General features: G+C 69.5%; 96 protein-coding genes and 2 tRNA genes (1 of these 98 cut by a window edge). 55 read left to right on the top strand and 43 right to left on the bottom strand.

What is annotated here, in order from left to right; all coding sequences use genetic code 11:
• Together ACLV7J_RS08115 and galE are read right to left on the bottom strand one after the other, a co-directional pair.
• A partial coding sequence (locus ACLV7J_RS08115; RefSeq protein ID WP_411868585.1) for a sugar phosphate nucleotidyltransferase occupies positions 1-254 on the bottom strand: 254 nt, incomplete at its 3' end.
• A gap of 78 nt (positions 255-332) precedes the next feature.
• The gene (gene galE, locus ACLV7J_RS08110; protein WP_411868584.1) at positions 333-1,373 is read right to left on the bottom strand and encodes a UDP-glucose 4-epimerase GalE; all 1,041 of its coding nucleotides are present in this window, start codon (positions 1,371-1,373) and stop codon (positions 333-335) included.
• Positions 1,374-1,500: 127 nt separating this feature from the next.
• Here galE and ACLV7J_RS08105 point away from each other — a divergent pair, with 127 nt between their 5' ends.
• Positions 1,501-2,814, top strand: a complete 1,314-nt coding sequence (locus tag ACLV7J_RS08105; protein WP_411868583.1) for a CCA tRNA nucleotidyltransferase — start codon at positions 1,501-1,503, stop codon at positions 2,812-2,814.
• Between the two features lie 57 nt (positions 2,815-2,871).
• On the opposite strand, the gene selD is transcribed toward ACLV7J_RS08105, so the two are convergent.
• Positions 2,872-5,166 carry a selenide, water dikinase SelD gene (selD, locus tag ACLV7J_RS08100; protein ID WP_411868582.1) on the bottom strand — a complete coding sequence of 765 codons (2,295 nt, stop codon included), beginning with the start codon at positions 5,164-5,166 and terminating at the stop codon, positions 2,872-2,874.
• 99 nt (positions 5,167-5,265) lie between these two features.
• Between selD and hisS the strand changes: the two genes are divergently transcribed.
• The 4 genes from hisS (at position 5,266) to ACLV7J_RS08080 (ending at position 10,270) form a co-directional block, all read left to right on the top strand.
• The gene (gene hisS, locus ACLV7J_RS08095) at positions 5,266-6,582 is read left to right on the top strand and encodes a histidine--tRNA ligase (protein WP_411868597.1); all 1,317 of its coding nucleotides are present in this window, start codon (positions 5,266-5,268) and stop codon (positions 6,580-6,582) included.
• A 29-nt stretch (positions 6,583-6,611) separates the two neighbouring features.
• Positions 6,612-8,054, top strand: coding sequence for a nucleotide sugar dehydrogenase (locus ACLV7J_RS08090; protein ID WP_411868581.1), 1,443 nt, complete (start codon positions 6,612-6,614; stop codon positions 8,052-8,054).
• Between the two features lie 151 nt (positions 8,055-8,205).
• The gene (locus ACLV7J_RS08085) at positions 8,206-9,147 is read left to right on the top strand and encodes a UDP-glucuronic acid decarboxylase family protein (RefSeq protein WP_411868580.1); all 942 of its coding nucleotides are present in this window, start codon (positions 8,206-8,208) and stop codon (positions 9,145-9,147) included.
• Positions 9,148-9,208: 61 nt separating this feature from the next.
• Complete coding sequence (locus tag ACLV7J_RS08080; RefSeq protein ID WP_411868579.1) at positions 9,209-10,270, top strand: NAD-dependent epimerase; 1,062 nt, start codon at positions 9,209-9,211, stop codon at positions 10,268-10,270.
• Between the two features lie 118 nt (positions 10,271-10,388).
• On the opposite strand, the gene ACLV7J_RS08075 is transcribed toward ACLV7J_RS08080, so the two are convergent.
• The 6 genes from ACLV7J_RS08075 to ACLV7J_RS08050 form a co-directional block, all read right to left on the bottom strand.
• Positions 10,389-10,589 (bottom strand): photosystem II reaction center protein J, encoded by a 201-nt coding sequence (locus ACLV7J_RS08075; RefSeq protein WP_048017331.1) that lies wholly within the window; start codon positions 10,587-10,589, stop codon positions 10,389-10,391.
• 15 nt (positions 10,590-10,604) lie between these two features.
• Positions 10,605-10,724, bottom strand: a complete 120-nt coding sequence (locus ACLV7J_RS08070; RefSeq protein WP_094591753.1) for a photosystem II reaction center protein L — start codon at positions 10,722-10,724, stop codon at positions 10,605-10,607.
• 25 nt (positions 10,725-10,749) lie between these two features.
• Positions 10,750-10,887 (bottom strand): cytochrome b559 subunit beta, encoded by a 138-nt coding sequence (gene psbF / locus ACLV7J_RS08065; RefSeq protein WP_411868578.1) that lies wholly within the window; start codon positions 10,885-10,887, stop codon positions 10,750-10,752.
• Between the two features lie 3 nt (positions 10,888-10,890).
• The gene (gene psbE / locus ACLV7J_RS08060; protein ID WP_411868577.1) at positions 10,891-11,139 is read right to left on the bottom strand and encodes a cytochrome b559 subunit alpha; all 249 of its coding nucleotides are present in this window, start codon (positions 11,137-11,139) and stop codon (positions 10,891-10,893) included.
• 150 nt (positions 11,140-11,289) lie between these two features.
• Positions 11,290-12,297: a photosynthesis system II assembly factor Ycf48 gene (locus tag ACLV7J_RS08055; protein ID WP_411868576.1), complete on the bottom strand. Its 1,008-nt coding sequence runs from the start codon at positions 12,295-12,297 to the stop codon at positions 11,290-11,292.
• A 95-nt stretch (positions 12,298-12,392) separates the two neighbouring features.
• A complete protein-coding gene (locus ACLV7J_RS08050; protein WP_411868575.1) occupies positions 12,393-12,881 on the bottom strand; it encodes a rubredoxin in 489 nt (162 codons plus the stop codon).
• 142 nt (positions 12,882-13,023) lie between these two features.
• On the opposite strand from ACLV7J_RS08050, the gene ACLV7J_RS08045 reads away from it, so the two are divergent.
• The 3 genes from ACLV7J_RS08045 to ACLV7J_RS08035 are packed head-to-tail and all read left to right on the top strand — an operon-like array spanning position 13,024 to position 14,839.
• Entirely contained in the window at positions 13,024-13,386 is a 363-nt protein-coding gene (locus ACLV7J_RS08045; protein WP_411868574.1) for an NAD(P)H-quinone oxidoreductase subunit 3, read from the top strand.
• A gap of 51 nt (positions 13,387-13,437) precedes the next feature.
• On the top strand, positions 13,438-14,223 hold the full coding sequence (gene nuoB / locus ACLV7J_RS08040) for an NADH-quinone oxidoreductase subunit NuoB (RefSeq protein ID WP_411868573.1): 786 nt from the start codon (positions 13,438-13,440) through the stop codon (positions 14,221-14,223).
• A 10-nt stretch (positions 14,224-14,233) separates the two neighbouring features.
• Positions 14,234-14,839 (top strand): NAD(P)H-quinone oxidoreductase subunit J, encoded by a 606-nt coding sequence (locus ACLV7J_RS08035; RefSeq protein WP_411868572.1) that lies wholly within the window; start codon positions 14,234-14,236, stop codon positions 14,837-14,839.
• Positions 14,840-14,869: 30 nt separating this feature from the next.
• Here ACLV7J_RS08035 and ACLV7J_RS08030 read toward each other — a convergent pair whose 3' ends face one another.
• Positions 14,870-16,294 carry a gluconeogenesis factor YvcK family protein gene (locus ACLV7J_RS08030; protein ID WP_411868571.1) on the bottom strand — a complete coding sequence of 475 codons (1,425 nt, stop codon included), beginning with the start codon at positions 16,292-16,294 and terminating at the stop codon, positions 14,870-14,872.
• A gap of 163 nt (positions 16,295-16,457) precedes the next feature.
• On the opposite strand from ACLV7J_RS08030, the gene ACLV7J_RS08025 reads away from it, so the two are divergent.
• The gene (locus ACLV7J_RS08025; RefSeq protein ID WP_411868596.1) at positions 16,458-17,216 is read left to right on the top strand and encodes an ABC transporter ATP-binding protein; all 759 of its coding nucleotides are present in this window, start codon (positions 16,458-16,460) and stop codon (positions 17,214-17,216) included.
• Positions 17,217-17,219: 3 nt separating this feature from the next.
• Complete coding sequence (locus tag ACLV7J_RS08020; protein ID WP_411868570.1) at positions 17,220-18,155, top strand: MlaD family protein; 936 nt, start codon at positions 17,220-17,222, stop codon at positions 18,153-18,155.
• 48 nt (positions 18,156-18,203) lie between these two features.
• Here the strand turns inward: ACLV7J_RS08020 and bchD are convergent, their stop codons facing one another.
• Positions 18,204-20,372, bottom strand: a complete 2,169-nt coding sequence (gene bchD / locus ACLV7J_RS08015; RefSeq protein WP_411868569.1) for a magnesium chelatase ATPase subunit D — start codon at positions 20,370-20,372, stop codon at positions 18,204-18,206.
• 22 nt (positions 20,373-20,394) lie between these two features.
• Here bchD and folK point away from each other — a divergent pair, with 22 nt between their 5' ends.
• The 3 genes from folK to ACLV7J_RS08000 all read left to right on the top strand — a co-directional run bounded on the left by folK (position 20,395) and on the right by ACLV7J_RS08000 (position 23,234).
• Positions 20,395-21,054 carry a 2-amino-4-hydroxy-6-hydroxymethyldihydropteridine diphosphokinase gene (gene folK / locus ACLV7J_RS08010; protein WP_411868568.1) on the top strand — a complete coding sequence of 220 codons (660 nt, stop codon included), beginning with the start codon at positions 20,395-20,397 and terminating at the stop codon, positions 21,052-21,054.
• A gap of 67 nt (positions 21,055-21,121) precedes the next feature.
• Positions 21,122-21,682 carry an NUDIX domain-containing protein gene (locus ACLV7J_RS08005; protein ID WP_411868567.1) on the top strand — a complete coding sequence of 187 codons (561 nt, stop codon included), beginning with the start codon at positions 21,122-21,124 and terminating at the stop codon, positions 21,680-21,682.
• Between the two features lie 31 nt (positions 21,683-21,713).
• Complete coding sequence (locus ACLV7J_RS08000) at positions 21,714-23,234, top strand: FAD-binding domain-containing protein (protein ID WP_411868566.1); 1,521 nt, start codon at positions 21,714-21,716, stop codon at positions 23,232-23,234.
• A gap of 18 nt (positions 23,235-23,252) precedes the next feature.
• Here the strand turns inward: ACLV7J_RS08000 and ACLV7J_RS07995 are convergent, their stop codons facing one another.
• Complete coding sequence (locus ACLV7J_RS07995; RefSeq protein ID WP_411868565.1) at positions 23,253-24,491, bottom strand: DegT/DnrJ/EryC1/StrS family aminotransferase; 1,239 nt, start codon at positions 24,489-24,491, stop codon at positions 23,253-23,255.
• 35 nt (positions 24,492-24,526) lie between these two features.
• Positions 24,527-25,165 carry a thioredoxin family protein gene (locus ACLV7J_RS07990; RefSeq protein WP_411868564.1) on the bottom strand — a complete coding sequence of 213 codons (639 nt, stop codon included), beginning with the start codon at positions 25,163-25,165 and terminating at the stop codon, positions 24,527-24,529.
• Between the two features lie 214 nt (positions 25,166-25,379).
• Here ACLV7J_RS07990 and ACLV7J_RS07985 point away from each other — a divergent pair, with 214 nt between their 5' ends.
• Positions 25,380-25,901, top strand: coding sequence for a hypothetical protein (locus tag ACLV7J_RS07985; protein ID WP_411868563.1), 522 nt, complete (start codon positions 25,380-25,382; stop codon positions 25,899-25,901).
• Between the two features lie 73 nt (positions 25,902-25,974).
• Here ACLV7J_RS07985 and ACLV7J_RS07980 read toward each other — a convergent pair whose 3' ends face one another.
• Positions 25,975-27,477, bottom strand: a complete 1,503-nt coding sequence (locus ACLV7J_RS07980) for an FAD-binding domain-containing protein (RefSeq protein ID WP_411868562.1) — start codon at positions 27,475-27,477, stop codon at positions 25,975-25,977.
• Between the two features lie 164 nt (positions 27,478-27,641).
• Here ACLV7J_RS07980 and fabI point away from each other — a divergent pair, with 164 nt between their 5' ends.
• Positions 27,642-28,424 carry an enoyl-ACP reductase FabI gene (fabI, locus tag ACLV7J_RS07975; RefSeq protein WP_411868561.1) on the top strand — a complete coding sequence of 261 codons (783 nt, stop codon included), beginning with the start codon at positions 27,642-27,644 and terminating at the stop codon, positions 28,422-28,424.
• Positions 28,425-28,428: 4 nt separating this feature from the next.
• On the opposite strand, the gene ACLV7J_RS07970 is transcribed toward fabI, so the two are convergent.
• Positions 28,429-28,593 carry a Nif11-like leader peptide family natural product precursor gene (locus tag ACLV7J_RS07970; RefSeq protein ID WP_411868560.1) on the bottom strand — a complete coding sequence of 55 codons (165 nt, stop codon included), beginning with the start codon at positions 28,591-28,593 and terminating at the stop codon, positions 28,429-28,431.
• A gap of 114 nt (positions 28,594-28,707) precedes the next feature.
• Here ACLV7J_RS07970 and hisB point away from each other — a divergent pair, with 114 nt between their 5' ends.
• Positions 28,708-29,310 carry an imidazoleglycerol-phosphate dehydratase HisB gene (hisB, locus tag ACLV7J_RS07965; RefSeq protein ID WP_411868559.1) on the top strand — a complete coding sequence of 201 codons (603 nt, stop codon included), beginning with the start codon at positions 28,708-28,710 and terminating at the stop codon, positions 29,308-29,310.
• 74 nt (positions 29,311-29,384) lie between these two features.
• A complete protein-coding gene (locus ACLV7J_RS07960) occupies positions 29,385-30,977 on the top strand; it encodes a carotenoid oxygenase family protein (RefSeq protein WP_411868558.1) in 1,593 nt (530 codons plus the stop codon).
• Here ACLV7J_RS07960 and ACLV7J_RS07955 read toward each other — a convergent pair.
• Complete coding sequence (locus ACLV7J_RS07955) at positions 30,968-32,401, bottom strand: glycoside hydrolase family 1 protein (protein WP_411868557.1); 1,434 nt, start codon at positions 32,399-32,401, stop codon at positions 30,968-30,970. The two genes, ACLV7J_RS07960 and ACLV7J_RS07955, sit on opposite strands and share 10 nt — an antisense overlap.
• A gap of 64 nt (positions 32,402-32,465) precedes the next feature.
• On the opposite strand from ACLV7J_RS07955, the gene ACLV7J_RS07950 reads away from it, so the two are divergent.
• Positions 32,466-32,771, top strand: a complete 306-nt coding sequence (locus tag ACLV7J_RS07950) for a YciI family protein (RefSeq protein WP_411868556.1) — start codon at positions 32,466-32,468, stop codon at positions 32,769-32,771.
• 204 nt (positions 32,772-32,975) lie between these two features.
• On the opposite strand, the gene rdgB is transcribed toward ACLV7J_RS07950, so the two are convergent.
• A complete protein-coding gene (gene rdgB / locus ACLV7J_RS07945; protein ID WP_411868555.1) occupies positions 32,976-33,629 on the bottom strand; it encodes an RdgB/HAM1 family non-canonical purine NTP pyrophosphatase in 654 nt (217 codons plus the stop codon).
• Between the two features lie 77 nt (positions 33,630-33,706).
• Positions 33,707-35,173, bottom strand: a complete 1,467-nt coding sequence (locus tag ACLV7J_RS07940) for a phosphoglucomutase/phosphomannomutase family protein (protein ID WP_411868554.1) — start codon at positions 35,171-35,173, stop codon at positions 33,707-33,709.
• Between the two features lie 146 nt (positions 35,174-35,319).
• Between ACLV7J_RS07940 and ACLV7J_RS07935 the strand changes: the two genes are divergently transcribed.
• On the top strand, positions 35,320-36,783 hold the full coding sequence (locus ACLV7J_RS07935) for a TM0106 family RecB-like putative nuclease (RefSeq protein WP_411868553.1): 1,464 nt from the start codon (positions 35,320-35,322) through the stop codon (positions 36,781-36,783).
• Positions 36,784-36,804: 21 nt separating this feature from the next.
• Here ACLV7J_RS07935 and ACLV7J_RS07930 read toward each other — a convergent pair whose 3' ends face one another.
• A complete protein-coding gene (locus tag ACLV7J_RS07930) occupies positions 36,805-37,722 on the bottom strand; it encodes a YgfZ/GcvT domain-containing protein (protein WP_411868552.1) in 918 nt (305 codons plus the stop codon).
• Positions 37,719-38,384: an orotate phosphoribosyltransferase gene (pyrE, locus tag ACLV7J_RS07925; protein WP_411868551.1), complete on the bottom strand. Its 666-nt coding sequence runs from the start codon at positions 38,382-38,384 to the stop codon at positions 37,719-37,721. The genes ACLV7J_RS07930 and pyrE overlap by 4 nt, the downstream gene beginning before the upstream one ends.
• Positions 38,385-38,463: 79 nt before the next feature.
• On the opposite strand from pyrE, the gene ACLV7J_RS07920 reads away from it, so the two are divergent.
• From ACLV7J_RS07920 to ACLV7J_RS07905, 4 genes are all read left to right on the top strand, one after another.
• Positions 38,464-39,033: an Occludin/ELL family protein gene (locus ACLV7J_RS07920; protein WP_411868550.1), complete on the top strand. Its 570-nt coding sequence runs from the start codon at positions 38,464-38,466 to the stop codon at positions 39,031-39,033.
• Between the two features lie 12 nt (positions 39,034-39,045).
• Positions 39,046-39,118, top strand: a tRNA-Ile gene (locus ACLV7J_RS07915).
• 86 nt (positions 39,119-39,204) lie between these two features.
• Positions 39,205-40,473 (top strand): hemolysin family protein, encoded by a 1,269-nt coding sequence (locus ACLV7J_RS07910; RefSeq protein WP_411868549.1) that lies wholly within the window; start codon positions 39,205-39,207, stop codon positions 40,471-40,473.
• Positions 40,474-40,508: 35 nt separating this feature from the next.
• Positions 40,509-41,501, top strand: a complete 993-nt coding sequence (locus ACLV7J_RS07905) for a Gfo/Idh/MocA family oxidoreductase (protein ID WP_411868548.1) — start codon at positions 40,509-40,511, stop codon at positions 41,499-41,501.
• A 27-nt stretch (positions 41,502-41,528) separates the two neighbouring features.
• Here the strand turns inward: ACLV7J_RS07905 and ACLV7J_RS07900 are convergent, their stop codons facing one another.
• Positions 41,529-44,783: a glycoside hydrolase family 15 protein gene (locus ACLV7J_RS07900; RefSeq protein ID WP_411868547.1), complete on the bottom strand. Its 3,255-nt coding sequence runs from the start codon at positions 44,781-44,783 to the stop codon at positions 41,529-41,531.
• Between the two features lie 206 nt (positions 44,784-44,989).
• Between ACLV7J_RS07900 and ACLV7J_RS07895 the strand changes: the two genes are divergently transcribed.
• Entirely contained in the window at positions 44,990-45,679 is a 690-nt protein-coding gene (locus ACLV7J_RS07895) for a WecB/TagA/CpsF family glycosyltransferase (protein WP_411868595.1), read from the top strand.
• Between the two features lie 232 nt (positions 45,680-45,911).
• Here the strand turns inward: ACLV7J_RS07895 and ACLV7J_RS07890 are convergent, their stop codons facing one another.
• Complete coding sequence (locus ACLV7J_RS07890) at positions 45,912-46,055, bottom strand: photosystem II reaction center protein K (protein ID WP_094589924.1); 144 nt, start codon at positions 46,053-46,055, stop codon at positions 45,912-45,914.
• 29 nt (positions 46,056-46,084) lie between these two features.
• A complete protein-coding gene (gene tgt, locus ACLV7J_RS07885; protein WP_411868546.1) occupies positions 46,085-47,308 on the bottom strand; it encodes a tRNA guanosine(34) transglycosylase Tgt in 1,224 nt (407 codons plus the stop codon).
• An 83-nt stretch (positions 47,309-47,391) separates the two neighbouring features.
• Here tgt and ACLV7J_RS07880 point away from each other — a divergent pair, with 83 nt between their 5' ends.
• Positions 47,392-48,216 (top strand): adenosylcobinamide-GDP ribazoletransferase, encoded by an 825-nt coding sequence (locus ACLV7J_RS07880; protein WP_411868545.1) that lies wholly within the window; start codon positions 47,392-47,394, stop codon positions 48,214-48,216.
• A gap of 35 nt (positions 48,217-48,251) precedes the next feature.
• On the opposite strand, the gene ACLV7J_RS07875 is transcribed toward ACLV7J_RS07880, so the two are convergent.
• On the bottom strand, positions 48,252-49,436 hold the full coding sequence (locus ACLV7J_RS07875) for a sensor histidine kinase (RefSeq protein WP_411868544.1): 1,185 nt from the start codon (positions 49,434-49,436) through the stop codon (positions 48,252-48,254).
• A gap of 533 nt (positions 49,437-49,969) precedes the next feature.
• Here ACLV7J_RS07875 and ACLV7J_RS07870 point away from each other — a divergent pair.
• A complete protein-coding gene (locus ACLV7J_RS07870) occupies positions 49,970-50,341 on the top strand; it encodes a DUF3155 domain-containing protein (protein WP_411868543.1) in 372 nt (123 codons plus the stop codon).
• A 137-nt stretch (positions 50,342-50,478) separates the two neighbouring features.
• Here ACLV7J_RS07870 and ACLV7J_RS07865 read toward each other — a convergent pair whose 3' ends face one another.
• Positions 50,479-51,138: an alpha/beta hydrolase gene (locus tag ACLV7J_RS07865; protein ID WP_411868542.1), complete on the bottom strand. Its 660-nt coding sequence runs from the start codon at positions 51,136-51,138 to the stop codon at positions 50,479-50,481.
• A gap of 78 nt (positions 51,139-51,216) precedes the next feature.
• Between ACLV7J_RS07865 and purH the strand changes: the two genes are divergently transcribed.
• Positions 51,217-52,785 carry a bifunctional phosphoribosylaminoimidazolecarboxamide formyltransferase/IMP cyclohydrolase gene (gene purH / locus ACLV7J_RS07860; RefSeq protein WP_411868541.1) on the top strand — a complete coding sequence of 523 codons (1,569 nt, stop codon included), beginning with the start codon at positions 51,217-51,219 and terminating at the stop codon, positions 52,783-52,785.
• Positions 52,786-52,867: 82 nt separating this feature from the next.
• Positions 52,868-53,332 (top strand): DUF4079 domain-containing protein, encoded by a 465-nt coding sequence (locus ACLV7J_RS07855; protein ID WP_411868540.1) that lies wholly within the window; start codon positions 52,868-52,870, stop codon positions 53,330-53,332.
• A 33-nt stretch (positions 53,333-53,365) separates the two neighbouring features.
• Here the strand turns inward: ACLV7J_RS07855 and ACLV7J_RS07850 are convergent, their stop codons facing one another.
• The 5 genes from ACLV7J_RS07850 to ACLV7J_RS07830 all read right to left on the bottom strand — a co-directional run bounded on the left by ACLV7J_RS07850 (position 53,366) and on the right by ACLV7J_RS07830 (position 58,994).
• Positions 53,366-54,016, bottom strand: coding sequence for a DUF1997 domain-containing protein (locus ACLV7J_RS07850; protein ID WP_411868539.1), 651 nt, complete (start codon positions 54,014-54,016; stop codon positions 53,366-53,368).
• A 157-nt stretch (positions 54,017-54,173) separates the two neighbouring features.
• Complete coding sequence (locus ACLV7J_RS07845) at positions 54,174-55,400, bottom strand: 4-hydroxy-3-methylbut-2-enyl diphosphate reductase (RefSeq protein WP_411868538.1); 1,227 nt, start codon at positions 55,398-55,400, stop codon at positions 54,174-54,176.
• 121 nt (positions 55,401-55,521) lie between these two features.
• Positions 55,522-55,860, bottom strand: coding sequence for a P-II family nitrogen regulator (locus ACLV7J_RS07840; RefSeq protein ID WP_411868537.1), 339 nt, complete (start codon positions 55,858-55,860; stop codon positions 55,522-55,524).
• 7 nt (positions 55,861-55,867) lie between these two features.
• On the bottom strand, positions 55,868-57,319 hold the full coding sequence (locus ACLV7J_RS07835) for an ammonium transporter (RefSeq protein ID WP_411868536.1): 1,452 nt from the start codon (positions 57,317-57,319) through the stop codon (positions 55,868-55,870).
• A 223-nt stretch (positions 57,320-57,542) separates the two neighbouring features.
• A complete protein-coding gene (locus ACLV7J_RS07830) occupies positions 57,543-58,994 on the bottom strand; it encodes an ammonium transporter (RefSeq protein WP_411868535.1) in 1,452 nt (483 codons plus the stop codon).
• A gap of 407 nt (positions 58,995-59,401) precedes the next feature.
• Here ACLV7J_RS07830 and ACLV7J_RS07825 point away from each other — a divergent pair, with 407 nt between their 5' ends.
• Positions 59,402-59,650 carry a DUF4278 domain-containing protein gene (locus ACLV7J_RS07825; protein WP_411868534.1) on the top strand — a complete coding sequence of 83 codons (249 nt, stop codon included), beginning with the start codon at positions 59,402-59,404 and terminating at the stop codon, positions 59,648-59,650.
• Between the two features lie 176 nt (positions 59,651-59,826).
• Positions 59,827-60,039 carry a hypothetical protein gene (locus ACLV7J_RS07820; protein WP_411868533.1) on the top strand — a complete coding sequence of 71 codons (213 nt, stop codon included), beginning with the start codon at positions 59,827-59,829 and terminating at the stop codon, positions 60,037-60,039.
• Here the strand turns inward: ACLV7J_RS07820 and sfsA are convergent.
• Entirely contained in the window at positions 60,036-60,833 is a 798-nt protein-coding gene (sfsA, locus tag ACLV7J_RS07815) for a DNA/RNA nuclease SfsA (protein ID WP_411868532.1), read from the bottom strand. The genes ACLV7J_RS07820 and sfsA overlap by 4 nt on opposite strands.
• Positions 60,834-60,951: 118 nt before the next feature.
• On the opposite strand from sfsA, the gene murJ reads away from it, so the two are divergent.
• Complete coding sequence (gene murJ / locus ACLV7J_RS07810) at positions 60,952-62,565, top strand: murein biosynthesis integral membrane protein MurJ (protein WP_411868531.1); 1,614 nt, start codon at positions 60,952-60,954, stop codon at positions 62,563-62,565.
• 3 nt (positions 62,566-62,568) lie between these two features.
• Here murJ and ACLV7J_RS07805 read toward each other — a convergent pair whose 3' ends face one another.
• The 3 genes from ACLV7J_RS07805 to ACLV7J_RS07795 all read right to left on the bottom strand — a co-directional run bounded on the left by ACLV7J_RS07805 (position 62,569) and on the right by ACLV7J_RS07795 (position 63,519).
• The gene (locus ACLV7J_RS07805) at positions 62,569-62,823 is read right to left on the bottom strand and encodes a cytochrome-c oxidase (protein WP_094589897.1); all 255 of its coding nucleotides are present in this window, start codon (positions 62,821-62,823) and stop codon (positions 62,569-62,571) included.
• Positions 62,824-62,917: 94 nt separating this feature from the next.
• Positions 62,918-63,208, bottom strand: a complete 291-nt coding sequence (locus ACLV7J_RS07800; protein WP_411868530.1) for a DUF3181 family protein — start codon at positions 63,206-63,208, stop codon at positions 62,918-62,920.
• A gap of 59 nt (positions 63,209-63,267) precedes the next feature.
• A complete protein-coding gene (locus tag ACLV7J_RS07795) occupies positions 63,268-63,519 on the bottom strand; it encodes a hypothetical protein (RefSeq protein ID WP_411868529.1) in 252 nt (83 codons plus the stop codon).
• A 129-nt stretch (positions 63,520-63,648) separates the two neighbouring features.
• On the opposite strand from ACLV7J_RS07795, the gene ACLV7J_RS07790 reads away from it, so the two are divergent.
• The 6 genes from ACLV7J_RS07790 to ACLV7J_RS07765 all read left to right on the top strand — a co-directional run bounded on the left by ACLV7J_RS07790 (position 63,649) and on the right by ACLV7J_RS07765 (position 69,858).
• Positions 63,649-63,722 (top strand) — tRNA-Arg (locus ACLV7J_RS07790).
• A gap of 216 nt (positions 63,723-63,938) precedes the next feature.
• Positions 63,939-65,228 carry a serine hydroxymethyltransferase gene (gene glyA / locus ACLV7J_RS07785; protein WP_411868528.1) on the top strand — a complete coding sequence of 430 codons (1,290 nt, stop codon included), beginning with the start codon at positions 63,939-63,941 and terminating at the stop codon, positions 65,226-65,228.
• A gap of 80 nt (positions 65,229-65,308) precedes the next feature.
• Positions 65,309-66,409 carry an MraY family glycosyltransferase gene (locus ACLV7J_RS07780; protein WP_411868527.1) on the top strand — a complete coding sequence of 367 codons (1,101 nt, stop codon included), beginning with the start codon at positions 65,309-65,311 and terminating at the stop codon, positions 66,407-66,409.
• Positions 66,399-67,697, top strand: coding sequence for a competence/damage-inducible protein A (locus ACLV7J_RS07775; protein WP_411868526.1), 1,299 nt, complete (start codon positions 66,399-66,401; stop codon positions 67,695-67,697). Before ACLV7J_RS07780 ends, ACLV7J_RS07775 begins: the two co-directional genes overlap by 11 nt.
• 76 nt (positions 67,698-67,773) lie before the next feature.
• The gene (gene leuC / locus ACLV7J_RS07770) at positions 67,774-69,183 is read left to right on the top strand and encodes a 3-isopropylmalate dehydratase large subunit (RefSeq protein ID WP_411868525.1); all 1,410 of its coding nucleotides are present in this window, start codon (positions 67,774-67,776) and stop codon (positions 69,181-69,183) included.
• A 48-nt stretch (positions 69,184-69,231) separates the two neighbouring features.
• The gene (locus ACLV7J_RS07765; protein WP_411868524.1) at positions 69,232-69,858 is read left to right on the top strand and encodes a 3-isopropylmalate dehydratase small subunit; all 627 of its coding nucleotides are present in this window, start codon (positions 69,232-69,234) and stop codon (positions 69,856-69,858) included.
• 10 nt (positions 69,859-69,868) lie between these two features.
• Here the strand turns inward: ACLV7J_RS07765 and ACLV7J_RS07760 are convergent, their stop codons facing one another.
• Entirely contained in the window at positions 69,869-73,204 is a 3,336-nt protein-coding gene (locus tag ACLV7J_RS07760) for a DUF3769 domain-containing protein (protein WP_411868523.1), read from the bottom strand.
• A gap of 158 nt (positions 73,205-73,362) precedes the next feature.
• Positions 73,363-73,482, bottom strand: coding sequence for a photosystem II reaction center protein I (locus ACLV7J_RS07755; protein WP_006172424.1), 120 nt, complete (start codon positions 73,480-73,482; stop codon positions 73,363-73,365).
• A gap of 126 nt (positions 73,483-73,608) precedes the next feature.
• On the opposite strand from ACLV7J_RS07755, the gene ACLV7J_RS07750 reads away from it, so the two are divergent.
• On the top strand, positions 73,609-76,755 hold the full coding sequence (locus ACLV7J_RS07750) for an alpha-mannosidase (protein WP_411868522.1): 3,147 nt from the start codon (positions 73,609-73,611) through the stop codon (positions 76,753-76,755).
• A gap of 56 nt (positions 76,756-76,811) precedes the next feature.
• Here the strand turns inward: ACLV7J_RS07750 and psbN are convergent, their stop codons facing one another.
• Positions 76,812-76,952, bottom strand: a complete 141-nt coding sequence (gene psbN, locus ACLV7J_RS07745) for a photosystem II reaction center protein PsbN (protein ID WP_255127858.1) — start codon at positions 76,950-76,952, stop codon at positions 76,812-76,814.
• A 193-nt stretch (positions 76,953-77,145) separates the two neighbouring features.
• Here psbN and psbH point away from each other — a divergent pair, with 193 nt between their 5' ends.
• The 4 genes from psbH (at position 77,146) to ACLV7J_RS07725 (ending at position 78,861) form a co-directional block, all read left to right on the top strand.
• The gene (gene psbH / locus ACLV7J_RS07740) at positions 77,146-77,346 is read left to right on the top strand and encodes a photosystem II reaction center phosphoprotein PsbH (protein WP_094589879.1); all 201 of its coding nucleotides are present in this window, start codon (positions 77,146-77,148) and stop codon (positions 77,344-77,346) included.
• A 184-nt stretch (positions 77,347-77,530) separates the two neighbouring features.
• Entirely contained in the window at positions 77,531-77,923 is a 393-nt protein-coding gene (locus ACLV7J_RS07735; RefSeq protein WP_411868521.1) for a TatA/E family twin arginine-targeting protein translocase, read from the top strand.
• Between the two features lie 18 nt (positions 77,924-77,941).
• On the top strand, positions 77,942-78,607 hold the full coding sequence (gene pth / locus ACLV7J_RS07730) for an aminoacyl-tRNA hydrolase (RefSeq protein WP_411868520.1): 666 nt from the start codon (positions 77,942-77,944) through the stop codon (positions 78,605-78,607).
• On the top strand, positions 78,604-78,861 hold the full coding sequence (locus ACLV7J_RS07725) for a DUF3146 family protein (protein WP_094589875.1): 258 nt from the start codon (positions 78,604-78,606) through the stop codon (positions 78,859-78,861). Before pth ends, ACLV7J_RS07725 begins: the two co-directional genes overlap by 4 nt.
• A gap of 21 nt (positions 78,862-78,882) precedes the next feature.
• Here ACLV7J_RS07725 and ACLV7J_RS07720 read toward each other — a convergent pair whose 3' ends face one another.
• From ACLV7J_RS07720 to rph, 4 genes are all read right to left on the bottom strand, one after another.
• Complete coding sequence (locus ACLV7J_RS07720) at positions 78,883-79,410, bottom strand: resolvase (RefSeq protein WP_411868519.1); 528 nt, start codon at positions 79,408-79,410, stop codon at positions 78,883-78,885.
• Entirely contained in the window at positions 79,407-80,651 is a 1,245-nt protein-coding gene (locus ACLV7J_RS07715; protein ID WP_411868518.1) for a DUF3084 domain-containing protein, read from the bottom strand. The genes ACLV7J_RS07720 and ACLV7J_RS07715 overlap by 4 nt, the downstream gene beginning before the upstream one ends.
• Before the next feature lie 110 nt (positions 80,652-80,761).
• On the bottom strand, positions 80,762-81,508 hold the full coding sequence (gene ntcA, locus ACLV7J_RS07710; protein WP_411868517.1) for a global nitrogen regulator NtcA: 747 nt from the start codon (positions 81,506-81,508) through the stop codon (positions 80,762-80,764).
• 64 nt (positions 81,509-81,572) lie between these two features.
• Positions 81,573-82,355, bottom strand: coding sequence for a ribonuclease PH (gene rph / locus ACLV7J_RS07705; protein WP_411868516.1), 783 nt, complete (start codon positions 82,353-82,355; stop codon positions 81,573-81,575).
• 134 nt (positions 82,356-82,489) lie between these two features.
• Here rph and ACLV7J_RS07700 point away from each other — a divergent pair, with 134 nt between their 5' ends.
• Entirely contained in the window at positions 82,490-83,125 is a 636-nt protein-coding gene (locus ACLV7J_RS07700; protein ID WP_411868515.1) for a cob(I)yrinic acid a,c-diamide adenosyltransferase, read from the top strand.
• The gene (gene dcd / locus ACLV7J_RS07695) at positions 83,125-83,718 is read left to right on the top strand and encodes a dCTP deaminase (RefSeq protein ID WP_411868514.1); all 594 of its coding nucleotides are present in this window, start codon (positions 83,125-83,127) and stop codon (positions 83,716-83,718) included. The genes ACLV7J_RS07700 and dcd overlap by 1 nt, the downstream gene beginning before the upstream one ends.
• Here dcd and ACLV7J_RS07690 read toward each other — a convergent pair.
• On the bottom strand, positions 83,685-84,458 hold the full coding sequence (locus tag ACLV7J_RS07690; protein ID WP_411868513.1) for an alpha/beta hydrolase: 774 nt from the start codon (positions 84,456-84,458) through the stop codon (positions 83,685-83,687). The two genes, dcd and ACLV7J_RS07690, sit on opposite strands and share 34 nt — an antisense overlap.
• 396 nt (positions 84,459-84,854) lie before the next feature.
• Between ACLV7J_RS07690 and ACLV7J_RS07685 the strand changes: the two genes are divergently transcribed.
• From ACLV7J_RS07685 to ACLV7J_RS07635, 11 genes are all read left to right on the top strand, one after another.
• The gene (locus ACLV7J_RS07685; protein ID WP_411868512.1) at positions 84,855-88,493 is read left to right on the top strand and encodes a multicopper oxidase family protein; all 3,639 of its coding nucleotides are present in this window, start codon (positions 84,855-84,857) and stop codon (positions 88,491-88,493) included.
• An 892-nt stretch (positions 88,494-89,385) separates the two neighbouring features.
• Positions 89,386-90,933 carry a GMC family oxidoreductase gene (locus tag ACLV7J_RS07680; RefSeq protein ID WP_411868511.1) on the top strand — a complete coding sequence of 516 codons (1,548 nt, stop codon included), beginning with the start codon at positions 89,386-89,388 and terminating at the stop codon, positions 90,931-90,933.
• Between the two features lie 85 nt (positions 90,934-91,018).
• Complete coding sequence (locus tag ACLV7J_RS07675; protein ID WP_411868510.1) at positions 91,019-91,390, top strand: hypothetical protein; 372 nt, start codon at positions 91,019-91,021, stop codon at positions 91,388-91,390.
• A gap of 1,085 nt (positions 91,391-92,475) precedes the next feature.
• A complete protein-coding gene (locus ACLV7J_RS07670) occupies positions 92,476-93,039 on the top strand; it encodes a hypothetical protein (protein WP_411868509.1) in 564 nt (187 codons plus the stop codon).
• Positions 93,040-93,291: 252 nt separating this feature from the next.
• Entirely contained in the window at positions 93,292-93,666 is a 375-nt protein-coding gene (locus tag ACLV7J_RS07665) for a carboxymuconolactone decarboxylase family protein (RefSeq protein ID WP_411868508.1), read from the top strand.
• Between the two features lie 983 nt (positions 93,667-94,649).
• Positions 94,650-95,237: a DJ-1/PfpI family protein gene (locus ACLV7J_RS07660; protein ID WP_411868507.1), complete on the top strand. Its 588-nt coding sequence runs from the start codon at positions 94,650-94,652 to the stop codon at positions 95,235-95,237.
• A gap of 51 nt (positions 95,238-95,288) precedes the next feature.
• A complete protein-coding gene (locus tag ACLV7J_RS07655) occupies positions 95,289-97,115 on the top strand; it encodes an AGE family epimerase/isomerase (RefSeq protein WP_411868506.1) in 1,827 nt (608 codons plus the stop codon).
• A gap of 7 nt (positions 97,116-97,122) precedes the next feature.
• Entirely contained in the window at positions 97,123-97,449 is a 327-nt protein-coding gene (locus tag ACLV7J_RS07650; protein WP_411868505.1) for an STAS domain-containing protein, read from the top strand.
• A 2-nt stretch (positions 97,450-97,451) separates the two neighbouring features.
• Positions 97,452-99,578: a glycogen debranching protein GlgX gene (gene glgX, locus ACLV7J_RS07645; RefSeq protein ID WP_411868504.1), complete on the top strand. Its 2,127-nt coding sequence runs from the start codon at positions 97,452-97,454 to the stop codon at positions 99,576-99,578.
• A gap of 49 nt (positions 99,579-99,627) precedes the next feature.
• Positions 99,628-99,951: an anti-sigma factor antagonist gene (locus ACLV7J_RS07640; RefSeq protein WP_411868503.1), complete on the top strand. Its 324-nt coding sequence runs from the start codon at positions 99,628-99,630 to the stop codon at positions 99,949-99,951.
• Positions 99,952-100,026: 75 nt separating this feature from the next.
• Positions 100,027-100,431, top strand: a complete 405-nt coding sequence (locus ACLV7J_RS07635) for an ATP-binding protein (protein ID WP_411868502.1) — start codon at positions 100,027-100,029, stop codon at positions 100,429-100,431.
• A 67-nt stretch (positions 100,432-100,498) separates the two neighbouring features.
• Here the strand turns inward: ACLV7J_RS07635 and ACLV7J_RS07630 are convergent, their stop codons facing one another.
• Positions 100,499-100,703: the final stretch of a SpoIIE family protein phosphatase gene (locus ACLV7J_RS07630; RefSeq protein ID WP_411868501.1), read on the bottom strand. Its footprint extends 1,814 nt past the window's final position; the window shows 205 of its 2,019 coding nt (coding positions 1,815-2,019); its start codon lies off the right edge, out of view; the stop codon is at positions 100,499-100,501.

Here is a 100,703-nt window from a genome sequence, read left to right as displayed (position 1 = left end):
GGCTGGATCGCGTAGGCGATCGCCATGCCCCAGGCGCTGCCATCGCCAAGAAGCCGCTGAAACGCCGGCTGATCCTGGGGCGTGCTGATGATCAGCACCTCCCGGATTCCCGCCAGCATCAGGGTGCTGAGCGGGTAGTAGATCATCGGTTTGTCGTACACCGGCAACAGCTGCTTGCTCACCGCCTGGGTGATCGGATGCAACCGGCTGCCGCTGCCTCCGGCCAGGATGATGCCCCTGCGCGTGTGGCCCAACTCGCCCCCGTGGTTGGCGCTGAATCTCGCATGGATGCGCTGCTCAGCCAGGCCGGTGGTACCTCCAGAAGGGCCCGCTCAGGGGGCGTCTCCGTAGCCATCCGGGTTGGCGCTCTGCCAGGCCCAGCCGTCCCGGCAGATCTCCGCCAGACCGCGGCGGGTGCGCCAGCCGAGCCGTACGGCGGCCAGGGAAGGGTCGGCCACGCTGGTGGCCGAGTCGCCGGGTCGGCGCGCAACCAGCTCATAGGGGATCGCCCGGCCGCTGGCCGCCTCGAAGGCCGCCACCAGCTCCAGCACGGAGTGGCCCCGCCCGCTGCCCAGGTTGAGGGTCAGCAGCTGCGGCGACTCCCCCACCAGCAGCTCGAGGGCGGCCCGGTGACCCTCCGCCAGGTCCATCACGTGGATGTAGTCGCGCACGCCGGTGCCATCGGGGGTGGGCCAGTCGGCGCCGAACACCTGCAGGGCGGGCCGCAGGCCCACGGCCACCTGGCTGAGGTAGGGAAACAGGTTGCTGGGGGTGCCGCTGGGCGCTTCGCCCAGGCGGCCGCTGGGGTGGGCGCCCACGGGGTTGAAGTAGCGCAGTGCCGCGAGGCGCCAGCCGGGCTCGCTGGAGGCCACGTCGGCCAGCAGGCGCTCCACCGCGGCCTTGGTGTGGCCGTAGGGATTGATCGGCCGCAGCGGCGCCGTTTCCGGAATCGGCACCTGATCCGGGAAGCCGTAGAGGGTGGCGCTGCTGCTGAAGACCAGGGTGCGGCAGTGGTGGCTGGCCATCGCCTCCAGCAGCTGCAGGGTGCCGCCCACGTTCACGTCCCAGTAGCGCCGGGGCTGGCGCATCGATTCGCCCACGGCCTTCAGCCCGGCGAAGTGCAGCACCGCGTCGATCGGCGCCGCGCGGAAGGCCTGGCCCACATCCTCCCGGGAGCGGATGTCGCCTCGGATCAGCTGCAGCCGCGCTGCGGCCTGGGGGCCCGCCAGCTCCTGCACCCGCCGCAGCGCCTCCGGCGAGCTGTTGGCGAAGTTGTCCAGCACCACCAGGCTGTGGCCCGCCTCCAGCAGGCTGAGGCAGGTGTGGCTGCCGATGAAGCCGGCCCCGCCGGTGATCAGCAGCTGCAGCGGCATCGACGGGGCGGCGACGGTCGGGGGGATGGAAGGTGTTCTACGCGTCGTCGGGCCGAATCGGTTCCACTGGCGGACAGCCTGGCGGCCAGCCATGCGACATCCTGGGCCTGCTGCGGGACCCGCGCCCATGGGCTGCCCTGAGCTGCCACACGACCTGACGCTGCCGATTCCCGAGCCGATCCGCGTCGCGCTGGTGGAGGCGGCCGGTGGCCTACGTCTGGCCCTGGTGGGCGGAGCGGTACGGGATCTGCTGCTGCACCGGGTGCACCGCGATCCCTGGCGGGGCCTGCCGGATCTGGATCTGGTGGTGGAGGATCCGGCGCGATGGGTTCCGGCTCCGTTGAAGGGGGCCATCGATGCCGTGGAGGCGTCCCAGGCTCCGGCGGCCCACCGGCTGGCGGCCAGCCTCGAGGTTCGTGATCCGGGCGCCTTGGGCTTCTCCCGTCTTCACGGCGCCTACGGCACGGTGGAGCTGGAGCTGCACGGCGTGCTGCTCGATCTGGCCACCGCCCGCCGCGAGAGCTATCCCGAACCCGGGGAGAATCCGCTGGTGCGCGCCGGCGCCCTGGAGGACGACCTGGCCCGTCGGGACTTCTCGATCAATGCCATGGCCGTGCTGCTGGAGGCCGGTGGCCCCCGGCTGCTGGATCCCCACGGCGGCCTGGCCGATCTGGAGCAGCGACGGCTGCGGCTGCTGCACGCCAACAGCGTCGCTGACGATCCCACGCGTCTGCTGCGGGGCGCCCGCTACGGGGCCCGGCTGGGGTTCACCCTCGAGGCCAGCAGCCAGGAGCAGGTGTCCGCCACCCTGGCGGCCTGGCCCTGGCGCTGGCGCCACGGTGATCCGCCGGCCCAGGCGCCGCCGGCCCTGGCCACCCGGCTGCGCATGGAGCTGGAGCTGCTGCTGGAGCGGGAGCCCTGGCCGCGGGCCCTGGCCCTGCTGCAGCACTGGGGCGCCCTGGTGCTCCTGGATCCGGCCCTGCAGGCCGATTGCCGCTGGCGGCAGCGGATCCGCCGGGCTGAGCGGCTGGGCCTGCCCGCCATGGTGGGCCTGGTGGCCGGGGCCGCCGAGCCGCTGGCCCTGGCCGAGCGGCTGCAGCTGCCCCATCGCCAGCACAAGCTGCTGGCCCAGTGGCTGCGGCTGCGGCAACGGCTGCTGGACCTGGTCCCCCAGGTCGGGGCGGATGGCCGGGGCTGGGAGCCCTCCCGCTGGACCGCGCTGCTGGAGGGCCATGGACTGGGGGCCGAGGCGGTGGCCCTGGCCCTGGCCTGTGGCGATGGCCCCCGCCGGCCCCTGCTGCGCTGGTGGCTGCACTGGCGGCATCTGCGGGCCCCGCAGACGGCCGCCGATCTGGTGGCCGCCGGGCTGCAGCCCGGCCCTGCCCTGGGGGAACGGCTGCGGCAGCTGCGGGCGGAGCGGTTGGATCGGGAGCGCCTGTAGGCGTCGGTCTGCCGTCTGCGGCCAGCCCATCGGGCCCCAGTGCTGCCGGGGTGCAGCTCAGCCCGTTACCACCCGCCCGATCACGGCGGCCTCCGCAAACCCCGCCTCCCGCAGTGCCGCCAGGGTGGCTGGCACCCGCTGCTCCGGCAGGGCCGCCAGCAGTGGGCCGCAGGTCTGGGGATCCACCAGCAGCGCCCGCCGGGCGGCATCGGCTGGGCCCGCCAGGTGGATCGGCCCCTCGGGTGCCAGCAGCGCCAGGGCCGCGGCGTTGGCGGGTGCCAGGGTGCTGGCCAGCCCCTGGGCCAGCAGCTCCAGGGCCCCGGCCAGGGCCGGGATGGCGGTCGCGTCCAGCTCGACCTGGGCGGGCGCAGCGGGCACCGGTCCGGCATCAGCCGTGGCTCCCGGTCCGGCCGCCATCGTCACCGGGTGTGGGCTGCCCAGCATCTCCCCGAGGTGACCCAGCAGCCCGAAGCCCGTGATGTCGGTGCAGGCCTGGCAGCCGTGGGCGGCCAGCAGCGCCACCAGCGGTGCCTGGCTCTGCTGCATCACCTCCAGAGCCGCGTCGATCCACCCGGGCCGGGCGGCCCCCGCCATGGCGGCGGCGAACAGCACCCCGCTGCCGATCGGCCGCGTCAGCAGCAGCACGTCGCCGGGCTGCAGCGGCCCCTTGGGCCAGGCCTGATCGGCGGTCACGAGGCCGTTCACCGTCAAGCCCAGGCCCAGGCCCGCCCCATCGCGGCCCTCCAGGCTGTGGCCGCCGATCAGCCGGGCCCCCAGGGGATCCAGCACCGAGCGCACCCCGGCCAGGGTCTGCAGCAGCAGCTCCTCCTGCACCCCGGGCGCAGCCTCCGGCACCGTCACCAGGGCCTGGGCGCTGGCCACCCTGGCGCCGCTGGCCCAGAGGTCACTGCAGGCGTGCAGGGTCGTCAGGCGGCCGTTCAGCCAGGGGTCCTCCACCAGGGCCGGGAACCCATCGACGCTCTGCAACAGCTGCTCGCCAGCGGCGGTGGTGGCCACCAGGGCGGCGTCTTCGGCGGCCGGGATCACCGCGTCGTCGCCGGGCTCCTCGCCGGCCAGCCGGGCGAGGGCTCCGGCCAGGGGGCTGGCCGCCAGCTTGGCGGCACAGCCACGGCAGGCCATGGCGCCCGCTGCGTCGGCGCCGGAGGCCCCCATCGGCGCCGGGGACTGCAACCGGGCCATGAACTGCCGATCGATCCGGTCCTTCCAGCGCCACAGCCAGCGGCTCGGGCCCAGGGCGAGGGGCCCCCACAGGGCCAGGGCGCGGGGGGGCCGGGCCCTGGCCGCCGGACCCCAGCGGGCCTGGTTCCCGGAGCCCCGCTCCCGCCAGCCCCCGTCCCCCAGCAGCTGCAGGGCCCGGGCCTGGGGGCGCCAGGGCTCCAGCGGCCGCTCTGGCTGCTCCAGGCTGCGCCGCAGGTTGCGGGCCAGCAGCGGCGCCGCCCGCACGGCCCAGACCCCCGAGGGAGGCCGTGGCGCCGTGGCGATCTGGCCGCAGTCGCCCGCCGCCAACAGGGCGGGATGGCCGAGCACCGCCAGGCTGGCTTCGGTGAGCACGCGGCCGCTGGTGGGATCCACCGGCAGGCCGCTGGCCGCCAGCCAGGCCGGTGCCTCACTGCCGGTGCAGGCCAGATCGGCCGGTGCGTCGGGGCCGACGTTCCGCTCCACCGGGATGCCCGCTTCGGCCAGCAGGCGCTCCCCGGCCCGGTTGGCGGCGCGCGACCCCAGGTGCAGGGCCTCTCCCCGCAACAGCAGCCGGGCAGGCAGGCCCCGGGCCCGGAAGGCCAGGGCCAGTTCCACCGCAGCGGCGCCGCCGCCGCGGATGCGCAGGGGGACGTCGCTGGAGCGGCTCTGGCACCAGGCCAGAAAGGGTTCCAGGGGTTTCACCGGCATCGGCAGCTCCCAGGCCTCCGGGCTCTCCCCGGCTCCACCGGCCCCGTCCGCTTCCGAGGCCCCCGCCCCCACAGCTGTCACCGCCCCCACATCCAGGCTGAGCCGGTCGAAGCGCAGGGGCGGCCGACCCGCCAGCAGCAGCTCCCGCTCCTGGGGCCGCAGCCCCGTGATCTCGGCCCGCACGAAGGTCACCCCCGCCTCGGCGCAGAGGCGGCGCAGGTCGATGGCGCAGGCGTCCCGCCGGTAGAGGCCCGCCACCAGGCCCGGCACCATGCCCGAATAGAGGGCCGTGCTGTGGCGGCTCACCAGGGTGATCAGGGTGCGCGCGGGCCGCAGGGCCGGGCGCATCGCCCACTGCCGCAGCACCAGGGCATGGCTGTGGCCGCCGCCGGCCAGCACCAGGTGGTGGCGGAGCGGTGGGCTGGCCTGGCGCTGGGGACCCACGCGGCTGCTGGCGTTTCCGCCATTCAACCGGGCCGATCCTGGCGGGGCCCCGCCCCGCCATCGCGGAAGATGGCCCCAGCAGAGGTCGGCGAGCGCCCCGTGGAGAAACTGCAGAGCCTGCGGGGCATGGTGGACCTGCTGCCCGCCCACACGCCCCTCTGGCAGCGGCTGGAGGCCACGGCCTGGGAGCACTTCCGCCGCGCCGGCGTCGCCGAGATCCGTACGCCGCTGCTGGAGGTCACCGAGCTGTTCGCCCGCGGCATCGGCGAGGCCACCGACGTGGTGGGCAAGGAGATGTACTCCTTCCTCGATAAAGGGGAGCGCCGCTGCACCCTGCGCCCCGAGGGCACGGCCTCGGTGGTGCGGGCGGCGATCCAGCACGGCCTCTTGAGCCAGGGCCCGCAGCGGCTCTGGTACGGCGGGCCGATGTTCCGCTACGAGCGGCCCCAGGCGGGCCGCCAGCGCCAGTTCCACCAGATCGGTCTGGAGTTCCTGGGCTTCGCCGATCCCCGCAGTGATGTCGAGGCCATCGCCGTGGCCTGGGACCTGCTGGCCGATCTGGGGGTGGGCGGCCTGGCCCTGGAGCTCAACTCCCTGGGCAGCAGCGACGACAGGGCCCGCTACCGCCGTGAGCTGGTGGCCTGGCTCGAGGCTCGCCGCGGCCAGCTCGATCCCGACTCCCAGGCGCGGCTGGCCACCAATCCCCTGCGCATCCTCGACACCAAGAATCCCGACACCCAGGCACTCCTGGCGGAGGCCCCCACCCTGTCCGCGGCCCTGGCCCCCGAGAGCCGTGAGCGCTTCGCGGCCGTGCAGGCCGGCCTGGAGGCCCTGGGGATCCCCTTCCAGCTCAACCCGCGCCTGGTGCGGGGCCTCGACTACTACAGCCACACCGCCTTCGAGATCACCTCCAGCCAGCTCGGCGCCCAGGCCACCGTCTGTGGCGGCGGCCGTTACGACGGCCTGGTGGAGCAGCTGGGCGGCCCCGCCACCCCCGCCATCGGTTGGGCCCTGGGGATGGAGCGGCTGGTGCTGCTGCTGGAGCAGCTCGACCCCCAGCGCTCGGCGCCCGCCCCCGATCTCTATGTGGTGAGCCGGGGGGCGGCGGCCGAGCCCCTGGCGCTGCGGCTGGCCCGGGAGCTGCGGCTGGCTGGGCGGGCGGTGGAGCTGGATCTCAGCGCCGCCGCCTTCGGTAAGCAGCTCAAGCGCGCCGACCGCTCCGGCGCCCCCTGGGCCCTGGTGATCGGCGACGGGGAGGCGGAGCAGGACCAGGTGATCCTCAAGCGACTGCGGGCGCCGGCGGGCCCGAGCCCCGCGGTCCAGGCCGAGGCCGTCCAGGCGGCCGATGGGCCGGGGGCCGGGGGGCAGGCGGAGGAGCGGCTCAGCCTGCTGGAGCTGCGGGAGCGGTTCGCCTAGGGTCCGGCCCAGCCCAGCAGCTTCGGCCCTTGTCTCATCCCTCTCCGGTTCGCACCATCTGCTGCATCGGTGCGGGCTACGTGGGCGGTCCGACGATGGCGGTGATCGCCGATCGCTGCCCGGGCATCCAGGTGACGGTGGTGGACCTCAACGCCGAGCGGATCGCCGCCTGGAACGACCCGGACCTCTCCAGGCTGCCGGTGTACGAGCCGGGGCTCGATGCGGTGGTGGGTCGCTGCCGGGGCCGCAATCTGCACTTCAGCACCGCGCTGGAGCCGGCGATCGCCGCGGCCGATCTGGTGTTCCTCTCGGTGAACACCCCCACCAAGACCAAGGGTGTGGGGGCCGGCCAGGCCAGTGACCTGCGCTGGATCGAGGCCTCCGCCCGCCAGGTGGCCGCCGCTGCCCAGGGGCACACGATCGTGGTGGAGAAGAGCACCCTGCCGGTGCGCACCGCCGAGACCGTGCAGGTGATCCTGGCGGCCGTCCAGGGGGAGGGAGTTCCGGGGGATGGCTCCGCTCCGGGCAAGACCTTCTCCGTGCTCTCCAATCCCGAGTTCCTGGCCGAGGGCACGGCCATCGCCGATCTGGAGAAGCCTGACCGGGTGCTGATCGGTGGCGAGGACCCCGCCGCCATCGAGGCCCTGGCGGGCATCTACGCCCACTGGGTGGCGCCGGAGCAGATCCTGCGCACCAACCTCTGGAGCAGCGAGCTCTCCAAGCTCACCGCCAACGCCTTCCTGGCCCAGAGGATCTCCTCGATCAACAGCATCGCCGCCTTCTGTGAGGCCACCGGCGCCGACGTGCAGGAGGTGGCCCGGGCGATCGGCACCGACTCGCGCATCGGCCCCAAGTTCCTCAAGGCCGGTCCGGGCTTCGGGGGCAGCTGCTTCCAGAAGGACATCCTCAACCTGGTGTATCTCTGCGGCCACTACGGCCTGCACGAGGTGGCGGCCTACTGGCAGGGCGTGGTGGACCTCAACACCTGGCAGCAGCACCGCATCGCCCGGCTGGTGGTGCGCCGGCTGTTCGGCACGGTCACCGGCAAGCGCCTGGCGGTGCTGGGCTTTGCCTTCAAGGCCGACACCAACGACACCCGCGAGGCCCCGGCGATCCGCATCTGCCGCGACCTGCTGGAGGAGGGGGCGCAGCTGGCCATCTACGACCCGAAGGTTCCCGCCGCCCAGATCGCCCGGGACCTGGGCGAGCCAGAGCTGCCCGCCGAGGCCAGCGAGCGCCAGGCCCTCAGCGGCGAGGGCAGCTGGCGCGCGGCGGCCTCGGCCTTCGAGGCCGTGGCGGCGGCCGATGCGGCCCTGATCCTCACCGAGTGGGGCGAGTTCGCCCAGCTCGACTGGCAGGCCCTGGCCGCCGGCATGCGCCAGCCCGCCTGGGTGTTTGATGCCCGGGCCGTGGCCGATGCCGCGGCGGTGCGGGCCGCCGGATTGCGGCTCTGGCGCGTCGGCGAGGGCTGAACGGCGCCAGGACCCCTATCCCCACGGCCTGTGGGCGCGGCACCGGACTCCCCCCGATCGGCAGCCTCGGGCGCCTCGGCGAGGCCAGGCCTGCGATCCTGAACGCCGAGCCAGTCCCCTTCACCCCAGCCTCCTTCGCCCCAGCCCCGCCGTGCCCTCCATCACCCGCAATCTCGTGACCGGCGGCGCCGGGTTTGTGGGCTCCCACCTGGTGGATCGGCTGATGGAGGCCGGCGAGGAGGTGCTCTGCCTCGACAACTACTTCACCGGCCGCAAGGCCAACATCGCCCGCTGGTTCGGTCACCCCAGCTTCGAGCTGATCCGCCACGATGTGACCGAGCCGATCCGCCTGGAGGTGGACCGCATCTGGCACCTGGCCTGCCCGGCCTCGCCGGTGCACTACCAGCACAATCCGATCAAGACCGCCAAGACCAGTTTTCTCGGCACCTACAACATGCTCGGCCTGGCGCGGCGCGTGGGGGCGCGGCTGCTGCTGGCCAGCACCAGCGAGGTGTACGGCGATCCAGAGGTACATCCGCAGCCCGAGAGCTATCGCGGCAACGTCAACACCCATGGCATCCGGGCCTGCTACGACGAGGGCAAGCGGGTGGCCGAAACGCTCTGTTTCGACTACCAGCGCATGCACGGCGTGCAGATCCGCATCGCCCGCATCTTCAACACCTATGGGCCCCGCATGCTGCCCGATGACGGCCGTGTGGTGAGCAACTTCATCGTGCAGGCCCTGCGCGGCGAGCCGCTCACCCTCTACGGCGATGGCTCCCAGACGCGCTCCTTCTGCTACGTGGACGACCTGGTGGAGGGGCTGATCCGGCTGATGACCGGCGACCATCCTGGGCCGATCAACCTGGGCAATCCCGGTGAGTTCACGATCCGCCAGCTGGCGGAGATGGTGAGGGCCCGCATCGCCCCTGCCCTGCCGCTGCTGGAGCAGCCCCTCCCCCAGGATGATCCCCTGCAGCGCCAGCCCGTGATCGATCTGGCCCGCCAGCAGCTCGGCTGGGAGCCCCGCATCCCCCTGGAGCAGGGCCTGGAGGCCACCATCGCCGACTTCCGGTCTCGCCTCGACCCCTGAGCTCTCCTCCACTCCGCTCCCGGCTCGTCCCCTGAGCACTCCCCCCACCCCGCCTGCGCCCATGTCCGCCAGCACTGGCCCGATCCTCGTCACCGGCGCCGCGGGCTTCATCGGCGCCGCCGTGGCCCGCCAGTTGCTGGCGCGCGGCGAGCGCGTGATCGGCCTCGACAACCTCAACAGCTACTACGACCCCGCCCTCAAGCGCGCCCGGCTCGCCCGGATCGAAGCGGAGCTGCCGGCAGCGGCCCCCGGAGCGGGGGGCGCCCCCGACGGGCCCTGGCGTTTCCAGCAGCTGGCGGTGGAGGACGGTGAGGCCCTGGCGGCGCTGTTCGCGGCCGAGCGGCCCCGGGCCGTGGTGCACCTGGCGGCCCAGGCCGGAGTGCGCTACTCGCTGGAGAATCCCGCGGCCTACGTGCAGAGCAACCTGGTGGGCTTCGGCCACATCCTCGAGGGCTGCCGCCACCACGGCGTGGAGCATCTGGTGTACGCCTCCAGCAGCTCGGTGTATGGCGGCAACCGGCAGATGCCCTTTTCCGAACAGCACGCCGTGAACCACCCGGTGAGCCTCTATGCGGCCACCAAGAAGGCCAACGAGCTGATGGCCCACACCTACAGCCACCTCTACGGCCTGCCGGCCACGGGCCTGCGCTTCTTCACCGTCTACGGACCCTGGGGCCGCCCCGACATGGCGCCGATGCTGTTCGCCCGGGCGATCCTGGCGGGCGAACCGATCCGGGTGTTCAACCACGGCCGCATGCAGCGCGATTTCACCTACATCGACGACATCGTGGAGGGCGTGATCCGCTGCCTGGACAAGCCCGCCACGGCCGATCCCCACTTCGATCCGCTGCATCCCAACCCGGCCACCGCCGCCGTGCCCCACCGGCTGTTCAACATCGGCAACGCCCAGCCCACCGAGCTGCTGCGCTTCATCGCCGTGCTGGAGGCGGCTCTGGGCCGCGAGGCCCTCAAGGACTTCCAGCCGATGCAGCCGGGCGATGTGCCGGCCACCGCCGCCGACACGGCGGCCCTGGAGGCCTGGGTGGGCTTCCGCCCCTCCACCCCGATCGAGCTGGGGGTGGAGCGCTTCGCCGGCTGGTATCGGGAGTTCTACGGCTGCTGAGCTGTGGTGCTGAGCCGTGGCGCTGAGGTGTGGTCCTGAGCCGTGGACACAAAAAAGCGGGTCCCGGAGGACCCGCTGGGTGACCAGGGGTATTCCCTGCTGGGGAGGGGGGAGCCGCTCAGGCGGAACCCACGCCCACATAGGCGCCGTAGAAGAACAGGCCCACCACAAAGATCACGGCCATGCCACCGGCGGTGGCCACCAGCCACAGGGGCAGGACGCCCTCGGTCCAGCGGGAGCGCCAGGCCACGGCCGGGCGGCCGTCGGGGAGGCGATCGGGGATCCGGCCGTCAGGAAGATTGGATTTCTTGCCGCTCATCGTGAAGGCTCCCGATCAGTTGAAGAAGTAGCTGGTGAACAGCACACCGATGACGAACACAAACAGCAGGCCCAGATAGAGGCTGGTGCGGTTCAGTTCAACCGGCAGGTTGTTCGGATTGGGGGTGCGTTGCATGGCAGTGATGGGTCCGGTACGGACCTCAGCGGCGGACGAACTGCATGGCGGCCAGGGCACCCAGGAAGAACACCGTGGGAATGCCCAGCGCGTGGAGCGACAGCCACCGGACCGTGAAGATCGGGTAGTTGCGGGGCGTGGTGGAGGCGGGAGACTGGGTCATGGCTTATTTCAGGCGCAGATCGAGACTGGCCTTGGCGTCGTAGCGCTGGCTGACGACGGGCGCCTTGGTGTCCTGGGCCTGGAAGTAGGCGTCAGGACGGGGGGTGCCGAAGGCGTCGTAGGCAAGACCCGTGGACACGAACAGGAAACCCGCCAGGAAGATCGCCGGCAGGGTCACGGCATGAATCACCCAGTAACGGATGCTCGTGATGATTTCGAAGAACGGACGTTCCCCAGTAGAGCCGGCAGCCATGGCAGCAAGCGTTCAGCTTGTGGATCCTAAGGGCCGGGCGGGGGGCGCCGGGATCGCCGCGGCGGCTTGGTTACACAGGGATGCAGTTGGCGGCGGCCGGGGCCGGCGCCAGCAGCGGCGGGGGCTGGGCGAGCCCGCCGCCCGTTGTGCTCAGCCCACCCAGCGCAGCAGCGAGCCCCGCTCCCCGAGCACGAAGCCCTTGCCATCGGCGCTGAAGGCGATGCGGCTGAAGTTGGTGGGCTGCTGGGCCCCCACCGGATCCTTCTGCCAGCTCTTGCCGCCATCGGCGCTCACCAGCAGGGTGCCGCTGCCGCCGCCCGTCCAGAGCTGGCCGCTGGGATCCCAGGCCAGGTCGAGGTAGCCGAAGCCGTTGGTGATCGGGATCACGGGCTTGCTCCAGTCCTCGGGGTTGGCGGCGTCGGGGTTGAAGCGCAGCTGGGCGCCGCGGGTCACCATCCACAGCTCGCCGCCGGGCTGGAAGCCCATGGCCTGCACCCGCTGGCTGCTGACGCGCTGGTGCGGGGTCCAGATCGCCTCGCCGGGGTTCCAGGTGGCGAAGAAGTTGCCCAGGCTGCTCACGCTCACGTACTGGCCATCGGGACCGCGGCGCAGGTCGCGCACGGCGCCGGCGGCGTCACTCACGTCCGCCTGCCAGCTGGTGCCGCCGTCGTCGGTGCGGTAGATGGCGCCCACGTTGGTGGCCAGCTCGGCCCGGTTGCGGCCCAGGGCCGTGATCAGGTAGGGCTCACCCGGCAGTTTGGTGTCGAGGAACAGGCGGCTCCAGCTCTGGCCGGCGTCCGTGCTGTGCAGCAGCAGGCCGGGCTGGCCGGCGATCCAGCCCTCGTCACCGCTGAAGTCGATGCTGATCAGGCGGAAGTTCTCCTCCGCCGGCAGCTCCAGGGCCCGCTCCTGCCAGCTGGCGCCGCCGTCGTCGGTCTCGAGGATCAGGCGGTTGCTGCCCACCAGGAAGCCGTGGCGGCTGTCGCTGAAGGCCAGGTCCAGGGGGTTGGATTTGGTGTGGATGTCCACCGGCTGCCAGGGGCTGCTGGCCGCCACCGGCAGGCCGGTGCTGACGCAGCCGCCCAGGCCCAGGGCCAGGACCCCACAGAACACCAGGGCGAACAGGCTGCGGCTGAGGCTGGAGAGAAGGCGTTTCACGGCGGAGTGCGGGAGGCGGGCGGAAGCGGGACGGGCGGGGAGGGCTCGGGCCTGGGGCCGGGCGCGGCCAGGTGCGGGGCGGCGCCGGCCAGGGCTCAGCGCAGGGAGTAGAGGGAGAGGAAGAAGGCGAACGCCAGGGCGAAGCCGCCGAAGATCAGCACGTTCTTCTGGCCGGGGGTGAGCTGGTTCACGCCGAGGCCGTAGCCCAGATTCTCTTCGAAGCCGCTGGGCTTGTTGCGGGGGCCGATGTCGCGGAAGGCGGCCACCTTGCTGCGGCACACCGGACAGCGGAAGCTGACCACATCCAGGGCGCTGAAGGGGGTGCCGGGCGCGATGGCGAGCTTGGCGATGCCCTCACTTGGGTCAAAGACGAAGCCGCAGCTGCGGCACTCGAAGCGGTGGGTGTCCGGATCGCTGCCGGCGGCGGCGGGCTCGGCGCTGGGCTCGGTGGCGGCCGCCGGGGCCTCGGGACCGCCGCTGGATTCGGCCTGCTCCGGCGCTGCCGGCGCTGGGCTGAGCTCGGCCGTGTCCGCCTCGGCCGGACTGGCCTCCGTGGCGCTGCGCTCTGCGTTCTCCTCCGTCACCCGTCCCCACTTCGAAGGGTTGAACTCTAGGCAGCGGCTTCAGGGGGGGGCGGCCTGGGCCTTCCAGCACCCACGCTCCCGCCCCGCCCCAGACTCCAGGCGGCGGATGCCAGACTGCGCTCCGGTTGGGCTGCCTGCGCCCGTGTTCGTTCTCTCCGGCTACGACGCCTTTCTCGGCTTCCTGCTGATCGCGGCGGCCGTGCCCGTGCTGGCGCTGGTCACCAACAAGCTGCTGTCCCCCACGTCGCGCAGCGGTGAACGGGATCTCACCTACGAGTCGGGCATGGAGCCCATCGGCGGTGCCTGGATCCAGTTCAACATCCGCTACTACATGTTCGCGCTGGTCTTCGTGATCTTCGACGTGGAGACAGTGTTCCTCTATCCCTGGGCCGTGGCCTTCCACCGCCTGGGACTGCTGGCCTTCATTGAGGCGCTGGTGTTCATCTCCATCCTGGTGGTGGCGCTGGCCTACGCCTGGCGCAAGGGCGCCCTCGAGTGGAGCTGAGTCCGCCGCTGATCCACCCCTGATCCGCCGCCATTCCGTCGCCCCGCCCCCATGACCTCCTCCCCTTCCGCACCCGGCGCCACCGCCGGCCTGGCCGAGGCCCTCTCGATCGGGGCGCTTCGCGATCTGCGCGCCGCCAGCTGCAACCCGGTGGGTGCCCCCACGGTCACCAGCGACCTCTCGGAGAACGTCATCCTCACCAGCCTGGATGACCTGCACAACTGGGCGCGGCTCTCCAGCCTCTGGCCGCTGCTCTACGGCACCGCCTGCTGCTTCATCGAGTTCGCCGCCCTGATCGGCTCCCGTTTCGACTTCGACCGCTTCGGCCTGGTGCCCCGCTCCAGCCCGCGCCAGGCCGACCTGCTGATCGTGGCCGGCACCGTGACCATGAAGATGGCCCCGGCCCTGGTGCGGCTCTATGAGCAGATGCCCGAGCCCAAGTACGTGATCGCCATGGGCGCCTGCACGATCACCGGCGGCATGTTCTCGGCCGACTCCACCACCGCCGTGCGCGGCGTGGACAAGCTGATCCCGGTGGACCTCTACCTGCCTGGCTGCCCGCCCCGGCCGGAGGCGATCTTCGATGCGGTGATCAAGCTGCGCAAGAAGGTGGGCAACGAGGCCCTGGCCGAGCGCGGCAACCTGCTGCCGACCCACCGCTACCTCACGATCCCCCACCAGCTCAACGCCGTGACCCCGATCGTGGACGGTCGCTATCTCCGGGCCGAGACCCAGAAGGCGGCCCTGGCCGCCGCCGCGGGCCTGCCCGTGGGCGCCGCCGCCGCCCAGGCTGAGCTCGCCCAGCCCGCCGCCATCCCTGCCACCCCCGACGCCTGAGGCCAAGCCGATGCCCGACGCCACCCCCAACCCTGGCGAGCAGCCGGCTGATCTGGCCGCCCCCGCCCTCACCACCCCCCAGGCTGGCCCCGTCAGCCAGTGGCTGCGCAGCCAGGGTTTTGACCACGAGGTGCTCGAGCCCGACCACCTCGGCGTGGAGGTGATCGGCGTGGAGCCCGCCTTCCTGCCGGTGATCGCGGCGGCCCTCAAGGCCAGCGGCTTCGACTACCTCCAGTGCCAGGGCGGCTACGACGAGGGCCCCGGCGGCCGGCTGGTGAGCTTCTACCACCTGGTGAAGCTCGCCGTTCTGGCGGATCGGGTGGCGGCGGCCCAGGAGCCGGCCGGCACCAGCCGTGCCATTCCCGCCGAGGCCAGGCCCGAGGAGGTGCGCCTCAAGGTGTTCCTGCCCCGCGATGGCGAGCTGCTGATCCCCAGCCTCTACGGCCTGTTCCGCGGCGCCGACTGGCAGGAGCGCGAGACCTACGACATGTACGGGATCCGCTACGAGGGTCACCCCCATCCCAAGCGGCTGCTGATGCCCGAGGACTGGAAGGGCTATCCGCTGCGCAAGGACTACGTGCAGCCCGACTTCTACGAGCTGCAGGACGCCTACTGATACTGACGTTCTGACTGCTGGCCTTCGGCCTCATCCCTCGCCCCGGCCCTGCTGGCGCCGGTGGCGCTTGTAGAAGCGCATCACCGCCAGGGCCACGCTCTTGGGGTCGTGGCGCAGGGTGGCGCTGGGGCGGGCCCCCTGCAGCGGCGCCAGCATCACCTCGTACCCCTGGCTGCGCAGCTGGCGGCTGTCGCAGGCCACCGGCTCGGCGCCCCGCTGGCGGTAGTGCTCGATCAGGGGGCTGGTGCCCAGGTCCTCCTGGGCCAGCACGGCGGTGAACAGCCGCTCCTGCACCCCCAGGCTGGCCAGCTGGGCCTCCAGGGCCCGCAGGTGACCGGTCACGTCCAGGCCGTCGGTCTCGCCGGGCTGGGTCATCAGGTTGCAGATGTAGAGCCGCGGCGCCTTGCTGCGGCCGATGGCCTCCACCAGCTCGGGCACCAGCAGGTTGGGCAGCAGCGAGGTGTAGAGGCTGCCCGGCCCCAGCACGATCAGATCGGCATGGGCGATCGCCTCCAGGGCCCGGGGCAGGGCCGGCGGCCGCTCCGGCGTGCAGCCGAGCCGCACGATCGGACTGGGGGCATGGCCGATGGCCGATTCCCCCTCGATGCGGGTGCCGTCCTCCAGCTCCGCCCAGAGGCGCACATCGGCATTGGTGGCCGGCACCACCTGGCCCTGCACCGCCAGCACCCGGCTGCTGGCGGTGATCGCCGATTCCAGGCTGCCGGTGATGGCCGTGAGGGCCGAGAGGAACAGGTTGCCGAAGCTGTGGCCCTCCAGGCCCGTGCCGGCCTGGAAGCGGTACTGGAACAGGCGGGTGAGCAGCGGCTCCTCGGTGGCCAGGGCCGCCAGGCAGTTGCGCACGTCGCCGGGGGGCTGCACCCCCAGCTCGCGCCGCAGCACGCCGCTGCTGCCGCCGTCGTCGGCGACGGTGACGATCGCGGTGAGGTTGCTGCTGTAGCGCTTCAGGCCCGAGAGCAGGGTGGAGAGGCCGGTGCCGCCGCCGATGGCCACGATCGCCGGCCCCCGGTTCAGGCGCCGCTGCGCCACCAGGGCATCCACCAGCACCGTGCCCTTCTCCGGGGCGAGGGCCTGCTGGATCGAGCCGAAGCTGCGGCTCTGGCCCAGCCAGATCATCGCCCCGCCCCCCAGCAGCACCAGCGGCCCGGTGTAGGCCCGTGGCAGCACGGTGGTGATGTGGCGCAGCAGCCAGGTGATCGATTCCAGCGTCCAGTAGATCGGCTGCAGGTCGGCCCAGATGGCAGCCCCGATCACCGCCACCAGCAGCCCCAGGCCGGAGGTGAGCATCCAGCGCTTCACCACCAGGCCGGGCTGCAGCCAGCGCACGGCCCGGCGTGAGCGGCTCACCAGATCCTGCTGGCGCAGATCCCCCCGGCCAACCCAGCCGGGCCGTTGACCGCGCCGGCGGGGCGGGCGACTGGAACGGGACGGGCGCATCGCGCGATCGGGCTGCTGAAACTGTACGGAGAACCCGCCAAGATGGCCCCATCCCCCGGTGAGTCCCGCGGTGTCCGACGGCCCGGTGACATCCCTGATCCAGGCCCCAGGCGCCAGTGCCTCCCCATCCGCTCCCCAGCCGGCCCCGGTGCCGGTGCTGGAGATGCGGGGGGTGTCGGTGCGCTGGGGCAGCAACACCGTGCTCGATGGGGTGGACCTGCGGCTCGAGCCCGGCGAGCGGCTGGCGGTGGTGGGCCCCTCGGGCGCCGGCAAGTCGACGATCCTGCGGGTGCTGGCCGGCCTGATGCTGCCCACCACCGGCGAGCTGCGCATCCACGGCGTTCCCCAGACCTACCTGCGCCTGGACCAGCGCCATCCGCCGGACGTGCGCCTGGTGTTCCAGAACCCGGCCCTGCTGGCCTCCCTCAGCGTGCAGGAGAACGTGGGCTTCCTGCTCTACCGCCATAGCCGGATCCCGGAGCGCGAGATCCGGGAGCGGGTGAGCCGGGCCCTGGAGGCCGTGGGCCTCTACGGCGTGGAGGACCTGCTGCCCGGCGAGCTCAGCGGCGGCATGCAGAAGCGGGTGAGCTTCGCCCGCGCCCTGATCGAGGATCCCAGCCAGCCCGCGGGCCTGCAGCCGCTGCTGCTCTTCGATGAGCCCACCGCGGGCCTGGACCCGGTGGCCTGCACCCGCATCGAGGACCTGATGGTGCGCGCCACGGAGGTGGCCGGCGGCGCCTCGGTGGTGGTGAGCCACGTGATGAGCACGATCCTGCGCTCGGCCGAGCGGGTGGTGCTGCTCTACGACGGGCTGCTGCGCTGGCGGGGCTCCGTGGAGGACTTCCAGGTGAGTGACAACGCCTACGTGGAGCAGTTCAGGACGGGTAGCCTTGAGGGCCCGATGCAGCCTGCGGAGCTCTGATCCATGCGCCGCAGTGTGCGAGAGGCGATCGTGGGCTTCACCCTGCTGGCGGGGGTGGCCGGGGCCGCCGGGATTTGGCTCTGGATCAAGGGCGTGAACATCTCCGGCCGCAACTGGACCGTGAAGGTGCGCTTCCCCGATGCCGCCGGCCTGGCGGAGCGCTCCTCGGTGACCTACCGGGGCGTGGTGGTGGGCACCGTGCGGCGGCTGGAGGCCCAGTCCGATGCGGTGGTGGCCGAGCTGGAGATCCAGGACCCCGAGCTGCGCCTGGCCCGCCCCGTGATGGCGGAGGTGCAGGCGGCCTCGCTGCTGGGCGGCGACGCCATGGTGGCGCTGCTCACCGGCGGCTCGGCCCCGGGACCCGGCACCCCCGGCCCCCGCTCCCAGTCCTGTGATGCCAAGACGATCCTCTGCGCCGGCGGAGAGCTGACGGGGGAGAGTGCCGCCACCCTCTCCACGGTGACCGCGATGATGCAGCGGCTGCTGGATCAGGCGGACAAGGAGAAGCTCGTGTCCAAGCTGGCCGAGACCACCCGCAGCTTCGATACCACCTCCAAGCAGGCCGACCGCTTCCTGCGGGACAGCCAGGGGCTGGTGAAGGAGCTCAACGCGGCGGTGAAGAAGGCCGACCCCACCCTGACCAACCTCAACCGCGCCACCGCCGATGCGGCCCGGGCGACGAAGCACCTCAACAACATCGTCTCCGCCTTCGACAACCCCCAGACCATCGGCCAGCTCAAGTCCACCGCCGCCAATGCCGAGAAGCTCACCGCCCGCTGGGAGGCGGTGGGGGGCGATGTGAACAAGCTCTCGGCCGATCCCCAGTTCATGGATGGGATCCGCAGCGTGGCCGTGGGCCTCGGCAAGTTCTTCGAGGAGCTCTACCCGGCCCAGACCGGAGCCGCCAAGGACCGGGCGGCGGCAGGGCCCAACCGCTGATAGCTCCGCCCCCCGGCCAGGCACCAGGCCCCCTTGGGGACTCGCGGGTCACACCCCGCTGATCGCCTCCATGGCGATGGCGGCGATGGCCTGATCGCTGGCCTTGGGCAGCTGCACGTATTTGCCGCCGGCGGCCTCGGCCAGGTCCTTGCCCATGCCGCTGCCGATGAACTTGCGCTCGGTGTCGATCACCAGCAGCTTGATGCCCAGGGCCCGGTAGCGGCTGGCCACCTGCTTCACCTCCTCCTTGAGGTCCACCGGCTCCTCCCCCTCCAGCTGGGGCTGGCCCAGGGAGCGGCTGAGGGGCACGTTGCCGCGGCCGTCGGTGATCGCCACCACCACCACCTGGCCCAGATCGCCCGTGGCCAGGGCATTGGCCGCCACCCGCGCCGCCTGCGAGAGGCCGTGGGCCAGCGGTGAGCCGCCGCCGCAGGGCATCGATTCCAGCCGCCGGCGCGCGGCGGTGATCGAGCGGGTGGGGGGCAGCAGCACCTCGGCCTGCTCGCCGCGGAAGGGGATCAGGGCCACCTCGTCGCGGTTTTCGTAGGCCTCGGTGAGCAGCCGGATCACGGCCCCCTTGGCGCTCTGCATGCGGTTCAGCGCCATCGAACCGCTGGCATCCACCAGGAAGATCACCAGGGCGCCGGCCTTGCGCTGCAGCTGCTTGGCCCGCAGGTCGCCGTCCTCCACGATCACCGTGCGGTGGGGCTCCCGCTCGCGGCGCGATTTCTGGTAGGGCGCCGCCGCCCGCAGGGTGGCATCCACGGCGATGCGCTTCACCGGCCCGCGGGGCAGCATCGGCTTCACGTAGCGGCCGCGGGAATCGCTGAACACCACGGCGCGGCTGCCGCTGCCGCCGCTCTTCGCCTTGCCGGCGTTGAACAGCAGCAGGTCGGGGTCGATGGCGATGGCCTCGGGATCCAGCAGGAACTCCTCGGGGATCGAGGGGGGCGCCTGGTCGTCGGGGGTGTCGTCGTCCTCCTCGTTGTCGTCCTGGTCGTCCGGTTCGTCGGGCTCCTGCTCGTTCTCCGGGGGCTCGGGCTGCTCCGGCTCCTGCTCGCCCTGCGGCGGGGGCGGCGGCGGCGGCTCCATCGGCTGGTCGGGATCGGGGGGCGGCAGCTGCAGGGCCCGGGGGGCGATCACCAGCCGCACGGCCACCTGCAGGTCGTCGGCCTCCACCCGGTCGCGGCCGCTCAGGGCCGCATGGGCCCGGGCCACCCGCACGGCATAGAGCTCGCTGCGGTGGCCCTCCACGCCGCCCCGCAGGGCCTCGTTCACCAGGTAGGCGATCTGCTCGCGCGCGATCTGCACATCCGGCAGCCACTGGCGGGCCAGCAGCAGCTGGGTCGCCAGGGCGTCCGTTTCCTCCTGCCACTTGGCGCGGAAGGCATCGCTCGATTCGGCCTGGGCCATGGCCGAGCGGGTGATCTCCACCCGCTGGTCCAGCTCCAGCACCTGGTTGGCGCTGAGGGCAATGGCGAAGCGATCCAGCAGGTGATCGCGCACGGCCCCCTCCTCGGGGTTGTAGGTGGCGATCAGCAGGCAGCGGCAGGGGTGCGACAGGCTCAGGCCCTCCCGCTCGATCCGGTTTTCGCCTGAGCCCACCGCTGCCAGCAGCAGGTTGGTGATGTTGTCGTCGAGCAGGTTGAGCTCGTCCACGTAGAGCACGCCCCGGTGGGCTTCCGCCAGCAGGCCGGGCTGGAACACGGCCTGGCCGCTGGCCAGGGAGGCCGTCACGTCCACGGAGCCCACCAGCCGGTCTTCGGTGATGCCGAGGGGCACCTGCACGAAGGGCGCCGGGATCACCTTGGTGGGCAGCAGGGCGCTGGCATCGGCGCCCGTGGGGTCGGCACCCAGCTCGGTGAGGCGGGCGCAGGTGGCCGCGTCCCAGTCGTCGGGCCGCTGGGGATCGATGTTGAGGGCGTTGAGGGGGGTGCCGCCGCCGGTTCCGCTGCCCAGGTCGAGCACGTCGATGGGGGGGAGCAGGGCGTGCAGGCCGCGGGCCAGCACGGACTTGCCGGTGCCGCGGCCACCGGCGATCACGACCCCGCCCAGGCCGGGATCCACGGCCGCCAGCAGCAGGGCCAGCTTCAGGGTGCCGTGGCCGGTGATGGCGGCCAGGGGAAAGGCCCGGGCCGCGGCGGCGCTGGAGGCGGTGCCGCGGCTCGCTGATCCGCCGGCGACCGATCCGCTTGCCGCCGATCCGCTTGCAACCATGGGGAGGCCCGGGCCCGTCACTGTGAGCGCCAGTCTCGCTGATCAGCCCGGGGCGCCCGGGCCGGGGGACCCCGGCCTGGCCATCGCCCTGGGGGCGAACCTCGGCGACCCCCTGGCCACCCTGCTGGCGGTGCGGCCCCTGCTGGCCGCGCTGGTGGGGCGCCACCTGGGCCCGTGGCCTGGGCGGCTGCGCTGGTCGCCCCTGTTCCGCACCGAGCCGGTGGGCGGGCCGCCGGGCCAGCCGCCCTACCTGAATGCGGTGCTGCTGGCGGAGGCTGCGGCCCCCCTGGAGCCCAGCTCCACTGCCGCCCGGGCCCTGCTGGCGGACCTGCAGGAGCTGGAGCAGCGCTTCGGGCGCCTGCGGCTGGAGCCCTGGGGCCCTCGCACCCTCGATCTCGACCTGCTCTGGTGGGGAGCGCTGCAGCTGCAGGCCCCGGAGCTGACGCTGCCCCATCCGCGGCTGGCGCAGCGGAGCTTCGTGCTGGCGCCCCTGGCGGCGCTGGATCCGGCGCTGGTGGTTCCCAGCCCCGCTGTGGAGCAGGGCTCCATGGACCCTGACCCGGCTCTAACCACCGGACCCGATCCCGCCCCCAGCTGCGGCGCTCTGCTGGCGGCGCTGCTGCCCCAGCTGCCCGAGGCCCCTCCAGCGCGCCTGCCCGGCCGCCCCGGCTGGCCCGAGTGAGCGGGCCGGACTCAGCGGCCCGTCCGCCTGCCTGCGCCATGCTGGCCCGATCCGCCGCCCCCGCCCCATGGCGCCCCTGCCCGCCCCCGAGCCCGCGCGCCACCTGGAGACCACCGCCGCCCTGGACGCCCGCAAGCTGCGCTTTGAGGTGAACCGGGTGCTGCTGCCCATGGGGGTGGAGGGCAGCTTCGGGATCATCCGCCACCCCGGAGCCTCCCTGGCGGTGCCGGTGCTCGATGACGGCCGGGTGGTGCTGCTGCGCCAGTACCGCTTCGCCGTGGCCGCCCGCCTGCTGGAGTTCCCCGCCGGCACCCTCGATCCGGGTGAGGACCCCCTCAGCACCATGCAGCGGGAGCTGCAGGAGGAGGCGGGCTACAGCGCCAGCCGCTGGGATCCCCTCGGGGCGATGCTGCCCTGCCCCGGCTACTCCGATGAGGTGATCCACCTGTTCCTGGCCCGGGAGCTCTCTGAGCTGAGCGAGCGTCCCCCCGGCGACGACGACGAGGACCTGGAGGTGCTGCTGCTGGAGCCCGCCGAGCTGGATGCGGCCCTGGCCAGCGGCGATGAATACCTCGATGGCAAGAGCGTGACCGCCTGGCTGCGGGCCAAGCAGCTGCTGGGGATCTGAGCCAGACCCCGATCCATCGCCCCGGCACCGCATGACCCCACCCCGCTGGATCTTCTGGCACCGGCGCGACCTGCGCCTGGCCGACAACCTGGGCCTCGCCGCCGCCGCCGCCGCCACCCCGGCGGTGACGGGGGTGTTCGTGCTCGATCCGGCCCTGCTGGCGGCGCCGGATCTGGCCCCGGCGCGGCTGTGGTTCCTGCTCGAGAGCCTGCGGGAGTTGGCCCAACGCTGGCGGGCCGCCGGCAGCCGGCTGCTGCTGCTGCAGGGCGATCCGGCCCGGGAGCTGCCGCGGCTGGCCGAGGCCCTCGGCGCCGAGGTGGTGGCCTGGAACCGGGATGTGGAGCCCTACGGCCGCGAGCGCGACCGCCAGGTGGCGGCGGCCCTCCAGGCCGCCGGCCGGCGGGTGCTGGTGGACTGGGACCAGCTGCTGGTGGCGCCCGAGGCCCTGCGCACCGGAGCCGGCGACCCCTACCGGGTCTACGGGCCGTTCCTGCGCAACTGGCGCGGCCAGCTGGAGCGCAAGGCGGAGGCTGGTGGATCGGCCCTGGCGGGAGGCCTGGAGCCGGTGGCGACCCCCACGGCCTTGGTGGACGTGGCGCCGGAGGCCCTGCCCGAGCCTGGACGCTCCCTCTGGACCCAGTTGCCCCTGCTGGAGGATGTGCCGCCGGCGGACACGTTCGGCACGCCCTTTGCCGGCGCGGACCTGTGCCCCTGCCGGCCGGGGGAGGCGGCGGCGCTGGCCCAGCTGCAGGCCTTCTGCGATGGGGCGAGCGGTCCGGCCATCCCCCTCTTGGGCTACGAACCCGGCCGCAACCTGCCTGGCGAGGCCGGCACCTCCGCCCTGAGCGCGGCGCTCAAGTTCGGCACCCTCAGCCCCCGCCAGGCCTGGGCCGGGGCCCAGGCGGCCCGCGCCACCGCTGAGCAGCTGGGCCGGGGCACCGAGGCCCTCGCTTCGATCGGGGTGTGGGAGCAGGAGCTGGCCTGGCGCGAGTTCTATCAGCAGGCCCTGTTCCACTTCCCCGAGCTGGCGGAGGGCCCCTACCGGCCCCAGTGGAAGCACTTCCCCTGGGAGAACCACCAGGGCCGCTATGAGGCCTGGTGTGAGGGGCTCACCGGCCAGCCGTTCGTGGATGCGGCGATGCGCCAGCTCAACGCCAGCGGCTGGATGCACAACCGCTGCCGCATGGTGGTGGCCTCCTACCTGGTGAAGGATCTGATCTGCGACTGGCGCTGGGGCGAGACCGCCTTCATGGCGCGGCTGGTGGATGGCGATCTGGCGGCCAACAACGGCGGCTGGCAGTGGAGCGCCAGCAGCGGCATGGACCCCAAGCCCCTGCGCATCTTCAACCCCGCCACCCAGGCCTCCAAGTTCGACCCCGACGCCACCTACATCCGCACCTGGCTGCCGGAGCTGCGCCACGTGGCCACCCGGGACCTGCTCAGCGGCGAGATCGCCCCGCTGGAGCGCCGCGGCTACCCGGCCCCGACCGTGAACCACAAGCTGCAGCAGGCGCGCTTCAAGGCCCTCTACGCCAGCCTGCCGAAGGCCTGAGCCTCCGGTTCCGGTCCGTCAGGCCGCGACGGCGGCCCCCGCCGGCTGGCCCGCGGGGATGGCGCCGGTGCAGGCACCCGCCAGCTCCCCCAGGACCTCGATCACGCGCTGCTGCTGGGCTTCGCTCAGTTCCGGGAAGATCGGCAGGCTCAGCACCTCGCCGCAGAGGCGCTCGGTGACGGGCAGGGAGCCCGGCCCGTAGCCCAGTTCCGCGTAGGCCGGTTGCCGGTGGATGGGGATCGGGTAATAGATGATCGTCGTGACGCCGGCGTCCTGGAGACGCTGTTTGAGCCAGTCGCGGCAGGCGGCCTCGGGTAGCCCGAAATCGGCGCTGTCGGCGGAGGGGCTGCAGCCGCCGCCGCAGCTGGCGGTCCCACCGGGGCAGGCGGGCACCCGCACCACGAACTGGTTCCAGCTGTGGCCATCGGGGCCGGCCTCCGGCAGCTGGATGGCCGTGGCGGCGTGGAGCCCCTGGCGGTAGCGCGCGGCCACGGCCCGGCGCTGGGCGATCCAGCGCTCCAGGTGCGGCAGCTTCACGTTCAGCACCGCCGCCTGGATGGCATCGAGGCGGCTGTTGTAGCCGAGGGAGGTGTGCAGGTAGCGGCGCGGCATGCCGTGCACCGCCAGCTCACGGATCTGCCGGGCCAGGCCCTCGTCGCGGCAGGTGACGGCACCGCCATCGCCGGCGCCGCCCAGGTTCTTGGTGGGGAAGAAGCTGAAGCAGCCCGCGTCGCCCCAGCTGCCCACGGGCCGGCCGGCCCAGCTGGCGCCGCTGGCCTGGGCGCAGTCCTCCACCACCTTGAGGCCGTGGCGGGCGGCGATGGCGCACACCCGCTCCATGTCCACCGGCCGGCCGAACAGGTGCACCGGCAGCAGCACCTTGGTGGCCGGCGTGATGGCGGCCTCCAGCTGATCCAGATCGATCAGATAGGAGCTGGGTTCCACATCCACGAACACCGGCGTGGCGCCCACGGCGCTGATGGCCTCGGCGGTGGCGAAGAAGCTGAAGGAGCAGGTGATCACCTCGTCGCCGGGGCCGATGCCCAGGCCCCGCAGGGCCAGGATCAGGGCATCGGTGCCGCTGTTGCAGCCGATGGCGTGGGGGGAGCCGGTGGCCTCGGCGAAGGCGGCCTCAAAGGCGGCGATCACGCCGCCGCCGATGTACTGGCCGCTGCGCAACACCTGCAAGACGGCGTCATCGAGGGCCTCACCCAGGTGATGAAGCTGGTCGGTGAGACTGAAGGGAGGCACCTGCATGAAGGCAACCTTAAGCCCCGCGTCCGGGTGTTGCTTCAGCCCCAGGACGGTGCCTGGCCCGGGTGCCACTTGATGTTGCAGCCGATCGCGGGCTGTTGCTCCGGGTTCACCGGCTCCCCCGCCAGCAGGGCGTCAAGGGCGGCCCGCAGGTCCCGGCCGTCGCAGGCCAGGCCATGGCCGGGACGGCTGGCATCCAGCTGGCCCCGGTACACCAGCCGCTGCTCCGCGTCGAACAGGAACGGATCCGGCGTGCAGGCCGCCCGGAAGGCCCGGGCTGCACTCTGGTCGGCGTCAACCAGGTAGGGGAAGCGCCAGCCCTGGCGCTCGGCCTGCTGCCGCAGGCCTTCGGGCCCGTCCTGGGGGTGGGTGAGGGTGCTGTTGCTGGCGATGGCCACGATCTGCAGACGATCGCCGTAGTCGCGCTCCAGGCGCCCGATCTCGGGCTCGATGTGCTTCACGAAGGGGCAGTGGGCACACAGGAACAGCACCAGCAGCGGCCGGCCCGCCAGGTCGTGGGAGTCCAGCGGGGCGCTGAGGGTGGGGTCGGGGCCGGCGGCCGTGGTGGCGGTGGCGGGGTCGGGGCCTGCAGGCGCCGCGAGGCCGGTCACCCGCGGCAGCCGGAAGGCGGGCAGGGGCGTGCCCAGCGGCAGCATCGTGGAGGGGGTCAGGACCATGGGCTGGGAGGGGACGGGGCGGGGTGGCTTGGCTCGGCGGCTGGGCTGCGGGATCCCCCGGTCTGGCGCGGGCTGGAAGGGGCTTCCCGGCGTGGCGCCCGGATTGTCGCCTGGGCAGCCAAGCCAGCGGGGCCAGTCCGCCAGGATCCCTGCGATTGCGTCGTCCGCCGTGCCGCCAGCGCCGACCCCCCGAGGGCCCGCCCGGCCCCAGCCGTTGCTGCCCCTTGCCCTCGCGGGGCTGCTGCTGGCGGGCTGCGTGCCGGCTCACCGCCGGGCCAGCTGGGCGATCTACCCCCTGCAGCGCGTCCAGCCCCACGACGGCCTGGCGGTGGTGAGCCAGCCCGACGGCTACGGCCTGCACCTCTGGCTCGAGACCGACACCAGCCAGCGGGGCACCTGCCGCCCCCGCTGGCTGGTGGATCCGGCCCGGCTCTTCAACGGCAACGGCACGGCCCCCTTCAGCTCGGGGGTGGCCAGCCGCGCCGAGTTCTTCGAGGCGGTGGGCCGCGCGGATGTGCGCCGCGCCCTGCGCCGGGAGCTGGAGGCCCTCTGCCGGGCCCGGGCGCCGCGCAGCCGCTGGCAGTGGCTGGAGCCGCCCCGCCGCGCCGCCGAGGTGCGGGTCGAGCGCTTCCCGCTGCTGGAGGAGCCCGACCTGCTGGCGCCGGCCGCCGAGGTGCGCGAGCAGGAGGAGGCGCTGCTGCGCGGGGCTGACGGCGCGGCGGGCCCCCAGCCCTGAGCGGCTGGGGGCCCGTCGGGCGGGGTGACGGGGCTCCCGGGCCGGCTGGCTGGGCCGGTGCGGGGGCTGGGCTTCAGGCCCCCTGGACGGGGACGCCGGCCCAGACCCTGGGTTCGGCGCGGCGCCAGTAGCGGCCAAAGCGCCCCAGATCCGTCTCCTTCTCCGCGAGCGCCACGAAGGGCTCGGGGGGCAGCACCTGCACCGGCAGGGCGGTCGCCAGCCGGGTGCGGATCGCCTCGAAGCGCGGGTCCACGCCGGCGCTGGTGACGATGGCGTCGGCCCCGTGGCGGTGGGCGAAGGCCAGCAGCTCGGCGGCCACGTCGCCGCGGCGGATCGTGACCGGCAGCTCCAGCAGGCACTCCTGCAGGAAGGCCAGGCGCTTGAGGCTCAGGGGGCTGGCAGCCCCACCCGCGTTGCTGCCATCGCCGCTGGTGGCGGTCTGGCCGGCGATCAGGGCGTCGTCGAATACGAACAGGGCCGGCTGGCCGGGGTTGGCCCGCAGGGCGGGGTTGGCGGGGCCCAGGGCCTCGCCGTGGATCCAGAGGATCGGGCGGGAGGGCAGCGCCGCGGCCGGTGCTCCGCCGGCGCTGCTGCTCGGATCCACGGATCCTGAGGGGGACCCGGCGGGGATGGGCTGGGCACCGGGGGCGAACAGCTGCGCCTGGAGCTCCTCGTAGCTGGCCTCGAACGGGCAGGTGCCGGCCGCGGCGGCGCTGCAGCCGGCGCAGAACGGGCCGCCGCCGTAGCGCTCCAGGTTGGCGCGGTTGAAGAGGTAGGGCTTGGTGCTGAAGCTGCTGGCCACCCACTGCCAGCTCAGGTTGTTGCTGGCGGGGTCGCCGTCAAGCAGGTGCTGCAGGAACCAGCGGGCGCCCGCCTGCCAGCGCACCCGGCGCCAGTGCACCACGTAGGCCGCCAGCCACATCCGGGCGTGGTTGTGCAGCCAGCCGGTTCCGGTGAGCTCGGCGCTGAAGGCGTCCATGCAGGCCAGGCCCGTGCGGCCGTGGCGCAGGTCGTCCGGTAGTTCGGCGGCGTAGGCGCTGGGGGCGTGGCCGGTCTTGAGCGGTTCCAGGTCGTGCCAGATGGCGTCGCCGCGCTGGCGCCAGAGGCGCTGCCAGTAGTCGCGCCAGCCCAGCTCGTTGATCAGCTTCTCGGCCTCCCGCCTGGGGCGGCCGCTGCCCTGCAGCCAGGTGAACACGGCGTCGCGCACCTCCGCCAGGGTCAGCACGCCATGGCGGATGTAGGGCGAGAGGCGGGTCACGCCGCCCTCCAGGTGGTTGCGGCTGCGGCCGTAGCGGTCCGGCGCGATGGCGGCCAGGCGTGCTTCCGCGGCGCGGCGGCCCCCCGGGATCGGGCTCAGGCCGGCGGCCGGCGGCTGGCCCGGCCCGGGGCCCAGGGCGGCGGGGAACTGGCGCTGCAGCTCCGCGGCCAGGGCGGCCCGGGAGGGGAACCGGCGCGGCAGGTCGTCCGCGGCGGCGGGCCAGGCCAGCGGCACCCCCACGAGGGGCGACGCCGACGCTGCGGTGGCCGGGCCGGCCGGGCTGGACCTGGGGCGATCGACCTGGGGGAACTCCGGCACGGCGGCGCACTGGCGTGGCGGCTGATCCTGGCGGCTGGCCGCGGCTGGAGGGGGGCCGCCGCCGCCGGGGCCAGGGGCGGTGGACCCGGGTTGGGGGAGAATCGCCCGATTGCACCGTCCGTCAGGCCAGCCGGCCTGACGACCTCACCCCCTCCGCTCCTCCGATGCTCCTCGATCTGCGCGGCAAGAAGGCCCTCGTCACCGGCATCGCCAACAACAAGTCGATCGCCTGGGGCATTGCCCAGCAGCTGCACGCGGCCGGGGCCGAGCTGGGGGTCACCTACCTGCCGGATGAGAAGGGGCGCTTCGAGGGCAAGGTGCGTGATCTCACGGCGCCGCTGGCCCCCAGCCTGTTCGAGCCTCTGAACGTGCAGGACCCGGCCCAGATCGAGGCCGTGTTCGCCCGGGTGAAGGAGCAGTGGGGCTCGATCGACGTGCTGGTGCACTGCCTGGCCTTCGCCGGCAAGGAGGAACTGATCGGCGACTACAGCGCCATCAGCCCCGAGGGCTTCGCCAGGGCCCTGGAGGTGAGCGCCTACTCCCTGGCGCCCCTGTGCCGCCACGCCAAGCCCCTGTTCAACCCAGGCGCCAGCGTGATCACCCTCAGCTACCTGGGGGCCGAGCGGGCCATCCCCAACTACAACGTGATGGGCGTGGCCAAGGCGGCCCTGGAGGCCTCCGTGCGCTATCTCGCAGCTGAGCTGGGCCCCGAGCAGCAGGTGCGGGTGAACGCCATCAGCGCCGGTCCGATCCGCACCCTGGCCAGCAGTGCCATCGGCGGCATCCTCGACATGATCCACAACGTGGAGGGGAAGGCTCCGCTGCGCCGCACCGTGACCCAGGAGGAGGTGGGCGGCACGGCGGCCTTCCTGGCCAGCCCGCTGGCTTCGGGCATCACTGGCCAGGTGATCTACGTGGATGCCGGCTATTGCATCACCGGCATGTGAGGGCTCAGCCCCGCAGGTGACGGGCGAGGCTGGCGGGGGAGAACAGGAAGCCCTCCTCGCGGGCGAGGGCCGTCACGGCGCTGGCATCGGCGGCGGCATCGATCCGCTGCTGGAGGTCGGGGCTGGCCTGGGCCTTGGCCAGAAAAGCCATTAGTTGTGCTTTTGACATCGAGGCCGCCGATAAGTTCGGTTTAACCGTAGTCCGTCGCCCGGTCGTCGCTGCCGCTCCGCGTGCCGGCATGATCGAGGCCTCCGATCCAGCGCCCCCAGGGCGGAGGCAGCCATGCGCACCGGCATGATCCACCGCGTCACCGGCGAGACCGACGTGCGCGTGCAACTCGACCTCGACGGCACGGGCCGCTGCCAGGCGAGCACTGGCGTGCCGTTCCTCGACCACATGCTCCATCAGATCAGCAGCCACGGGCTGATCGACCTGGAGATCCAGGCCACGGGCGACACCCACATCGACGACCACCACACCAACGAGGACGTGGGCATCGCCGTCGGCCAGGCGCTGGCCCAGGCCCTGGGCGACCGCCGCGGCATCCACCGCTTCGGCCACTTCGTGGCGCCCCTGGATGAGGCCCTGGTGCAGGTGGCCCTGGACTGCTCCGGCCGTCCGCACCTCAGCTACAGCCTGCAGATCCCCAGCCAGAAGATCGGCACCTACGACACGGAGCTGGTGAAGGAGTTCTTCGTGGCGGTGGCGAACAACTCCGGCCTCACCCTGCACGTCCGCCAGCTGGATGGGGCCAACTCGCACCACATCGTGGAGGCGGCCTTCAAGGCCTTCGCCCGGGCCCTGCGGCTGGCGGTGGAGATCGATCCGCGCCGGGCCGGGGCGGTGCCGAGCAGCAAGGGGGTGCTGGAGCGGGCCGGGGCCTGAGGACCGGCGACGGGCATCCCCACCCGCTCTTAACACTCCGTTACGGGATGATGGAGGGCCCGCCCGCTCCCGCCATGACCGCTGCCGGTACCGCCCAGGTCGACGCCACTGCCCGGGCGGCAGCGCCCGCCTACGACCGCGCCGACTGGGCCAGTGCCTTCCGCAACGTGGGCGTGGAGCTCGAGGGGGTGGAGCTCACGGCCGCCCGCGGCACGATTCCGCCGGGGCTGGTGGGCACGCTGTACCGCAACGGCCCGGGCCGCCTGGAGCGGGGCGGCCACTGGGTGCATCACCCCTTCGATGGCGATGGGATGATCACCTCCCTGCGCTTTGCGGACGGCCAGGCGCAGCTGCGCAACCGCTTCGTGCGCACCGAGGGCTGGCTGGCGGAGGAGCAGGCCGATCGCGTGCTTTACCGGGGCGTGTTCGGCACCCAGAAGCCTGGTGGCGTGCTGGCCAACGCCTTCGACCTGCGGCTCAAGAACATCGCCAACACCCACGTGGTGCGTCTGGGCGAGCAGCTGCTGGCCCTGTGGGAGGCGGCCGAGCCCCACGCCCTCGATCCCGACAGCCTCGAGACCCGCGGCCTCTCGCGGCTGGAGGGCCTGCTCAAGCCCGGTGAGGCCTTCAGCGCCCACCCCCGCTTCGATCCCGGCCACCACGGCGGCCCGCGGATGGTGACCTTCGGCGTCAAGACCGGCCCCAGCAGCACGATCCGGCTGCTGGAGTTCGCCAGCGCCGATCAGCCGGCCGCGGCTGGCCTGCCCGCCGTCCAGGCCGGCCAGGTGCTGGCTGACTCCAGCCACCGCTTCAAGGGCTTCGCCTTCCTGCACGACTTCGCCATCACCCCCAACTGGGCGGTGTTCCTGCAGAACGCCGTGGCCTTCAACCCCACCGGCTTCGTGCTGGGCCAGAAGGGCGCGGCCCAGTGCCTGAGCTCCAAGCCCGGCGAGGCGGGCCAGTTCTGGCTGATTCCCCGCGAGGGCGGCAGCCAGGCCGGCCGCCAGCCCCTGCAGATCCCCGCCCCCGAGGGCTTCGTGTTCCACCACCTCAACGCCTTCGAAGACGGGGCCACGGGCGAGCTGGTGGTGGATTCGATCGTCTACCCCGACTTCCCCTCCATCGCCCCGGGCGTCGATTTCCGCGCCGTGGACTTCGACACCATCCCCGCCGGCCAGCTGCTGCGCTGCCGCCTCGACCTGGCCGCCGGCACCGCCCGCAGCGAGCTGCTGGAGCCGCGCACCTGTGAGTTCGCCATGGTGAACCCGGCCCGGGTGGGCCTGGAGGCCCGCTACGCCTGGATGGCCGTGACCGAAGCCGAGCAGGGCAACGCCCCCCTGCAGGCGATCGAGAAGCTGGATCTACTGACGGGGGAGCGCCGCCTCTGGAGCGCCGCGCCGCGCGGCTTCGTGAGCGAGCCGGTGATGGTGCCCCGGCCGGGGGTAACGGCTGTGGGGAGTTCCGCTGAGGTGAGTTCCGCCGAGGTGGGCGTTGCCGAAGTGGGCCTGGCAGAAGACAGTGGCTGGGTGCTGTGCCTGGTCTGGAACGGGGCCCGCTGCGCCAGCGATCTGGTGATTTTGGATGCCGCCTCCCTGGCGGAGGTGGCGGTGCTGGAGCTGCCCCTGGCGATTCCCCACGGCCTGCACGGCAGCTGGGCTCAGGCCTGAGGGCCGTCCGCTTCGCTGCCCCCCGGGCCTCCCGCTTCGCTGCTCTCCTGGTCTGCGCCCGCCCGCAGCAGGCCCGCCAGCCGCCGGAACTCCTCGGCCCCCGGGCCCGGGATGCGCTTCTGGCTGGCGAAGTCCACCCGGTACAGCCCGAAGCGCAGCGTGTAGCCGTCGGTCCACTCGAAGTTGTCCAGCAGCGACCAGTGGAAGTAGCCCTGCACCGGGATGCCCTCGGCGGCCGCACAGGCCAGGGCATAGGTGTGGGCGCGCAGGTAGCTGGGGCGCAGCTGGCCGCCGGCATCGGCCACGCCGTTCTCGGTGACGATCAGCGGCAGGCCGTAGCGGGTCCAGGCCCGGCGCAGCAGCTGCAGCAGCCCCTGGGGGTGCATCTCCACGCCGGCGTCGCTGCGCAGGCCCGGCCCCTGGTGCAGGCCCGCCCAGCCGGGCTCGCCCGGATCGAATCCCACCAGGTTGCGCCGGTAGTAGTTGATCCCCACGAAGTCGGCGGAGCCGAGCAGCTCTGCCATGGGCTCCTCCAGCGGCGGGAAGCCCGGTAGCCGCAGCCGGATCACCCCATCGCGCACCGCGTCGTAGAAGGGCCAGTTGAAGCCCTTCTCCACCTGGCTGGCGGCGAGCCGGTCCATGGCCCACCAGCGCCGCAGCGGCTCCACCAGCACCAGGTGCACGGCCGCGCCGATGCGGGCATCGGGCCGCGCGGCCCGCAGGGCCCGGGCCGCCAGCGCATGGCCCTGCAGCAGGCCGGCGAAGGCCCGCACGGCCCGGGCGGGATCCCGCAGGCCCGGCGGCCACTGGCCGGTCACGTAGCCGTAGAGCATCTGCACGTTCGGCTCATTGACGGTGCACCAGAGCCGCACCAGGGGACCCAGGCGCCGTCCGGCCTCGGCGGCGAAGGCCTCCAGCCGCTGGGGGAAGTCCGGTGCCGTCAGGCCGCCCCGCTCCGCCAGCCAGCCGGGAAGCGTGAAGTGCAGCAGCGTCACCATCGGCTCGATGCCGGCGGCCCGCAGCAGCTCGAGTTCGATGACGGCGTGCTGCCAGGCCGCCGCGTCCCAGCGGCCGGGCTCCGGTTCCAGCCGGCTCCACTCGATCGACAGTCGGTGGGCATTGGCGCCCAGCTCCTGGATGAGGGCCGTGTCCTCCGCCAGGCGGTTCCAGTGGTCGGCCGCCGGGCCACTGACGGCCCCATCGCGGATCACCCCGGGCCGGCGCTCGAAGTGGGCCCAGTCGTTGCGGGTGGTGTGGCCATCGACCTGGTGGGCGGAGGTGGCCACGCCCCAGAGGAAGTCCGCCGGCAGCGGCGCCACGAAGGGGTTCTCCGGGATGGCGTCGAAGCGGGGCTCCAGGCCGGGGCCGCTGCCCGCGCGGTGGCCTGCGGTGGGCCTGGTGTGGCGGCTCGGTTCGCTGCCCATGGCGGCCGCCCTCGCTGCTCTGCGCCCGGCGTCTGCAGGCTAGGCAGAGCGCCGCACGCGGGCCATGCCCTGGTTCATCAAGACCGAGACCTTCCGGGTTCCCCACGCCGAGGTCCGTCCCCACCTGGAGGCCCACCGCGCCTGGGTGGCGCAGCAGCGGGCCAGGGGGGTGCGGCTCAGCAGCGGCTATCTGGTGGATGGAGAGGGCCGTCCCGGTGGCGGCGGCCTGCTGCTGCTGCAGGCGGCGGACTACGCCAGCGCGGCCGCCCTGGTGCGGCAGGACCCGATCGTGGCCAGCGGCTGTGTGGACTGGCAGCTGCAGGGCTGGCTCCCCGCCGTGGGTGACCTGGCCACGGATCTGGGGGATTGAGCGGTCGTCCCGCGGGGTCATGGCGCCCCGCGGGTGCTTGGCGGCAGGAGAGCTGTGGCGTCGAGCGAGCCTTGGCGTCCAGAGAGCCTTGGCGCCCACGGAGTGTCCAAGGTTCTGTACAGCCTGTACAGGTTCTGCGGAGGCCTGGACGTGGGGTTCGCTGGGCCCAGGGGGCAGGGACCTGCGCCCAAGAGCCAGGGGGGCTCAGGTTCCGGCCAGCAGCGCCTGCAGCCGCGGCCGCAGCAGGGCGAAGGCGCGGCCGCGGTGGCCCAGCACGGCCTTGCGGGCGTGGTCCATCTCGGCGAAGGTCTGCTGGGCCTCCGGCACGAAGAACACCGGGTCGTAGCCGAAGCCGCCCTCGCCGCGGGGCGCCTCCAGGATCGTGCCGGGACACAGGCCCTCCACCTCCAGCACCACGGCGCCACTGGGATCGGCCAGGGCCAGGGCGGCGGTGAAGTGGGCGTTGCGGTTGGCGGTGGCGCCGCTGCGGCCAGGCCCGGCCTGCGCTGTCTCCAGCTCCTCCAGTAGGCGGGCGATGCGGGCGGCGTCGCTGTCGGCGTAGCGGGCCGAGTGGATGCCCGGCGCCCCGCCGAGGGCCTCCACGCTCAGGCCGGAGTCGTCGGCGAGGGCCCAGTGCCCGGTGGCGCGGGCCACCGCCTCGGCCTTGAGGCGGGCGTTCTCGGCGAAGCTCTGGCCCGTTTCCTCCACCTCCAGGCCCTCGGGCTGGGGCCGGATCTCCAGGCCCAGATCCGCAAGCAGCGCCGCGAACTCGCGCACCTTGCCGGCATTGCCGCTGGCGATCACCAGCACCGTGGGGCGATCGCGGAGGGCCGCGGCTGAGGCAGGGCTGGTGGACATGGAGCGGAGAGCGGGCGGGGCCCGGCGGTGGCGAGGGTGAGGCGCGGCTCGGGCGAGCGGCCCGGGCGCCGGCCGGCTCAGATCGACTCGGCGAGCTGCCGCGCCCAGTGCAGCACGGCGGCCACCCGCTCGGGGCTGGGGGCCTCGCAGTAGAGCCGCAGCAGCGGTTCGGTGCCGGAGAAGCGCAGCATCAGCCAGTGGCTGGGGCCGAGGCGCAGTTTCACTCCGTCGGTGGTGATCACCTCCTGCACCGGCGCGCCGGCCACCTCGGCCGGCGGCGTGGCCGCCAGGACGTCCTCCAGGCGCCGGCGGGTGGCCATATCCGGCAGGCGCAGATCGAGGCGGTCGTAGGCGGCGGCGCCGCCGCAGCGGGCCTGCAGCGCATCCAGGCGCTCGCCCAGGGGCTGGCCGCCCTCCACCAGGGCCTCGATCAGCAGCAGGGCGGCATAGAGGGCATCGCGCTCCGGCAGGTGACCGCCGAAGCCCACCCCCCCCGACTCCTCGCCGCCCACCAGCACGTCCCCCGCCAGCATCTCGGCGGCGATGTACTTGAAGCCCACGGCCTTCTCCAGCACCGGCCGGCCCAGGCCCTCGGCCACCAGCTGCATCAGGTCGGAGCCGCTCACGGTCTTGATCACCGTGCCGCCCAGGCCCCTGGCGCCGGCCAGGTGGTCGATGAACAGGGGCATCAGCAGCTGGGTGCTGCAGAAGCGGCCCTGCTCGTCCACCGCGGCGATGCGGTCGCCGTCGCCGTCAAACACGATGCCCACCGCCGGCCGGCCCGCCAGGGTGGAGGCGCGCACCTCGGCGATCAGCTCCTGCAGGTAGGGGGCCAGCGGCTCGGGCGGGTTGCCGCCAAACAGGGGGTCACGGGTCGCCCGGATCTCGCGCAGGTGGTCGCTGGCGGCGGCCTCGTTCAGCAGGCGGCTCAGGCCACCGGCGGCCGAGCCGTGCATCGGATCCACAATCACCTGCCAGCCCAGGCGCTGCAGGGCCGCACTGAGGGCCGCGGTGTCGACCTTGGCCTGCAGGCCCGCCAGGTAGGTGCCCATGGCGTCGAAGCGGAGCGTTTCCCCGGGGATCGGCACCGTGATGCCGCCGGCCTCCAGGCGCCGCTCCACCCGCTCGGTGAAGTCGCCCTCCACCGAGCCGCCGAAGGGGCCCTTGATCTTCAGGCCCAGCCACTCGGGCGGGTTGTGGCTGGCGGTGATCACCAGGGCCCCGAGGGCCTCCCGCTCCACCACCGCCCAGCTGGCGGCGGGGGTGGGGATCGGCGCCTCGGCCAGCACCGGCACCAGGTCGGCCCCCCGCACGGCGCTGCAGATGGCCTCCGCCAGCTCGGGGGCCAGGAAGCGGCGGTCGTAGCCGATCACCACCTCGCGGCTGCGCAGGCCCTCCGGGGCCGAGAACTCCAGCTCGCGGGCCGCGGCGGCCGCCACCGGCAGCAGGCGCTCCACGGTGATGTCCACCCCGAGGATGCCGCGCCAGCCATCGGTGCCGAAGGCGATCGGGCTGGCCTCCAGGGGCAGGGGGGCAGAGGCCATCGGCGGCGCTGACGATTGGGGATGGTGCTAGCAGCCGGCCGGGGGGGCTGCGGGATCGCGGGTGCCGGCGGGTCGGCAGGCCACCCGGGCTCCGCCCGGCTCCCCGTGATGCTGCGCCCTAGCGTCGGGGTTGATCGCCCCGCCCCGTGGCTGCCCCCCCGCTCACCGACCGGCTGCTGCGCAGTTGGCTGCGCTGCAAGCGGCGGGCCTGGCTCGATCGCCACGGCGACCCCGACCAACGGCTCTGGAGCGCCCACCGGGCCCTGCAGCTCGACGACCAGCGCCGCAGCTTCTCCAGCCTGTTCCCCGAGCGCCCCGGCCGCGGTGACGCCGCCGCCAGCGCCGGTGCCGCGGCGGTGGTGGGCCTGCGTCTGAAGACCGAGGGGCCCCATGGCCTGCCGCTGGAGGCCCACCCGCCCCTGCTGCAGCGGGTGGCGGGCCGCAGTCGCTGGGGCGAGCACGCCTACCGGCCCGTGCTGGCGCGCCAGGGCCGCAACCTCACCCGTGAGCACAGGCTGGTGCTGGCCTACTGGGCCCGGCTGCTGGCGGTCGAGCAGGGCAGCGCCGTGCCCAGCGCCCTGGTGCTGGCCGGCGCCGGCCGGCGCCTCAGCCGCGAGGAGCTCGCCCTCACCGGCAGCCTGCCGCGCCAGCTGGAGGAGGTGCTGCCCCGCCTGGCCGACGACCTGGCCCGCAGCACCGCGCCGCCGCTGGTGGCGGACCGCAAGAAGTGTGTGCTCTGCAGCTGGCGCGGCCTCTGCGATCAGGTGGCCGCCAGCGAGGGCCACCTCAGCGAGGTGAGCGGCATCGGCGCCAAGCGCCGCGAGATGCTGCTGGAGCTGGGGGTCACCACCCTGCCGGAGCTGGCCGCCAGCGACCCGCAGCAGCTGGCGGAGCGGCTCGGCGCCTGGGGCGAGCAGCACGCCGAGATCGCCGAGCAGCTGGTGACCCAGGCCCGGGTGCAGCGCGACGGCGTGCCCCGCCGCCGCGATCCCGCCCCGGCCCTGCCGGAGCTGGCCGGCGCCCCGGGGGTGCTCTTCTACGACATCGAATCCGACCCCGACGCCCGCGACGACTTCCTGCACGGCTTCGTGCGGCTGGCCCGCGGCGCCGATGGCTCCTGGGGCGATCCGCTCCAGGCCCCCTACCAGCCGCTGCTGGCGCTGCAGGAGCACGGCGAGGCCCACCTGTGGCGCCGCCTGCGGGGGCTGCTGGAACGGCATCCCGGCTGGCCGGTGCTGCACTTCGGTGAGACCGAATCCCTGGCCCTGCGGCGCATGGCCCAGCGCCAGGGGGCGACCGAGGCGGAGATCGCCGCCCTGCAGGCCCGCCTGGTGGACGTGCACGAGCGCATCCGCCGCCACTGGTGGCTGCCGGTGAACGGCTACGGCCTCAAGCCCGTGGCCAGTTGGCTGGGCTTCCGCTGGCGCCAGAAGGGCGTGGATGGGGCCCGGGCCCTGCTGTGGTGGCGCCAGTGGCGCCTCGGCATCGCCGACGGCACGGGCCGCGGCAGCCGCCACAACCTGCGCCAGATCTTCCGCTACAACCACGACGACGGCCTGGCCACCTGGGCCGTGGCTCGCTGGCTGCTGGAGCAGGACGGGCAGGTCTGAACCGGGGCGGCCCCGGGCCCCTCAGAGGCTTGGCTTGGCCGCCGCCGCCGGGGGCTCCACAAAGCCTGCGGGCATCCGGATCTCCAGGGGCCGACCGTCAGCGCCGGCCAGCAGCTGGGCCTCGCCGAGGGCCTGGCGGCGGACCAGGGCCAGGCCCTCGGCGCCCTGGGGAGTGCGCAGCACCGAGGTGATCGAGCCGGCCCGCTCGCCGGCCGTCGTGCGCAGGGGGGTGCCGGGGCTCAGGTCGTCGGCCGCCGCAGGGCCGGCGGGGCCGGGCGCGTCAGCCCGCCAGCTCCAGTGCCGCAACTGCTGCTTCACCCCGCCGGTGCTGGCCAGCTTGGCCAGGGTCTCCTGGCCCACGTAGCAGCCCTTGCTGAGGCTCACCCAGGGGGCCAGCCCCAGCTCGAAGGGGTTGGTGTCGTCGTTGAGTTCGCCGGGGGCCGTGGGGATGCCGTGGCGCAGGCGCCGCTGTTCCGCCTCCAGCGGCGTCAGTTCGGGCAGGGCTTCGGCCCAGGCCGGCAGGGCCTCACCGCTGCGCAGCAGCAGCACGGGCTGGCCGGCGCCGCCGCCGAGGTCCACCGCCGGGTGCAGGAGCTGGCCAGTGCCAGGGGGCGTGGAGCCCAGCAGCCGCACCAGGGTGGCCGGCTGGGGGGGCTCCAGCCGCACCTGGTCGGCGGGGAATAGCACCCGATCCAGCGCCTGGTGGATCGCCGCGGCCTCGCCGGCCAGCAGCACCAGCTCGGCGCTGCCCTCGTGCACCAGCACCAGGGCCAGGCCGCGCAGGCGGGCGGTGGGGCTGATCAGGCAGGTGGCCAGGCAGTCGCCCGGACGGGCCTGCTCGATCGCCTGGCTGCTCTGGCCGTGCAGGAACCGGCGCGTGTCCGCCCCCTCCAGCCGGATCAGGCTGACGGCACTGGACCAGCGGGCGGCGGTGCTCATGCCTGGGCCGCGCCGGCGACGGCGGTGCTGGCGGCACCGGCTGCTGCGGCGTTGGCCGCGGCCGCCGTGGCGGCCACCTCCTCCAGCAGGAACAGGCTCTGCAGCTCCAGACCCGCGGCGGTCATGGCCTCCAGGCCGCCCTCCTGGCGGTCCACGATCGTCACCACCCGCTCCACCACGTAGCCCGCCTCGCGCAGCTGCCGCACGGCCTTGAGCGAGGAGCCGCCGGTGGTCACCACGTCCTCGAGCACGGTGATGCGGCTGCCGGCCGCCGGCAGCGGGCCCTCCAGCCAGGCGCCGGTGCCGTGGCCCTTGGCTTCCTTGCGCACGATCAGGGCATCGAGCTGGCGGCCCGCCAGGGCGGCGGCCTGGGCCACGCCACTCACCAGCGGGTCGGCGCCGAGGGTGAGGCCGGCTACGGCCACCGCCTGCGGCTCCACCAGCTCGAGCATCCGGGCCGCCAGCAGCGCCAGGCCCACGCCGCTGAGGCTCACCGGCTTGCAGTTCACGTAGTGGTCGCTGCTGCGGCCCGAGGCCAGGGTGAACTGGCCGTGGCGGTAGGCGCGCTCGGCCAGCAGTTGCAGCAACAGCTGGCGCTGCTCCACGGCACCGGCCGGCAGGGGCTGCGGCAGGGGCTGGATCGGGGCCGGGGTCACAACCATGGGCCGGTGCCTCTGGCAAAGCGGGGAGAGGTTGTCTAGTTTGCGCCTACATCAGGATGTCTCTGTCATGGCCCGCGTCATGCCCCGCACCCCTGGGCTGCCGAGGGGGCTGCCGCTGGCCTCGGCCCTGGCCGCCGCCGCCTGTGTGGGCAGCCTCTGTCTGGCCCAGCCGCCCAGCGCCGAGGCCGGTCCGGTGGTCTGCAGCACCTCCCTGGAGGCCCCGCTGGCGGGATCCGGCGGCTACCAGGCCGGGTCCGTTGCCCCCGTGGAGGTCACCCGCTGTGGCCCCGTGACCACCACCTCCCAGATGGTGGAGAGTCGCTTCTTCTCCTACACCGCTCCCTTCGCCCGCGGCGTCGATATCACCCACCAGATCACCGACATCCTCGGGATTGCCATGGGTGGTGGCGATGGCACCAGGGTGATGGGTCTCGGCTTCCCCGACCAGACGATCGTCTGGGACGGCTCGGCCATTGGCAACACCGCCCGGGTGATGCTGGAGCAGCAGAGCACCCCCGTGCCCTGGCGCACCGCCGATGTGTCCAACGGCTTCTGCACCGGCCTGGCCCAGGGGGGCTGTATGGCCCCCGCGCCGGAACCCATGGCCCAGCCCACCACCTACTACACCCCCGTCCGCGGCCTGTGGTAGAACCCCGGCGCCGGGGGTCTAGCAATCTGGTGAATGCAGCGAACTCATAATTCGCCTAAGGCGGGTTCGATCCCCGCGACCCCCATCGGAGCGCGTCGTTCTGCCCGCCGCCGGCTGGCCCTGGGTCCCCTGCCTACAGTTCGGCCCTGACCCCGCGCCGCCCGCCACTCCATGCGCTATCTGGCCCTGGCGGCCCTGCTGCTTCTGCTGGCGTTCTTCGCGGCCGGTGAATTCGCCCTGATCCGGCTGCGCCCCAGCCGGGTGCAGCAGCTCCAGGCCGATGGCCATCCCGGTGCCAGGGCGGTGGCCCGGCTGCAGCACCGGCTGCGGCGGGCCCTGGTGGCCACCCAGCTGGGCAGTGCCCTGGCGCTGATGGCCCTGGGCTGGCTGGGCCGGGGCCTGGTGGTGCGCCTCGATCCCACGGTGCAGCGGCCCTGGATCGATCTGGCGGTGTTCCTGGTGCTGGTGGTGCTGGCCACCCTGGTGGGCGGCCTGGTGCCCAAGGCCTGGGTGCTGCACCGTCCCGAGGCCTCGGCCCTGCGGCTGGCCCCCCTGCTGGAGGCCGTGAGCCGCAGCCTGGCGCCCCTGCTACTGGTGCTGGAGCGCCTCGGCGACGGCCTGCTGCGGCTGCTGGGCCTGCCGCGCAACTGGGATGAACTGGTGCCGGCCCTCTCCGCCGGCGAGCTGGAGACCCTGATCGAGACCGGCGGGGTCACCGGCCTGATGCCCGATGAGCGCAGCATTCTCGAGGGGGTGTTCTCCCTGCGGGACACCCAGGTGCGCGAGGTGATGGTGCCCCGCTCCGGCATGGTGACCCTGCCGCTGGACGTGCGTTTCTCCCAGCTGATGGAGGCGGTGCACACCACCCACCACGCCCGCTTCCCGGTGATCGGCAGCTCCCTCGACGACGTGCGCGGCGTTCTCGACCTGCGCCGCCTGGCCGAACCGATCGCCCGCGGCCTGCTGCAGAGCGACTCGCCCCTGGCCCCCTACGTGACACCCGTGCCGCGGGTGCAGGAGACGGCCTCGCTGGCGGAGCTGCTGCCCCTGATCCGCAGCGGCCAGCCCCTGCTGGTGGTGGTGGATGAGCACGGCGGCACCGAGGGCCTGGTGACCGTGGCCGACCTCACCGGCGAGATCGTGGGTGACGAGGACGACCCGGAGGGCGACGAGGACGACCTGCAGCAGCTCCAGGACGACAGCTGGCTGGTGGCGGGTGATCTGGAGATCTTCGAGCTGAACCGCCAGCTGGGGCTGCAGCTGCCCGAGGCCGATGGCCACCACACCCTGGCCGGCTTCCTGCTGGAGCGGCTGCAGCACATCCCCAGCTCCGGCGAGAGCCTGCGCTGGAAGGGCCACCAGTTCGTGATCACGGCGATGGACGGGCCGCGCATCGATCGGGTTCAGATCACCCGCCGCAGCGCCGAGGAGGTCGCCTGATCGTCGATAATTCCGATCGCCTAGAGACCAACGCCATGAAGCCCGTCCGCGTTGGTGTCATCGGCATCGGTAACATGGGGTGGCACCACGCCCGGGTGCTGCGGCTGCTGCGCGACGCCGAGCTCGTGGGCGTCGCCGACCCCGACACCGCGCGCGGTCAGCTGGCCGTGGAACAGTTCGGCTGCCGCTGGTTCCCCTCCTACGAGGCGATGCTGCCGGAGGTGGAGGCGGTGTGCATCGCCGTGCCCACCCTGCTGCACCACCGGGTGGGCCTGACCTGCCTGCAGGCGGGCGTGCACGTGCTGATCGAGAAGCCGATCGCCGCCAGCCAGGAGGAGGCGGCCGATCTGATCGGCGCCGCCGATGCCGCCGGCCGGCTGCTGCAGGTGGGTCACATCGAGCGCTTCAACCCCGCCTTCCGCGAGCTGGTGAAGGTGGTGGCCAATGAGGAGGTGGTGGTGCTGGAGGCGCGCCGCCACAGTCCCAACCCCGACCGCGCCAACGACGTGTCGGTGGTGCTGGACCTGATGATCCACGACATCGACCTGGTGCTGGAGCTGGCCGCCGCACCGGTGGTGCGCCTGGCGGCGGCGGGTGGCCGCAGCGCCGAGGGCCCGATCGACTACGTGAACGCCACCCTGGGCTTCGCCAACGGGGTGGTGGCCAGCCTCACGGCCAGCAAGATGGCCCACCGCAAGATCCGCAGCCTCAGCGCCCACTGCCGCGGCAGCCTGGTGGAGACCGACTTCCTCAACCGCAGCCTGCAGATCCACCGCCGCTCCAACCTCTCCTTCAGCGCCGACCACGGCGAGCTGCTCTACCGCAACGACGGCTTCATCGAGGAGGTGAGCACCTCGCCGGTGGATCCGCTGGTGGCCGAGCTGGAGCACTTCCTGCAGTGCGTGCGGGGCGAGGAGCAGCCGGCGGTGGATGGCCCCCAGGCCACCCGCGCCCTGCTGCTGGCCGACCTGATCGAGCAGTGCGTGGAGCAGCCCACCCTCTGCATGACCCTCGACACCCCCATCTGAGCCCCCTGGGTGCCGCCGGCCGTGGCGTTACCCGGCCTCCGCCAGCTCCCGCAGGGCCTGCAGCTGCCAGCGGCGGCACAGGGCCGGCGAGGAGTGGTAGAAGCGGTCCCAGGCCTCGGCCTTGTGCAGGGGATAGAGATCCCGCGGCTGCTGCGGGTGCTCCTGCTCCCAGCCGACCCGCACCGCGTGGCCGATCACCACGTCGAGGGCCAGGTAGTCGTTGAAGTGCACCTGGGGGTTGGCGCCCACGAAGGCCATCAGGGTCACCAGGGTCTCGCTGCAGAGCTGGCGGTATTCGGCGGCCTCGATCTTGCTGAGCAGGTGCTCCACCAGGCTGGCGAAGTTGCGCTCGCCCGGCGTCTTCTCACTCAGCAGCGGCGCGCTCTCCAGCCGGTTGCGGCGCTCCAGCTTGTCGCCGATCACCAGGCCGCGGCAGTGGTGCAGCAGATCCCAGATGCCGGGGTAGAAGTCGCGCGGCACCTGCTGCAGGGCGCCGAGCCGCTGGCGGTGCTGCAGCCAGCAGTTGCCGCGGGGCAGCTCGTCGAGGGGATCGGGCACCTCCCAGCGCACCCGGCCGCTCACGTGTAGCTGCTCCTTGCGCTGCAGGGCCGCCTTGGCGTGCTCAACGTCCGCGATCACCTGCCGCAACTGGCGGCGGATCGCGTGGGGGGGCAGGTCGCAGAGGGCCTCGAAGGCCTCATCGGGCGCCAGATCCCGCTCCCCCGCCAGTTCGCTGGTGAGCAGCAGCAGCAGCTGCCCCAGCTGCAGGGTGAGGCTGCCGCTGAGCAGGGCCGGCTCCTGGCGCGCCAGGCCGTCGAGGGCCAGCAGCAGCTCCTGCTGCAGCATCCACTCCCGGCCGTCCTCGCCGCTGAAGCGCTGGATCATGGCGGCGATCGCGGCGCTGCCCTGGGGCTGGCTGATCAGCGACTCGTTGGTGTAGTTGCGTCCCACCACCACCTGCTTCTGGCGCACCAGCAGGTCGGTGAGGGCATCCTCCAGCTGGGGGTGGATCAGGCCCAGGGAGCCGGCGCAGCGGCGCACCACGTTCCAGTCGCCCTCGGCCAGGGCGCGGCGGTAGATCTCATCGAGCAGGGCCTGCAGGCTCGCCCGGGCGCCGGGGCCCTGCAGCTGGGCCTCCGGCCCCAGGCGCCGCACCAGCTGCTCCAGCAGTTCCGCCTGCTCCGGCAGCGAGGTGCTGCGCCAGAGGCGCTCAGCCAGGTCGCTGATGGGGATCTCCTCCAGCTCCTGTTCCTCGGCCGCCGTGAGCGGCGCCACGCTGGTGCTGGTGCGCAGCAGCGGCCGGGCATCGGGCTCCCGCGGCGGCTGGGGCAGGCCAGCGGCGGCGGGCAGGTCCACCCACACCGCCTGATCCTGCAGCTCGGCCAGGGGGGCGAGCTGCACCGGCACGCCCTCCAGGTGCCCGCTGCGCAGCTGCTGGCCCAGCCGCAGGATCGTCTCCGGATTGCGGCGGAACGGAGGCTCCGCCACCGGGATCAGCAGCAGCGGCGCGCCGCCGCCGCGCCAGTGGCGCTGCAGCTGGCTCACCTCGGTGGCCACCGCATCCACCAGCTGCTCCGGGTCGTCGGAGAGGTAGAAGGTGTCCTCCTCCAGCACCGCCGGCAGCACCGCCAGCAGCTCCTCGCCCTGGCGGTAGAGACGGGCGGTGGTCATGCTCTCCATCCGCACGGGCGGATGGCCGCTGAGCCCCAGCCGGGGGTTGGTGCCCACCGCCGCCATGCGCTCGGCCAGGTCGCGGGAGGGCACCACCCGCAGCCTGTCGCCGGCGGCGTCCGGCTGGGTCACCGGCAGCCCGGAGGCGGTCAGCTGCTCGGCGATGGCGGCCGTGGCGGGCACCAGGGCCACCAGCACCCGTTCGGCCCCGAGGCTGGCCCCCAGGCGCCGGCCGCTGGGATCGAGATCCTCCGGCAGCAGCAGCCCTTGGAGCAGCAGCTCCGCGAGCCAGCTCAGGCTCTGGGTCCAGAGCAGGGGCACGTTCTCGTTGGGCACCCGCGGCTGGCTGCCCGGGTGGCGGCGCTCGGCGGCGATGGCGGTCTCCGGCACCCGGTAGAGCTCGGGCAGCAGCGGCACGCCCTCCACGGGCACCGCCAGCTTGTCGAGGCGGGCCTTCCAGATCCAGGCCTCCCCCCAGCGCTCCTCGCAGCAGGCGGTGATCAGCTCGTAGGCCAGGAACAGCGGCCACTCGCACTCGATCCCCTCGAACTGGGCCAGCTCCTCCCGCTCGTAGTGCAGCCGGGTGTGGTCCTCGACGACGGTCTGGTGGCCATCGCGGCGGAAGCGCTTGTAGCCGTAGGGGCCCCCCAGCTCGCGGCGGATCTTGGCGCGGGTGCGCTCCACCAGGCCCGGTTCCTCCACGGCCCAGGCCGGGTAGCCGATCACCGACAGGCAGGCCGCATCGACTTCCTTGCTGGCCGACTCGCGCGGCAGCAGGCTATTCAGGGCCCGGCGCAGGCGCACGATCGCGTCGTGGGGGATGTGCAGGCGGCTGCGGCCGTCGCCGTGGGGGCCGTAGAGATCAAGGCCGTCGAGGGCTTCCAGGGCCGCCTTCACCAGGCCGATCGAGCTGGCGTTGCGCTCCGGCAGGCCGTGGTTGCCCTTGTCGCCCCGCTCCCAGATGCCGTAGTCGGCCACCCGGTAGGCCCGGGCCACGTAGTACACCAGGTTCTGGAGGAAGTCGCGCTCGTGGGCGCTGTGCACCACCACCAGGCCGGAGCGGGTCAGCTGCGCCAGCTGCAGCAGGTAGAGGGCCGTGGCATCCAGCTGCAGGTGCCCCCAGCCGTCGTCGGGCACCACCGGGTTGCCGGACCCGGTGTCGTACTTGGCGTGAAGGGCATCAAGCGGCGCCAGGCTGTGCTTGAAGCGCTCCACCTTGGCGGCCTGGCGCAGCATGGCGTTGAGCAGGCCGCGCATCAGCTGCAGCACCCGCTGCTCCAGCTCGAACACGCGGGTCGTGGGCCCGTCCAGGCGCCGGTGGGCCAGGGCCAGCCCCCAGACGCACTGGATCGAATAGACGCAGTCGCGCACCCAGGCGTCGCCGTAGTTGCCGTGCACCGTGTGGGCGGTGCTGGCGGGCAGCAGGCCGGTGATCGGGTGCTGGCGCTGCAGCACCACCCGCTCGATCTGGGCGTCGAGCTGCTCTAGCACGCGGCGGGCCTCGGCCTCGGCCAGCTGGCGGGGGGCGTCGGCGCCGCTGGCGAGAGGCGGGAGCGGTGCCGCCTCGCCTGGGGCCAGCGGGGCGGGCAGGGAGGCGCTGGTGGGGGTCATGGCGCGGAGGACCGGGGGGCGCGGGTGGCCAGGGGGCGCAGCTTGGCGGTGGGCCGGCCATAGATTCTCCCGCGCGGCCTGACCGGCAGATGGCATCCATGGCGACCAACGGCTCCGGGGTGGGCAGCGGCTCCAGTGCAGCTCAGGGCACTGGCTCCGCCAGCGGGGGGGCAGCAGGGGAGGCGCGGTCCTGGCGGGTCACCCCGGTGCTGGGGGTGCCGGTGGCGGTCTCCGCCAACGTCTTCGCTGCGGCCCTGGAGCTCAAGCAGCGCGGCGGCGGCCAGATCGTGACCCTCAACGCCGAGATGACCATGGCGGCCCGGGCCAATCCGGAGCTGGGGGCCGCCATCGCCGCCGCCGAGCTGGTGATCCCCGACGGCGCCGGCGTGGTCTGGGCCCTGGCCCGCCAGGGCTACCGGGTGCGGCGCAGCCCCGGCATCGAGCTGGCCCGTGCCTTGCTGGAGTACGGCGCCCGCCACGGCTGGCGGGTGGCCCTGGTGGGCGCCAGCCCCGAGGTGATGGCCAGCCTGCGGGAGCGCCTCGCCGCCGAGATCCCGGGCCTGGATCTGGTGCTCACCCTGCACGGCTACCAGGATCCCGCCCTCTGGCCCGGCCTGGAGGCCGAACTGTGCGGCCTCCGCCCCGACCTGGTGCTGGCGGCCCTGGGGGTGCCCCGCCAGGAGACCTGGATCCAGCGCCTGCACCAGGGCCAGCCGGGCCTGTGGATGGGCGTGGGCGGCAGCTTCGACGTGTGGGCGGGCAGCAAGCAGCGGGCCCCGGCCTGGATGGGTCGCCTGCAGATCGAGTGGCTCTATCGCCTGATCCAGGAACCCAGCCGCTGGCGGCGGATGCTGGCGCTACCGGCCTTCGCCTGGGAGGTGCTGCGGCGCGGTTGAGGCGAGCCTCTGGCGGCGGCCACGAAAAAAGCGGTGGGCTGGGGGCCGCACCGCTGGGGAGATTCAGGTCGGGGGTTCTCCTTCTGGAGAGCCTGCGTTGATTAGGCGGAATCGACGGACCGGAACGATCAGCGTCGCCTCGGCTTGCTCCTCAACTCGCATCGCCCATCAACCTGGGCTGAACACCCGGAGGTCGTGGCCGGATCGGTTGTCTGGCAGGGGCCCTGGCGGCTCAGCGGAAGCCGACGGAGGCCTGCCACACGAAGGCCAGTAGCAGGAAGAACAGGGGGATGATCGGCAGGATGTCCACCAGGGGACCGAAGGCCTGGTAGGCCTCGGGGAGCTGGGCCAGGGTCTGCAGGGCGTAGGCGGCCATCCCGGAATTCACTGAGCGTGAGGCGGACGCTACCACGTGTGGGCGGCTGGGGAATCCGGTTCCCAGGGAGCGAAATCCTCTGCAAAACAGCCGTCCTGGATCGCCCGGCCCATGGCCGTGGTGAAGCGCACCAGCTGGGTGATGTTGTGCAGGCTCAGCAGGATCTTGCCGAGCATCTCCTCGGTTTTGATCAGGTGGTGCAGGTAGGCCCGGGTGTGCTGGCTGCAGGCCGGGCACGGGCAGCTCGCATCCATGGGGGTGTGGTCATGGCGGAAGCGGGCGTTCTTGAGGTTCCAGCGCTCGCCGCCCACCAGGGCCGCGCCGTGGCGCCCCAGGCGGGTGGGGATCACGCAATCAAAGAGGTCGAAGCCGTTGGCCACGGCGATGGCCATCTCCCGCAGGGTGCCCACCCCCATCAGGTAGTGGGGCACCGCTTCCGGTAGCAGCGGCCCCACCTGGCGCACGATCCGGTGCATCTCCTCGGCCGGCTCGCCCACGCTCACCCCGCCCACCGCGATCCCCGGCAGGCCCATCGAGGCCACCACCCGGGCCGATTCCTCCCGCAGCGCCGGGAAGCAGCCCCCCTGCACGATGCCGAACAGGGCCTGGTCGGCCCTGGAGTGGCTGGCGATGCAGCGCTCCAGCCAGCTGTGGGTGCGGCGGCAGGCGGCGGCCACATCGGCCTCGCTGGCGGGGTAGGGGGGGCACTGGTCGAAGGCCATGGCCACGTCGGCCCCCAGGGCCATCTGGATCGCCATCGAGCGCTCGGGGGTGAGGTCGATCCGGGCCCCATCGCGGGGGGAGCGGAACACCACGCCCCGGTCGTTGATGGTGTTGATGGCCCCGAGGCTGAACACCTGGAAGCCGCCGGAATCGGTGAGCATCGGGCCGTCCCAGCCCATGAAGCGGTGCAGTCCGCCGGCGTCGGCCACGATCTGCTCACCGGGTTGCAGATGCAGGTGATAGGTGTTGGAGAGCACCATCTGGGCCCCGGTGTCCCGCAGCTGGGACGCCGTGACCCCCTTCACCGTGGCCAGGGTGCCCACCGGCATGAAGCGCGGCGTGGTGACCACCCCGTGGGGGGTGTGGAAGCAGCCGCAGCGGGCCCGGGTGCGGGGGCACTGGGCCGTGACCGTGAAGGGGAAGGCCGCGTCGCCGGGGCTGGAGGCCGGCGGGGCGGCTGGTGCGCTGCTGGCGCCTGCGGGGCCCGGAGTGGCGGCGCCGTCGGGGGTGGTGGTGCCGCTCGCGCTCAAGGGGCCGGCCGGGGGCAGGGTCTGCCGCGACCCTAGGTGCCGGTCGCGGCAGGATTCCCGCACACCCTCGGCCCCCGCGCCCCATGGCCCGATCCACCCAGCCCAGCGCGCCGTCCTGGCTGGCGGACCTGGCGGGAGCCTGGGTGTTCTATTCGGTGCTGCCCCTGCCGCCGGGGCTGCGGCCCCGCTTTGAGCGCATCGCCCGCTTCGCCCCCTGGATCGGCCTGATGATCGGCGCCCTGGAGGCCCTGCTCTGGGCCGCCGGCGAGGGGCGGCTGCCGCTGCTGGCCCAGGTGGCCCTGGTGCTGGCCCTCGGCCTCTGGATCAGCGGCGGCCTGCACCTCGATGGCGCCATGGACACCGCCGATGGCCTGGCCGCCGGCCGCGAGCGCTGCCTGGAGGCCATGGACGACAGCCGGGTCGGGGCCAGCGGCGTGCAGGCCATGGTCCAGCTGCTGCTGCTGCGGGTGGCCGGCCTGGCGATGCTGGCGGCGGCGGCCCCCTGGGGGCTGGCCTGGGCGGCGGTGTGGGGCCGGATCGCGCCGCTGGTGGCGATGCAGGCGTTCCCCTATCTGCGGGATCCAGCCTTGCGGGATCCCGCGGGGCCGGGCTCCGTCGGCGTCGCCGCGGGCACGGCCGGTTTCCACCGCCGCCACTGGCGAGGCCTGGGGCCCGAGCTGCTGCCGGCCGCGCTGCTGCTGGGGCCGCTCACGGCCGCGGCCCTGGCCTGGGCCCCAGGTGGCTGGTGGTGGCAGGGCTGGCTGGGGCTGCTGCCGGCCCTGCTGGTGCCCTGGCGGCTGGGGCGGCGCCTGGGCGGCCACAGCGGCGACAGCTACGGCGCCTGCGTGGAGTGGACCACCAGCTGGAGCCTGCTGTTGTTCGCCCTGGCGCGGCTGCTGCCGGGGTGATTGCGCTGGGGCGCCCTGCCGGGGGCAGGCCCGCGTCAGGGCCCGGGCAGGCTCAGCTGGAAGGCATTGCCCTCGGACGGCAGGGCTGGATCCACGGCCGCCGGCGGCACCACCAGGCTGAGCTCGCCGCCCAGGCCGCGGGCCAGGTCCCGGGCCAGCGCCAGCCCCAGGCCGCTGCCGCTGAGCCCCTGGCCGGTGCTGCCGCGCACCCCCCGCTGGAAGATCGCCTCCCGCTCCAGCACCGGGATGGCCGGGCCGCCGTCCCACACCGTGAGGCTCAGCGGCGCCTGGGCCCCCTCGGGTGCCCGGCTGCCCGAGGCGCTGCAGTGCAGCCCCACGGCGCTGCCGGCGGGGCTGTAGCGGAAGGCGTTCTCCAGCAGGTTGGCCACGATCTCGCCCACGGCGCCGCCATCGCCCCGCCAGCTGGGAAGGGCGGCGGGGCCGTGCCAGGGCCGTCCCTGCAGGCTGGCGGTGGCGCTGGCCCGCTCCAGCAGCGGCGTGAGGATGGCTTGCAGCGACGCGGGGGCCTCGCCCGCGAGGCCGGCGGGCAGCAGCAGGCGCGTGCCTTCGGGGGCGGCGGCGATCAGGGCGCCGGGGGCCGGGGCCGGTTCCACGGCCGGGGCCGCCAGCAGGTCGATGGCATCCACGTAGCGGTTCAGCTGCCGCTGTTCGCCCAGCAGCTGGTCCACCAGGGTGCGGTTGCCGGGATCCCCCTCCAGGCGCCGCAGCAGCAGCTGACCGAAGGTGCGCAGGGCCGCCAGGGGGTTGCGCAGCTGGTGCACCAGAAGCCGCAGCTGTTCGTCGCGGCGGTCCAGCTCCCGGCCCAGGCGCTGCTGCTCCAGGTCGAGCCGCAGGGCCTCGGTGAGGCAGCGGGCGGTGGCGTCGAGCCGATCCCCCAGATCCCGGGGCCAGGGCCAGCGGTCCGCGTCCACCCGCAGGGCCCCCAGCAGCAGGCGGTCGTCGCGCAGGGCCAGCCAGCGCCGGGCCTCCCCCAGCTCGACACCGGCATCAGGGCTGACGGTGCTGCCGCCGCTGGCGCCAGGCGTGGGCGGCGCCGGCAGGGCCGGCTGGCGCGGCCACTGGCCGATCGGCACCAGCGACGGCTTGCCGTTCTCGCCCGGCAGCGCCAGGTAGACCACCAGGGCCAGCAGATCCGGACGATCGGTGAACTGGGCAAGCTGCTGGTCCAGCAGGGCCAGAAACCGCTTGGAGACTTGCATCTGGGGCGGTGTTCAGAGCGGGGCCTCGGCCCTGATCTCGAAAAGTTTCGGGATCCGCGTTCGAAATCCGGGAAAAAGTCTTAAGATGCCTGTATCGACCACTACCTCGCGGCCCGGGAGCGGGTCTCGAGGCGTCGACCCGATGGCCCAGCTTGCAGTTTTCTGCAAACAAGGCTACAGCAGGAGAAGTCTCGTCCCCTGCTGCCGGGCGGCTCCACGGTGTGCTTGCACATCGCTGCCGCCCGCGTCTGTGGTCCCCCAGCTCGGATGCTCCACCTCAGGCAGGCCCCACGGGCCCTCCTGATGCGGGCGCCCCGCTGTGGATCGCGCCGTTGCTCCGAGGCTCTGCCCGCAGGCCCCCTGCCTGCAGTCCCTCGGCTGGGACCCCGCTCCCGGTTGCCCGACGTATGGGCGTTGCCGACTCCGGCTGCCGCACCTGCGACATGCCGACCCTTGCCGACCGCTGCGCTCCTCCCCGACACAGCCGTCCCCATTCCTCCGTTTCTCAGCCTCCCCACGGGGAGCTTCACTCCATGTCCAAGAAGCGCAAGCGGATCAGTCGCCGTCGTCTGGCGGGCCAGCGGGTTCTGGCCCATGTGGTGACCCACAACATCGAAACCGGCGACCACAAGCCCGTCACCGCTGCCCGTCGCTACATCGCCGAGCAGACCATCGTGCCGCCGGCGCTGCTGAACGTGCGTCGCAACGAGCACACCACCGATCGCTTCTTCTGGGGCGAGAAGGGCCTGTTCAGCGCCCAGTACGCCGAGGAGAACCACTTCCTGTTCCCCTCCCTGCGCGCCATCGTCGATCGCATTGGCGAGGAGACCCTGTTCGCCGGCCTGGAGTCCATGGCCGCCGACGACTGGGAGGAAATGGAGGAGTACGAATACGCCTTCGTCTGATCGGGCCTGTGCCCATCGTTGGCTGAGCGGCTCCTGGTCGGCTGTCTCGCCCTCACGCACCCCTGGCCGGCCCCGCAAGGAGCCGGCTTTTTCATGGGCGTGCCGCACCGATGGCCTGGACGCCGCGGTGGCCGCGCTCAGGCCGCCGGATCGGCGGCCCCCAGGCACGCCTGCACGAACTGGCGGATCGCCGGCAGGGCCCCGGCGTCGATCGTGTGGCCCCCGGGGAAGGCCAGCAGCTGGGCCGCCTGGCCCGCCTCCGCCAGCCGCCGCTGCAGCTCCCGGCTGGCCTCGAAGGGCACCACCGGATCCTGCTCGCCGTGGCTGAGCAGCACCGGGCAGAGCGGGGGCCGGGGCTGCCAGTCCGGGTGGGGATAGCTGCTGCAGGCCACCAGGCCGGCCAGGGGCAGGGCGCTGCCGGCATCGAGGGCCATGGCGCCGCCCTGGGAGAAGCCCAGCAGCACCGTGCGCTCCAGCGGCACGCTGGCCCCCAGAGCCTCCAGTCGCTCGCGCAGGGCGCGGCGGGCGGCGGGCAGCTGGTCCCAGTCGATCGGCTGCAGGTCGTACCACTGGCGCCCGGCGCCGTAGGGGTGCGGCTCCGGGGCCCGCAGCGCCACCACGCTCACCCGGGGATCCACCAGCAGCTCGGCCAGATCCAGCAGGTCGTCGGCATCGGCTCCCCAGCCGTGCAGCAGCACCAGCCGCTGCTCGGCGTCGGCTGGGCCGAGCGTGATCCGGTCGGCGTCGGGGCCGGGCCCCCCGGCAGGGGGAAACGCGGAACTGGGGGTGCTGACCATCGGCTCTGGCGCGGGTGGTGGGTGGGGGGCAGGGCCGCTCCCGCTGCGTAGGTTGGCCCCAGAACCGCTGCTGCAGCCATGGCGCCCACGGCCCTCCTGAGTGTGTCGAACAAAGAGGGACTGGTGCCGCTGGCCCAGGGGCTGCTGGCGGCGGGCTACCAGCTGATCTCCAGCGGCGGCACCGCGGCGGCCCTGGCCGCCGCCGGACTGCCCGTGACCAAGGTGGCGGACCACACCGGCGCCCCTGAGATCCTGGGGGGCCGGGTCAAGACCCTGCACCCCCGCATCCACGGCGGCATCCTGGCCAAGCGCTCCGAGCCCTCCCACCAGGCGGATCTGCAGGCCCAGGGCATCGCCCCGATCGATGTGGTGGTGGTGAACCTCTACCCCTTCCGCGAGACCATCGCCGCCCCGGATGTGACCTGGGAGGCGGCCATCGAGAACATCGACATCGGCGGGCCGGCCATGGTGCGCGCCGCCGCCAAGAACCACGCCGACGTGGCGGTGCTGACCGACCCCGGCCAGTACGGCTCCTTCCTCGAGGCCCTGAAGGCCGGCGCCATCACGTCTGAGCTGCGCCGTCGCCTGGCCCTGGAGGCCTTCAGCCACACCGCCGAGTACGACACCGCCATCAGCACCTGGCTGGCGGCTCAGCTGGGCGAGGCCGAAACCGGGGACGCTGAGCGCCTGAGCCTGGATCTGCCCGCCAAGCAGACCCTGCGCTATGGCGAGAACCCCCACCAGAGCGCCACCTGGTTCGCCGAGCCCGGCGCGGGTCTTTCCGGCGGCGTCCAGCTCCAGGGCAAGGAGCTCAGCTACAACAACCTGATCGATCTGGAGGCGGCCCTCGCCACCGTGCGCGAGTTCGGCTACGGCGGCGTGGGGGCCGGCTCCCATCGGTTCCAGCCTGCCGCCGTGGTGGTGAAGCACACCAACCCCTGCGGCGTGGCCACCGGCAGCCACAGCTCCGACGCCCTGCAGCGGGCCCTCGACGCCGACCGGGTCTCGGCCTTCGGCGGCATCGTGGCGATCAACGGGGCCGTGGATGGCGCCACCGCCGCCCAGCTCACCAGCCTGTTCCTGGAGTGCGTGGTGGCGCCCTCCTTCAGCCCGGAGGCCCGCGAGGCCCTGGCCGCCAAGGCCAACCTGCGCCTGCTGGAGCTGCCCACCGAGGCGATCGCGCGGGCATCGCGCCGGCAGCTGCGCAGCGTGCTCGGCGGCGTGCTGGTGCAGGAGCTCGATGATCAGCCGGTGGATGAGAGCGCCTGGCAGGTGGTGAGCCAGCGCCAGCCCAGCGCCCAGGAACTCGAAGACCTGCGCTTCGCCTGGCGCCTGGTGCGCCACGTGCGCTCCAACGCCATCACCGTGGCCAAGGCCGGCCAGAGCCTCGGCATCGGCGCCGGCCAGATGAACCGCGTGGGCTCCGCCCGCCTGGCCCTCGAGGCCGCCGGCGAGCGGGCCCGGGGCGCCGTGCTGGCCAGCGATGGCTTCTTCCCCTTCGACGACAGCGTGCGCCTGGCGGCCAGCCACGGCATCGGCGCCGTGATCCAGCCGGGCGGCAGCGTGCGCGATGCCGAGTCGATCCAGGCCTGCGACGAGCTGGGCCTGGCGATGGTGGTCACCGGCCGCCGCCACTTCCTGCACTGAGAGGCCCGGCGGCGGTGCCCTGAACGGCGACCGGGTGCGGGCCGGCAGTAGCTTCACAGCCTTCGCCGCTCGCCTGCGCCCCATGCCGGACGCCCTCGCCTTCAACCTCAACTTTCTGCACCCGCTGGCGATGTGGGGGCTGCTGGCCCTGAGCGGCTACGCCATGCTGCTGGGCATCAAGGCCAAGAAGACCCGCACAGCCGACGCCGAGACCCGCAAGGACCTGATCAAGGGCCAGTTCGCCAAACGCCATTACCTGTTCGGCAGCGCGGTGCTGGCGGTGATGGTGCTCGGCACCTTCGGCGGCATGGCCGTCACCTACCTGAACAACGGCAAGCTGTTCGTGGGGCCCCACCTGCTGGTGGGCATCGCCATGACGGTCCTGCTGGTGCTGGCCGCCGCCCTCTCGCCCCTGATGCAGCAGGGCAACCTGATCGCCCGCAAGGTCCACGTGGGCCTGAACATGAGTGTAATGACCCTGTTCCTGTGGCAGGCGGTCACCGGCCTGCAGATCCTCAACAAGATCTGGGAGAACCGCCCGGCCTGAGCGCCGCGGCAGGCCGCGAACGGGCGGCCTCGCTCAGAACTGCGCCCGCCGCCGCGGCGGGCAGTCCAGGCCGTGGGTGGCGTGGAAGTCCTCTTGGACCTTCCAGGTGAGCCGGCGCGAGATCTGACGCACGATCTGGCGCAGCAGGTGGTCGCCGCTGCTCTGCACCAGGTTTTCGGGCAGCAGGCCGATCACGGCCGGCAGGCGGATCCACACGCTCAGATCCAGCTCCCAGCGCACCAGCGTGAGGCCGCTGGCCTCGCCTTCAGCCGCTCCCCCCGGCTGGTCGAGCCGCAGGGCCGCGTTGAAGCCCACGTCGTAGAGCTCCTGCAGGCTTGCCTGGAAGCGCTCGGGCGGCACCGTGACGATGCGGTACACCCCCTGGCTCTGGGGCAGCAGTTCCAGGCCGATGGTGGGCTCCACCTCGAAGCCGAAGTTGCCGAACCGGCCGAGGGTGAGCTGGTAGCCGTTGGGCCCGAGCCCGCTCACCTGCATCGGCGCCGCGCAGCGCCGGAACCAGCCCTCATGCCGATCCAGATAGCCGGCCACCAGGGCCGGCTCGGCCCGCATCTCCATCAGATCGGCGAACTGGCTGCGGTAGCAGCGCACCCGGGGATCGCCGCTGGAGCGCAGGGGCCCCAGCAGCTCGGTGTCGGGAGCGGCACTGGTGAGGGAAGGGGTCAACGCGCTCCGAAGGGTCCGATCGCTGCTCAGGCGAGGGAGATCAACCAATGTAACGGCGGCCTGGAGGGGCGGTCGCAGCCGTTGTGACAGCGGCGGCGGATTGGAGGGGTGCGGGGAAGGGGCTGCCCACCTGGTGGCGTGGGCTCCGGAGGGGCGCTCAGGCGTCGCTCAGGGCCATCAGCTGACGGATCACGTCCTCCACCACCCGATCGGGGGTGGAGGCGCCGGAGGTGATGCCCACCCGCAGGGGCCCCTCGGGCAGGAAGGGCTCCACCGTCTCCAGATCGCCACCGAGGGGCATGTGCTCGATGCGGTTGCCCGGGCCGATGCGCTCGGGGGTGTCGATGTGGAAGGAGCGGATGCCGCGGCTCACGGCGATCTCCTGCAGGTGGGTGGTGTTGGAGGAGTTGTAGCCGCCGATCACCACCATCAGATCCAGGGGCTCATCCACCAGGGCGAACATGGCGTCCTGGCGCTCCTGGGTGGCGTCGCAGATGGTGTTGAAGGCCAGGAAGTGCTCGTTCAGTTGGGTGGGGCCGAAGCGCTGCAGCATGGTGCGCTCGAACAGCCGCCCGATCTCCTCGGTTTCGCTCTTGAGCATGGTGGTCTGGTTGGCGACGCCCACCCGCACCAGGTCCCGGTCGGGATCGAAGCCGGGGGAGCAGGCCTTGGCGAAGCGGTCCATGAACGCCTCGCGGTCGGCGGTTCGGCTGGCGGGATCGGCGGCCTCGGCGCCGGCCAGGATGTAGTCGCTCACCATCTGGGCCTCGGCCAGATCCAGCACCACCAGATAGGTGCCGGCGAAGGAGCTGGTGGCGAGCGTCTCCTCGTGCTTCACCTTGCCGTGGATGATCGAGGTGAAGGCGTGCTTCTTGTGCTTCTCCACGGTGTTCCACACCTTGGACACCCAGGGACAGGTGGTGTCCACGATGTGGCAGCCGCGCTCGTTGAGCAGCTGCATCTCCTGCACGGTGGCGCCGAAGGCCGGCAGGATCACCACATCGCCGCTGGCCACTTCGGAGAAGTCCTTCACGCCGTCTTCCACGGAGATGAACAGCACGTTCATCTCGCGCAGGTGATGGTTCACCGAGGGGTTGTGGATGATCTCGTTGGTGATCCAGATCCGCTCGGTGGGGTAGTGGCGGCGCGTCTCGTAGGCCATGGCCACGGCCCGCTCCACACCCCAGCAGAAGCCGAAGGCCTCGGCCAGCTTGACGCTGAGGCGGCCGTGGCGCAGTTCGTAGCCGTTCTCGCGGATGCTGGCGATCAGGTCGCTCTGGTAGGCCTGCTCCAGGCTGCCTGCCACCTCGTCGGCCCGGCCGAAGCCGCGGCGGTTGTAGCGATCCGAGTGGTGGAGGGATCGCTTGAACGCGCGGGTATCCACGGCGGTAGAGCACGGTGGAGGCAACTCTATGGGGCCCCTGGGGGCTCTGGGCCCATGGGAAAGCCCCCCGGCGTTGAGGCCGGGGGGCTGGGGGGTGCTCCGTTTGCGTTGGGGAACGGCGTCAGAGGGCCGTTTCGCCGCGGTCCCCGGTGCGGATGCGGATGGCCGTCTCCACGGGGGTCACGAAGATCTTGCCGTCACCGATTTCGCCCGTGCGGGCGGCTTCGGTGATCGCCGCGATGGCCGCTTCGACCTTGTCGTCGGCCACCACGGTGCTGATCCGCACCTTGGGCAGGAACTCCACCGTGAACTCGTTGCCGCGGTAGCGCTCGATCTGTCCCTTCTGACGCCCGAAGCCTCGGACGTCGTTGATGGTCATGCCCAGGATGTCGATGGCGACGAGGGCGGTCTTGATGGCGTCCACCTTGGAGGGACGCACCACGGCTGTGATCTGTTTCATCGGGGTCTCAGTAGGTCATGGGGTCGTATGCCTCTTCGCCGTGGGCGACGAAGTCAAGACCGCGCTCTTCCTCCTCAGGGGTGACGCGCAGACCGACGGTGGCGCCCACGATCCAGAGGATGATCGCGGTGCCGATACCCACGAAGCCGTAGGAGATCAGCACGGCCTTGATGTGGGCCACAAACAGGCCGGCGTTGCCGCTCTTGGCCAGGATTTCCGCCGACTTGGGGAAGTAGTCGGCCGGCACCAGGGCCGGTACCGCGAGCAGGCCGGTCAGCAGAGCCCCCACCGTACCGCCGACACCGTGGACGGCAAAGGCATCCAGGGAGTCGTCGAACTTGATGGCGGACTTGACCTGGACCGCGATGTAGCAGGCGGCGGCCGTCGCCGCACCGATCACCATGGCCTGGGGCATGTAGACGAAGCCGGCGGCGGGGGTGATGCCCACCAGGCCAGCCACGGCGCCGGTGGCGGCTCCCACGGCGGTGGGTTTTCCGTCCCGGAACCACTCAATCAGGCACCAGGTGAGCAGGGCCGTGGAGGCCGAGAAGGTGGTGGTGAGGAAGGAGAGACCTGCGGCCGATGCGGCGAAGTAGCTGGCACCGTTGAAGCCGAACCAGCCGAACCACAGCAGACCGGCACCCAGGAGGATGAAGGGCACGTTGTGGGGCGGGCGCTTGCTCTCGGGGAAGTTGGTGCGGGGGCCCACGATGGCCGTGGCGACGAGCGCACCGACACCGGCGGCGATGTGCACCACGGTGCCACCGGCGAAATCGATGGCGCCGATCTCACCGAACGGACCAAGATAACCGCCGCCCCACACCATCTTGCACATGGGGCAGTAGATGAACAGGCTCCAGAGCAGGGAGAACCAGAACCAGGCCTTGAAGTTGATGCGCTCGACCAGGGCGCCGGAGATCAGCGCCGGCGTGATGATCGCGAACATCCCCTGGAACAGGGCGAAGGACGTGGCCGAGATGGCGAAACCATCGGCGAGGGGCTGGTCGCCCAGCTCGCCGCCGACGCCGTTGAGCCACATCTGGCCGAGGCCGCCGATGAAGGGGCTGCCGAAGCCGGTGTCGAAGGAGAGGGAGTAGCCGATCACCACCCAGACGACGCCGATGAGCCCCATCAGGAAGAAGCTCATCATCATCGTGTTGAGCACGTTCTTGGCGCGGGTGAAGCCGCCGTAGAAGAACGCGAGGCCGGGGGTCATCAGCAGCACCATGGCCGAGCCCATCAGCATCAGCAGGGTGTCGGCCCCGTTGGTGGGAACCTTCTGTAGAGCCGCCTTGGCGGACCCTGCCATCAGCGGCAGCAGGGCGGCGCCGAAGGCCAGCATCATCACGGCGTAGCGCTTGAGCTCAGGCTCCTGGACCTTGGCCAGGGCCTTGGTGCGGAAGCGGTCGAAAACGGCGAGCGGGGTAGGACCACCGCCCGCCACGGGGACATGGGTCATCGTTGGGGGCAACCTCTAGGGGGTTCGCCCGGACACCATCCCCGACTGCAGGGTTGTGGCTGGTAACAACCGGTACCAAACCCAGCCTGGGCTGGCAAAGGATGGCCCGCAAACGAGTCATCCTTTGCCAGCCCACCCCCCTCAGAGGAAGGAAGCCCCCCGAAATGGGCCGGGGGGATGGCCCGCATCCAGCCCGAGGGCTGGTGCGGGCGATGGCTGAGGCTCAGTTGCTGGCCGAGACGAAATCGGGATAGGCCTCCATGCCGTGCTCGCCGATATCCAGGCCCTCCAGCTCCTCCTGCTCGGTGACGCGGATGCCACCGAAGATCTTGCCGATCACCGTCCAGGCGATCCAGGAGGTGATGATCGAGAAGAGGCCGATCGCCACGGCGCCCACGATCTGGTAGCCCAGCTGGGTGAAGCCATGGCCGGTGAACAGGCCCTTGTCGAGGTTGAACAGGCCCACGGCCAGGGTGCCCCAGATGCCGCAGGTGCCATGCACCGACCAGGCTCCGACGGGATCGTCGATGCCCAGCTTGTCGACCAGGGCCACGGAGTACACCACCAGGATGCCCGCGATGAAACCGATCACCCAGGCGGCCGGCATCGAGAAGCCGTCGCAGCCGGCGGTCACACCCACCAGTCCGGCCAGGATGCCGTTGATGGTCATGCTCAGGTCGGGCTTGCCGCCAGTGAACTGGCTGAACAGGGTGGCCGAGATGCCGCCGCCGGCGCCCCCCAGGGTGGTGGTGACGGCGATGTAGGGGACCTGCTCATTCAGGGCCAGCATCGAGCCGGGGTTGAAGCCATACCAACCGAGCCAGAGGATCAGGCAGCCCAGGGTGGCGATGGCCAGGTTGTGGCCGGGGATCGCCTGGGGCTTGCCGTCCACGAACTTGCCGATCCGCGGGCCGAGCAGCATGGCGCCGATCAGGCCGGCCCAGGCGCCGAAGGAGTGCACCACGGTGGAGCCGGCGAAGTCGATGAAGCCCAGCTTGTTGAGCCAGCCCTCACCCACGTTCCACTGCCAGGAGCCGGAGATCGGATAGAGGATGCCGCAGAGGATGAGGGAGAAAATGATGAACTCCCCGAACTTGATCCGCTCGGCCACCAGGCCGGACACGATCGTGGCGGCGGTGCCGGCGAAGGCCAGCTGGAACAGGAAGTCAACGCTCGGGACCAGCTTGCCCTCGGTCACCATCTCGGGGGTGACGGTGGGATCGAAGAACAGGCCGCCGAACTTGAGCCAGCCCGGAATCACCCAGGCGGCGTTGTACATGATCTTGTAGCCGATGAACCAGTAGGCCGTCGCCGCCAGGGCAAAGACGATCAGGTTCTTGGCGAGGATGTTGACGGCGTTCTTCTGCCGGCACAGCCCTGACTCCACCATGGCGAAGCCGGCGTTCATGAAGATCACCAGGGCCGCACAGAAGAGGATGAAGCCGTTGTTGGCCAGAAAGGCCGGGGTGAGTTCCGGAAGCTCGGCCGCATGGGCCGCGAGGTTGAACACCCCAAGGCCCGCCAAGGCAATGGGAACGCAGGCGAGCCAGGTGAGGCTGCGATGGGAGGAGAATCCCCGCAGGCGGCCCATCAGCAGGGAGGGTGCCTCCAACAGGCTCGCCTGCTGGAGCCTGCGTGGGCTGGAGCGGCGTGGAATGGGCTGTGGAGTGGACATCGGTGAGTCGGGAATCCTCAGGGGTGGAGACGCGTGTCGGCCCCACGAACTCGGCAAGACTCCGGCAAGGCCCGGAGCCGCAGTGTTCTGATTGCTACCAAATTCCTGATTGCTGATTCGGCGGCGGGGCGCCGACCGGCGCTTCCGCCCCGCCGGGGTTCGCGCTGCTACGCAACGGGCTACGGACCGTAACGAAAGCGCGGAAATGTTTGCTGCGAACATACAGGAGGAGCTAGTTATGCATTTGAAGGACAAACCGTTGGATGGACTGCGGGATCGGGCCATTGGGCCCTGGCTCCCGGGCCATTGGAAGTAGCCCACCGCGCGGCGAAGCAACGCCCCTTTCCGAGAAGCGGATCCGGTCCCCCGGGGCCGGTGTCTCTGCCAACCCTTCAAGGCCTGGAACCATGTCCACCACCCTCCGCTACCGCGGCGTGGCCTACGACCCCGCCACCCGTCAGCACCCTCAGGCGGCGTCCCCGCAGTCCGTCGACCACGTCTATCGCGGCCATCACTACAGCGCGTCCCTGCAGCATCCGGCGCAGCCTGTGGATCCGGCCCTTGAGCTGCACTACCGCGGCAGCGTGTATCACCACCGCCTCGCCGAAGCGGCGGCCGCCGTGCGGCAGAGCGAGCAGGAGCGCGTCGCCCTCTGACGACGGCCTGCCGCCCCGGCGCACCCCTCTCAGGTGTGCGCCGGGGCCGTGCGGCGGGGCGAGGGTGTCTTGATCGCTGTCCTGATCTCTGTCGTGATCGCTACACGGCGATGGGCGCCTCCGGGGCTGAATAGGGCGCATTCCGATGTCGGCCCCTGCGGCTGCCTTCCCGCGCCATGGATCTCACCCTCACGCCGCTCTCCTCGGGCTTCCGGGTGCTCCCGGCCTCGGCCCTCGGTCTGCTCTGGCTCCAGACCCACTTCGAGCCTGAAACCTGGGACCTGGTCTGCGAGGGCCGCGTCCGCCTCAGCGCCGCCTCGATCGGCAGCCTCTGCGCCGATGCCCGGACCGCGGGCCTGGTGCTCCAGGGTGCCCCCGTGGCCGCCTAGGCCCGGGGCTGCACCGCCGCCAGGCCCCGCCAGCACACCGCCTCGTCGCTGAAGTCGTAGACGCAGGGCAGCACCTCCACCCCTGCCGCCAGGGCCTGGCGGAACAGCTCGCCGTAGCGGGGATCGGCGCTGTCGCCCGGGGCGAAGCGGCTCACATCGCTGCGGCTCAGGCAGGGCACCAGCACCGCCCGCGCCTCGGGCAGCACCCCCATCAGTTCCTCCAGGTGCTTCTGGCCGCGCTCGGTCACCGTGTCGGGGAACAGGGCCAGGTCGCCGGCGGTCCAGGTGGTGTTCTTCACCTCCACGTAGACCGGCCGCGGATCGGGCGCGTCCGCGGGGGGGCTCAGCAGCAGGTCGATGCGGCTGCGGCGGTTCAGGCCGTAGGCCACTTCGGCCTTGATCGCGGCGATCGGGCCCAGCCAGGGCTCCAGCAGGCCGGCCTCGATCGTGGCCCGCACCAGCCGGTTGGGCAGGGCCGTGTTGATGCCCACCCAAATCGGCTGGCCATCGGCGCCGGGCACTTCGGCCTGCTCCCAGGTCCAGGCCAGCTTGCGGGTGGGGGAGGGGGCATGGCGCAGCCGCACCCGGCCGCCGGGATGCAGCACGCCGGTCATGGGCCCGGTGTTGGGGCAGTGGGCCGTCACGACCTCGCCGTCGTCGAGCTCCACATCGGCCAGGAAGCGCTTGTAGCGCTTGAGCAGCACCCCCTCCCGCAGGGGTTCCAGCGGCAGCACCACCACGGGCTGGCCACTGGGGTTGGTGCCGGAGCTGGCGCTGGCGGGGCTGGTCGGCATCGGCAGGGCAGCGCCTCGGGCACAGGGGAGGACCGGCTGCGGGGCCGGCGGTGCGCCCATGCTGCCGTGGGGGGTGGAGGGGAGAATCCCTGCAGCTGAGGGCCTGCGGGCCTCCCGGATGACCCAATCGCTGCGCCGCATCGCCCTGATCGTGGCGGTGGCCACGGCCCTGAGCAAGGTGGCCGGGCTGGTGCGCCAGCAGGTGATCGCCGCCGCCTTCGGCGTGGGGGTGGCCTACGACGCCTACAACTACGCCTACGTGCTGCCGGGCTTCCTGCTGATCCTGCTGGGGGGCATCAACGGTCCGTTCCACAGCGCCATGGTGAGCGTGCTGGCGCGCCGACCCCGCGAGGAGGGGGCCCACGTGCTGGCGGCGATCAACACCCTGGTGGGGGCGGCGCTGATCGGCGTGACCGTGCTGCTGTTCGTGTTCGCCGATCCGCTGATCACCCTGGTGGGGCCGGGGCTGGACGGCCAGCGCCACGCCATCGCCGTGCTGGAGCTGCGCTGGATGGCGCCGATGGCCCTGTTCGCCGGCCTGATCGGCCTGGGCTTCGGGGCCCTCAACGCCGCCGATGAGTTCTGGCTCCCCTCGGTGAGCCCGCTGCTCTCCAGCGTGGCGGTGATCGCTGGCCTGGGGATTCTCTGGTGGCAGCTGGGGCCGGCGATCGCCCTGCCGGAGAAGGCCGTGCTCGGCGGCGCCGTGCTGGCGGGCACCACGCTGCTGGGGGCGATCTTCCAGTGGCTGATCCAGCTGCCGGCCCTGGCCAAGCAGGGCCTGCACAAGTTCCAGCTGGTCTGGGACTGGCAGCACCCCGGCGTCAAGGAGGTGCTGCAGGTGATGGGGCCGGCGACCCTCTCCTCGGGGATGCTGCAGATCAACGTGTTCACCGACCTGTTCTTCGCCTCCGGGATCGTGGGGGCGGCGGCGGGCCTGGGCTACGCCAACCTGCTGGTGCAGACGCCCCTGGGCCTGCTCTCCAACGCCCTGCTGGTGCCGCTGCTGCCGGTGTTCGCCCGGCTCACCGCCCCCGAGGACCGGCCGGAGCTGATCGGCCGCATCCGCCAGGGGCTGATGCTCTCCAGCGCCTCGATGCTGCCGCTCGGGGGCCTGATGGTGGCCCTGGCCGGGCCGATCGTGGCGCTGGTCTACGAGCGCGGCGCCTTCGATGCCAACGCCGCGGCCCTGGTGGGGGGGCTGCTGATGGCCTACGGGGTGGGCATGCCCGCCTATCTGGGCCGTGACGTGCTGGTGCGGGTGTTCTATGCCCTCGGGGATGCCAACACCCCGTTCCGCTTCTCCGTGGCCGGCATCGGCCTCAACGTGGTCTTCGACTGGACGCTGGTGGGCGGGCCGACCCCCTGGGGGCTGCAGCTGCCGGCCCTGAACTTCGGGGCGCCGGGGCTGGTGCTGGCCACCGTGGCGGTGAACGTGTTCACCTGCCTCGCCCTGCTGCTGGCCCTGCAGCAGCAGCTGGGGGGGCTGCCCCTGCGGGCCTGGGCCCGCGACAGCCTGCTGCTGCTGCTCGCCGCCCTGCTGGGGGCCCTGGCGGCCTGGGGGCTGTCGGTGGGGATCGCCTGGCCCGCCAACCTCTGGGGGCGCCTGGTGGAGTGCGCCTTCGCCAGTGGCGTGGGCCTGCTGGCCTACGGCCTGGTGGCCTCGGCGGCCGGCGTTCCGGAGGTGCGGGATCTGGCGCTGCAGTTGCGCCGCAAGCTGCCGGGCGGCGGCTGAGCCTCAGAGCTCCACCACCCGTTCCTCGCGCACCTGCACGGGGATCTCCAGGTGGCTGCGGCCCACCATCTCGGGGCCGTCGATCGAGAAGATGCGGGCCTCGATGCCGAAGTCGCGGAAGGCCGTTTCCAGTTCCTGGATGAGCGCCTTCTCCACCTGGGCCTCGGCATCCACCACCTTGCCGATCAGGCGGCTGCCGAGCCGGCCGATCCGCTGGCGCATCACCTCGCGGGCGTTGGTGACCTGGATGACCAGCACGGGGCCGCGGCGGCGTTGAGGCGCAACCCTATCCGGCGCACCCTGACGCGACAAGGGCTTTGGCCCGGCCCCAGCGCTGGCTGACAGTGCCGGCTCAGGCGGTCCGTTCCGCCAGCAGCTCTTCGAGATCCTGCAGCTGGCCGGCGGGGACGAGCCGGGCCAGGGGCAGCTTGGTGGCACCGCCGCCGATCGGCACCTGCACCGCCTCCAGGGCCTGGCGGGCGCAGACGCCGGCACCCAGCTCCAGGCGGGCGGCGCACTCGATCGCCAGGGGCTCGGCCAGCCCCGCATCCCCCAGGTAGAGGTGCCAGCCGGCGATCTGGAGGTAGAGCCGGTCGGCCAGCTCCTTTGCCAGCTCCTGGATCTCCTGGGACGAGAGGGTCATGGCGAGGGGGGGCGACGGGCTGGAGGAGGGGGACTGGCCTGCGGGCTGGACTCCCCCGCTCAGGATGGCGGCTGCGGCTCGGTCTGGGGCCTCAGCGCCACCACCACCGCCAGCTGCACCGCCAGCAGCACGGCCCACGGGATCGTCAACCAGTCGAGGTGGCTCCAGGGATGGCGCAGGCCCTGCAGGAACCAGAGGCCGCTGTTGATGGCGGCGAAGGCCATCCCGTGCAGGCAGAGGTTCACGATCCGCGAGAAGTGGCGGTAGGTGGGGTCCTCCGGGTTGGCGGGGCCGTACCAGCGGATCGGCATGGGCTCAGGGGCGAGGGGGATGGGGCGTGGCTTCGATTGTGGCGGCCCCGCCCGCCTCCAGAGCCGCTCCAGGCCACGACGGTTGACGGATGGGCCCTCGGTATGACGAGAATGTTGGGGCAGGCGCAGGCGCTTGTAGCTCAGCGGATTAGAGCATCTGACTACGGATCAGAGGGTCGGGAGTTCGAATCTCTCCAGGCGCGCCTACAACATCAAGACCGCTCCTCCGGGGGCGGTTTTTTTGTGCCCGAGGGTCGCCCCGGCCGCGCGGTCGCCGCCAGCGACCGGCCCGACGCCCACCGCCGGGCTCCGCGGCACGGCGGCGCCGGCCTGGCCTGTCGGTGTGCGGGCGGCGGGGTTCGCAGCCCGTCTCACCCTGATTTCTTACGATCGGTTCACCTTCAGCGGCAGTGGCCCCCATGGCGGATACCAGCGGCGCAGCGATCGATACCCCCCTGGCCACCAGTGACCCGGCCATCGCCGCCCTGATCGGCAAGGAGCTGGAGCGTCAGCAGACCCACCTGGAGCTGATCGCCTCCGAGAACTTCGCCTCCCGCGCCGTGATGGAGGCCCAGGGCTCGGTGCTCACCAACAAGTACGCCGAGGGTTTGCCGTCGAAGCGCTACTACGGCGGCTGCGAGCACGTGGACGCCATCGAGGAGCTGGCGATCGAGCGGGCCAAGCAGCTGTTCGGTGCCGCCTGGGCCAACGTGCAGCCCCACAGCGGCGCCCAGGCCAACTTCGCCGTGTTCCTGGCCCTGCTGCAGCCCGGCGACACGATCCTGGGCATGGACCTGAGCCATGGCGGCCACCTCACCCACGGCTCGCCCGTGAACGTGAGCGGCAAGTGGTTCAAGGCCGTCCACTACGGCGTGGACCCCGAGACCCAGCAGCTCAACTTCGACACCATCCGCCAGCTGGCCCTCGAGCACCGGCCGAAGCTGATCGTGTGCGGCTACTCGGCCTACCCGCGCACCATCGATTTCGCCGCCTTCCGGGCCATCGCCGATGAGGTGGGCGCCTACCTGCTGGCCGACATGGCCCACATCGCCGGCCTGGTGGCCGCCGGCGTGCACCCCAGCCCCCTGCCCCACTGCCACGTGGTGACCACCACCACCCACAAGACCCTGCGCGGTCCCCGGGGCGGCCTGATCCTCTGCAACGACGCCGAGTTCGGCAAGCAGTTCGACAAGGCCGTGTTCCCCGGCAGCCAGGGCGGCCCACTGGAGCACGTGATCGCCGCCAAGGCCGTGGCCTTCGGCGAGGCCCTGCAGCCCTCCTTCCAGACCTACAGCCAGCAGGTGATCACCAACGCCCAGGCCCTCGCGGAGCGGATCGTGGAGCGGGGGATCGACGTGGTGAGCGGCGGCACCGACAACCACCTGGTGCTGCTGGATCTGCGCAGCATCGGCATGACCGGCAAGGTGGCCGATCTGCTGGTGAGCGATGTGCACATCACCGCCAACAAGAACACGGTGCCCTTTGATCCCCAGTCGCCGTTCGTGACCAGCGGCCTGCGCCTGGGCACCGCCGCCTGCACCACCCGCGGCTTCGATGCGGCCGCCTTCCGCGAGGTGGCCGATGTGATCGCCGACCGGCTGCTCAACCCCGAGGACACTGCCATCGAGCTGCGCTGCCGCGAGCGGGTGGCGGCCCTGTGCGCCCGCTTCCCCCTCTACGACGCCCAGCGTCAGCTCCAGCCCGCCTGAGGCCGTTGGATCCGACCGGCCCTGCTTAAGCTGCGGCCGGTCGGGGCCCTTCCCGCCGATCCCCTGCTCCCACCCAGGCCGTGACGCTCTCGACCAGACCGGACGTCGCGGCCCTGGTGACCCTGGCGGCGGCGGCCCTGGTGACGGCCCTGGTGGTGCCCTTGGTGCGCCGGCTCGGCCTGCGCTGGGGCCTCACTGACGCGCCCGATCCCCGCAAGCAGCACACCACGCCGATGGTGCGGCTGGGCGGCATCGGCATCGTGGCCGGGTTCGCCCTGGCCCTGGGGCTGATCTGGGGGCTGGATGGCTTCGGCTCGCTGCCGCCCGAGAAGGACCGGCTGATCTGGACGACCCTGGCTGGATCGCTCTGCTACTTCGCGATCGGTCTCTCCGACGACCTCTTTGCACTGCCGCCCCTGCCACGCCTGGCCGGCCAGGTGGCGGTGGCCATCGCCGTGTGGAGCCAGGGGGTGCGGATCGGCAGCATCGAGCTGCCCTTCGCCGGCCTGGGCCAGGCCGAGCCGCTGCTGGTGCTGCCCGCCGGCCTCAGCCTCCTGGCCACGGTGATCTGGCTGGTGGGCATCACCAACGCCATCAACTGGCTCGACGGCCTCGACGGCCTGGCTGCCGGCGTGAGCGGCATCGCCGCCGTGGGCCTGCTGTCGGTGAGCTACAGCCTCGACCAGCCCGCCGCCGGCCTGCTGGCCGCCGCCCTGGCGGGTGCCTGCCTCGGCTTCCTGCGCCACAACTTCAACCCCGCCCGCATCTTCATGGGGGACGGCGGCTCCTATTTCCTCGGTTTCGCCCTGGCGGCGATCAGCATCGTGGGGCCGGCCAAGGGGATCACCAGCGTCAGCCTGCTGTTGCCGCTGCTGATCCTCTCGCTGCCGCTGGCCGACATGTCGGCGGTGATCATGGGCCGCGTCAGCGCCGGCCACTCGCCCTTCTATCCCGACCGCCGCCACCTGCACCACCGGCTGCTGCGGGCCGGCTTCAGCCACCGCCGCACGGTGGTGCTGATCTACGCCTTCACCCAGTGGCTGGCGGCCCTGGCCCTGGTGCTGGCCAATGCCGAGAACCGCTTCCTGTGGCTGGCCCTGGCCACCGCCGTGCTGATCGGGGTGGTGATCGTCTGCCGCCGCAGCCTCGACCGCGAGCAGCAGGCCGGCGATGGCGGCTGAGACCCTCGGGCCGACAGACGGCGGCGCCGAGCTGCTCTGCATCGGCACCGAACTGCTGCTGGGCGGCATCACCAACACCAACGCCCGTTGGCTGGCCGAGCAGCTGGCGGCCCTGGGGGTGCCCCACTTCCGCCAGGAGGTGGTGGGCGACAACCGCGGGCGGCTGATCGCTGCCGTGCGCGCCGCGGCCGGTCGCTGCCGGCTGCTGATCTGCACCGGCGGCCTGGGCCCCACCCCCGACGACCTCACCACCGAGGCCATCGCCGCCGCCTTCGGCGCCCCCCTCACGGAGCGGCCCGAGGTGTGGGCCGACATCGAGGCCAAGCTGGCGCTACGGGGCCGCTCCGCCTCCCCCTCCCTGCGCCGCCAGGCCCTGCTGCCGCTGGGGGCTGAGGTGCTGCCCAACCCCACCGGCACCGCCCCGGGCATGCTCTGGACGCCGGATCCGGCCGCCCTGGCGTTCCCCGTGCAGCCGGGCTTCACGGTGATGACCTTCCCCGGGGTGCCCAGTGAGATGCGGGCGATGTGGACCGCCACGGCCGCCCCCTGGCTGCGGGCCTCCGGCCTGGCGGCGGGGGTGTTCGCGAGCCGCACCCTGCGCTTCTGGGGGGTGGCCGAATCGAGCCTGGCTGAGCAGGTGGCCGATCTGCTGGCCCTGGAAAACCCCACCGTGGCCCCCTATGCCGGCGCCGGGGAGGTGACCCTGCGGATCACGGCCCGGGCCGACGGCGCCGCCGCCGCCGAGGCCCTGCTGGCGCCGGTGGAGGCGGAGCTGCGCCAGCGGGCCGGGGCGAGCTGCTACGGCGCCGACGGCGACAGCCTGGCCGCGGTGGTGCTGCAGCGCCTGCGGGAGCGGGGCGAGACCCTGGCGGTGGCGGAGAGCTGCACCGGCGGCGGCATCGGCGCGGCCCTGGCGGCGGTGCCCGGGGCCTCCGACGTGTTCCTGGGGGGGGTGATCGCCTACGCCAATGCCGTGAAGCAGGCGCTGCTGGGGGTGCCGGCAGGTCTGCTGGCGGCCCATGGCGCCGTAAGTGATCCGGTGGCCCTCGCCATGGCGGAGGGGGCCCGCCGCGCCACCGGCGCCACCTGGGCGATCGCCGTGACCGGCATCGCCGGTCCGGGCGGCGGCAGCGCCGAGAAGCCGGTGGGGCTGGTGCACATCGCCATTGCCGGCCCCACGGGCAGCAGCAGCGAGGGGGTGCGCTTCGGCAGCTCCCGCGGCCGCGCCTGGATCCAGACCCTCACGGCCGGCGAGGCCCTCGATCGCCTGCGGCGGCGCCTGGGCTGAGCGCCTCCCCCCAGGCGCCGCCAAGGTGTGCGACCCCCCCGCCCTAGGCTGGCCGATTCGAGTTTCGGGGTCTTCCGTGAGCGCCGGCACCCTCTACGACAAGGTCTGGGCGTTGCACCAGGTTGCTGAGCTGCCCGGGGGATCCACCCAGCTGTTTATCGGCCTGCACCTCATCCATGAGGTGACGAGCCCCCAGGCCTTCGCCGCCCTCCGGGATCTGGGCCTGAGCGTCCGCCATCCCGAGCGCACCGTGGCCACGGTGGACCACATCGTGCCCACCACCAGCCAGGCGCGCCCCTTCGCCGATCCCCTGGCCGAGGAGATGCTGGCCACCCTCGAGGCCAACTGCGCGGACTACGGCATCACCCTGCACGGCCTGGGCAGCGGCCGCCAGGGGATCGTGCACGTGATCGCCCCCGAGCTGGGCCTCACCCAGCCCGGCATGACCGTGGCCTGCGGCGACTCCCACACCTCCACCCACGGGGCCTTCGGTGCCATCGCCTTCGGCATCGGCACCAGCCAGGTGCGCGATGTGCTCGCCAGCCAGAGCCTGGCCATGGGCAAGCTCAAGGTGCGGCGGATCTGGGTGGATGGCCAGCTGCAGAGCGGCGTGTACGCCAAGGATCTGGTGCTGCACGTGATCCGCACCCTCGGCGTGAAGGGCGGCGTGGGCTACGCCTACGAGTTCGCCGGCCCGGCCATCGAGGCGCTGTCGATGGAGGAGCGCATGACCCTCTGCAACATGGCGATCGAGGGCGGCGCCCGCTGCGGCTACGTCAACCCCGATGCGGTCACCTTCGACTACCTGCAGGGCCGGCCCTTCGCCCCCAGCGGCGAGGCCTGGGATCGCGCCGTGGCCTGGTGGCGCAGCCTGGCCAGCGGCCCCGATGCGGTGTTCGACGACGAGGTGCGCTTCGACGCCGGCGCCATCGCCCCCACCATCACCTGGGGCATTACCCCCGGCCAGGGCATCGGCGTGGATGAAACCGTGCCCACCCTGGAGCAGACCGACCCCGACGAGCGCCCCCTGGCCGAGGAGGCCTACCGCTACATGGACCTGCAGCCGGGCACCCCGATCGCCGGCACGCCGGTGGATGTGTGCTTCATCGGCAGCTGCACCAACGGCCGCCTCAGCGATCTGCAGGCCGCCGCCGCCGTGGCCAAGGGTCGCCACGTGGCGCCTGGCATCAAGGCCTTCGTGGTGCCCGGCTCCGAGCAGGTGGCCGCGGCGGCCGAGGCCGAAGGCCTCGATCAGGTCTTCACCGCGGCAGGTTTCGAATGGCGCGAGCCCGGCTGCTCGATGTGCCTGGCCATGAACCCCGACCGCCTGGAGGGCCGCCAGATCAGCGCCAGCTCCAGCAACCGCAACTTCAAGGGCCGCCAGGGGTCGGCCACGGGGCGCACCCTGCTGATGAGCCCGGCGATGGTGGCCGCGGCTGCCATCGCCGGCAAGGTCACCGATGTGCGCCAGCTGCTCACCGTCTGAGCCCCGTTCCCTCCGTCACCCCGCCCCGATCCCGTCGCCGCTGTGCCCATGGCCACTCCCTTTCCCTTCGGACCGATCACCGCGGTGACGGGCACCGCCGTGGTGGTGCGCGGCGACGACATCGACACCGATCGGATCATCCCGGCCCGCTTCCTCAAGTGCGTCACCTTTGAGGCCCTGGGCCCGGCGGCCTTCGCCGACGACCGCGTCGAGCTCGCCGACGCCCCGGCCGGCCCCCACCCCTTCGACCGGCCCGAGCACCAGGGTGCCGCGATCCTGCTGGTGAACCGCAACTTCGGCTGCGGCTCCAGCCGCGAGCACGCGCCCCAGGCCCTGATGCGCTGGGGCATCCGCGCTGTGGTGGGCGAGAGCTTCGCCGAGATCTTCTACGGCAACTGCCTGGCCCTGGGCATTCCCTGCCTCACCGCCGGCCACGAGCAGATGCTCGCCATCCAGGCGGCGGCCGCCGCCGACCCCGCGGCGGTCTTCGCCCTGGATGTGGCCGCCCAGTCTCTGAGTGGCGCCGGCCAGAGCTGGCAGCTGGAGCTGGCCGCCGGCCCCCGCCAGATGCTGAGCACGGGCCAGTGGGATGCCACCAGCCAGCTGCTGGCCAACGGAGCCGCCCTGGAGGCCACCGCCGCCCGGCTGCCCTATCTGGTGAGCTTCGCCGCCTGAGCCTGGGGCCCTAGAAGCCGCGCCGGCGCACCATCGCGTCCACGGCCCCCGGCTCGTAGGGCACGAAGGGCACGCCGGTGCCGCTGAAGTTGAAGTCGTTGAGCTTCACGCGCACGCCGCCCAGCTGCTCGTAGGGGCTGTAGTACACGCTGAGCTCATAGGCCCGCCGCTGCCAGCGCAGTTCCACGTAGGAGCCCGTGCTCTCGCCGTAGTCCGGCGAGCTCGGATCCACGTTCAGGCCGATGCCGCCGCTGAACACCAGCGGCCCCACCAGCTGCTGGGTGAGGCCGATCCCCAGGGTGCCGAGGTCCACGGCCCGATCGAAGCTGAGGGGGCTGACGCCCTGGCGCAGGGTGCCGCCGCCGGTGATCGTGAACTGGGTGAAATCCAGGAAGGGCTTGCTGAAGTGGCCCAGGGTCAGGGTGGGGCCACCCGAGAGGCTCAGGGTGTTCTGGTTGGTGCCGTCGCCGTAGTAGGCCAGGGTCGCGGTGGTGTTGACGTTGAGCGTCAGCCCCGGCACGACTGGCACGGCCGTGTAGCGGTTCGCCGCCTCGGGGCCGGGCGGCAGCGGCTTGCCGGTCCAGAGGGGCAGGGAGGCGTTGAGCGAGGCGTAGACGCTGCCGCGCCAGAGGCTGGCCAGATCCGTGGTCTGGAACTCGTCCCCCTGGAAGTTGCCCACGCCGGCCCGCCAGTAGTAGTTGCTGCTCAGCCGTCCCCAGTTGGGGAGCACCCCCCGCTGCTCCAGCGACACCCCGTAGGCGGAGTAGACGTCCTGCTCGCCGAGGGTGCCGTTCCAGCTGCGGAAGCGGTAGGCGCCGAACAGGCGGGCGGTGGTGTCCCCCACCAGGGGCAGGCGCAGGGGGCGCTTCAGTTCGCCCCAGCTGCGCATGCCGTTGGCGAAGTTGCTGGGATCGAAGGTGGAGATGTCGAGGTTGGCGGAGGCATCCAGGCCCAGCACGGTGGCATCGAGCCTGGCCAGCAGGCCGAACAGATCGCCGATGCGCGTGGGTTGGGAGGTGGACGAGGATCCCACCGGCTCCCCGGGCAGGGGGTAGCTGTCGGTGGTGCCGTCGAGGGCGCGCCGCACCATGAACTGGGGCTGCAGCGCCAGGCTGCCCCGCTTGCCGAGCTGGATGGGTTTGAGGTCGTAGCCCAGGTAGAAGCCGTCCCGGTCCTCGCCGTCGCTGCCGAGCACCCAGCGGTTCTCCACCTGCCGCTCCTTCTGGAAGCGCTGGTTGCGCTGCAGCGGAATCGGCAGCCGATCCTCCAGGATCAGCTGGTTGCGCTTGGCCTCCACCACCGTGTCGCCGTTGGGCTCGATGCGGGCCACGACGCCCTCGGCATCCACCCAGGCCTGGGCCGGGGTGTAGGGGTCGTTGGTGAGGGCGGCGCGGTCCGTGGTCCAGCCGTCCGGCGTGATCGCGATCGTGTTGGCCTGGAAGCGCCAGCGGCTGATGGTGCCGGTCACCAGCTTCTTGTTGTTGCTGGTCTTGAGGGTCTGGAGCTGGGCCGGCCGCACGGCGCCGTAGACGTTGACCTCGTCGGGTTGATCAAAGTCCGTGTTGCTGCCGGTGACGCGGCGACGTTCGGCCGAGAAGCTCTGCTGGAACTGCAGGTTGCCGACCCGCTGGTCCACCGTGGCGGCAATGGCCTGCCGGCGCAGCTCCTCCTGTTGGCGCGGGCTCAGCTTGGCGGCGCCGGAGGTCGAGCCTGGCGCCGTGCCCGTCTGGCCGCTGGCCTCACCGCTGCCCTGGCCCGGCTTGCCCATGGCCACGGCATTGAGCCGCTCCTCCAGCGGCCGCACCCGCTGGCGCAGCGGTCGGCCCGGATCGGGGCAGCCCAGCGGCGGCGCCATGGCCACCTTGGGCCGTGGATCGGGCGCGCTGCCGAAGCGGTGGCGCAGGCCCAGCAGGTAGGCGTTGCTGCCTTCACTGACGCCGCTGTAGGTGCCGTAGGCGCCGGAGCGGTGGTGGATGCGTCCCACCAGCGACCACTCGGGGGCCACGAGCGCCTCAACCTCGAAACCGAGGTAGTTGAGGAACTGGGTGTAGTTCTCCCGGTAGGTCTTCTCGTAGTTGCTCACGGCCGTGTTGAGGCTCACCCCCTCCACGAAGCCGACGCTCAGCCACGGTTGCAGCCAGGCCCGCAGGCCCAGGCCGGCGGTGATCTCCCCGAAGCTCTGGGCGGGGGTATCGGCGAAGGGCACGGCCTGGTTGAACTCCCCCCCGGCCTGCCTGGCGGCGCGGTGGCCGGTGAAGGTGGTGTCGATCTCCAGGGCCAGGGGGCCGGCCTGCATCAGCCGGCGGTTCAGGCCCACACCCACCAGGTACTCGGGGCGCAGGCGGCCCTTGAAGCGGAAGGTGTCGCCGAAGTTGGTGTCGATCATCTGGCCGGCCCAGACGGTGGCGGCCCAGGGGTAGGGGTGCCAGTTGGGGATGGCCGGCAGGGGCGGCGGGCAGGCCATCGTCTGGGCCGCGGGCGAGAGCGCCATCGGCGGCATGCGCCAGCGGTCGCTGGGGAGGGCCTGGGGCACGCCGCTCACGTCAAGGGCGCCGCCGCCCCCGGGTTCCTGGCCGCTCCCCAGCCTCGTTGGGAGGGGGGAGGCTGCCCCCGGCGCCGCCGCCGGTGCCCCCAGGGGATTGGCCTCCAGCGACGCGAGCAGCGCCGCCTGGGCGGTGCTATCCGGCGCCACCGCCAAGCGGCTGGTCTCGGGCAGCAGGGGCCGCTCCCAGTAGCTGAGGGGCAGCAGGGCCGCCGAGGGCGGCTGCTCAGGATTGAGATCGAAGCTGGTGGTGTCGAGGTCCAGAACCCCGTAGACCTCCTCCAGCTCCCCTGACGACTGGATCAGGCTGTAGCGCAGCCGGCTGGCCTGCAGGTACTGGTTGCCCCGCTGGAAGCGCACGCTGCCGCTGGCGTAGACGGTGCGGGTGGTGGGGTCGTACTCGAGCCGATCGGCCAGCAGGCGGCCGCCGGAGAGCAGGGCCTGCACCGAGCCGGTGGCGACGAAGCGGTTCTGCAGCAGGTCGAAGCCCTGCTGGTCGGCGCGGACCTGGAGCTCCAGGGGCGGGCTCTGGGCCGGTGTGGCCGGGATCAGCCGGGGGGGCGAGGCAGGGGCGGGTGGCGCAGCTGCCCCTGCCGTTGCCGGAGCCGAGCCCCCAGACGGGGGGGAGGCCGGAGTGTCAGCGCCGGAGGAGGCCTGGATCGGCGACTGGCTGGGCTCTGCAGCGATCTGGAGGGAGCTGGCGTCCCCTGGGCTGTCGTCGCCCGAGGCGGGCTGGACCCCGCGGACCGTAGGCGCTTCGGAGGCTCTGGCCGGGGCCAGACCGATCAGGCTGGTGACCCCCAACGCCGCGATCACACGGCTGACACGTTGAGGGGATGGCAATGCGGCACCGCAAGCGGCCGTGATCTTGCCACGTCTGGATGGTCAGTTGAGGGGCGCCGGGGCCGCTTCCTCAGGCCTCCGGGGCACCGCTTGCGTCCGTGCCCCGTGGCAGCGGGAACTCAGTCCTCCAGGTCCTTGCGGCTGGGGGTGCGGCTGGGATCGCTGGCCAGGAAGCCGAACACGAAGATCCCGATGAAGAAGAAAACGACCGAGTAAACCGAGATCTTGAGGGCGAGCATGGTCCGTCCGGCGGGTGACAGGCAGGGATGACAAGCCTGGGTGACAGGCAATGACAGGCGCCAGGGGGGCCCGAAGCGACCCTGCGGCAGCCGCATCATCCTATGGGGCACACATGGCGCGGATCGATGCCGGAGGGCCTGGAGGCGGTGGTTCGCCCCTGGATTGAAACGTTTCAGTCACGCGCCTGCCTGGATCTGCGCCCCCTCTGGCAGACCCCGAGCGCCGCGGGGGGCTGGGGATCGGCCCTCCGCGATCCCTGGGGGGCGCGGCATCGGCCCGACTGGCAGGCCCGGGGACTGGTGATCTGGCCCCGCGGCGGCCGCTGGCTGCGGCTGCGGCTCACCCTCCCCTGCCCCGACGACTGGCGGGCCCGTCCGGGCGTCCAGGCCCGGCTGGCGCTGCGCTGGTGGGCCGATGCGGCGGTGCTGCGGGTCGATGGCGCCGTGGTGCACGAGGGTGACCTGTTCGACACGGCCTGCCGCTGGCTCCTGCCGCCGCGCTGGTGGCAGGGCCGACCCCTGGAGCTGGAGCTGGAGCTGCGCAGCCCCCGCCACGACGACGGGGCCCTGATCGAGAGCCGCCTGGAGCTCGAACCCAGCGACCCCACCGACCCCGGGGGGGTGCTGCTGGGCACCGCCCTGGAGCTGGCGGCCCTGCGCCAGCCGGCGGAGCTGGCGGCGGCCCTGGCCCCCTGGGATCCGGCCGCTCCACCCCCCGCGGCCCAGCTGGCCCGCGCCTTGGCTGCAGGTCCGCTGGCCCGGCCGCGGCCGGAGGCCGATTTTCACGTGCTCGGCCACGCCCACCTCGATCTGGCCTGGCTCTGGCCCGTGGCGGACACCTGGCAGGCGGCGGAGCGCACCTTCGCCTCGGCCCTGGCGCTGATGGAGCGTCATCCCCAGCTGCACTTCGCCCACTCCACCCCGGCGCTCTACGCCTGGATCGAGCAGCACCGCCCGGCCCTGTTCGCCGCGATCCGCCGCGCCATGCAACGGGGCCGCTGGGAGCCGATCAACGGGCCCTGGGTCGAGACCGACTGCGTGCTCACGGCCACCGCCTCGCTGCTGCGCCAGTTCCAGGAGGGCCAGCACTACAGCCGCTCCCGCTTCCCGGAGTGGCGCCACGAGCTCTGCTGGCTGCCCGACAGCTTCGGCTTCGGCGCGGGCCTGCCGGCCGTGGCCCGGGCCACCGGCGTGCGCTGGTTCTGCACCCACAAGCTGGCCTGGAACGCCACCAACCCCTTCCCGCACCGGCTGTTCCGCTGGCGCAGCCGCTGCGGCAGCGAGCTGCTGGCCCTGATGACGGCGCCGATCGGCACGGGTGGTGACCCGCTGGCGATGGAGTCGTACCGGCAGCAGTGGCGGCGCGGCAGTGGTGTGGAGCAGGCCCTGTGGCTGCCGGGGGTGGGCGACCACGGCGGCGGGCCCACCGCCGAGATGCTCGAGCAGCTGGAGCTCTGGCAGCAGCAGCCCCTGGCGGGCCCCCAGGGCCACGGCAGCCTGCGCGGCTACCTGGAGCCGCTGGAGCCGCTGGCGTCCCAGTTGCCGGTGTGGCGCGATGAGCTCTACCTGGAGCTGCACCGCGGCTGCTCCACCAGCCGGCCCGACCAGAAGCGCCACAACCGCAGCCTGGAGCGGTTGCTGCGGGAGGCCGAGGCGGCCCGGGCCCTGCTCTGGCTGGAGGCCGGGGATGTCCCAGGCTCCGGCGACCCCGTCGACTGGCGGCCGCTGCTGTTCCAGCAGTTCCACGACATCCTGCCCGGCACCTCGATTCCTGAGGTGTTCGAGCAGGCCGAGCCCCAGTGGCGCCAGGCCCGGCGCCAGGCCGGCCGGCAGCGGGATCGGGCCCTGGCCGCCTGGCTGGCCAGCCGGCCGCACCCCGCGGCCCCCCCGGAGGCCCCCGTCACGGCTTCAGCGGCGACCCAGCCCTGGTGGCTGGTGCAGCTCCAGCCCCATCCCGGCGAGTCCCAGTGCCTGCGGCTGCCCCGCGGTCGCTGGTGGCTCGGTGATCGGGAGCTGCCCGTCCAGCCCGCCCCGGGGGGCGGCAGCTGGGTGCAGCTGCCCGCACCGGCGGGCCTGGACGCCCTGCCCCTGCGGCGCTCGCCGGCCGGCGGGATGCCCGCAGGATCGTCCGCGGCGGAGCCCGCCGACCCTGGCCCTGCGACCCACGCCCCCGTGGGGATCGTGCCCCTGGCGGACGGCCAGGGCTGGCGGCTGGACAACGGCCTGGTGCGGGCCGAGCTGGGGCCCACCGGCGTGCGGCAGCTCTGGGGAGCCGATGGCCTGCCCCAGCTGGCGGCGCCCCTGGAGTGGCGGCGCTGGCGCGACCAGGGCGAGTTCTGGGATGCCTGGGACATCGCCACCGACTACCGCGATCACCCCCTGCCGCTGCAGTGGAGCGGCCCGCCCCAGCTGGTGGAGGCGGGCCCCCTCTGCGTCCGGGCGGTGTGGCGCGGCCAGTGCGGCCGCAGCGCCCTGCGGCTCGACGTGCAGCTGCGGGCGGGCTCCCCCTGGCTGGAGCTCACCCTGGCGGTCGACTGGCGCCAGCGCCATGAGCTGCTGCGGCTGGAGCTGCCCCTGGCCCAGCCGGCCGTGCGCGTCGCCGCCGACGGTTCCGGCGGGGTGCTGGAGCGCCCGGCCGAGCCCGCCACGGCCCGCGAGCGCACCCGCTGGGAGCTGCCGGCGATCAGCTGGGTGGCGTCCCAGGCGGAGAGCAGCGGGCTGGCCGTGCTGCTGGATGGCCCCCAGGGGGTGTCGGGAACGGCGCAGCGGCTGGGGGTCTCGCTGCTGCGGGGCCCCACCTGGCCCGATCCCTCGGCCGACAACGGCTGGCAGCGCCTGCGCCTGGCCCTGATGCCCTGCCGGGGCGGCTGGCGCCAGGCCGGCGTGGCCCGCCAGGCCGTGCGCTTCCGCGAGCCCCTGTGGCGGCGGCCCGCCGATCCGGCCCCGCAACCGTCCCTCACCGCGGCGGGCACGACGGCCGGGGTGCCCGTGGCCGCTGCCCCGGCCCTGGTGCCCCTGCATCTGGGCCACGCCGATCTGCAGCTCCTGGCCCTGCGGCCGGATCCCCGGCCGGGGGTGGTGCAGCTCAGCGTCCAGAACCTGGGCCCCTGCCGCCAGCGGCTGGCCCTGCCGGCGGGCTGGCGGCTGCTGGAGCGCTGCGATGGGCTCGGGGAGCCCCTGCCCGCCTCCGCCATCCCGGCGGGCGATCAGGCGCTGCTGGCGCCATGGCAGCTGGGCTTCTGGCGGATCGCTGCGGCGGGGCCGGGATCCTGAGCCCGTTGTCCCAGGCCTTTCGCTCAGGGCAGGCGCTGAGCCGTGGGCTCAGGCCTTCAGTCGTCGTGGTCGTCGAAGGGATCGCTGAGCTGCTTGGAGGGCGGGCCGAAGGCGGTGTAGACGCCGAAGCCGGTGAGCCCCAGCAGCACCACCAGCACGGCGATCGCCACGGACATGGCCGGAGAGCTGGTTTCCATCGAGGGCTCGGTCGGGGACGCGGGGGCGGGTGGAGCGGCGGCCCGGGGGCGGATGGTTCAGCGGTCAGGGGGTGACGCGGGCGCCGGGATTCCGGTGGCCTTCCGTCACAACTCCCGACTGCGGACCCCGCCCGGGCCGGCAACACCCGTACAGTACCCAGACCGATCCCCTGCCAGAGAGGACCGCGACACGATGGCCCAACGCACCCGCCTGGGAGACCTGCTCCGCCCCCTGAACTCCGAGTACGGCAAGGTCGTGCCGGGCTGGGGCACCACCCCTGTGATGGGTGTGTTCATGGCCCTCTTCCTCGTCTTCCTGCTGGTGATCCTGCAGCTGTACAACAAGTCGCTCCTGCTCGACGGCATCACCGTCAACTGGAACGGCGCCGGCTGAAGCCGGACCCGACGGCCGCTGCCGAGACCCTCTGCAGCGCGTTGGCACCTTCAGGCTCGTTTGATCACAAAGCCCATGGCTGATTGCCGCCCCTGGGTGGTCATCAGTTGTTGGTCAACGGTGCGTTCCGAGCGCTTCCCTGGCGGGTGGCGCTCGTTGCCGTATCTGCCCCATAGTGGACCCCATGAACTTTTTTGGGATCGGGCTGCCGGAGCTGGCGGTCATCGCCGCCATCGGCCTGCTGGTGTTCGGCCCCAAGCGGCTGCCGGAGCTGGGCCGCACCCTGGGCCGCACCCTCAAGGGCTTCCAGTCAGCCTCGCGGGAGTTCGAGCAGGAGTTCCGCAAGGTGGTCGACACGGTGGAGGCCGAGGTGGCCAGCGGGGAGGCCGCCGCTGACTCCCCCGGTTCCGCCGCCAGTGCTGCCCAGCTGACGGCTGCCTCACCCAGCGGCGCCCAGCCCGTTGCCGCCGACACCGGCTCCCTCGCCCGCGCCGAAGCCGAGGCCCTGGCGGCGGTCCCCGCTGAGGCCGTGACCGTGCCCCCCGCGCCGCCTGCGGCCGACGGCCCCGCGGCCTGAGCGCCATCCCGACCGGCCATGGCAACCGACCCCGCACCTCTGCAGCTCCTGGTGGGGCTGGGCAATCCCGGCGACAAGTACGCCGGCACCCGCCACAACGTGGGCTTCATGGCCCTGGAGCGCCTGGCCGCCCGCGAGGGCGTGAGCTTCCGCCAGCAGGCCAAGCTGCACGGGCTGCTGGCGGAGCTCGGCCACGGCCCCGGCCGGCTGCGGCTGCTGATGCCCCAGACCTACATGAACGAGAGCGGTCGCTCCATCCGCGCCGCCCTGGACTGGTTCGGCCTCCAGCCCGAGCAGCTGCTGGTGCTGGTGGACGACATGGACCTGCCCCTGGGCCGCCTGAGGCTGCGGGCCTCGGGCGGGGCGGGCGGCCATAATGGCCTGCGCAGCACCATCACCCACCTGGGCGGCCAGGCCTTCCCGCGCCTGCGCATCGGCATCGGTGCCCCGGCCCTCAATCCGGTGGAGCGCAGGCAGCGCACGGTGGGGCATGTGCTGGGGCGCTTTGCCCCCGCCGATCAGCCGATCCTCAGCGAGGTGCTCGATGAGGTGCTGGCGGGGATTGCCCTGATCCAGCGTTCCGGCCTGGAGCGGGCCGGTAACCGGCTGAACGGTTTTGTGGCCCCCAGTGCCGCGAAGCTGATCGACGCCGCCACATCCGCTGCGGCCACCCCCGTTCCGTGAGTCGCCTGCCCTCCACCACCGCCCAGCTGCGGGTGCTGCACCAGAGCTTCAGCCGGCGCCTGGTGGAGGGCGAGGTGGTGGCCGGCGGCTTCCACTGGACCTTCAGCTGGTTCTTCGATCGCGGCGAGCTGCAGGTGGAGCCCTCCCTGGGCCGGGCCCTGATCCAGGACGCCCTGCTGCGCTTCCTGCTGCGGGCCGACTACCAGCTCGAGCCCGGCGGCGACTACGCCTTCACGGTGCGGGCCAAGTTCTAGCTGGCGGCGCCGTCGGGCCTGTCAGGGCCGCTCCAGGGCCCCGGGCTGCCGGCTCAGGTTGCGGCCCAGGTGGCGCTCCAGCAGCAGTTGGGCCACCACGTCATCCCAGTCGCGGGGGGGCTGGCGCAGGCCCTCGGGGAGCAGGCGCCGCAGCGGCCCCGGGGGGTGCAGCTGCCAGTAGCGCCGCCGCGCCGCCAGGGTGGTGCCCGCCTCCGGCACGCTCACCACCGGCACCCCGAGCCCCCGCAGCCGCTCCCGCCAGGGGCCGCTGCCGGTGCCGTCGCCCACCACGACGCCGGCCAGGCCGGGTGAGCTATCCGATCCCCCCCGTGCCCCCTGCCCTTCTGGCTCCGGCGGCCCTGGCCACGGCCCCCCTTGCCCTTGCCACTCCTGCAGCCGCTGCCAGCAGCGCTCGGGGGGCAGCACCGCGGCAGCCACGATCCGGCGACCCTCGCCGTCGCTGAGTACCAGGCCGCACTTGCTGCGGCCGGGGTCGAGGGCGGCCCACGGGCCCAAGGTCAGCGCACTGGGTGCGGCTGGGCGGGTCATGGCCGGTTGCGCCCCGGCGTCGGGTCGGCGCTGCTGCCTCCCGGGCCGTTGCTCCAGCGCAGTTCCACCACCACCGGATCGGCGATGTCGCTGTCGCGCCCGGCCACGGCCTCCAGGCGCACCTGCTGGCCGGCCGGCCGGTTGCTGAGCTCGAGCCCCAGACGGTTGAAGGTGGCCACGTCGAACTGGAGGCCATCGGCCAGGGAGCCCTGGCGCTGGGCCTTGGTGAAGGCCGCCGCCAGCAGCAGGTTGAGGCGGCTGCGCACGGCTTCGGGGCCGGTCTCCTCGCCCTCCAGCACGGTGGTGGCCATCTGCTCGCCGCGCCGGATCACCTGGCGGTTGGGGCGCACGTCCGGGAAGGCCAGCACCTGGCGCTCACCCTTGAGCACGTTCGCCGCCGACACCAGGCTCACCACCCAGGAGCCGCGGCGGCTGATGATCTCCTCAAGCTTGGTGATGTCGCCGCGGGGCACCAGCAGGATCTGGCGGTTGGGCTGCTCGCCCGGCAGCACCTGCTGGTAGGCCACCAGGTTGGCCTGGCGCAGCAGCGCCTCGATCACCTCCCGGGCCTGGGAGGCCTTCTGCAGGTTGATCTTGGCGGTGGCCAGGGTCTGGCCGCTGCTGATCACCACGTCGCCGCGGCGCAGGGCGATCAGGTTGGTCTCCAGCTGCTTGAGCTCCTTGGCGCCGGCGGCGATCCGCCGGGTCACCTTCTCCAGCTCGGCCCGGTTGCGGCGGATGTCGGCGTCCTTGGCGTGGATGTCCTTGCTGAGCCGATCGCGCTCCTGCTCCAGGGCGGCCCGCTGGCGGACGAGCGGCTGCAGCTCGCCACGCAGGGCCTGGGCCCGGCGCTCGGCCTGGCCGAGCCGCACCTGGGCCTGCCGCTGGCCGCTCTCGGCGCTGCGCAGCTCCTGCCGGCTGGTGGCCAGTTCGGCCTGGCTGCGCCTCAGGTCCGCCTGGCTGTTCTCCAGCGCCTGGCGGTTCTTGCGCAGGCGGTGTTCGATCTGGTCGAGCTGGAACAGCCCCACCCGCAGCCGCTCGCTCACCAGCAGCATCAGCCCCAGGGAGAGGGCGCTGATCAGGCTGCCGGTGAGCACCGTGATCAGCACGGCGGTCTTGCGGGGGCGCAGCTGGAACAGGCTGAGCCGGGCCTTGCCCACCCGGGTCCCGAGCCGATCGCCGAGGGTGGAGAGGGCACCCCCCAGCACCAGCAACGCCAGGATCAGCAGCCAGCCGGACACGGGATCGCGCGTGGACGGTCAGTATCGGTGGCCCCAGGCCCCTGGGCCGGCCCCGACCGACCAGCGCCGCAGCTGCGCTGCGTTCCGCCTGGCCCCTCCAGCCCCTGGCGTCAGCTGAAGCGCTTGGCCAGGGCCAGGGGGTCGAACACGGTGATCTTCTTGCGGTCGATCTGCACCAGGCCGGCGTTGCGCAGGTCGCCCAGCAGGCGGGTGATCGTCACGCGGGTGGAGCCGATCGCCTCGGCGATGGCCTGGTGGGAGAGGCGGAGGTCGATCGTGATGCCCTCATTGCTGGGCACGCCGAAATCGCGGCAGAGCACCAGCAGGAAGCTCACCAGCCGCGAGCTCATGTCGCGGTGGGTGAGGGTCTCGATCATGGTTTCCGTCTGGAGGATGCGCGAGGAGAGGCCCTGCAGCATCAGCAGGCCCACGCTGGCGTCCGCCTCGATCGCCCGCCGCACCGAGGTGGCCGGTGCCGTCACCATCTCCACGCGGGTGAAGGCAATCGCGTGATAAAAGCGGTCGGAACGCTGACCGGTGAGCAGCGACAGCACGCCGAACAGGCTGTTCTCCCGCAGCAGCGCCACGGTGATCTCCTCCCCCGACTCGTACACCCGCGAGAGGCGTACGGCGCCGCGGCGCAGCAGATACACCTTCTCGGCCGGATCGCCGGGGAAAAAGATCGTCTTGCCCCGCTCCACCGTTTCGGTGGTGCTGCCGGCCAGGCCCCGGATCACCTCCAGCAGGGTGGTGTGGGTCACCGGACTCACGCCTGCGCCCGGCGGTGCCAGGGTGCCCGCTGGACCGACGGCGCCGCTGGCGGAGTAGCGGCTGAAGCCGCGCGTGGCGCCGACCATGGCAGCGGTGCGAGTTGGGTCGGACCCTACGGATCGCCCCAGGCAGGCCCTGTAGCAATCGACACTAAGCGGGGGCCTCGGCCAGGGCCAGGCGCTGGGCCTGCTGTAGCTGCGCCAGTCCGGTCTCCGCCAGATCCAGCAGGGTGCTCAGCTGCGGGCGGGAGAAGGGCGCTCCCTCGGCCGTGCCCTGGATCTCCAGCAGCTGGTGCCGGTCGTCCATCACCACGTTGAGGTCCACGTCGGCGTGGCTGTCCTCGCTGTAGTCGAGGTCCAGCAGGGCGGCGCCCCCCACCAGTCCCACCGACACCGCCGCCACCTGCTGGCGCAGGGGCGAGGCCGCCAGCAGGCCGCGGGCCTCCAGTCGCCGCAGCCCCAGGGCCAGGGCCACCCAGGCGCCGGTGATCGAGGCCGTGCGGGTGCCGGCGTCGGCCTGGAGTACATCGCAGTCGATGTGGAGGGTGCGTTCGCCCAGGGCCTCCAGGTCAAGGGCGGCGCGCAGGCTGCGGGCGATCAGGCGCTGGATCTCCTGGGTGCGGCCGGAGAGCTTCATCAGTTCCCGGGGCTGACGGCTGGGGGTGGAGGCCGGCAGCAGGCGGTAGTCGGCCGTGAGCCAGCCCAGGCCCGAGCCCTGGCGCCAGCGGGGCACGCCCTCCTCCAGGCAGACGCTGCACAGCACCGCCGTGCGGCCGGCGTGGATCGTCACCGAGGCCAGGGCGAAGCCCATCGGATCCCAGCTGAAGCGCACCGGCCGCAGGTCCCCGGCGGCGCGGCCGTCGCGGCGGGCCTCGGCGGCAGGGATGCCTTCGGCAGTCCCGCTGGACCCCGTGCTGACAGGGAGTTCGCTCATCGCAACGGCGCCGCGGGGGTGCCCTGATGGTACGGGTGTTTGCACTACTGGTAGTGCCCGCGGCTTGCCAGCGGGCTCTGCACCGCTACATTCAGATTCCACGACGGCCTGCCGGGCAGCACGCGAGCGAGCTCATGACCGCCAGCCTGATCAAGCACCAATCCCGGCCGGAACCGCCCCGGCGCGGCGGTGCTCCCGCTCGCCCCGCCGCCGCTGTCCCGGCCGCCCCCGCCTCCTCCGCGAGTCGCCCCGGCAGCGCCCGCAGCCTGCGGCTGGTGGCCCAGCAGGAGGGCCTGCTGCAGATCCATACGGCCCCCTTCCGCGGCAGCTTCAGCGGCGTGTTCAGCCAGGCCCTGCGCAGCGCCGGCCTGGGCAGTCGCGTGCTGATCAGCCAGTTCCTCAAGGGCGGGGTGGACCAGGGTCTGGACCGCAGCCTGTGGCTGTGCGGCCGTCTGCAGTGGCTGCGGCCCGCGGTGGTCGGCTGCCTGGCCGAACCGCTGGCGGCGCCGGATGCCGAGCCCGGCGACCTGGCGGCGGTGCAGGAGGTGTGGACCTACAGCCGCGAGCAGCTGCTGGCCGGCCAGCTGGATCAGCTGGTGCTCGACGAGCTGGGGCTGGCGGTGGAGCTGGGCTACCTGGACGCCGGGGAGGTGCTCGACGCCCTGGAGCGGCGCCCCTCCCACGTGGACGTGATCCTCACCGGCCCGGCGATGCCGGCGGCCCTGCTGGCGATGGCCGATCAGGTGACCCAGCTGCGCCGGGGGTTCTGATGCTCAAGAACGACCGCTGGATCAACGAGCAGGCCGCCTTCGGTCTGTTGGAGCCGTTCCAGCCCACGCTGGTGCGCCATCTGGATCCGGAGAACGCCGCCCGGCCGGTGCTGAGCTACGGCTGCTCCTCCTACGGCTACGACCTGCGCCTCTCGGCCAAGGAGTTCCTGATCTTCCGCCACGTGCCGGGCACGGTGATGAACCCGAAGCGGTTCAATCCGGCCAACCTGGAGCCCGCGCCCCTGCACGAGGACGAGGACGGTGCCTACTTCATCCTGCCGGCCCATTCCTATGGCCTCGGGGTGGCCCTGGAGCGGATGCGGGTGCCCGCCAACATCACCGTGATCTGCCTGGGCAAGAGCACCTACGCGCGGCTGGGGATCATCGTGAACACCACCCCGGCCGAGGCCAGCTGGGAGGGGCATCTCACCCTGGAGTTCAGCAACTCCTCGGGGGCCGATTGCCGCATCTATGCCAACGAGGGCATCTGCCAGCTGCTGTTCTTCGAGGGGGATCCCTGCGAAACCACCTACCGGGATCGCGAGGGCAAGTATCAACATCAGCCAGAGCGGGTCACCCTGGCCAAGGTCTGACGGCGATCCGCCACGAACGCCACCACGGCCTCGACGGCGGCCTCCCGTTCACAGTCGCGGAACAGCTCGTGGTCCGTCCGCTCGAACCAGCGGAGGCGTTTCTTCTCCGGCGGCGTTGTAATGGCCTCGAGCATCCGCCTGGCGCTGCCCGGCACCACGACGCTGTCGCGGTGGCTCTGCAGAACGAGGGTTGGCACCGCGATCTCCGGTAGCCGCCGGGCCGTGGCCTGGCCGAACGCGAAGAGCGCGAGGATCGCCTCCATCGGAGCCCAGGGGTAACTGGTGTCGCCGGCGGCCAGGGCCCCATCGGCATAGGCGTGGGCGATCGGCCAGCTCCTCACCAGCCGCCGGATCAGCGGCACCAGGCCGTGCAGCGGCCTCCCCGGGGCCAGGGGTGAAGCCAGCTGCAGCGCCGGTGCCGCCAGCACCAGGCTGTCCACGGCCTCGGGATGGTCGGCGGCCAGGGTCAGGGCCACCAGGGCCCCCATGCTGTGCCCCACCACGACGGCGCGGTCGGCCTGCTGGAGCAGCGCCTGCAGGGCCACCTCCGCATCTGCGACCCAGTCGTGCCAGTGCACGCCGCGCAGGGCCTGCGGCGACGCCGCCCCGTGGCCGCGCAGCACGGGCGTGCGCGTCGGCAGCCCGAGGGCCTGGAGGGGGGCCTCCAGGCTGCGGACCCCTCCCGCAGGGCCGGCGGTGAAGCCGTGCACGATCAGCACCCCCAGGGTTGATTTGGGCATCGCGCAGCGTTGGTCCTCACCCTGTTGTTCCCGACCAGGACACTACGGCTGATTGCCTTCCATGGAGGGCCGGTCACACGCATGGCGGCCAGTGAAGACTGTGCAGCATTGGCAGGCTCTCTGGCGTTCTCCTCCTTGGCCAGTCCACCGCACAGTCAAATGACCTCCGCTGGTGCTGGTCTCCAGGGGTGCAGTCGTGATGACGGAGGCAGAGCCTAAGACTTGCCAGAACAGCGGAGAAAATCAGAAGGCAACGAAAGGGACAATCAGAAGGTCGTCAGCTAGCTGTCAATGCGCGACGCGAGGCAGCGCGAAGACGCCGCAGATTGCGCGGTAATGAGTACGACAAGGGCGGGGAAAGTATAAGTTAAGTTAAGCCACAAATCCGCCCATTTTTTGGCGCTCTGGCCAAGGTGGAGAATAAATCTTTGTTCGATGACAGTACCGGGTACGTTTGAAGCCCTGCTTAATGCAAAGACCATTGGGCTGGAAAATCTTGCCGGCTGGAGTAATGGCTTTGACCCGAAGCAGTACCTGAACGTCCTCCCCCATCCCTATCAGTCCGTACCTCTGGTCAATGGCTGGACACAGTGGCAACAGGACAACCAGAGGTATGGGGCGGGACAGTACAGCAGCATGGGGGCCGATGGTACGTACTACTCGAGCTGGGGGCCCAGTAGAGAACTGACTCTCACGCTCAGAATGTCAACTCTGAGCCAATTGAACGTACCGGGGCTTGGAGAAATACGCGCAAATCCTGGTGAAACCGCTTTTGACAGCGTCTATGACAATTCGTTCTGGTCTTATAATGGCCAGATACCGGGCCCCTTGCTTGTTGCCAATCCAGGGGACACAATCAATATTAAGCTGATCAACGATCTGGAAGTTGATGCTGCAATAGAGGAGTCAAATCCCTATGCATTTTACACCAATCTGCACAAGCACGGCTCTCACGTCTCGCCAATCGGCAACAGCGACAACGTGATGCTGACGCTAGCCCCAGGCGAGGAGTGGGATGTGAGTTGGGAGTTGCCGGACAACCAGCTCGTCGGTCTGGACTGGGGGCATCCTCACTATCATGGCGGCACGTCAATCTCGATTGCGAAAGGGCTTTCTTTCCCACTGCTGGTGTTGCCGGATCCGGAGAAAAATAATAATGTCAGCTCTTATGACCCGACAAAAGAATATATGTTCCTCTTGCCACTGCAGACGCTGGCACTGGCTCAGGAGGAGCGCCCCAGTTCCCCCACGGATCCTCTCAATCAGGATCCCAATGGTGAAGCCTGGCCGATCGGCACACCACCCAAGCTGTTCAGTGATGAGACAGGTGATTACTACCAGTACTCACCGGCACGCTTCAATGGCAACAATTACTATCCAATCGATAAGTACGATCCCACCAATCCACGCCCCTACGGCGATGCGGTCGGCTTGATGCCGAATGAGAATGTCATTCATACTGTCGGTGGCTACTATAACCCAACGCTGGATGTGACCACGGGAAAGTGGGCGACATTCATGTTTGAGAACTTTTCGCTGAATTCAACACATGTTATCCAGCTGATTCGCAAAGATGAGAACGGCAACCTCAGCCTTGAGGCCACAACAGTCATTGGCACGGATGGTGACTTGGCCCAGTGGGCATCACCCTACAAGAGTGGGAGTGAGCAACTGCCCATTCTGATGCCTGGCGGCAGATTGGCCGTTCAGCATGCTTTCAGCAAGCCTGGCGAGTATTACTTTATCAGCAACGCTTCGAAAGAGGTGCTTGGGGACGATGCGCCGGTTATTGCCAATATCCCCGTTGGCAATGGTGACACCTATCTGGGTTACCATGACGGTTTTCAGATCACACCGTCACAGGTTCTGGCCACAGTCAGGGTGGAAGGTGATGAAGTCGCCAAACTTCCTGCGCAGCCTGCAGCCTGGAAAGACCTGACCGGACAATACGCGAAAAGCGCTGAATTAAGGGATTTTGTCGGCGCAGAAGGTGTCGACAAGGAAAGGACTTTCCAGTGGGCTACGAATGCACCAGTGGGTAAGGAGTACAACGATCCTGCTACTTGGGAAGGGACATGGGTGATTAATGGCCAGTATTGGACCCATTCACCCCTGGAGCAGCCGACTCTGACCACGGTGATGCTGGATACCGTGGAGCGATGGAAGCTGCAGAACCTATCGGGTGGTCGTAAGACAACAAATCTGGACGGAACAGAAACTTATAATGTGGTGGGTCAGTCACACCCATTCCACCTGCATACCAATGAATTCCTTGTAGAAAGCATTAACGGCCTAGCAGTTTCTGCTGATCCCAGCATTAACGAGGTTGGAGGCAGCTTTTATAGCACCTTCATGGATAACCTCCTGCTGACACCCCGCTATACACCGGGCACGGCGACTCCTGAAAATCCCTACGGCATCCCTGGATCCATAGCCTCAACTGCTACCGTTCCGACCACGGATCTGCCATTTGAAGCGGACATCCTGATTGAATTTGCAGATTATCCTGGCCTCTTCGTGGATCACTGCCATCTTCTGTTTCACGAGGATGGCGGCATGATGGCTCCCGTGCAGACGATTCTGAATACCAATTCAAGCTGGCTGGCTAGTGCTTCAGCGACGAATACCCAGAACGTAAAATTCTCATTGGCATCAGATATTTCCACGTGCCTGGAATTTCAACCCTACATTGGTGGAAGGCAATCAGAAAGTGGCATTGTTGTGGCATCGGGCGATGTCAATGCCGATCGTGAAGTGTTTGAGTCAGGCGTCAATGGAGCGACCGTTAACGTCACGGATAACATCGCCGACATTGTAACGATACAGAAAACACAGTCTCTGGACGGTCGCTTTATTGTTAAGGTGTTTGATGGCCAAAAGCTGCAGAGCGAGTGGCCTCAGAGTGGTGCCGATATCGATCCATCAAAGAAAACGCTGTTGTATCGAATCACACCGTTTTCGGGCCTTCAGATTGACCGCAAGGCCCAGGCAGATCTTGCGATTGGCGATATCGATGGCGACGGCTACGGAGACGTTGTCGTCACGGTCGGTGGTGGCAGTACTCGAGCAACGGCGCAGGTCTATAGCGGCAAGGATGGCTCGCTGTTTGCAGAGTTCAATCCCTTTGCCAGTGGCGAGCTAAACACCGCGATTAATGTCGCAGTAGGTGACATTGATGCCGATAACTTTGCCGATATCCTCATTGGGGAAGGAGAAGGTGGCAGCGGTGGCGTCCTGGCATTCAGCGGCATTGAGCTCTACAAAAACAATTTGCTGGAAAGAAAAGATCGATTAACCGGTGAAGATCTTGCTGCTAGTAGCAGCATGATCGATGGGGGATTTCATCCCTATGGCTGCGAATACACAGGGGCTGTTGATGTGGCTGCAACGTATGTGCTCCCAAGGGGATTTGGTGTCGACCAGCTAACGCAGTCTGTGTATGCCAATATCACGACATTGGCCGTCAACAAGATGGATGCCGACGACGACCCAGTCCTTCGTAACTTTCTTTTCTTGGGTCATGGCGGAGCCCATGGATCAGAGATGGCTGCTACAGAAAGTGCCGACCACTGCTGTGCTGAAGGAAATGCTTCGCACGAGATGCACGGCACGGACGAGCAATGCTGCTCTGAAGATGATGCGTCACATGAGATGCACGGGGCGGACGAGCAATGCTGCGCTGAAGACGACGCGTCACATGGGATGCTCGCTACGGACGATCACTGCTGTGCTGAAGGGAGTGTTTCTCACGAGATGCATTGCATGCACGAGATGGCAACGCAGTCTGCTACTGCCCCACATATGCCAGCTTCTGTTGCCTACACAAGCAGTATTAAAATCGGAGCAGCGGCACAGTCTATTCAGACCCAGTATCTCGATCTAAGTGCTGATCAGAGGGGCGAAGCAACCTTGCTGCTCTCTTTGGCCGATGGCGGTCAGTCTATCTATCACATCGGCCCTGATAGCTTAACGTCTGGCGACTGGAACATGCTGTCGCCAGACGTGTACGCCTGGATCTCCAATTCCCTTATCTAGCAGCAGGCTGCGTACAGATCCGCCTCTTATCTCCCTGGCGCCGCTTGCTCCTCCGCCCCGATCTCACTAGCATCAATGGTGATGGACTCAGAATCGGCTATGGACAATTCTGATGATTCTATGGCTAGAGTCCAAGGCCGACGCTGTTGTTGGTGACATCATGCCTGGAGTCGCCAGGGGCAGACAATCTGCTAAGACAGAATACCCATCAAATCATCACTTGAGGTCGTTGCGACACCAGAAAGTCTGTCAGTATTCTTGGCATCATGATGCTCTTTGCATCTGAACGTCCAGCTGGTCATTCAGTCCCATCGGCTCTTGATGGGCTGCCGGAGTCGCACGATTTCAAACCGGCACAAGGCTAAAGATGACAAGGGCTTTTTGACAACAGGCGCCAGCTGCAGTGACGGGAGATGGACTCTGCTACCCAAGTCCGTGAGCCGCCGTCCTTTGAAATGATGCTGCCGCCACCATAAGCTGATTGGATACGCAAGATTGGGGCTGGACTACCCATAGAAGTCCCTATGGCTATGTGCCATAACCGCAAGCAGCAGGCTGGTGGCACTGGATTCAGGCTCTCTGCGCCCTATGTTCAGCCATGAACGCGCCTTTCCGTGGTCTAGGGCAGCACTGCTGAGGGGCTGCGGGGGTAAACGTGTGTGACTTTGCACAGTTTCCGTGCAATCTGAGGCAAGAACAGGCCGCAGGATCTCCAGATGCCTTTGCGTAACGTGCGACGGTGCCTTGCTTGGGCTTGACGAAACTCGGCAGTCGAGGCATCAAGGAACTACCTAAACTATTCACATTTAGAACCGCTGGAAGCGGTATGGTGAATTTACTGCGGCATGCGCCTCCAGCATGATCTGCGCCAAAGTATGCCTTAGAGATTGCCATGAGTGCATTTGATTTTGTTGTTATTGGTGGTGGCAACGCTGGAGCCGTGATCGCAGCCCGGCTGTCCGAAGACAGAGCTGTCTCCGTTTTGTTGATTGAAGCCGGTCCGCACTACCGGACGATTGACGAAACGCCTGCGGATCTACGAGATTCACGCGCGGTATCCGTTGAAAGCCACGATTGGAACTACATTACTGAGGTGATACCTGGGAGGGAGTTTGCCTACGCGCGAGGCAAAGTCACAGGTGGGTGCTCTGCTGTGAATGGTTGCATTTCACTAAGGGGCCTTGAGCAAGACTTCAGGGAGTGGGCTGCACTTGGAAATAACGGCTGGGACTGGGAAGATATCTTGCCTGTGTATAAACAGATTGAGGACGATCGAGACTTTGGCTACGCGTCGTATCACGGCACAGAAGGTCGTATTCCGATTCAGCGCTTCAAGCCCGATGAATATTCGCAGGTGGTTAAAGCATTTCGCGGCACGGCAATGACGAATGGATACCAGTGGGTGCCTGACCACAACCATCCCCATGGTTACGATGGTGTAGGCCCAATCCCGATGAATCGTGCTGGAGATGGATCATTGCGCGTCTCCAGTTCCATCGCTTATCTGCTCGAGGCGCAGACGCGTAACAACTTAACGATCATGGACCGCACGCTGGCTAGCAAAGTGCTGTTTCATGGAAAAAGTGCCACTGGAGTCGAGGTTGTCACGGCTAGTGGAAGCATCGAGACGATTCAGGCAGGGGAAGTGATCATCAGTTGCGGGTCGATCCAGTCGCCAGCCTTGCTCCTCCGTTCAGGTATAGGTCCGAAAACTGATCTGGATCCACTGGGCATTAACTGCGTCAATGATCTCCAAGGTGTTGGCAGTAACTTGATCGATCACTCACTGGCGGTTGTTGCCGCCTATCCAAAGAGTGGAGTTGTTCATGAGGCGGACGACGATGTGCAGATGGTGATCCATTACACCGCTCCAGGCAGTTCTCACAAGAATGACATGCAGATCTATTGCCTTGGCAAACTCGGTGCAGAACGGTTCCCCGGAGCTGATCCAACACGAGGATTGATGTTTGGGGCTGGAATTGTGATTAATCGTCCCGAATCTAGGGGGCGTGTCACCCTGGACTCTGCGGACCCTCAGCGGCAGCCACGCATCGACCATCGCCTCAATTCCCATGCAGAAGATATGCGGAAAATGGTCGACGGAGTTCGCCGCGGTTATCAGCTGCTCAATAGTGGCGAACTCAGCGAACTGTCTGCTGGTGTTGCTGTACTGAATGATTCCATGATCGCTGATACACGCGCTCTGGAGCGCTACGTCACAGAGCGGTCGGCAACGATCTGGCATGCAATTGGTACTTGCAAAATGGGGCCATCCACAGACAATCATGCGGTCGTTGATCCTAGCCTTAAGGTGCATGACTGCAAGAATCTGCGGGTTGCAGACTGTTCCGTCTTCCCAGACCATGTCAGTCGCAATCCGATGTTGACCTGCTACGTTGTCGCGGAGAAAGCTGTCGAGTCAGTGCTCGCTAGTGGCTAATGTAAGTGCCATAAAACTCCGTCAGAACTCCAGTCTAAAAAACTGGGCTTACCCCGCTACGCAATTCTTCATTCCTGCAATCGCCATGAGTCAGCAGAATTCAGATTGGGCCGCTTGGATTATTGAGGCCAAGTACGAGCCGAGTAATGAGGTTGCCATTGAGGCAATCGCAAAGGAGATGACGAGCTATTTCCTGAGTGGCGAGCCACAGACGACTCACTTTGAGTGGAGCGTTGATTCTGGGCGGGGGCAGCTGATCCTGCATGAGCGTTATGCAACTTCACAGGCAGGACTCGCCCACATCAAAGCATTCTCAGATAGGTTCGCTGAGCGGTTCTCGGCGTTGGTTGCTCCACAGCGTGTCGTTGTCTTTGGCAATCCAAGCCAGGAGCTGTTGGATGTATTGTCTGGAATGAGCCCAGAAATACTTCGCTACCTTGCAGGTTTCAGTCGTTGAAGAACGACTCGTGCTTCGAGGCGCCGGCAAAAAGCGGCGCCTCTTTGGTGACGTGTCCCTGCCACGGGAATCGGCCCACCAGGAATGAGATAATGGCAAAGACCAGATTATTAGGTAACGTATTTCAGGTCGCCCTCACTGTGCCTTGGTACTAGATCGATCCGGCTGGCTGATTGTGTGGGCTCTGCCGATCTCGGACATGTAGGCATGTCTGATCTGGTTTTCTTGGTATGGCCCATGGTCTCTCTTAGAGACGGGAGATCGCCCCCGCAAGTGGTTCCCGCTGGTGGCGAAACCTTCTCCATAGCTGTTGTGCAAGCGCCACATCCATAGACCTCTGTTCAAGGCCAATTCTGCCATGGAGGCAATCAATGTCCGCGAGATGATTCGGCAGATCGCCGTGGACTAGTCCACTCACTCGACCACGGTGAGCCAGTGAACGAAGCAACTTCTGGAGGTTGCTTGCAGGCTGTTCACAAGCAGCACGAAGACGTTGGACAGAGCTGAGGCCTGGGCCTAGGAGGCCGAACTGGGCTAGCAGGTCTGCTTCGTCGAAGCCCAATCGCTACGCCTGGCTGCAGATGGAGCCGGAGTAGCTCATCAAAGCCTCAGTTGTGCTGATGCCCGTGAGCTGAGACATTTTTTGATCACGACCACTACGGTTTCAGCGTTAGTCGTCAGTGGTGCTGTTGGACCTGCGGTGATTCATGCTCGGCTACCGCGGTGCACCGGTGCGCTAATCGATACAGCGCATCACAGCTCTTGATCGTCATGATCCAGAAGATTGATCCATCTCAGTCCCGCACCCGTGCTGGTCAAGTGAGGCCAATGCAATCTCATCTCCGCCGACGCCCCCATAGATTCTCTCTGTGAAGAACTCAAAGTATCCTCGTGCTTCGCCTTGCGCGTGCAGTGGGGCGTGGTCATGATGAAGTGACACTGCGGTTCAGCTAGGTCTTCTGTTCTTTGTCTCCTACGGCTCCTTCCAGCCCTCCAGCTAGGCCCACCACAGCAGCTGCCGTGTTGCATCAATCGAAACAGTGCCGTTGAATTGAAGCGTTGTATCTACTCCTGCAATAACTAGAATGCCGTCCAGCTATTACCAGGGGCTTTCAGCTGATTTCTCCAGGCCCAACCTGGTGTCAGCAGAGCAAGGCCAGGCTTTGCTTGTACAGGCATCCGTCTTCCTGGCGCAGAAAGAAGAGACCCTTCCCCAGATTGACGAGAGGTACACCAAAGAGCAGATTGAAGCGGAAAATAAGGACTGGTGGCCCACCCACTGCGAAGCCCTGCGTCGAGGCCGTGGCGATTTGCTGCATGGTGAATACCGCATAGATCTAGTCTATTTCTGTCAGGATGGGCCTTTCTATGGGTTGGAGCAGCAGAATCAGCGGGAGAAGCATTGGTGGGCGCTGATCAGTCAGCCAGGGGTGACCATGTGCTGGCCAATCGTGATGTTCTCGGGAGAATTTGTGCACTTTGAGTGGTATTGTCAGGACGATGAAAGTGCTGAGGTCGTTGCGAAGGGCACTGTCCTCTTTGTTCGGCGCGGGCATCGGGGAGCTTGCTACTTCAAGAGTGAACAGCTCACGTTCTATCGCGATGTCTTCGCCTCGCCGCGGCTGTTGGAGTTGTTGACGACCACTTGACCCGCTACGTGTGCCTTGGCTGCGCTGGATGGTGTCTGAGCTGATGGCACCGCTGTTGCTCGCCGAACTGCAGCCAACGCGCCCGTCGTGGGGCTCGGCCACGGTCCAGCCCACGGCAGTCGCAACCGATGCATGGGTCGGGTGGACCGCTGCGATTTCTCGAATTCCTGAGATCGGTGCTCTTGTGGCTGACAAATGCCACCACCGCCCTCACGATGGCTGTAGTTGCCCATCGCCCTCTCTCCCGCCGCAATGTCTGACAACGCCGGGTCACAACCCGTAGCCAACGCCGTTCTTGATGATCCCGGCCTTCAGGCCGCTCTGAACGGGGTTCATCCTGCCTTCGGCGACCTGTGCACCCGTGTTGCCGGTGAGGTGTGGGGCAAACCGCTGCTCGACCAGCGCACTAAGGCCCTGATCACACTCGCCATCGACGTGATCAACCAGGGCCTCATGCCCGAATCCCCCTACGAGGCTCACATCCGCATGGCTCTCAAGCAGGGCGTCAGCTTTGCCCAGATCGAGGAGCTGTTGCTTTTCCTTTGCGCTTACGCCGGTTTCAACAAGGTGGCGCCGGCATTTGGACGGCTCAGCGCGATTCGCCAGGTGATCGAAGCCGAGCCTTGACTCCCATCGCTCGGCCTGCCATCAAACGCTTGACCCTTTCAGGCCTGATTCAATTCCTACTGAGTCTGATGGACCAAGCGCTGTTGCTGCTCCCCCTGCCCGCTAATGCTCAGACCGTTGGCGTTTCCTTCCCTGAGTACACGCCTAGCCCTGAGCCAGAGTGGATTGGCGGTCTTCCCGGTGAGCCAGTCACCATCTTGCGCACTGGCTGCAACACCGGTAACGCCTACAGCATGGTAAAGGCGAGTGTGCCCCCTGGATCCGGTCCGCTACCCCACTTCCATCAGAATGATGACAAATGATCTTACTTTCTCAAGGGGGACTTCACCGTGTGTCTCGATCTGGATCACGCTTGCAGCGATCTCAGCAAAAGATCACGCAACCATGCTCGCGGAGCTGGCATGCAGTTGATCGAAACCAAGCTCAACAGACTGTCCTACCTGCGCCGAGGGCCTATCCATTGACCCTACAGCAGTTCCAATGTGCCGATGCCGATGATCTTTGTTTGAGTGGTGGGTCGGATTACCCAGTATTTCTGAGTTACAGGCAAGCCTGTGAAGCGCTTCCCCGCTGGTTTCAAGGAGGTGGCCTCGATCCTAGTGGTGTTTGCGATAGAGGCCCGCATGTAGGTCCTCAACCAGACTCATGACTACATGCCGTACCTCTACTCCATTGCTCCTGCCCGTCAGGCCACCCTGACGGCAGATGACCACCTGGATGATCTCAAGGTACGGCTGGAGCTTCCTCTCCACTGATCTCGCAACTCCCACGCTCCGTCGTCATGCCTGTTCAGACCTCGCTACCACCTTGATCGGTGGCTTTGCTGTGGGTTTTGAGACTCCATCTTCAAATGTCCTGACCGGTGCCTTCGCTGGAGGCTCTGATGGCTCAGGGGTCTAGCTCGCTCCGTTGCCCACGGGGCCGTTCAGGGCCAGATCAGCCGTGGTTACGGCTGACATCTCCAGTACACCTTTGGCTTTCCCATGGTCACCTGCAAAGTTTTGGTGCTGATCGAAGAGCACTACGACGAAACTGAGTTTAATGTGTTTAATAGCTTTTTCCCCGCCCATGGGGTGGAGGTCAACTATGCGTCCTATCTCTGGGGCAACGATGCGCTGGAGTTTGAGGGAAATGACAAGAGCAGTAAGGTCCAGGTGGATCTCTGTGTGACGAATGTGAATTTAGAAGATTACAAAGGATTGATCCTGATTGGCGGTTATGCCATGGATCGCCTGCGTTATCAGCCACACCTTAACGGTAGTCACAATACTGCGCCAGCAGTTGAGTTGCTGCGCCAGGCTGTGAAACGGATGGATGCTGGTCAACTTGCCGTTGGCACCATTTGCCATTCACTATGGCTGTTTTGTGCTGATCCTGATCTGTTGAGAGGGCGCCACGTAACCTGCGCCCATAATATTGTCTGCGATGTCGAGAATGCTGGCGGCAATCTAGTTGTCGCCAACGCAGAAACGGTTGATATCCATGCCGATGGCCTGTTGATCACCGGTCGCCACCCAGGCAGTGTAGATGCATTCGATGATTTGTTCTTGAAGACAATTCTTGCAATCTGAAGGCACTCCTGCCTTTTCGGCCCAGCTCATTCTCGTTGCCAGTCATCATTCATGAATAGCCTCAACTTCACCTTTTCAGACCTGATCTCAGGCTACGTTACGTCTTATGATTCCGATGCTCGCGTCATCGACCTTATTACTTCTGACAATCGAACTTATAGGGCAAAGCTGACTGCGAATACGTACGCGAAGCAAACTCAGAACCTGGACGAAAGCTGGCTGGATCGAGGTGGAAGCCTTGATCAGCTGTTGGTCCCAGGGCAGATGGTCTTTCTGTATGGAACCTTCTTCCCTGAGACCGAAACTAGCTTTGAAGTGAACTACATTGTCTTTGCTGGTGAGAGCAAAGATGGCCTTCGTTACGAAGAGCAGGGCTGGTGGATCCGACAAATCGACGCTATTGCAACGTCGTATATCAAATGGCAGTTCAATTCACCTACTGAGCCGATTGATTATCACAAGTATCGAACTCTGATCAGCCTTACAGGCGGCAAGAAGGATGACGACTACCTCCAAGAGACAGACACAATCTCTCGAATGGTCTATGGCATGGCTTCGGCTTATATGCTGACCGGAAAGGATGAGTTCTTAGAAGCCGCAGAGAAAGGTACAGACTATCTGCGGGAGAAGATGCGATTCGTTGATACGGATACAGATATGATCTATTGGTATCATGGGCAAAAGGTCAGTCATGGCGGCCAGGAGCAGAAGCTTCTGGTCTCTGAGTTTGGGGATGACTACGATTGCATCCCTGCCTATGAGCAAATCTATGCACTTGCCGGGCCGATTCAGACCTATCGACTGACTGGCGATCCGCGTATTCTAAATGATGCAGAGAAAACGGTTGACCTCTTTGATGCCTACTATCGTGATTCCGATAAAGGAGGCTACTATTCTCACATACATGCTGTCACTCTCAGCGCGCATGAAGAATCGCTCGGCCGCAACAAGGCCAGAAAGAATTGGAATTCCGTAGGCGATCATGCGCCGGCGTATTTGATTAATCTCTGGCTAGCCACAGAGCAAGGCCGATACAAGGCCATGCTTGAGGACACCTTCGACACCATCTGTGATCACTTTCCCGATTATGGCGAAAGTCCATTTGTCCAGGAGAAGTTCTACGACGACTGGACAAAGGATCAGCAGTGGGGCTGGCAACAGAATCGTGCCGTCGTCGGTCATAACCTTAAGATCGCCTGGAATCTGATGCGCTTCCAGGCTATACATCCAAAAGATACCTATGCTCAACTGGCCGCCAAGATTGCAGATCTTATGCCGAAGGTTGGCTACGATCGACAACGCTTCGGTTGGTATGATGTTGTTGACAGGGTAATGGAGCCTGGCCAGCAGTATCACCGTTTTGCTTGGCATGATCGCAAGGCCTGGTGGCAGCAAGAGCAGGGAATCCTGGCTTATCTGATCCTTTTAGGCCATTGCCCGGATCATAGCGAGTACAAGAAGTATTCGGATGAATCAGCTGCTTTCTACAATGCATTTTTCTTGGATCATAATGATGGCGGTGTCTATTTCAATGTGCTTGCTAATGGTGTCCCCTATCTCATGGGCACCGAGCGCTTTAAGGGTAGCCACTCAATGAGCGCTTATCACTCAACGGAATTGTGCTTCCTTTCGACGGTCTACATTGATCTCATGATCAAAAAACGGCCACTTGACTTGTTCTTCAAGCCGCTGCCCAACGGATTTGTCGATCGTGTGTTACGCGTCGCCCCAGACATGCTTCCCCCAGGGAGTGTTCGCATAACAGCATGCAGTATCGATGACCAACCGTATGACAACTATGATGCCAATGCGCTGTCAGTCCATCTGCCGGACTCAAGTCAACGTCTTCGCGTCAAAGTAACCATAACTCCCGCCTGAGAGCTCCATGATCCTATCCAAAAGCATTCAACGATCCTGGCAAGTGATCCATGTTGAAGGACAGATTGACTCCAAGACCGTTACTACTCTTCGAGACTTTATTGACTCTGAGCTTCAGGACGGTCTGTCTGTTGCTCTGGACCTGAGTGCTGTTCCGTTCATGTCCAGTGCAGGTCTGCGTACGCTGCTGATCCTGCATCGCCGTACCCAGGAGATGGGTGTGGCCTTGACTTTGGTGGGAATTGCTCCCGAGATTGCCGAAACGATGAAGGTGACTGGTTTCTACGATTACTTTACGATTCATCCAGACTTGAATTCACTTCCAGATGCCTGACCATGATGCAACTTGATCGTATTGATAGCCTTCCCACTGACGAAATCTCGGGTTTCCGTGTCAGGCCCGGGAAGCCGTTGCCGTTTGGAGTTTCCCATGTTCCAGACGGTCTGAACTTCTCGATCTTCACGTCATCGGGAACGGGCTGCACACTTGTTCTTTTCAACCGTGGCGAGGACCAGCCATTTGCGGAACTTCCTTTCCCTGCGAACTACCGAATCGGTGACGTGTTCTGCATGGTGGTCTTTGGACTTAACTACGAGGACCTGGAATATGGATTTCGAATTGATGGTCCGTTTAAGCCCGAGGATGGACATCGCTTCGATCCGAAACAAATCCTGATGGATCCGTATGCTCGTCTTATTGCGGGACGAGACGTATGGGGAGAGGAGCCTAACTGGCAACGTCCTTATCCTTATCGGGCACGCGTCAGTTTTGACGACTTTGACTGGGAAGGAGAACGACCTCTTGAAATCCCACCGGAAGATCTGATTATCTATGAGACGCATGTTCGTTCTTTTACGCAGTCATCGACCTCTGGAGTCAGGAATCCCGGAACGTATGCAGGCCTTGTAGAAAAGATTCCCTATCTGCAGCAGCTGGGTATCAATGCTATTGAGCTAATGCCTATCTATGAGTTCGACGAGTTCGAGAACTCGCGGATTCATCCCGACACTAATGAGAGGCTCTACAATTACTGGGGCTACAGTACCGTTGGCTTCTTCGCTCCTAAAGCTGGCTTTGCTGCAACAGGGCGGTTTGGCATGCAGGTCGATGAGTTTAAGCAACTCGTCAAATCCTTTCACAAGGCCGGTATCGAAGTTATCCTCGATGTAGTCTTTAACCATACCGCCGAGGGCAACGATCAGGGCCCAACACTCTCCTTTAAGGGCCTGGACAATAAGACTTACTACATGCTTACTCCGGAGGGTTATTACTTTAACTTCAGTGGCACCGGCAATACCCTCAACTGTAATAACCCGATTGTTCGTGGTCTGGTTCTTGACTGTTTGCGCTATTGGGCGTCCGAATATCATATTGATGGCTTTAGGTTCGATCTTGCTACGATTCTTGGTCGCGATCCTTGGGGGGCTCCTCTTCCTAACCCGCCGCTGCTTGAATCACTCGCGTTCGATCCAATCCTCTCCTCCTGTAAGTTAATTGCCGAAGCTTGGGATGCAGGGGGTCTTTACCAAGTCGGTACGTTTCCTGCGTTTGGCCGGTGGGCAGAGTGGAATGGCAAATACCGTGACTGCCTGCGTCGCTACCTCAAAGGTGACAGTGGCATGGTGGGTGAGTTGGCGCAACGGGTGCAGGGTTCGCCAGATCTCTACCGCTCCAGCGGTCGCTCACCTGCAACCTCGTTGAATTTCATCACCTGTCACGATGGCTTCACTCTGGCAGATCTTGTGTCATTCAATGATAAACACAACCAGGCCAATGGAGAGGGAAACCGCGATGGCGGTGACGACAACTATAGCTGGAACTGCGGAGCGGAAGGCTGGTCCGATGACCCCTCAATTCAGATGCTTCGCCAACGTCAGATCATGAATGGTCTGGCGATGCTCCTCACGTGTCGTGGTACGCCCATGCTGTTGATGGGCGATGAGTTCGGTCGCTCACAGAATGGCAACAATAACGCGTACTGTGTCGATTCCCCTGTTTCATGGATGGACTGGTCTCTTCTCAAATCTAATTCTAGTCTACACAGAGTTGCTCAAGGTCTTGTCCATTTCCGCCATCAGCATCCTGCTCTCAGGGTGAATACATTCGATGGTACTGGAAGTGCTCTCTTGCCCTGCTGCAGCTTCCATGGAACCAAAGCCTGGTCACCTGACTGGTCCCCTGAGTCCAGGCAACTGGCCTGGATGATGAGTGCCGATCTGGATCCAAGCCGTAGTGTTGAACCTGGGTCCTCCGATGTTGACATTGTCTATGTCGCCACCAATATGGCGCACTATGCCATTTGGTTCGAGCTACCTGAAGCTCCCCATCACTATTCATGGTACCTTTGTTTTAATACCGGTGATCCTGTGGAACAAATGTTTGAGAAAGCTGTGCCGCTTCCCCAATCTGGCCTCCTGGTTGGTGAGCGTTCAGTCGTTATCCTCCGCGCTTCACGGGCCTGAACCAGCCTGGCTGGTCTGGCTCTGACATACACCCTTACCCACTGATCCCATGAACCTGACGATTGACTCTCTGTCCAGTGACGGCTTCCATCTGCTGAGTCTTCAAGGTGATGTTGATACGAAAACGGCCCCTGCTTTATTTGAGGTCTTGACTCAGTTGGAGCTCGCTGCAATCAATGACCTGCGCATTGACATGATCTCGGTAGGTTTTCTCAGTAGTGCTGGCCTGCGGGCGCTTCTGTTTGCGAAGCAGAAAATGCCGAACGAATCTCGCCTTATCCTTGTTGGTGCCAATCAAGAGATCGTCGATGTGATTACCAAGACTGGCCTGACTGAGGCTGTCATGCTGGTCAGTACTCATGATGCAATCTGATCCGTGGGCTGTGAGCAAATGCGGCTTGAACTCCGCCCTGAGGACTTGACTGCATCGCTTCAGGTCCCTGCCTCGATGGATCATTGGGATGAAGCGATGGCCTTCATCGCGGTGCAGGCAGAGGCTTCCCTCACCAATCAAAGCGCGATCTACAGATTGCGCCTCGCATGTGAAGAGATTCTCTCGAATGTCATCCGTGAGACTGGCGATGAGCAGGCGTCCGGGCGTGACATCACACTCTGGATCAGTAGCTTCGCTCTGCATACTGCATCGCCACCATCCTTTGCTATCAGGATTGAAGACAATGGCCCTCACTATGATCCTGGACTAGACAAAGAACGGCATGTCAATATTGGCTTGCCTATCACTGAACGCAAGCCCGGAGGACTTGGTCTATTCCTTGTTCAGAAGTCTGTCGATCTAGCCGAGTATCACTATTCCGCAAGTCGCAATATCTATTGTCTGGCTGTTAAAATGTGACTGAGTAGCTTGGGCAGTGCTTGCGTCAAACGACCGAGCCTGTCCATGCTCCCATTTCTGTGACTGACTATAAATTCACTTTCATGACCAATAGTGTCATGTCATCAAACTGGTCAGCATCGGCTCGGTGCAGATTGACCTGCTTGATGGCACTTGCCAGCACTTCGTTTGCAGTCGTCTTTGCTGGCTCAATCAACGAGAGCATAGCCTTGACCCTTTCGATTCCCCAGGCTTCACCGCTGGGACTTCTAGCATCGATGAGTCCGTCAGTG

Origin of the sequence: Vulcanococcus limneticus LL (assembly GCF_943369875.1) — a bacterium.
Lineage (GTDB): Bacteria > Cyanobacteriota > Cyanobacteriia > PCC-6307 > Cyanobiaceae > Vulcanococcus > Vulcanococcus limneticus_A.
This window is presented reverse-complemented; position numbering and strand designations above follow the sequence as displayed.

Bases quoted from the DNA above. Each gene is read 5' to 3' on its own strand.
- ACLV7J_RS07990 (WP_411868564.1), bottom strand. From the start codon at position 25,165: ATGGTCCTGACCCCCTCCACGATGCTGCCGCTGGGCACGCCCCTGCCC.
- ACLV7J_RS08105 (WP_411868583.1), top strand. From the start codon at position 1,501: ATGGGCTGCCCTGAGCTGCCACACGACCTGACGCTGCCGATTCCCGAG.
- ACLV7J_RS07880 (WP_411868545.1), top strand. From the start codon at position 47,392: ATGGCCCGATCCACCCAGCCCAGCGCGCCGTCCTGGCTGGCGGACCTG.
- psbH (WP_094589879.1), top strand. From the start codon at position 77,146: ATGGCCCAACGCACCCGCCTGGGAGACCTGCTCCGCCCCCTGAACTCC.
- ACLV7J_RS07660 (WP_411868507.1), top strand. From the start codon at position 94,650: ATGGTCACCTGCAAAGTTTTGGTGCTGATCGAAGAGCACTACGACGAA.
- ntcA (WP_411868517.1), bottom strand. From the start codon at position 81,508: ATGGTCGGCGCCACGCGCGGCTTCAGCCGCTACTCCGCCAGCGGCGCC.
- ACLV7J_RS07700 (WP_411868515.1), top strand. From the start codon at position 82,490: ATGACCGCCAGCCTGATCAAGCACCAATCCCGGCCGGAACCGCCCCGG.
- ACLV7J_RS07665 (WP_411868508.1), top strand. From the start codon at position 93,292: ATGTCTGACAACGCCGGGTCACAACCCGTAGCCAACGCCGTTCTTGAT.
- ACLV7J_RS07940 (WP_411868554.1), bottom strand. From the start codon at position 35,173: ATGGCCTCTGCCCCCCTGCCCCTGGAGGCCAGCCCGATCGCCTTCGGC.
- glyA (WP_411868528.1), top strand. From the start codon at position 63,939: ATGGCGGATACCAGCGGCGCAGCGATCGATACCCCCCTGGCCACCAGT.
- ACLV7J_RS07950 (WP_411868556.1), top strand. From the start codon at position 32,466: ATGCCCTGGTTCATCAAGACCGAGACCTTCCGGGTTCCCCACGCCGAG.
- ACLV7J_RS08075 (WP_048017331.1), bottom strand. From the start codon at position 10,589: ATGAGCGGCAAGAAATCCAATCTTCCTGACGGCCGGATCCCCGATCGC.
- ACLV7J_RS07825 (WP_411868534.1), top strand. From the start codon at position 59,402: ATGTCCACCACCCTCCGCTACCGCGGCGTGGCCTACGACCCCGCCACC.
- ACLV7J_RS07735 (WP_411868521.1), top strand. From the start codon at position 77,531: ATGAACTTTTTTGGGATCGGGCTGCCGGAGCTGGCGGTCATCGCCGCC.
- ACLV7J_RS07640 (WP_411868503.1), top strand. From the start codon at position 99,628: ATGAACCTGACGATTGACTCTCTGTCCAGTGACGGCTTCCATCTGCTG.
- ACLV7J_RS07870 (WP_411868543.1), top strand. From the start codon at position 49,970: ATGTCCAAGAAGCGCAAGCGGATCAGTCGCCGTCGTCTGGCGGGCCAG.
- ACLV7J_RS07900 (WP_411868547.1), bottom strand. From the start codon at position 44,783: ATGACCCCCACCAGCGCCTCCCTGCCCGCCCCGCTGGCCCCAGGCGAG.
- ACLV7J_RS07690 (WP_411868513.1), bottom strand. From the start codon at position 84,458: ATGCCCAAATCAACCCTGGGGGTGCTGATCGTGCACGGCTTCACCGCC.
- ACLV7J_RS07675 (WP_411868510.1), top strand. From the start codon at position 91,019: ATGAGTCAGCAGAATTCAGATTGGGCCGCTTGGATTATTGAGGCCAAG.
- ACLV7J_RS08000 (WP_411868566.1), top strand. From the start codon at position 21,714: ATGACCCCACCCCGCTGGATCTTCTGGCACCGGCGCGACCTGCGCCTG.
- ACLV7J_RS07840 (WP_411868537.1), bottom strand. From the start codon at position 55,860: ATGAAACAGATCACAGCCGTGGTGCGTCCCTCCAAGGTGGACGCCATC.
- ACLV7J_RS08020 (WP_411868570.1), top strand. From the start codon at position 17,220: ATGCGCCGCAGTGTGCGAGAGGCGATCGTGGGCTTCACCCTGCTGGCG.
- ACLV7J_RS07890 (WP_094589924.1), bottom strand. From the start codon at position 46,055: ATGGCCGCCTACGCCCTGCAGACCCTGGCCCAGCTCCCCGAGGCCTAC.
- ACLV7J_RS07955 (WP_411868557.1), bottom strand. From the start codon at position 32,401: ATGGGCAGCGAACCGAGCCGCCACACCAGGCCCACCGCAGGCCACCGC.
- ACLV7J_RS08030 (WP_411868571.1), bottom strand. From the start codon at position 16,294: ATGCGCCCGTCCCGTTCCAGTCGCCCGCCCCGCCGGCGCGGTCAACGG.
- ACLV7J_RS07655 (WP_411868506.1), top strand. From the start codon at position 95,289: ATGAATAGCCTCAACTTCACCTTTTCAGACCTGATCTCAGGCTACGTT.
- bchD (WP_411868569.1), bottom strand. From the start codon at position 20,372: ATGGTTGCAAGCGGATCGGCGGCAAGCGGATCGGTCGCCGGCGGATCA.
- ACLV7J_RS07930 (WP_411868552.1), bottom strand. From the start codon at position 37,722: ATGAGCACCGCCGCCCGCTGGTCCAGTGCCGTCAGCCTGATCCGGCTG.
- ACLV7J_RS07755 (WP_006172424.1), bottom strand. From the start codon at position 73,482: ATGCTCGCCCTCAAGATCTCGGTTTACTCGGTCGTTTTCTTCTTCATC.
- ACLV7J_RS08080 (WP_411868579.1), top strand. From the start codon at position 9,209: ATGTCCGCCAGCACTGGCCCGATCCTCGTCACCGGCGCCGCGGGCTTC.
- ACLV7J_RS07960 (WP_411868558.1), top strand. From the start codon at position 29,385: ATGACCGCTGCCGGTACCGCCCAGGTCGACGCCACTGCCCGGGCGGCA.
- psbN (WP_255127858.1), bottom strand. From the start codon at position 76,952: ATGGAAACCAGCTCTCCGGCCATGTCCGTGGCGATCGCCGTGCTGGTG.
- ACLV7J_RS07775 (WP_411868526.1), top strand. From the start codon at position 66,399: ATGGCGGCTGAGACCCTCGGGCCGACAGACGGCGGCGCCGAGCTGCTC.
- ACLV7J_RS07720 (WP_411868519.1), bottom strand. From the start codon at position 79,410: ATGACCCGCCCAGCCGCACCCAGTGCGCTGACCTTGGGCCCGTGGGCC.
- ACLV7J_RS07820 (WP_411868533.1), top strand. From the start codon at position 59,827: ATGGATCTCACCCTCACGCCGCTCTCCTCGGGCTTCCGGGTGCTCCCG.
- ACLV7J_RS08005 (WP_411868567.1), top strand. From the start codon at position 21,122: ATGGCGCCCCTGCCCGCCCCCGAGCCCGCGCGCCACCTGGAGACCACC.
- pyrE (WP_411868551.1), bottom strand. From the start codon at position 38,384: ATGGTTGTGACCCCGGCCCCGATCCAGCCCCTGCCGCAGCCCCTGCCG.
- ACLV7J_RS07865 (WP_411868542.1), bottom strand. From the start codon at position 51,138: ATGGTCAGCACCCCCAGTTCCGCGTTTCCCCCTGCCGGGGGGCCCGGC.
- ACLV7J_RS07875 (WP_411868544.1), bottom strand. From the start codon at position 49,436: ATGCAAGTCTCCAAGCGGTTTCTGGCCCTGCTGGACCAGCAGCTTGCC.
- galE (WP_411868584.1), bottom strand. From the start codon at position 1,373: ATGCCGCTGCAGCTGCTGATCACCGGCGGGGCCGGCTTCATCGGCAGC.
- ACLV7J_RS08035 (WP_411868572.1), top strand. From the start codon at position 14,234: ATGCCCGACGCCACCCCCAACCCTGGCGAGCAGCCGGCTGATCTGGCC.
- rph (WP_411868516.1), bottom strand. From the start codon at position 82,355: ATGAGCGAACTCCCTGTCAGCACGGGGTCCAGCGGGACTGCCGAAGGC.
- ACLV7J_RS07670 (WP_411868509.1), top strand. From the start codon at position 92,476: ATGCCGTCCAGCTATTACCAGGGGCTTTCAGCTGATTTCTCCAGGCCC.
- ACLV7J_RS07750 (WP_411868522.1), top strand. From the start codon at position 73,609: ATGCCGGAGGGCCTGGAGGCGGTGGTTCGCCCCTGGATTGAAACGTTT.
- ACLV7J_RS07970 (WP_411868560.1), bottom strand. From the start codon at position 28,593: ATGTCAAAAGCACAACTAATGGCTTTTCTGGCCAAGGCCCAGGCCAGC.
- ACLV7J_RS07995 (WP_411868565.1), bottom strand. From the start codon at position 24,491: ATGCAGGTGCCTCCCTTCAGTCTCACCGACCAGCTTCATCACCTGGGT.
- fabI (WP_411868561.1), top strand. From the start codon at position 27,642: ATGCTCCTCGATCTGCGCGGCAAGAAGGCCCTCGTCACCGGCATCGCC.
- ACLV7J_RS07680 (WP_411868511.1), top strand. From the start codon at position 89,386: ATGAGTGCATTTGATTTTGTTGTTATTGGTGGTGGCAACGCTGGAGCC.
- hisB (WP_411868559.1), top strand. From the start codon at position 28,708: ATGCGCACCGGCATGATCCACCGCGTCACCGGCGAGACCGACGTGCGC.
- purH (WP_411868541.1), top strand. From the start codon at position 51,217: ATGGCGCCCACGGCCCTCCTGAGTGTGTCGAACAAAGAGGGACTGGTG.
- ACLV7J_RS07650 (WP_411868505.1), top strand. From the start codon at position 97,123: ATGATCCTATCCAAAAGCATTCAACGATCCTGGCAAGTGATCCATGTT.
- rdgB (WP_411868555.1), bottom strand. From the start codon at position 33,629: ATGTCCACCAGCCCTGCCTCAGCCGCGGCCCTCCGCGATCGCCCCACG.
- ACLV7J_RS07835 (WP_411868536.1), bottom strand. From the start codon at position 57,319: ATGACCCATGTCCCCGTGGCGGGCGGTGGTCCTACCCCGCTCGCCGTT.
- glgX (WP_411868504.1), top strand. From the start codon at position 97,452: ATGATGCAACTTGATCGTATTGATAGCCTTCCCACTGACGAAATCTCG.
- ACLV7J_RS07830 (WP_411868535.1), bottom strand. From the start codon at position 58,994: ATGTCCACTCCACAGCCCATTCCACGCCGCTCCAGCCCACGCAGGCTC.
- ACLV7J_RS08070 (WP_094591753.1), bottom strand. From the start codon at position 10,724: ATGCAACGCACCCCCAATCCGAACAACCTGCCGGTTGAACTGAACCGC.
- dcd (WP_411868514.1), top strand. From the start codon at position 83,125: ATGCTCAAGAACGACCGCTGGATCAACGAGCAGGCCGCCTTCGGTCTG.
- ACLV7J_RS08025 (WP_411868596.1), top strand. From the start codon at position 16,458: ATGCGGGGGGTGTCGGTGCGCTGGGGCAGCAACACCGTGCTCGATGGG.
- ACLV7J_RS07635 (WP_411868502.1), top strand. From the start codon at position 100,027: ATGGATCATTGGGATGAAGCGATGGCCTTCATCGCGGTGCAGGCAGAG.
- sfsA (WP_411868532.1), bottom strand. From the start codon at position 60,833: ATGCCGACCAGCCCCGCCAGCGCCAGCTCCGGCACCAACCCCAGTGGC.
- ACLV7J_RS07800 (WP_411868530.1), bottom strand. From the start codon at position 63,208: ATGACCCTCTCGTCCCAGGAGATCCAGGAGCTGGCAAAGGAGCTGGCC.
- ACLV7J_RS07905 (WP_411868548.1), top strand. From the start codon at position 40,509: ATGAAGCCCGTCCGCGTTGGTGTCATCGGCATCGGTAACATGGGGTGG.
- ACLV7J_RS07855 (WP_411868540.1), top strand. From the start codon at position 52,868: ATGCCGGACGCCCTCGCCTTCAACCTCAACTTTCTGCACCCGCTGGCG.
- nuoB (WP_411868573.1), top strand. From the start codon at position 13,438: ATGACCTCCTCCCCTTCCGCACCCGGCGCCACCGCCGGCCTGGCCGAG.
- ACLV7J_RS07795 (WP_411868529.1), bottom strand. From the start codon at position 63,519: ATGCCGATCCGCTGGTACGGCCCCGCCAACCCGGAGGACCCCACCTAC.
- psbE (WP_411868577.1), bottom strand. From the start codon at position 11,139: ATGGCTGCCGGCTCTACTGGGGAACGTCCGTTCTTCGAAATCATCACG.
- ACLV7J_RS07910 (WP_411868549.1), top strand. From the start codon at position 39,205: ATGCGCTATCTGGCCCTGGCGGCCCTGCTGCTTCTGCTGGCGTTCTTC.
- psbF (WP_411868578.1), bottom strand. From the start codon at position 10,887: ATGACCCAGTCTCCCGCCTCCACCACGCCCCGCAACTACCCGATCTTC.
- murJ (WP_411868531.1), top strand. From the start codon at position 60,952: ATGACCCAATCGCTGCGCCGCATCGCCCTGATCGTGGCGGTGGCCACG.
- ACLV7J_RS07920 (WP_411868550.1), top strand. From the start codon at position 38,464: ATGCCCCGCACCCCTGGGCTGCCGAGGGGGCTGCCGCTGGCCTCGGCC.
- pth (WP_411868520.1), top strand. From the start codon at position 77,942: ATGGCAACCGACCCCGCACCTCTGCAGCTCCTGGTGGGGCTGGGCAAT.
- ACLV7J_RS07765 (WP_411868524.1), top strand. From the start codon at position 69,232: ATGGCCACTCCCTTTCCCTTCGGACCGATCACCGCGGTGACGGGCACC.